Source organism: Shinella sp. (assembly GCF_035998705.1).
Taxonomy (GTDB): Bacteria; Pseudomonadota; Alphaproteobacteria; order Rhizobiales; family Rhizobiaceae; genus Shinella.
Map to the genome: position 1 here is coordinate 278893 of NZ_DASYHH010000033.1, position 111116 is coordinate 390008.

Here is a 111116-nt window from a genome sequence, read left to right on the forward strand (position 1 = left end):
AAGGTGAGGACCGCGATCAGCGAGCCGGCGATGATGATGAGCCAGGGCATGGGCCGGGGCGCGGCACGGGCCGTAACGATGGATGGGGCGGACATGGGCATCTCCGAAATTTGCAGGCAAAACCTACGCCTGGGCATGCATTAACAAAAGCGAATTTAATTGACCGAGCGATCAGCCCGGTTGATGAAACACGCCGGCGCCGCCGGCGGCCGGATGTGCTTGACGCCGCTGCATTTTAGGCGCATGTGGCCGCGCAGGCGTCACAGGACGCCAACCAAACCCGGATAAGATCAATGGACCCCGACAGTCGACTATCGAGAGCGATCGCGCGACCATTCCGGTAAGAGGCTTCGGCTTCGCTCCGGATGGCGAGAATGCCCTCAGAGGAGCGAAACATGCTGCAGATCTACGCCCGCAAGGCTGACCGCTTTTGCCTGCGCGAAATTTCCAACCCCGCCATCGAGCAGGCGATCAGCCCTGCCCTCTGGTACGACCTTCTGAACCCGACGGCCGAGGAAGTGACGGACGTCGAGACGGCCCTGCGCATCACCATGCCGACGCGCGAGGAGATGGAGGATATCGAACTGTCCGCCCGCCTCTACCAGGAGGACGGGGCCGCCTTCATGACCATGACGGCGCTCACCAATCTCGATGGCGACGAGCCGGCCAAGATGCCGGTGACCTTCATCCTGCGCGGACCGACGCTGGTGACGGTGCGCCATGCCGAGGCAAAACCCTTCGTCACCTTCTGCAACCGGGCGCTGCGCGGCAACGGCCACAGCTACGAGACCGGCGAGGATGTCATGCTCGGCGTCATCGAGGCGGTGATCGACCGCATGGCGGATGTGCTGGAACGGCTCGGCAACGAGATCGACGGCATTTCGCGCGAGGTCTTCCGCAGCAAGAAAGGCCCTTCCCGCAAGAAGACGCGCGACCTCGAGGCGCTGATCGAGCAGCTCGGCCGCAAGGGCGATTTCCTGAGCGGCGTGCGCGAAAGCCTCGTCAGCATCTCGCGCCTCGTCGCCTATCATGCGGCGCTGGAAAGCCCGTCGCGCCGGCCGTCGAAGGAAATCCGCCAGCTCGTCAAGCTCGTGCAGCGCGACGCCGCCTCGCTCGGCGACCACGCGGCCTTCCTGTCGGGCAAGATCAACTTCCTGCTCGACGCGACGCTCGGCCTGATCAATCTGGAGCAGAACCAGATCATCAAGATCTTCACGGTCGCCTCGGTCGTCTTCCTGCCGCCGACGCTGGTCGCCTCGGCCTATGGCATGAACTTCGAACTGATGCCGGAGCTGCAATGGACGCTCGGCTATCCCTTCGCGATCGGCCTGATGATCTTTTCGGCGCTGATGCCGTTTTTGTATTTCAAGCGGCGCGGGTGGGTTTAAGAACGCCTCAAGGGCCGATTACAGCCAGTTGTCGGCCCTAGGCCTTGCATTCCGGCGCGGGTTACTCTCGTTCGATCAGAAAATCGTCGCTGGCCCGTGGTCCGTTTGTGAAAAGATCGTCCCACCTCTGGCCTTGCGGAACGATGACGCGGCTGCGACCGATCCGAAGAACATCGACCAGATGCACATCCTCCGGAAAGGCAACGGCCTCAGGAAGGAGAACGGTCTGGTTGCCACTGCTGGTTAAAACGGTCGAACCGGCCATACTCCACTCCCTGATGATCAGCCCTGTTACCGGGACCTAAGCCCGCATCTTCATCGGCCAGCGCTCCGCCCGCGTCTTCGTCACGCGCACCTCGTCGCCGAGGCGGATTTCGCCTTCGCTGCGCGGGACCGCGTTCCAGCCGAAGAGCACGCCGGGCACGCGGCGGTCGGCGGACATGCGTTTTTCGGCGAGCCCCTGGATGGGGTTGCCGCCGATGCGCTCGCCGGTCATCTGGTCCTGGGTCGTCATGATGCAGCGGGCGCAGGGTTTGACGAAATCGAAGACGATTCCGTTGATCTCGATCGCTTCCCAAAGGTCCTCGGCCCAGGGGTCGTCGCAGGTGACGAGGATGTTGGTGCGGAAGCGGTCCATGCCGACGGGCTCTTGGCCCTTGGCGGCAAGCGTGCGGTTGAGGTCGGCAAGCGAGCCGGTCGTGGTGACGAGGATGGGGAAACCATCGGCAAAGCCGACGGGCGCCGGGCTGCCGGCCCAGTCCTCGCCCTCGGCCCGCACGGCCAGTGCATCCATGTGCACGAGCTTGACGGGGCGCGCGAACCAGTCGGAAAGTGTCTCGTTGACGGCCTCGTCGGCGACGGCGGCGCTGACCGGGCTGTCCCAGATGGTAACGTCGAGGCGGTCTTCCGGCTCGAAGCTTGCGAAGAGCTGGCGGCCCTCCATTTCGAGGTGGAGGCTTTCGCCGACCGCCGTCGCCTCGACGCGGGCGAGCGCCTGCAACTCGCGCTGGGTGATGAAGCGGCCGTCCGGCTCGACGATCATGAAGCGGCGGTCGCCCGCGAGCCCATCGAGGCGCACGGTCGCACTTTCGACGGGGATGGCCCGGCCGCTCTTCAGCGGGTGAATGTTCAGACCTTCAATCTTCATGGCGGCGTCGTTTCCTGAGGTTTTGAGTCAACGCTTTGGCGAACCGATTCAATCCGGTGCCATAAAAGCATGTTTTTCTTCAGATTTCATCCAGAAGCATGTCGCGGATCGTGCGCAGGCGCGCCGTGCGCTCGCCAGCCATCCGCGCACCCGCGGCGGTCTGGAAGCCATCCGCCAGCTTGAACAGTTTGACCTCGAAATGATCGATTGCAAAGGCCTTGTCGTCCAGCGGGCGGTGTTCGGCGAGCGGGTCCAGCGGATCGTAGAGGCCGCTGCCCATGCGCCCGGCAATGTAGAAGCAGCGCGCGGCACCCACCATGCCGATCGCATCGAGCCGGTCAGCATCCTGCACTATCTTCGCCTCCAGCGTTTCCGGCGCGATATTTGCGGAAAAGCTGTGCGTGAGGATGGCATGGCCGACCGCCGCCACGTCCGCGGCATCCCAGCCCTCGGCCGCAAGCAGGACCGAGGCCTTTTCGGCCGCAAGGCGGGAGGCCTGCATGCGCAGCGGCGAGTTCTTCTCCACGGCCACGCAATCGTGCAGCAGCACGGCGGCCGCCAGAAGCCGCCGGTCGCCGCCCTCCTCCGCCTGGATGCGCCGCGCGTTCTTCCACACGCGGATCAGGTGCGCGGCGTCGTGCGAGCCGTCATCGGCGGCGAAGGCCTGCGGCAGCAGGCGCTCGGCGAGGTCCCCGAGGGGCGAAAAGGCGGCGGCGAGGCAGGTGAAGGACATGGGCGATCCGGTTTCGATTGCCCGAGACCTAGCCTGTCACGCCTCGGCGTTCAATTCCGCCTTTTCGCTGGTCCCGGACTTTCCGGAGAGGATTTTCTGGTAGAACAGCCCGATGCCGATCAGCACCGCGCCGAGCCCGATGAAGGAGAGCGCGCGCAAAATGCCTTCGAGGTTGGCCATGTCGATCAGGAAGACCTTGATCACCGCGATCAGCACGAGGCCGGCAGAGGCCAGGCGGATGCTCTTCGAATCGAACTTCGAGCCGACGACGAGGAGCGCCACGCCGAGCAGCAGCCAGACGACGGAATAGGTGTAGGTCTCCGGCTGGAGGAAGCCCTTCCAGTCCGCGATGCCCTCGCCATGCCAGTAGCGGCGCACCGAGAGCGTGACCCAGGCGAAGGCGAGCGCCACGCCGGCCAGCGCCAGCATGATGACATAGGGCATCGGCCGCCGGCCGCGCGCATACCAGGCGAGGCCGCCATAGGCGATGCCGGGCAAGAGGTAGCCGACGAGCAGCAGGTCGACGAACGGCCATTTGCCGAGCAGTTCCCCGGTGAAATAGGGGTTGAGGCCGATGAAATGGGCGCTCGCGATGGAGAGCACCGAGAGCACGCCGACCGCCATGGAGCCATAGCGGAAGACCGGGCTCGGCGACTTGAGATCGAGCGACATCATGATCGCCGAGGCGCCGATGACCAAGAGCGTATAGGTCGCCTGCTCGCCGAGCGTCGGCACGGAACTGTCGAGCACGCCGCCGTTCATGCCATGGCGCACGAGGATTGCGGCGGTCAGAAGCAGAAAGAGGCTTGCCAGCGCCTGGAGCAGATTGCGGATGCGCTCGCCCGGCCAGCGGCGCAGTTCGAAGGCGGCGAGGGCGAGAAGAGCGGCCGGAATGCCATAGCCGGCGAGGAGCTGGTTGAAGACCGGCGTCTTCGAGAGGTTTGCGGCGCCGACGATGGTCGGCTCCCAGGCGATGCGGCCGACGACGACCGCGGCGGCACCCGCCATCAGCCAGGGCAGCACCGGCCAGGCCCGAACGCGTGTCGCGAAGACGGCCGCGGTGCCGAGAGCCGCCACGCCGAGCGTCGTGACGAGGCCGTCGGTCAGCGCGTGCAGTGCCAAAACCAGGAAGGCGAAGCCGCCGGCGGCAAGCGTCCATTGCGGGATGAACAGGCCGCCCTCCTCCGTCCGCTCGCGGGAAAAGGTTTCCGCCGCGGCGAAGAAGACGAGGCCGAGCAGCACGGCAAGGAGTCCGTGTTTGGCATCGAACGAGAGATTGCCGAAATTGAGGAAGCTGACGGCGAGCACCGCGAAGGGCACGGCGGGCGCGAGCAGGCTCCACAGCGCCCCGAAATGGGACGAGCCCGCCATGCGCAGGCGCACCGCGGCAAGGCCGACGGCGGCATAGGCGATAGCGAGAACCAGCAGCAGGTTGACCGGTACCGCGCCGAGAACCGGGATGGGCGTGGTACCTTCCAGCGTGGGCGGCGCCAGCGTGCCGAACGTATCGATCAGCGCGCCGCCCGGCAGCACCACCATGCTCGCGACACCGACCACGGCGCCGATCGCGGAGAAGATGGCGGGATAGATCGCCCCGCCGCGCAGCGCACCGAGTACCGCCAGCGCCATCACCAGGATGACGAAGCCGTAATCCGCATGGGTGATCGTCGGCACCCGGCTGGCAAGCACCAGCGCCGGGAAGACGACGGCGAGCGCGCCGGTCAGCGACACTGCGACGGCGGGCGGGGCGAGCAGCTTGTCGAACGGATCGGCGGGCGCGGCACCGGCGGCTACCGGCGTGTCGTCGAGCGCGATCGCGCCCGGCCAGATCAGGCCATGGCCGAGAACGAGCACCAGCAGGGCGGCGAGCACGGGCACCACGTCGACATTTTCCGCCCCGGCCAAGTAGAGCAAGGCCCAGAGCGCCATGCCGCCATTGGCGAGCGCCGGCACGACCTGCCAGTGGCGGATACGCGAGGCGGCGAAGGTGGCGAGCCACGCGACGGAGAGGAAGCCGAAGAGGCTCCAGGCGCTCGGCTCGTCGGTCGAGACCAGCGCGGGCGTCACCATCGAGGCGAGCAGGCCGAGGCCGGCCAGCGCCTGGCCGTGCAGCAGCGACAGGCCGATCGTCGCGAAGGAGACGGCAGCGAGCAGCACGAAGGCCATGACCGGGCCGACATAGCCGTAGAATTCGTAGGAGACATAGGTGACGGCGAAGAGCGTGATGGCGCCGGCGGCGGTGAGCACGCCGGGGATCATGGCGTTCTGGAAGGCATTGGCGATGAGCGGCTGGGTGCGGCGGCGCACGAACTCGCCGACCGCCATCAGCACGAGGCCGAAGACCGCGGCGAGCGACAGGCGCACGGCCGGGCTGAGCAACCCCGCCTCGATCGAATATTTGACCATGAAGATGCCGCCCAGCGCCAGCGCGATGCCGCCCACCCAGACGGCCCAGCGCGCACCGATGCGGCTTTCGAAACTTTCCTTCGGCTTGATTGCGGCCGCGACGGGCTGCGCGGAAACCGCTTCCTCCGCCGTCTCGCTGGCGACAACCGCCTCGGCCGGCGCGCCGCCGAAGATCGCGCGGCCCTTTTCGACGTCATCCGCCGTAACCGGCTTCGGACCGGCCCAGGGGCCTGCAAACGGGGTTTCGTCCGGCTCTTCCGCCGCCTCGCGTGCGGCCTCCGCCATATCCACGGCCGCCTCGCCCGTCCCTTCCGTTGCCGGCACCGCCACTCCGCCGGCCTTCAGCGCCTCGACCTCGCGCTTCAGTCGCATCACCTCGTCGCCGATCTTCTGGGCGGAGTTGCGGGAGGCATTGAGGGTGTAGAGCGCCAGGCCGATGGCGACCAGGGATAGGATTTCCAGCATTGCAACTCCAGCACGGCATACTTCAGGGTGGCGACACTACCCGGTTTTTTCCAAACGCCAAATGATGTTACGTTTCAGCGCGTTGATCTCTTCGCCGTCAGCGCGTCAAATTCTCGATCGGGAAGATGGCGCAGGTTTCCGTGCCGTGGGCGAGCAGCTTGCCCTTGCCGTCGCGGAGCCACGCTTCGGAGGTGGCGATGGTGCGGCCGCGGTGGATGATTTTTCCCTCGCAGAACACTTCGCCCATGCCGGGCAGCACCGGGCGCACGAGGTTCAGCTTGAACTCGATCGTCGTATAGGCCTCGCCCGGCTTGATGACCGAGAAGACGGCGCAGCCGAGTGCCGAATCCATCACCGTCGCCGTCCAGCCGCCATGCACGGTGCCGAGCGGGTTGAGGTGATCGGCCGACGGCATGCCGGAAAAGACGACGCGGCCCTCCTCCACCTCGGTCATGCTGAAGGCGAGCGTCTTGGCCATGGGCGGTGCCGGCAGGTCGCCGGCAAGCATCGCCTGCAACACTTTCAACCCGCCGTCGCGCTTCACCACGTCGAAAGGCAGCGTGCCGACGCTGCCGACCGTCAGCCCCGGATAGATCTCGACCGTCATGCGCTGGCCTCTTTCGGTTGATCATGTTTCGGCGTCAGCGCCTTCAGCGCCGCCTGCACGAAGCCTTCGCGGGCGTCGGCGAGTTCCAGCCCGCGCGGTTCGCAGACATGCCGGTTGAGGAAGAAGGCCGTCAGGCGAAAACCGTCGGCAAGCGCCGTCACATCCGCCGCATGCCGGCTCTCGTCGCCGAGGAAGGCGGGCAGCGCCAGCATCTTGGCCGCCCAGGGCGCGCCGGCGTCGCGCGAGACGGCGCGGCCGGATTTCGGCGAGACGTAGCAGAGATCGTCGCGCGTGCCGGTCGCCGCGCATTCGATGAGATCGAGGCCGAAGCCGAGGTCGTTCAGCACGGCCAGCTCGAAGCGCACGAAAAGTTCGCCGGCATCGGCCGGCTCGTGCAGGTGGTCGAGGATGACGGAGAGCGCCTCGTAGAGATGGGGATGCGGATCGCGCTCCGGCAGGAAGCGCAGCAGGGCCGCCATGGCCTGCACGCCGTAGACGGCGGTCGCCGTCTCCATCAGCCGCCCGGCGCGCAGTTCCAGCGGCTCGATGCGGAACTCGCCGAGATGTTCGTCGAGCCGCGCTCGCCATGTCACCTCGACGGAATTGCCCGGCTGGAGCACCGGCTGCATGGTTCGCGACCGCCCGCCACGCACCATGCCGAGATGACGCCCGCGCTCGCGCGTCATCACCTCGACGATCACCGACGTCTCGCCATGGCGCCGAACGCCCAGAACGATGGCCTCATCACTCCATTGCATGCGCCAAGCCTTACGCCCTCGGCCGGTCGGGGGCAAGCGGGAGCCCGCGGTTGCCCCTCACCCTAACCCTTTCCCCGCAAGCGGGGAGAGGGGACTTGCCTCACGGAGGGTCGTGGTTTGGGAAAACGGTGCGGCATATCTCCTTCTCCCCGCTTGCGGGGAGAAGGTGGCCGGCAGGCCGGATGAGGGGCGGCCCTTTCTGCGGCGGAACGACGCGTGGCCTCGGCGCCACACCTAAGCCCTTGCCACAGTTTCGCTTTCTTCTCGCCCTGCCGATGCCGGCTTTGGCTTCAAAGAACCGCGGCAAGGCCCACAGGCCAGCTTCGGAATCAAAAAGACAGGTGCCCAACTCATGTGTGTGTCCCCCCTCCGCGCCCTCGCCCTCCTGGCCCTTGCCGCCACGCTTGCCGGCTGCGCCACCACGGCCAAGCCGGTGAAGAAGGGGCCGGACCCGCTGCATGTGGCGATGTACGGGCCGCAGCCGGAGGAACGTTTTCCGCTGCCGGGCATGGATATCAGCCGGGTGAACCCGAAATATTTCCGCCAGCTCGTCGCCTACCAGACGGCGGAGCCGGCCGGCACGATCGTCATCGATACGCAGGACCGCTTCCTCTACCTCGTGCAGGATGGCGGCATGGCGCTGCGCTACGGCATCGGCGTCGGCAAGGCGGGCCTGGAATTCGAGGGCGGCGCGCGCATCGGCCGCAAGGCGGAATGGCCGCGCTGGACGCCGACGCAGAACATGATCGCGCGCGAGCCGGAGCGGAATCTGAAATGGGCGGGCGGCATGGAGCCGGGGCTGACCAATCCGCTCGGTCCGCGCGCGCTTTATCTCCACAAGGACGGCAAGGACACGCTCTTCCGCATCCACGGCACGTCCGAGCCGTGGTCGATCGGCAAGGCGGTGTCGAGCGGCTGCATCCGGCTGTTCAACCAGGATATCATCGACCTCTACGGCCGCGTGCCGACCGGAAGCCGCGTCGTCGTGCTCCAGCATCATGCGCCGGTGGACGAGACCATGCCGATGGCGGCCGCCGACGGACTGACGCCGCCGGCCGCGATCTGAGGCCTACCAAGCATCCGGCTCGCGCACCATGTGCACGACATTGGCCGGGTTCATGACCCAGCCGCCGCGAAAGCCCTCGCCCAGGTCCTCGATGGGGTCGCAGCGCACGACGCCGTTCTTCTCCAGATGGCCGAGCGCCACCTTGTGGTCCGGCGTGAAGAGTTCGAGCCAGACTTCCGCCTGGCTGTAGGTCGGCGCCTCGTCGATCCACAGCCGGTTCGGGCCGAGGTGGAAGCCCGTGGCCGGCGCCTTATCGTCGAAGGGTTCGAGGCCGACGACGTCGCGGTAGAAGGCGACCGTCGCCTCGTATTGATGCGACGGCACCTTCATGGCGATGTTGATGCCGCCCTTGATGTTTGCAGTCATAGTCCTCTCCTCACGTGTAATCCTGCTGCTCGGCGGCGACGACGCCCTTGAGCTCGCTCGGGTAATAGCCCTCGCGCAGGTTGATGCCGTATTCGACATAGGCCTTCATGCAGGCGAGCATCTGCGACCAGCCCTCGCAATTCATGTAGGATGATTTCTGGCCGCGCTCGTTCTCGCGCCAGCCCGTCTCGGCGATGGTCACCATCGTGCCGCCGTCGTCCAGCGCCTTGAAGCGCATCTCGACGCGCGTCTTGTAGGGGGCCTCCCCTTCGTCCACCATGGCATCCCAGCGAAAGACGATGAGGGCATTCTCCTCGATCTTGTCGACGATGACCGGGGCCATGCCCCACCAGGTGACCGTCGTGCCTTCGACCAGCGGCGCGCTCGCGCCGCCGATGGTGGTGAAATAGCCGCTCAGCTTTTGCGGATTGACCACGGCGTCGAAGACGTCGGCGACCGGCTTGCCGATCCGCCCGTTCACACGAAATTCCAGCGTCATGCCGTCCTCCTTCGGGGCGAAAGCGCCCTCCTCTGCTTGTCCTGCGCCAAAATATGTTATAAATCTATAACATGTCAAGCGAATCGAAAGAGGACGCCGTTTTCAAGGCGCTCGCCAATGCCAAACGGCGGCAGATGCTGGATGCGATCAAACACGCGCCGCTGACGACGGGCGCGCTGTGCGAAAAGTTTCCGGAAATGGATCGTTGCACGGTGATGCAGCACCTGAAGGTGCTGGAAGAGGCGGATCTCGTGCTGCCGCGCCGCGAGGGCCGCGAGCGCTGGAACCACCTCAATGCCCTGCCGATCCAGGCGATCCACGACCGGTGGATCAGCCAATATGCCGGCCACGCGATGAACGTGCTGTCGGCCTTGAAGGGCGAACTGGAGGGCTGAGGCGCCGCCGCATGGGCGGCGCCCTCGCACTCAGACGTCGACGGCGATGCGGCCGACTTCGGCGATGATGGCATTGCGTTCGTCGCCGGATATGCCCGGGATTTCATAGAAGGCGGTGACGATGACCGCGCCGCGGTCCGGCGACCAGGCGACGGCCACGTCGTTGGCATTGCCGGCCTTGTCGCCGTTCGTGCCGGTCTTGTCGCCGGTCGTCCAGTCGGCCGGGAAGCCGGCGCGCAGCCGGGTGTCGCCCGTCTTGTTCATGACGAGCCAGGCGGCAAGCTGCGCCTTCGAGCGCGGCGAAAGAACGTCGCCGAAGATCAGCTTGCGTAGCGTCTCGACCATGGCGACCGGGGTGGTGGTGTCGCGTTCGTCGTCCGGCGTCTCGCGGTAGTTGAGCGTCGGCTCCGTGCGGTCGAGGCGGGTGATCTCGTCGCCGAACCCGCGCAGGAACTGCGTCACCGCCTTCGGCCCGCCGGACCCGGCGAGCAACAGGTTTGCGGCGGCATTGTCGCTGAGCGTGATGGTCGCCTCGCAGAGTTCGGCAATCGAGATGCTGCCGCCGACGCGCTTTTCCACCGCTGGCGCCCAGTCGACAAGGTCCGCCTTCCTGACGGTGATGCGCCGGTCGAGCGTCTCTTCCTCGCGGTCGACGCGGGCCAGGATGTGCCCGGCCAGCAGCGCCTTGAAGGTGCTGCACATCAGGAAGCGCTCGTCCGTGCGATGGCCGAGCCGTGCGCCCGTCGCGAGATTAAGTATGGCGACACCAAGGCGGCCGCCATGGCGGGCCTCCAGTTCGGCGAGCCGCTTTTCCAGCGCTCCGCCTGCCGCGGCACCGGCACTTCCAGCCACAGCAGAAACCGCCGGTACGGCCAGCAAGGCGCCGGCAAGCGCCTGCCGGCGTGAAATCGTGATCGTCATGTCTGTTTTCCTGTCTGTCGGCACCGGGCGCGTGCCCGGCCGTTTGAGCCCGCCCATGCCGCGACTATGCGAAAGGGAGCGGGTCAAAACAAACGACGATTTCTGCCGTCAGCCATTAGGAAAATTTGGGCTTATTTCCGCTTCATCGCCTCGGCAAGCGCTGCGCCGAAGGCACCCTGCGACGGCGCCTGCTGCTTCGGCGCCGCCTGGGCGAATTTCGGCTTCATCTGGGCTTGCCTGTCGTTGCGGGACGCGTTGTCGCGCGGTGCCGGCTCGCCGCCCTCCTTGCGCATGGTGAGGCCGATGCGCTTGCGCGGCACGTCCACTTCGGTGACGCGCACCTTCACCACGTCGCCCGCCTTCACCACCTCGTGCGGATCCTTGACGAAACGGTCCGCCAGTTGCGAGACATGCACGAGGCCATCCTGGTGCACGCCGATATCGACGAAGGCGCCGAAGGCGGCGACATTGGTCACCGTACCTTCCAGCAGCATGCCGGGCTTCAGGTCCTTGATGTCGTCGATGCCGTCGGCGAAGGTCGCGGTCTTGAATTCCGGGCGCGGGTCGCGGCCGGGCTTTTCCAGTTCGGCGAGAATGTCCTTCACGGTCGGCAGGCCGAAGCGCTCGTCGACGAAGACTTTCGGGTCGAGCTGCTTGAGCGCTGCGCTGTCGCCCATCAGCGTGCGCACATCGCGGCCGCAGGCGGCGACGATCTTTTTCGCCACGCCATAGGCTTCCGGATGCACCGAGGAGGCGTCGAGCGGCTCCTTGCCGTTCGGGATGCGCAGGAAGCCGGCCGCCTGCTCGAAGGTGCGCGCACCAAGACGCGGGACCTTCATCAGCTCCTTGCGGCTTTCGAACGGGCCGTTGGCGTCACGATGCGCGACGATCGCCTCGGCCGAAGACTTACCGAGACCGGAAACGCGGGCGAGCAGCGGCGCCGACGCCGTGTTGAGATCGACGCCCACGGCGTTCACCGCGTCTTCCACCACGGCATCGAGCGAGCGCGACAGCTTGCCCTGGTCAACATCGTGCTGATACTGGCCGACGCCGATCGACTTCGGCTCGATCTTCACCAGTTCGGCAAGCGGATCCTGCAAACGCCGCGCGATGGAGACGGCGCCGCGCAGCGAGACGTCGAGATTGGGGAATTCGGCGGCCGCCGTTTCCGAGGCGGAATAGACCGAGGCGCCGGCTTCCGAAACGATGACCTTGGTGGGTTTTGGCGCAGGGAGATGCGTCAGCAGGTCGGCGACGAGCTTTTCGGTCTCGCGGCTGCCGGTGCCGTTGCCGATCGAGATCAGCTCGACCTTGTGTTTGCGGATGAGCGCGGCGATTTCGGCCTGGGTGCCGCGCACGTCATTTTTCGGCGGGAACGGATAGACGGTCGTGGTCTCCACCACCTTGCCGGTGTTGTCGACGACGGCCACCTTCACGCCGGTGCGGATGCCCGGATCGAGGCCCATCGTGGCGCGGGTGCCGGCGGGGGCGGCAAGCAGCAGGTCCTTGAGATTGCGGGCAAAAACCCGGATCGCCTCTTCTTCGGAGCGCTCGCGCATCTCGCGCATCAGGTCGAGCGACAGCGACATGGAGAGCTTCACCCGCCAGGTCCAGCCGATGACTTCGGCGAGCCACTTGTCGCCGGGCTTCGTGCCGATGGCATAGAAGGAGGCGATGATGCGCTCGACGGGTTTGACCGGCTCGGTGTTGTCCTGGTCGACGACGATGTCGACCGACAGGAATTCCTCGTTCCAGCCGCGCAGCATGGCGAGCGCGCGATGGCCCGGCACCGTCGCCCAGCGTTCGGTATGGTCGAAATAGTCGGAGAACTTCGCGCCGGCCTCCTGCTTGCCCTCGACGACGCGGGCGCGCAGGAAGGCGTTGCTCTTCATATATTCGCGCAGCCGCTTCAACAGGTCGGCATTTTCGGTCAGCTGCTCGGCGACGATGTCGCGCGCGCCTTCCAGCGCCGTCTTGACGTCCGGCACTTCGGCCGAGAGGAATTTTACCGCCAGCTCCGCCGGCACCAGCGCACGGTCCGCCAGAATCTGCTCGGCGAGCGGGCCGAGGCCGCGTTCGCGGGCGATTTCCGCCTTGGTGCGGCGCTTCGGCTTGTAGGGCAGGTAGATGTCTTCGAGCTCGGCCTTGGTCGTGACGGCGGCGATCTTGGCGGTCAGCTCGTCCGTCAGCTTGCCCTGCCCCGCGATCGATTCGAGGATCGAGGCGCGGCGGGCTTCCAGTTCGCGCAGATAGGTCAGGCGTTCGGCCAGCGTGCGCAGCTGCGTATCGTCGAGGCCGCCGGTCACCTCCTTGCGGTAACGCGCGATGAACGGCACGGTCGCGCCCTCGTCGAGCAGCCCCACGGCGGCGGAAACCTGCGCGGAGGTCGCCTTGATCTCGGCGGCGATCAGGTTCGCGATCTTGAGCGGTGTCGGGGCCATGTCAAACTCCTCTGCGTGGCGCGGGCGGCGACCATAGTGCGCGGCCCCCGGCAGACCAACCGAAAGCCCACGGACCGGCGGCCACGTCCACAATATATATCACGCCCGGTGGCAGGCGGCAGAACTGTGCCAGGGTTGAGCTGACGTGAATACAGGCTTACTGGTTGTAACCCTTCATAAAGTCTTGCCGACTATCCTGCCCGCACGCAACTGCAATGGGGCCTTCGGCATGCGCGCAACATTTCTTGCAGCAGTTTCACTGGCGGCCCTCGCCACGGCCGGGCCGACGCATGCGGCACCGCTCAACCTGCTCATCTGGGAATCCTATATCGATGAGCAGATCCTCACCGACTGGGCGGCCGAGACGGGCATCGAGGTGCGTCAGATCTTCTACGACAGCGGGGACGCGCGCGACGAAATCCTCGCCGATCCGAACAGCAATGTCGACGTGGTCGTGACCAACGAGAACGGCGCCAAGCTCTATGGCAACCGCGGCGTCATCATGGCGCTCGATGCTGAAAACGTGCCGGCGCTTGTGGATTATGCCGCCGACTGGACCAAGCGCTGCGGCGGCTATGGCGTGCCCTATCTCTGGGGCACGATGGGCATTCTCTACCGCTCCGACAAGATCACCACGCCGCCGACCTCCTGGGCGGACATCATGCGCCCGACCGAAAGCCTGCGCGGCCATATCGCCATGTACGACGACCACGCCGAGGCCTTTGTCGGGCCGCTGGTGCTGCTCGGCAAATCGGTGAACGCCAATGACAACGAGACGCTGAAAGCGGCCTACGAGCTGATGAAGGCGCAGGCGCCCTATGTGCTCACCTACGATTACGTGATCACCTCGATCCAGAGCGCCGACAAGGGCCCGAACATCCACATGGCGCTCGGCTATAGCGGCGACCAGTATACGCTGAACGACAAGGTCTCCTCGCCCGGCCTCTGGCGTTATGTCGTGCCGAAGGAAGGCACGCTTTCCTGGCTCGACTGCATCTCCGTCAGCGCGCGCTCGACGAACAAGGACCTCGCGCTGAAGCTTGTCGACTATATCAGCAATGCCAAGAACGGCGCGCGCAACGCCGTCAAGCTCAACATGCCGACCGCAAGCACGGCCGCACTCGCCCTGCTGCCGGAAGACATGCGGTCCAATCCCGAAATCTATGCAGCACCGGAAATCCTGGCGAAAAGCCAGCTTCAGGAGGAACTGACCGTTCAATCGGTCCAGGCCCGCCGCCGCATCATCAGCAGTCTGGCCCAGAATCAGTGACGCTCGGAAAACGCGCCCTCTCCCTCATATTCCCGGTCGTGCTGGCAGGTTACGTGCTCGCCGCCGCGCTGATCTACTATGTGCAGGGCTCATCGATCCTCGCGCTCGAGCGCGCGCGCCTGTGGCAGCAGATGGGCCTGCTCACCGCGGTCTTCCAGAACGAGGTGACGCAGAACCGAAGTTTCATCTATTCGCTCGTCGAGGGCGGCGCCGTGCGCCTCTTCGTCAACGAGCCGGATGCCGCCTATCGCAACACCGCGCTCGGCGTGCGCTTGCAGCAGAGCATCACCTCGCTCACCGACGACCGCAAGCGCTTCATCTCGGTCGCGATCATCCGTCCGCCGCTGACGGTGGATTATTATTTCGAGGACAGCGACGATCCGTTCGCCGAGATCACGCCGCAGCAGATCGAGCATGCAAGGCAGGTCATCGACAGCCCGCGGCTCTCCTCCTGGGCCTATCTCAACACGGCCGGCATCGAGCCGCTGATCGTGCATTCGGAATTCATCGACCCGCTGACCTTCAACCGCCCGGTCGCCAGCGCCAAGAAGGGCGCGATCCTGGTGCAGACGGCGGTCCGGCCAAAACTCTTCCTCGACACGAAGCGGGCGCTGGAAAAGGAATATGGCGCGACGATCGAAATCGGGCAGCACCAGCTTCTGGCCGAAGGCTCGCTTTCGGCGACCGCGATGCTCAGCCCTTCGCTCTTCGCGCGGCTGACGCCCGATCCGGCCTTCCTCGAAAACCGGCTGTGGACGCTGAAATCGCTGCTGGCGCTCGGCGCCATCGCGCTCAGCCTCTGCACGATCATCCTCGTGCTCGGCCTGGTGCGGCGCTACATCACCAATCCGATCGCCAGCCTCGACCGCCAGCTCACCGACGTGATGACCGGCAGCCGCAGCGCCCTGCCCGAGATGAACGAACCCGGCGAGATCGGCCGCCTTTCGGCAAACGTCAAGCGGCTGCATGACCATTCGATGCGGTCCTTCGACCTGGTGCAGAACGCGTCCTGGACGGACACGCTGACCGGCATCAGCAACCGCGAATATTTCAACATCCGCTCGACGCAGATCCTCGAAGAGGCCGAAGCCGAGGATATCGGCTGCACGCTGCTGTTCATCGACGTGGACAATTTCAAGTTCGTCAACGACAAACACGGCCACAAGATCGGTGACGAGCTGTTGAAGACGCTTGCCGACCGCATCTCCGCCATCGTCGAGCGCGTCGTCACCGAACGCGGCCTGCCGAATGGCCTGTTCGCCCGGCTTTCCGGCGACGAATTCGCCATCATGCTGCGCTGCCAGCCGGGCGGCGGCACGATCACGGAAATCTCGGGCGATATCTTGGCGCTCTTCGGCGAAGGCTTCGAGGTGCTGGACAAGGCCTATCCGGTCACCGCCAGCATCGGCATCGCGGTCTATCCGGAAGATGCCCGCACGCTGCCGGAACTGGTGGCCCATGCCGACGCGGCGATGTACCAGGCGAAATCCCAGGGCAAGAACGGCTCGGCGCGCTATTCCCGCTCGCTGCACGAAAAACGCAACCGCCAGCGCCGCATCGAGGAGGAACTTCGCGTCCTCGATCCGGACCGGGAATTCCACCTCGTCTACATGCCGATCGTCGATGGCCACGGCAAGGTGACGGGCTGCGAGGCGCTGCTGCGCTGGACCTCGCCGGTGCTCGGCCGCGTCACGCCGGACGAGTTCATCCCGATTGCCGAGACCACCGGCCTGTTCAGCAAGATCGACTGGTGGGTGATCGACCAGGCGATGTCGGAGCACAGCCATATCCGCAAGCTTTTCGGCCCCGAGACGATCCTCTGCATCAACATCTCGTCGGCGGAACTCTATACCAAGTCGATCAGCGATCATTTCTGCGAATGCGCCGATAGGCACGGCATCGATGCGCGCATGATCGAGATCGAACTCACCGAGACCTTCGCGGTGAAGCTTGGCGAACAGTCCCGCCGCAACATCGAGATTCTGCGTGCCCGCGGCTTCCGTATTTCGATCGACGATTTCGGTGCCGGCTATACCTCGGTGCAGCAGATCATCGAATATCCGGCCGAGACCATCAAGCTCGACCGCGAGCTGGTCGAAAGCCTGACGCGTTCCGCAGCGCTGCCGACGCTGCGCGCCCTCGTCGCGCTCTGCCATGCGCAGGACATGTCGGTGATCGCCGAGGGCGTCGATACGACGGAGAAGATGGCGCTGCTCGCCGCCGCCGGCTGCGATCTCTACCAGGGCTATCTCATCAGCCGTCCCCTGACGCTGGAAGAGATCGGCATCTGGGCGATGCAGCGGCTCGTCGAAAAGGCCCGCGAGGCCGCACAGACGCCCGACCGCCGCGCCAGCGCCTGACCAGATTGCACGACTTGCCGAGCCTCCCGCGAGCCCCTATCCCTGTGATGGGGTTACGGGAGGAATTTCATGAAAAACACGCCGATCTTCGTGCTGGGCCTCGCGCTTCTCGTCTGGTCCTTCAACAGTTCGCTGATTGCCAGCGCACCGGAGGGCGAGACGAAGCTTCTGGCGCACCGCGGCGCCCACCAGACGTTTGGCCATGAAGAGGTCGAGAACGACACCTGCACGGCGACGCTGATCGACCCGCCGACACACGATTATCTGGAAAACACCATCGCCGGCATGCAGGCCGCCTTTGCGGCCGGCGCCGCGGTCGTCGAGATCGACGTGCACCTGACGCCGGACAGGAAATTCGCGGTCTTCCACGACTGGACGCTCGACTGCCGCACGAACGGCAAGGGCGTGACCGAAGAGATCGACAGCGCGGTGCTGAAGACGCTCGACATCGGCTACGGCTATACGGCGGATGGCGGCAAGACCTATCCGTTCCGCGGCAAGGGCGTCGGGCAGATGCCGATGCTGGAGGACATCTTCGCCGCCAATCCGGCGGGCCGGCTGCTGATCAATTTCAAGAGCCGGCGGGCGGAGGAAGGCGAAGCGCTCGCGGCGCTGCTGAACGCCAACCCGGCCTGGCGCGAAAAAACCTTCGGCGTCTTTGGCGGGGGCGAGCCGACGGATGCGGCGCGCGCCGCCCTGCCCGGCCTCAAGGGCTATACCGGAAAATCGGCCAAGGACTGCCTGCTGCACTACCTCGCCAGCGGCTGGATCGGCTATGTGCCGGAGGCCTGCCGCAACACGCTGGTGCCGGTGCCGAGCAACTATGCCTGGCTGCTCTGGGGCTGGCCGAACCGCTTCATGACCCGCATGCGCGACGCCGGCAGCGACGTCATTCTCGTCGGCCCCTATTCCGGCGGCAGTGGCTCGGCCGGCATCGACACGGCCGAACAGGTGGAAGACCTGCCGGCACAATTCCCCGGCTATATCTGGACGAACCGCATCCTGGAGGTCGGCCCCGCCATCAAGGCGCGGCCGTAAGCCGTCACGACGTCGGGAAATCGAGGCCCATCTCGCGGAAGCGGGCCGGGTCGTCGCCCCAGTTCTCGCGCACCTTCACGAAGAGGAAGAGGTGCACGGGCTGTTCGAGGATTTCCGACAGTTCCTTGCGGGACGCCATCGAGATCGCCTTGATCGCGTCGCCGTTCTTGCCGAGCGCGATCTTCTTCTGGCTGTCGCGCTCGACATAGATGACCTGCTCGATGCGCACCGAGCCGTCCTTGCGCTCCTCCCAGTTCTCCGTCTCGACATGCGAGGAATAGGGCAGCTCCTGGTGCAGGCGCAGGAAGAGTTTTTCGCGGGTGATCTCGGCTGCGAGCTGGCGCATCGGCAGGTCGGAGATCTGGTCTTCCGGATAGTACCACGGGCCTTCCGGCAGCGCGGCGGCCAGGTAGTCCATGACGTCGTCGCAGCCCGATCCGGTCAGCGCCGAGACCATGAAGGTGCGCTCGAAGGACACGACCTCGTTCACCGCGGCCGTCAGCTTCAGGAGGTCCTCCGGGTTCACCCGGTCGACCTTGTTCAGCACGAGGATTTTCGGCTGGTGGACCTCTTTCAGGCCCTCCAGGATCTTTTCCGCATCGCCCTTCAGGCCCCGCTCGCTGTCGATCAGGAACATGATGAAATCGGCATCCTTGGCACCGCCCCAGGCGGTCGTCACCATGGCGCGGTCGAGCCTTCGGCGCGGCTTGAAGATGCCGGGCGTGTCCATGAAGACGATCTGCGCATTGTTGTGGATGGCGATGCCGCGCACGATGGCGCGCGTCGTCTGCACCTTGTGGCTGACGATCGACACCTTGGCGCCGACGAGGCGGTTGACCAGCGTCGACTTGCCGGCATTGGTCGCACCGATCAGGGCGACGAAGCCCGAATGGGTCGGGCCCACGCCGTTCGTGCTGTCCTCGGCGGGGTTTGTGTTTTCTTCGGTCATGGTATCCGTCAATCCGCGGCGTTGCTCTTGGGCCAGACGCCTTCGCGTTCCAAAATCTTTGTCGCGGCCGCCTGTTCGGCGGCCCGTTTCGAGCGGTCGATGCCGGTTTCCGGCTTCACGCCCTTGACCTCAACCGTCACGGTGAAGCGGGGATCATGATCCGGTCCGGAGCGCTCGTCCACCCGGTAGTGCGGCGTCAGGCCGAACCTGGCATGCGCCCATTCCTGCAATTCCGTCTTGGCGTCGCGCCGCGCCCCTTCGGCGCGGGCCGCCCTGTCCTGCCAGTTGCGCAGGATGAACCCCCGCGCCGCTTCGAGCCCGCCATCGAGATAGATCGCGGCGATCAGCGACTCTACCACATCGGCGCGCACATTCAGCATGGCTTTTCCGGTGAGCTTCTTCACATCCGCCCCGGTGCGGATGAAGCGGTGCAGTTCGAGATCGTCCGAGACCGCGGCACAGCTTTCGGCGCTGACCAGCTGGTTCAGGCGCACGGAAAGCTCGCCCTCCTTCGCCTCGCGAAAGGTGCGGAACAGCATCTCGGCAATGCAGAGCCCGAGCACGCGGTCGCCGAGGAACTCCAGCCGCTCGTAATTGCTGCCCTTGCCCGACTGGGCGCTGGCATGCGTGATCGCGCGGTCGAGACGGTCCTTGTCGGTGAAGGCGTAACCGATCAGCTCTTCGAGAACCTTGCGGTTCGCGTCGTTCAGCGGGATGGCGCCCTTCATTCAACGACCTTGAAGAGGCGGTCCCAGCGCAGATTCGTCGGCCACTTCCAGATTTCGCTGAAGGAGGTGTCGTTGCCGAGCGAGAAGAAGATCAGGCTTGCGCGGCCGATCAGGTTTTCCGCCGGAACGAAACCGACGTCGAAACGGCTGTCGGCCGAGTTGTCGCGGTTGTCGCCCATCATGAAATAATGGCCTTCGGGAACGATGAACTCGCGCGTGTTGTCGCCGACGGTGCCGGGGCGCGTGTCCAAGGTATCGTAGGTCGTGCCCGTATCGAGCGTCTCGCGGAAGACCGGCACGTCTTCGCCGGTATCGTACTGGTCGTCGGCACGGAAGAAGCCGTTCTGCTCGCGCTTCACCGCCACGCCGTTGATGTAGAGCTCGCTGTCGCGCACCTGGACACGGTCGCCCGGCAGGCCGACGAGGCGCTTGATATAGTCGATGTCCGGGTTCGGCGGGAAACGGAAGACGACGATGTCGCCGCGCGTCGGTTCGCTCGCGAAGATGCGGCCGGAAAACAGGTTCGGCGAAAACGGCAGCGAATATTTCGAATAGCCGTAGGAGAACTTGTTGACGAAGAGATAGTCGCCGACGAGCAGCGTCGGCATCATCGAGCCCGACGGGATGGTGAAGGGCTGGAAAAGCACGGTGCGGATCACCACGGCGAGCAGCAGCGCCTGAACGATGACCTTGACGTTTTCCCACAGGCCGCTCTGGGCCTTCTCAGTCTTCTCTGCCACGCCGGATCTGTCCTTATCTGCAAACATGGGGCCCTCTATAGAGGAAAGGTTGCGTGTTGGAAATCGTGTCGGTCAAAAAGACGCGGGGCGCCGGTTATCCGGGCGCGAACCTCTGGCAAAGCCCGCCAACCTCTCCTCCGTCATGGTCGGGCTTGACCCGACCATCCACGGCCGCGGTGCCGCGTGGATCCTCGGGTCAAGCCCGAGGATGACGTCAGTGGGTAGGGAAAGGTTCGCCAGCAAATCACATCCTATCCAGGCGTTCCGGCCGGCAGCGCCTCGATGATCACGAAAGCTTGTGCCAGCGGGAAGTCGTCCGTGATGGTGATGTGGATGCGCGGCTCGTGGCCTTCCGGCATCATCTGCTTCAGCCGTTCCAGCGCACCGCCGGTGAGCTTCATGGTCGGTTTGCCGCCCGGCAGGTTGACGACGCCCATGTCCTTCCAGAACACGCCCTGCGCCAGCCCCGTGCCGAGCGCCTTGGAACAGGCCTCCTTGGCGGCGAAACGCTTGGCATAGGAGGCCGCGCGGTTCCTGCGACGGTCGGATTTCGCCCGCTCGATCTCGGTGAAGCAGCGCTGGGTGAAACGCTCGCCGAACCGCTCCAGCGACTTCTCCACCCGGCGGATGTCGATGAGATCGCTGCCGATGCCGATGATCATGGGGACTTGTCTCCGGAAGAAAGGATGGGGGCGAGGCCGGCGCGTTCCAGGAGGCGCGCATGGCGCCGCGCCTTGAAGGAGCGCACGGCAAAACGCGTCGCGCCATAGGCAAGCGCCGCGGTCGCGAGGCCGAGAACGCCGGCGCCGGTCAGCATCGGCTTCAGCACCGGCTGCCACAGCTCGGAAAGCTGGAGATGTTCCAGCCGACGGAAGAGCTCGGCCGCCGTGACCGCTTCCGCGGACTGGATGCCGAGCAGCACCTCGCCGAGCCGGAAGGTCGCAAGCGCGATCAGGGGAATGGTGAGCGGGTTGGCGATGGTCGTCGCAAGCGCGGCCGCCAGCAGATTGCCGGCGAAGAGATAGGCGAGCGCCAGCGCCAGGATGACGTGAAAACCGAGAAGCGGCGTGAAGGCGGAAAAAGTGCCGGCCGCAACCCCCGCGGCAACCGCGTGCGGCGACGCGGACAGACGCAGGATTCGCTTGGCGAGGTAGCGCGCGGGACGCGTCAACCCCTTGCGCGGCCAGAAGAATTCGCGCAATCGGTCGGGCCAGGTGGCCTTCTTTCGGCGTCTGAACAACATCGCCCAGACATAGCCGATCCGTTAGTGGCATTTCAATGGCGCCTGGATGACACCCTCATGGTGCCGAGGCGCGCGGTCACCGTGGCGCAAGCGGGGCTGCGCCACATGATCCGGTCAGATTATCAGTAGCTCTTGCGGAAGAGGCCGCGGTCGATCTGACGCTGGCGGTATTCCAGGTCGATCCGGTCGATGGCGCCGTTGAGATAGGCGTTTTCGCGGTCTTCGCTCGAAGGGATGCGCAGGGCGCGGGCAAAACTCTTGAACTGCTTCAGCATGGTAAACCTCGTATCGGTTGACCTCCCGAGACAGAAGATAGCTTATCAGCGCGAAGATACCAGCGACACTATTCCATTGCAGCCATGCAAACCGCGCATAACGACTGGTCAAAACTTGGGCAAACCTGCCTCAATCGAGGCAGGGTGCCACATTTTTGCATAGAAACCGTCATGCAAAGACCCGGCTGATCGTCGAGACGCACTGAAGTTCCTTGAGCTGGCCCATCAGCTGGTTGAGCTGGCGGAGATCCCAGACCTCGAGATCGATATGCACCTCGGTGAAATCGGCCGCCACCCGCGTCATCGACATGGAGCGGATGTTGACGTCGCTGGTGGCGATCGTCTGGGTGACTTCGGCAAGCGTGCCGGGCTCGTTCAGCGCGTTGATCATGATGCGCGCCATGAAGCGGTTGTTGTTGGCTTCGTCCAAGTCCCAGCGCACGTCGATCCAGCGCTCCGGCTCGTCGTCGAACTTTTGCAGCGCCGGCGACTGGATCGGGTAGATGGTGATGCCCTTGTCCTTTTCCATGATGCCGACGATGCGATCGCCCGGCACGGCACCGCCGGAGGAGAAATGCACCTCGGCATTGCCGGAGAGGCCGCGAATCGGCAAAGCCTCTGGACCGGTCTCGCTTGCGGCCTCCGCCAGCGCCGCCTTGGTCTTGCCGGGCAGCTTGAAGACCATGCCGGCGGCGCTGCGCATGTTGAACCAGCCGTCGTCGGAGCTCGGCTTCACGGTGACGCGCTCGTCCTGGTAATCCGGGAAGACGGCGCGCAGCACGTCGAGCGAGGAAAGCTCGCCGCGCCCGACGGCGGCGATGGCGTCCTCGACGTCCTTGTGGCCGAGCCGGTGCAGCACCGGCTTCAACCCGTCGCGGGAGAAGGATTTTCCGGCACGGTCGAAGGTGCGCTCCAGGATGCGGTAGCCGAGGCCGGAATATTGTTTGCGCACCGCGGCGCGGGTGGCGCGGCGGATGGCGGCGCGCGCCTTGCCGGTGACGACGATCTCTTCCCAGGCCGGCGGCGGCACCTGGATGCCGGAGCGGATGATTTCCACCTCGTCGCCGTTGTTGAGGCGGGTGACCAGCGGCATGATTCGGCCGTTGATCTTGGCGCCGACGCAGGTGTCGCCGATATTGGTGTGCACCGCATAGGCGAAGTCGATGGGTGTGGCGCCACGCGGCAGGGTGATCAGCTGGCCCTTCGGGGTGAAGGTGAAGACCTGGTCCTGGAAGAGTTCGAGCTTGGTATGTTCGAGGAACTCTTCCGGATTGTCGCCCTCCGCCAGCGATTCGATCGTCCGGCGCAGCATGGCGTAGGCGTTGGAGCGCGGCGAGCGGGTGCGCTCCTCGCCGTTCGTGCCCTCCTTGTCCTTGTAGAGCGAATGGGCGGCGATGCCGTATTCGGCGATCTCGTGCATGCGCTTGGTGCGGATCTGCAGCTCGATGCGCTGGCGCGACGGGCCGACGATCGTCGTGTGGATCGACTGGTAGTCGTTCTGCTTCGGCGTCGAGATATAGTCCTTGAAGCGGCCCGGCACGACCCGCCAGCGCGTGTGCACGATGCCGAGTGCGGCGTAACAGCCGGGAATGTCGTCGACGAGGATGCGGAAGGCATAGACGTCGGAAAGCTGCTCGAAGGACAGCGACTTCGACTGCATCTTGCGAAACACCGAATAGGCCGTCTTCTGGCGGCCCTTCACCAGCGCATCCTCGAGACCGTTCACGACGAGCAACTCGCGCAATTCGTCCTCGATCTTGCGGATAAGGCCCTCGTTGCGCTGGGAGAGTTCCTCCAGCTTGCGCGTGACGGTCTCGAAGGCTTCCGGATTGATGTGGCGGAAGGAGAGGTTTTCCAGTTCCTCGCGCATGTCCTGCATGCCCATGCGGCCGGCGAGCGGCGCATAGATGTCCATCGTCTCTTCCGAGATGCGGGCGCGCTTTTCCGGCGTCATGTGGTCCAGCGTGCGCATATTGTGCAGCCGGTCGGCGAGTTTCACCAAGAGCACGCGCACGTCGTCGGAAATCGCCAGCAGCAGCTTGCGCAGGTTTTCCGCCTGCTTGGCCTTCTTGGAGACGAGGTCGAGCTTCTTGATCTTGGTGAGGCCTTCGACCAGCGCGCCGATATCCTCGCCGAACAGTTCGTCGATTTCCGCGCGCGTGGCACTGGTGTCCTCGATCGTGTCGTGCAGCAGCGCGACCGCGATCGTCGATTCGTCGAGGCGCATTTCGGTCAGGATGGCGGCGACTTCGAGGGGATGCGAGATATAGGGGTCGCCGCTCGCGCGCTTCTGCTGGCCATGTTTCTGCATCGCATAGACATAGGCCTTGTTCAGCAGCGCCTCGTTGGCTTCCGGCTTGTATTTCTGAACCCGTTCGACGAGTTCATATTGACGCATCATTCTCGGTCGGCTCCTTCCCGGTCCAGCGCCGGGCAAAAAAAAGTGCGCCCCGACCTTAAGAGGGGCGCACCGACATTCGCAATATAAAAAGGCGGTAGGCAGTAGGGATTAGGCAATAGGGGCCCGGCCTGCTCGCCCGTCTTCCCTACCGCCTACTGCCTACCGGCTAATTCCTACCTCAATAGTCGTCGCTCTTTTCCGGCGGCACGAGGCCTTCGATGCCGGCCAGCAGCTCTTCTTCCGACATGCGGTCGAAGGTGATGGTTTCCGGCTGGTCCTCGTCCTCATCGGCGGTCGCCGTCGTGCCTGCGCTGTCGGCGGCAAGGCTTGCCGGATCGGGTTCGGGCTCGTCCACTTCGACATGCTTCTGCAACGAGTGGATCAGGTCTTCCTTGAGGTCGTCCGGCGAGAGCCGCTCGTCGGCGATCTCGCGCAGCGCCACGACGGGGTTCTTGTCGTTGTCGCGGTCGATGGTGATGGCGGCGCCCTGCGAAATGAGGCGGGCGCGATGGCTTGCAAGAAGAACCAGCTCGAAGCGGTTGTCTACCTTGTCAATGCAATCTTCAACGGTGACACGGGCCATTGCCTGTCCTTTGTGATCGAGAATTTCAGGAGTTTGCATGCCCGATACAGCCAATGGACGGAAAATTCAAGTTTTTCCTTATCCCCGGGCAACGGCGCGTGTCGTAAGGCTGCCCATGTAACTTGTGATTGATGCCTCCCCTAACGGTAGGTAAAAAGCCGAAATATCCGACAAATAGGGTAAGGCGCGGGAACTATTTTCCAATTCGCGCGATGGCCGTTTTACTGAAACGATACCGATCGGAAAAATGACAGCCGCAACCTAGATTTGCTTGGAAAGCACGCCGTACTGCCCTAAATGAAGATTATATGAAAGAGAGTTAATTCAACCGGGTCGTGCATCCGGGCGGGCTGATACTTGGCCTGAGCTCAACCGTTTACATCAACGTCTACTTAAAGGATTGCGCACTATGTTCGACCCCCGCGAGAAAATCGCCCTCTTCATCGACGGTGCAAATCTCTATGCGGCGTCCAGAACTCTCGGATTCGACATCGATTACAGGAAGCTTCTCAAAGCCTTCCAGAAACGCGGCTACCTGCTGCGCGCCTATTACTACACGGCACTGATCGAAGACCAGGAATATTCTTCCATCCGCCCGCTGATCGACTGGCTCGACTATAACGGCTACAAGGTCGTTACCAAGCCCGCCAAGGAATTCACCGACTCGCTCGGCCGCCGCAAGATCAAGGGCAACATGGATATCGAGCTTGCCATCGACGCGATGGAGCAGTCGGAGACGGTCGACCATCTCGTCATCTTCTCCGGCGACGGCGATTTCACCACGCTGGTCGAGGCATTGCAGCGCAGGGGCCGCAAGGTCTCCGTCGTCTCCACCATGCAGACCCAGCCGCCGATGATCGCCGACGACCTGCGCCGCCAGGCCGACTATTTCATCGACCTCGGATCGCTGAGAGCCGAAATCGGTCGCGACCCCTCCGAGCGCCCGCAGCGCAATGTGGAGCCGGTCGAAAACGTCGCCGAATAGGCGCACGCGCCGGAACGGAACAGAGAGCCCCGGCCGCCTGCGACCGGGGTTTTTCTTTTCGGAAGGCAGGGAAGCCCCGGAAAACCCGGTGTTGCAAGGCTTCGTTAAACATTGAATCAAGTAGGCCGGCCAGCCCTTAAGCTTCCTCAAGACTCCCCTGATATTCCCGATACCGGACAGTCATTTCGCATTGGAATATCGGGGCAATGGTGGACGCAGTATCGCTTTCGGCAACCAGCTACCGGGGAGTTTCGGCCGCGCTCGAGACCCGTCCGGCCGTCGTCGCCCTTGCCGCGCTCGCGGCACCGCAGCCGGTTACCCAGGTTTCGACGCCTTCGCAGGCGGCCGAGGACATCGGCGATCTCAGCTTCCTCTATGCGCCGAGCGGCCTGCCGGGAATTTCCGCCCTGCCCGCCTATGCCGTGCCGCCCGCCCAGGCGACGACCGACCAGCGCGTCAGCAACGGCCGCAACCCGACCGCGCGCCTTGCGATCGAAAGCACCGATCTCAACAGCCTTATGTCGTCGTTCCTGACGCCGCGCACGCCGAGCACCAACCCGGCCGCCTCGCCGGACGTGCCGGCGGAAGCCAGCAACGAACAACTCGCCCGCACGGCGCGCCAGTCCGTTATCGCGCAGCTTTACAACCAGTTCTAAGGAAGAATACCCAATAAGAGGCCGTCAGCCGCGATCGCGCAGCAGGCGGCCCTTCTGGCGATTCCAGTCGCGTTCCTTTTCGGTCTCGCGCTTGTCGTGCAGCTTCTTGCCCTTGGCGAGCGCGAGTTCGAGTTTCGCCCGGCCGACATCGTTGAAGTAGACCTTCAGCGGCACGAGCGTCATGCCTTCCCGGTTGATCGCGATGCGCAGGCGATTGATCTCGCGCTTGGAGAGCAGGAGCTTGCGGCGCCGGCGCGTCTCGTGGTTGAAGCGGTTTGCCTGGAGATATTCCGGCAGGTAGGAATTGATCAGCCAGATCTCGCCGCCCTCGTCCGAGGCGTAGGATTCCGCGATGTTCGCCTTGCCTTCGCGCAGCGATTTGACCTCCGTGCCGGTCAGCACGATGCCGGCCTCGAACGTATCGATGATCTCGTAGTTGAAGCGGGCCTTGCGGTTTTCCGCCACGATCTTCTTGATCGTCGATGGCTTCCTGGGCGTTGTTTTGGGCGTCGCTGGACGGGGTTTTGTTATCATATCAGTTCAAAAGGCCGGCATGGCGAAGCGCCGCGTCGATCGCGGCCTCCGTCGCCGGCTCCAGGGTCGGGATGAGCGGCGAGCGCACGAAGCGGTTCAGGCCGCGCGTGCGGTTCAGCGCATATTTCGCGCCGCAAAGCCCCGGCTCGATGAAGATCGCCTTGTGCAGCGGCATCAGTTTGTCCTGATATTCCAGCGCCTTGGCGTAATCGCCGGCAAGCGTCGCCTCCTGGAATTCCGCACAGAGCCGCGGCGCGACATTGGCCGTGACCGAGATGCAGCCGACGCCGCCATGGGCGTTGAAGCCGAGCGCGGTCGCATCCTCGCCGGAAAGCTGGACGAAACCCTTGCCGCAGGTGATGCGCTGTTCGGAGACGCGCTCGATCTTGCCCGTCGCATCCTTGACGCCGACGATCGACGGATGCGCCTTGTGCAGCGCGCCCATCGTCTCGGGCGACATGTCGACTACCGAGCGGCCGGGAATGTTGTAGATGACGATCGGCAGCTTCACGCTTTGGGCAATCGCCGCATAATGGGCGAAAAGGCCCTTCTGCGTCGGCTTGTTATAGTAGGGCGTCACCACGAGGACCGCGTCCGCGCCCGCCTTTTCGGCGTGCAGGGCGAGATCGATCGCTTCCCTGGTGTTGTTCGAGCCGGCACCGGCGATGACCGGAACGCGGCCGGCAGCCACCTTGATGCAGAGTTCCACCACCCGTTTGTGCTCGTCATGCGACAGCGTCGGCGATTCGCCGGTGGTGCCGACCGGCACGAGGCCGTGGCTGCCTTCGCTGATCTGCCATTCGACATGCGCGGCGAACGCGTCTTCGTCGACAGCGCCGGCATCGGTGAACGGGGTGACGAGAGCGGGAATGGATCCCTTGAACATCGAGAACTCCTGAGACCAGAGCCGCCCTGGGGCTTACATGCTTTGGCCGTATTCCGTGGTTAAAAACTGCCGCACAATAATCATGTGACAGTCATGCGGCAAGCGCCGCGAGGGGCGTTTTTCATGCATGATCAAGGCGAAAGCATGCGGCAAGCGACGAATATTCGTGCCGCGTGATCCGTCGCCTGCATGTCAGCCGCCTTCACGGCATAGTGAGCGCGGCCGGTAAGGTTTCGTTAAGGCAATAAAGGGTTAATGATTGTCAAAGATCAGGCGGGAAGAGACGGTTCCGATGTGCCGCCTGTCAGGCATCCGGGATGTGACATGATCTCGAGAAACAGTTTTGCCCTTTGCGCCTTGCTGCTTGCCGGAGCGGCCGGCCTTGCGTTGCGCTCCTCGCCCGTGGAAGCGGACAACATCACGACCTCCTCGGTAAAACCGCTCGGCTTTGCCGCCGAAATGCCGTCGAAGGACATCATCACCAACGCCATTCCGCGCACGGACAGCGTGCAGCCGGTGAGCGCGGCACTGCGCGAGGGGCTCGACGCGCTGTCGAACCGCGATGCGGCGGCCGCGATCGTCGCGCGCAACCGCCTCTCCTCCGACAGTCTCGACCGCCATATCCTGACCTGGGCGATTGCCGTCTCCGGCCAGCGCGGCGTGCCCTCCTGGGAAATCGCCAGCGCGCAGCGGGAACTGAAGGGTTGGCCGGGGCTTACGGCGCTGCGCGCCAATTCCGAGCGCGCCCTTGCCCGCGAGAACCCGGCGAGTGCCGACGTGCTCGCCGCCTTCGGCACGACGCGGCCGGAAACCGCGGAAGGTGCCCTTGTGCTCTGCCGTGCGCTGGTGGCGACCGGTGATGCGGCACGCGCCACCGAAATCCTGCGGTCCTTCTGGCAGAAGGAGACGCTTTCCAAGGAATTCGAGGAGAAGGCGCTCGAGGAGTTCGGCACGCTGCTCACCACCAGCGACCACAAGATGCGCATGGAAATGCTGCTCTACCGCGACCGTGCCGACCAGGCGCAGCGTTTTGGCGACCTCGGCAAGGCGCAATCGCTCTATCGCGCCTGGGCGGCCGTCATCCGCAAGAACAAGACGGCCGGCACGCTGATCAAGGCCGTCGATGCCGGCTGGCAGAAGGACCCGGCCTATACGTTCCTGCGCATCCGGCACCTGCGCAACCAGGAGGAATACCGCGCGGCGGCAAAACTCTTCACCGCCATGCCGGAGGACCCGGCGCGCCTGATCAATCCCGGCGCCTGGTGGAACGAACAGCGCATCGTCAGCCGCGGCCTTGCCGATCTCGGTGATTACAAGGATGCCTACCGCGTCGCCGCGCGGCATGGCGCGGACGATCCGACGGATATCGTCGAGGCGGAGTTCCACGCCGGCTGGTATGCGTTGCGCGATCTCGGCGATGCGAAGACCGCGGCAAGCCATTTCCAGCGTATCCTGCAAGCCTCCGATCGCCCGCTTTCGGTATCGCGCGCCTGGTACTGGCTCGGCCGCGCAGCGGAAAAGGCCAACCCGGCCGAGGCGAAGGACTATTTCGCCAAGGCGGCGAATTTCCCCGGCACCTTCTATGGCCAGCTTGCCGGCGCAAGGCTCGGCCGCACGGCGCTGAACGTCGCCTATCCGACGCCGACCCCGGAAGAGCGCGCCCGATTCCATGAGCGTGAAGCCGTGCAGGCGATCGCCCGGTTGCAGGCGGCCGGCCATGGTTGGCGCGGCGAAAGCCTGTATCGGGCACTCGCCGGCGAATTGATGAGCCCCGGCGAACTCGCCCTTCTCGCCGCGCAGGCGGAAAAGGGCGGCAACCACCAGCTTTCCCTGCAGATCGGCAAGATCGCCTTCGGGCGCGGCATCGATGTCGCCGCACTCGCCTTTCCGATCGGCGTCATCCCCGATGGGGCCAATATATCCGGCTCCGGCAAGGCGCTCGCCTATGCCATCGCGCGCCAGGAGAGCGCCTTCAACCCGGCCGCGGTCTCTCCCGCCAATGCGCAAGGCCTGCTGCAACTGATGCCGGGCACCGCGCAGGGTGTGGCGAAACGCTACGGGCTTGCCTATTCCAAGGAGCGGCTGACAACGGACGCCGCCTATAACGCCACGCTCGGCGCGCATTATCTCGGCGAGCAGATCGACGATTTCGGCGGCTCGTATGTGCTGACCTTCATCGCCTACAATGCCGGCCCGCGCCGTGTGCCGCAGTGGATCGCGCGTTACGGCGACCCGCGCGGCAAGCCGATCGACGAGGTGGTCGACTGGATCGAGCGCATCCCCTTCTCCGAGACGCGCGGCTATGTGCAGCGGGTCATGGAGAATTATCAGGTCTACAAGACCCGCCTCGGCCAGAAGGCCGATATCGTGCACGACCTGAGCTTCGGCCGGTAAGCGACCGGTGGGCCGCATCTTGCCCTCGGCAAGCGGCCGCTCTACGCTGAACGTCCTTCCCATCGCTCAGGCGGATGCAGAAACATGAATGACTTTGAAAGCCGCTTCTTCCCGGCCGAAGACGGATTGACGCTTCATGCGCGCGACTATCCGGCAAGACCGGACACCAGGCGGCTGCCGCTCGTCTGCCTGCCCGGTCTCAGCCGCAATGTCCGCGATTTCCACCAGCTTGCCCTGCTCGTCTCGCAGGATCCCGTCGCACCGCGCCGGGTCATCGCGCTCGACTATCGCGGCCGCGGGCTTTCCGGCTATGACGAGAATGCGGCGAACTACCATGTTGCTGTCGAGTGCCGGGATGTCATCACCGTCTGCACGGCGCTCGGCCTTGCCCGGTGTCTCTTTGCCGGCACCTCGCGCGGTGGGCTCATCCTGCACGTCATGGCGGCGGTAAAGCCGGATCTCATCGCTGGTGCGATTCTCAACGATATCGGTCCGGAAATCGAGGCGGACGGTCTCAGGGATATTCGCGACTATCTCTCCGGGCGCTCCGTCCCGGAGGATTTTGACGCAGCCGCCGATCTGCTTCGCGACATCCATGGCGCGTCCTTCCCCGCCCTTTCCCCCGCCGATTGGCGCGACATGGCGGAAGCGATCTATGCGGAAAAGCAAGGCCGGCTCGTCCCCGACTACGATCCGAAACTGACGGAGCAATTGCAGGCCATCGACTTCTCGAAACCCCTGGCGACCCTCTGGCCGCAATTCGAGCTTCTGGCGAAAAAACCGCTGCTCGTCGTGCGCGGCGAACATTCGCGGCTCTTCTCCGAGCGGACGCTCGCCCGGATGGCCGCCGAGGTCGCAACGGTCAAAACCGTGGCCGCACTCGGCCAGGGCCACGCCCCTCTCCTGCACCACGCCACCGTCTTCCCGTCGGTCCAGGCGTTCCTCGCCGGATTCTGACGGCTCGACGAACCCGCCAAAGCCATCGTCCGCACCGCCAGCGCAAGCGGGAGAGCATCGTGCGCGCCCGGAAGACGCCTTGCCGAAAACGAAAAAGACCCGGCTCGAAAGCCGGGTCTCCCATCACTGACAGAAGTCAGATCAGATTAGAACGAACGCTGCAGACGGAAGAAGCCCGACCACTGGTCGCCACCGGCGCCCTTGTTGCCAACGCCGTTGTCAACATCGGTGTACTGGAGGCTGATCTTGGTGGTGAGGTCCGTGACGATCGTGTAGTCGAGCGTCAGGCCAGCGCGCCAAGCGTCGCGGCTACCGCGGTAGTCGCCGGAAGCGTCGTAGTCAAGCGTGCCCCAGTACTGGAAGCCGGGGGTGATTGCCAGCTTTTCAGAGAGGTTAGCCTTGTACGATGCAGCAACCGACCACTCGGAAGCGTCCCAGTAACGGCTTGCGCCCGAAGACCAGACAGCAGCAGCCTGCAGGGTGCCCGGACCGACGTCAGCGGAAACGAGGCCGCGGATGGCGCCGTCTTCAGCGTCGAAGTCGTACGAGCCGAGCAAGTCAGCGCTTACGGCGCCGAACGAACCGGTGACAACACCCGAGATGCCGAGGCCGTCTTCGAATTCAACAAAGCCGTTCTTGGCGTTTGCGAAGGATTCGAGAGCAACGGTAGCAGCGAAAGCGCCGCCTTCGTACTTGTAGGATACAGCATTCAGCAGCGTTTCGCCGCCGATGATGTTGAAGATACCGCCGTCGAGAACGTCAGTCTCGCCGTTGATGCCCTTATCCCATTCCGTGTAGAAGTAACCAGCCTTGAAGCCGCCGAGCTGGATCCATGCGCCGTCAAGGAACGTGTCCTGGTGCGAGTCGGCCTGAAGGTCGATGTGACCGGTCAGCGTGCCGAGCTCGGTGTCGCTCTTGGCGTCAAGCGAGAGGTAACCACGGGTACGAGCGCGGTAGCCCCAGTCGTCGCCGTTTGCGCCAGCGGAGTCTTCAGCGAAGTCAACCTGGAAACGAACGTAGCCGCTGATCTGCAGGCAGGTTTCGGTACCCGGAATGTAGAAGTAACCCGTGCCGAATGCGTCGCAAACGCGAACGTATTCCATCGGCTCCGGCTCAGCAGCAACGATAGCGTCGGCAGCCTGGGCGCCGGATACTGCTGCGAGAGCAGCAGCGGAGCCGATAAGAAGGCTCTTAATGTTCATTTCTGACCTCCAGTCAAAAAGTTTCAAACGGGTCTGGGTTTTTTGCTGAAGGACAGCGTTCCCTGCCCCATACCCAAGTTCAGGAAGCGGACGATCAACCGCCCCTGCTTCCGAACCTGAAAATACAAGACGCGCTTCCGTAAGCAATCTCCAAACTGAAAGCAGGTGGGGTTTATGTCAGCCTTCGCCACGCGCTGTTGCGCAAAGGACACAAAATGGCGGACCGGATCGCTAAAAGTTTATGGATCATTAACAAAAGGCCTTATGAAGCGGGCACTTAGCCCGGCAGGACAGCGGTATAACCTTGCCTTAGACCGGGCGAAATAAGGGCAAAGGCCGCACTTTGACGTGGCGGCGACGCATTTTTCCTGTGTCCGCCCTCACCCGCGGCCGAGCCGGCACAGCCGGACGCGGGAATCGGCAGCGGCGGTTTTCACGGTCGATTCGGGTGATTCACGCGGCATGCTCGGGAGGAATTGGACCGGGCGCACTCAATGCGGCCGATAGCGCTGACCAGGCCGGCAACACGACGCTATCCATTCTTCTTTAGAGAGAGCCGGAAAAGGGGCGTTGGATTGATATCCAAACGCGCTGCCGATGAACGCGAAGTGCGAAGAAGCATCCGGTTCACGCGCGAAACTGTTTCTCGTCACGGGTCGAGCCCATCTTCGGGCGATCCGACGGTTGTTCGAGAGATATCGCAGCCTCCGGAGACGGGGCAGAATCGGGCTCCGGAGCGTTGGGGTATCGCGGACGGTCCACTTTATACCGAAAGGCCTCGATCTCGACGGCTGAAAAGCGCCCCTGATCGTGAAGCTCTCTCATTGCGATTGCGACCAGCTCGCTGTCGGCGGCGTTTCGGCCGTCCGCAAGACCATGGCTCACGCCGTCGATAGGGATAACGGCCAGCAATTCATGCCCGCCACTGGTCTTGTAAGCTCTGACAACGATATCGCGCATGCCTGTCTCCATATGGCTACGTAGCATTGCAGGATGTACGTTCCGCACAGGCAATCTATTCTGCCGTGAACGGACAGTTTGAGACGGGTATAGAGGCGTCGAGGCGTCCGGTGACTGCCGGTCGACCACATCCGCCTCTTTCGCCGCCCGCTCCGGCGTCCTCGACCGGTCGAACGCTGGATGCCTCCTGGCAGAAGCGAATCAGGCAAAGGGTGACCGGGGATCCGATTGGAGCGGCGAAACAGCGCGTCGATACCGATACCAAAGCTGTGTGTGGGGGATCGCGCCTTGATTGTCCGTCACAAGATGGAAAAATCAATGCGCTATAGGGGAATGACTGGCGGAGAAGAAGGGATTCGAACCCTCGATACCGTTCCCGGTATACTCCCTTAGCAGGGGAGCGCCTTCGACCACTCGGCCACCTCTCCGCTCGCGGTCCTGATAGGGCCAAAGCCCTCAGCGATCAAGCGCTTTTTCGATTTTTCCCGCAAACATGCGCTTTATACATATCGCGCCTTCCGCCAGGCGGGAACGGGGTTTGCGGCCTGGAATCGGCGCGGCGGGCGCCCGTCCTTGCAATTTTTCGCGCGGGCGGCCTCGAAATTGCCTTCTGTCTCCCCACTTTGTTCAAGAGCGGTTCAGCTTGCCGGCGTTAAACGTCGGACAACAGCAGATGAGTGAGAAAGGAACGAGGACATGGCGTTTGTATATAGAGGCACGAACGGCGATGATTACGTCGTCCAGAACTCGCGCACCGAGGTGGAAATCTACACCTATGGCGGCGATGACGAGATTGTTCTGAACCGGACCGACAGCCGTGGCGGCCTCAACTATGTGGAAGCCGGCAGCGGCAACGACCTCGTGCGCAACAGCTTCGAGGGCGGCAACGACATCTTCCTCGGCTCCGGCAACGACATCTACAAACACAGCGGCGCGGCCAAGGCGAGCGGCGAATATGACGTCGTCAGCGGCGGCGACGGCAATGACCGGTTCGAAGTGAAGACGCTCGCCAGCGACTACAAGGGCGACGCCGGAAACGACACCTTCTATTCCGTCGGCTACCGCAATTCGTTCAATGGCGGCTCCGGCACCGACACGGTCAACTACTCGCTGCAGGATTCGAGCAGCGAGGAAGGCCGCGGCATCTATGTCGATCTCGACCGGGGTTTTGCGCGCGCGGTCAGCGGCCGGAACGAAGAGCTTCGGAGCATCGAGAATGCGACAGGCACCAAATCTAACGACACGCTGATCGGCACCGGCGGCAACAACATCCTGCGCGGCGGCAACGGCAACGACCAGCTCGAAGGCCTCGGCGGCAATGACCGGCTTTATGGCGGTGCCGGCAAGGACGTCATCTACGGCGACAGCGGCAATGACGACCTGTATGGCGACAGCGGCAACGACCGTCTCTATGGCGGCTCGGGCAATGACGACCTGCTCGGCGGCTCCGGCAACGACCTTTTGGTCGGCGGCAGCGGCAACGACTTCCTCGTCGGCGGCTCCGGCGCCGATACGTTCCGCTTCCTGCGCACCTCCGACAGCAAGGTCGGCTCGCAGCGCGACATCATCGACGACTTCAAGCCGGATAGCCAGGACGACGTGATCGATCTGCGCGACATCGACGCCAGGACCGACAGAAGCGGCAACAACTCCTTCACCTTCATCGGCAAGGACGCGTTTTCCGGCACGTCGGGCGAATTGCGCTATTCCGGCACGATCATCTCCGGCGACGTCAATGGCGACGGCCGCGCGGATTTCGAGATTGACGCGGGCCTGACGCGCTACTATTCGAACGACTTCCTGCTCTAAGCTCCGCCCCCGGCACTGGGGGCGCTCCCGAGCTTGTCATGCCGCACGCGCCAGCAACGCGTGCGGCATTTCTCATTTCAGGGCCTTACTTTAGCGGCGCGGGCAAGGCGGCAGCGCATCGTTCAGCCAGGTCCAGACCGTGTCCGCTTCGGCCGAATCACCGGCGCGGCGACAAGGACCGAACCGCGCAGGATTCTTCACCCAAACGAAAACCGCCAGCGACGGTGGTCGCTGGCGGTTTCTTGCCGATGATGATCCGGCGTCAGGTGCGGGCGGCGAGCCGGTCGATGGCGCTCTGCGTCGATGCGCCGAAGTCGCCGTCGATCGGGCCGCTATAGTAGCCGCGATCCTTGAGGATCGACTGGAACTCCTTGCGGAACTGCGGCGTGAAGTTTGCCGGAGAACCCTTGAGTTCCTGGAGCTTGCCCTGGTCGCCGCCTTCGACGCTGGCTGCGGCCCAGCGGGCGGCTTCCTTGGCGTTGGCGCGCGTGCCGAGACCGTGGTCGTAGAGGCGGGAGAGGTTGCCCATGGCATAGGTGTTGCCACCGTTTGCCGCCTTTTCGTACCAGTCGCGGGCCTGGGCATAGTCCTGCTTCACGCCGTTGCCGACATCGTAGAGCCAGCCGATCGAGGCCATCGAATAGTAGTCGTTGAAGGCAGCCGCCTTCTCGTACCACTTGCGGGCTTCGGCATAATCGACCGCGACGCCGAGGCCGGACTGGTAGGCATAGCCGACGGAGGACATCGCGTTGATGTCGCCGCCTTCTGCACCCTTCATGTACCAGTCGAGCGAGACGGCATAGTCACGCTGCGTGCCGAGGCCTTCGCGGTAGAACCAGCCCATCGTGGCCTGCGCGTTGGCATAACCCTGTTCTGCCCCCTTGCGATACCACTTGATGGCCTCGTCATAGTCCTTGCGCGTGCCGTTATAGCCTTCACGGTAGAGCCAGCCGAGAGAGGCCTGGGCATAGGGATTGCCGGCGTTCGAGGCCTGCTCGAACATGCGGATGCCCTTGGCCATGTCGACCGGACCGTCCGTGCCGTAGATCGAATACCAGGCCAGGTTGGTCAGCGCGTAGAGGTTCCCCTCGTCGGCCGCCTTCTGGTAGTGCTCACGCGCCTTGGAGAAGTTCTTTGCGGCGTCGTGGGCACGGCCCAGCATGTTGCGGATCGAGTTGTCCGACGGATTGGCGTTGAGCGCCGCTTCGCAGACCGGGATCGCGCGGCCATAGTCGATCTGCGCGAAGAGCTTTCCGAGGAAGCCCGGACGCAGGTTCGGTTCGCCGGCAAGTTCGTAGCACTGGTCGGCATCCGAACCGGAAAGCGTGACCGTCGACTGGCTGTTGTCGGTGGTGGTCGTCGTCGACGACGACAGCGACGAGCTGTCGTTGCGGCCGGCGGCCAGCTTGTCGATCGCGGCGAGTGTCGCCGCGCCGAATTCGCCATCGGCCGAACCGCTGTAATAACCGCGTTCCTTGAGGAGGCTTTGCATCTCCTTGCGGAAGGCGACGGTGAAGTTCGCGGGGGTTTCCTTGAGTTCCTTCAGCTTGGCAGGATCGCCGCTTTCGACGCTGGCAGCGGCCCAACGGACGGCTTCCTTGGCGTCTGCCGGCGTGCCGAGACCCTGGTCGTAGAGACGCGACAGGTTGCCCATGGCGTAAGCGCTGCCGGAATTGGCAGCCTTCTCGTACCAGTAGCGGGCTTCGACATAGTCCTGCTTCACGCCGTTGCCGACGTCATAGAGCCAGGCCAGCGAGGCCATCGAGTAGGAATCGCCGATATTGGCGGCCTTCTCGTACCAGACCTTGGCTTCCGCATAGTCCTGCGCCGTGCCGAGGCCGTTCTGGTAGGCCCAGCCGAGCGAGGACATGGCGTTTGCGTCGCCGGCATCCGCAGCCTTGCGATACCAGGTCAGCGACTGGACGTAGTCCTGCGAAACGCCGAGGCCTTCGCGGTAGAACCAGCCCATGGTCGCCATGGCATTGGCATAACCCTGGTTGGCCGACTGCTGATACCACTTCACCGCTTCGTTATAGTCCTGGCGCGTGCCGCCATAGCCTTCGCGGTAGAGCCAGCCGAGCGATGCCTGGGCGTAGGAATTGCCGGCGATCGAGGCCTTTTCGAACATCGACAGGCCCTTCGGCACGTCGATCGGGCCGTCCGTGCCGTAGACCGAGAACCAGGCAAGGTTGGTGAGCGCGTACATGTTGCCGAGCTCGATTGCCTTTTCGTAGTTGCGACGGGCTTCGACATAGTTGCGGTCGGCGTCGTGCGCGCGGCCGAGCAGGTTGACGAGCATGCCGTCGGACGGGTTCTCGTTGACGGCCTGCGCGCAGGCGGAAAGCGCCCGCTTGGCATCGATCTTCAGGAAGTTGACGCCGAGGAAGCCCGGCAGCGACTGCGGTTCGCCGGCAAGCAGGAAGCAATCCCGCGAGGCCGGCGTCTCCTTGGAGGCGAGATCGACGCTGAGTCCCTTCTTGGGTTCAAGCGCGGCGATCAGCTGTTCGGCGCTGCTGCGATGCGCGCTGTCGGGATAACGCTCGATGAAGCGCTGGAGCGCTGCCGCATCCGTCGATTCCTTCAGAGCGTCCCAAGCGATGCCCGCGGCATCCTGGCCGTCGTTCTGCGTGGCCTCCTGGAGGCTGGCGAGCTTCTTTTCCGCCAGCATCTTGTAGACCGGATCCTTGCCGTGCTTCGAGATGAAGGCGGCGATCAGGTCCTCGTCGGCGAGATCGCGAATGTTCTGCCAGTCGGCAGCCGCTTCGGACTGGCCGTTCGGCGAGACCTCCTGCGTGTTGCCGCTGTTGGTGACGTTGATGTTGACTTCCTTGATGTTCAGGAAGATCTGCGCGCCACCGAGCGAGCCGTAGACGAAGGGTTCCTGCTCGCGATTGGTGGCTTCCACCACCTCGTCGCGGACCTTGCCGAGCGCGATGCGCACGTCGAGGCCCGGTTCGACCAGGTATTTCGACAGCGCGGTGGCGAACGGGCTGTTCTTGCCCTCGCCATCGAGCGCCACCGTGCCGGCCTTCGAGGCGAAGGCGATCAGCGTATCGGCCGATTCGGGTTCGACGCGGGCGAGACCGCGGGTCACGGCACGGGTGCCGATCGAGCGCGTCATCGACTGCGAGAACGGATTGTTGCGGCAGGCGTCGAGAATGAAGAGTTTCAGCTTCTTGGCGCCTTCGAGCGAGCGCTGCACGCGATCGATCGCCACGCTTTCATCCTCGACGTCACGGTCGCTCTTCAGCGCCGCATCGACGGGGATGAGATAGTTGACCCCGTTCATCTCCATGGCGTGGCCGGAATAGTAGACCACCGCCATATCCGCATCGGCGGACTCATCCTCAAACTCGCGCAGCGCCTTCACCATGGCGCCGCGGTCGAGATCGAGCACAGTCTTGACGGAATCGAAACCCGCCGCCTCGAACGAGGCGCGCATCAGCTCCACATCGTTCGCGGGGTTGTTGAGCTGGGCCGTCTCTTCGTATTTCTGATTGCCTATCAACAGTGCAACGCGTTTCGCCTCTGCGGCGCTCACATTGAACACGACGACAGCAATCGAGACGAAGAGGACCGGCGCCCAGCGTCTCTGCATTTGCTTTAACATGCCCATCCCTCCGGCATTATTGCCGAGAGTATTACGTATGGCCTCCGCCGTTTCAATGAGCCGGCGACCGGATTTTTTTGGCCCGGTCGCCAGAAATTCATTCCGTGGCAATTTCCACCCAGCGCGCCTCGCGGAAAGATTGTGCCATGGCGTGCACGGATTTCTCGATGCGCAGGCCATGATTGAAATCGATGGAATGCGACGCCATGCCTGCAATCGCAGCGATCAGCTCGCGGCATTCGATGACTTTCAGGTCGTTGAAGCCGAGGCCGTGGCCGGGTGCCGGGATGAACCGGTCATAGGGCTTGTGGTGCGGCGCCGTCAGGACTGTGGAAAAGCCCTGCTCGCTCGCCCTCCCCTCGGTCGTATAGAGCTGGAACTCGTTCATGCGCTCCTGATCGAAGAGAATCGTGCCCTTCGAGCCGTAGATCTGCAGCGCGATGCGGCCCTTGCGGCCCCAGGCGGAGCGGTTGGCCATCAGCACGCCGGAAACGCCGCCGGGAAGGCGCATCAGGACGCTGGCAATATCGTGGTTTTCGACCGCGCGGCGGCCGCCATCCTTCAGCGGGCGATCGGCATAGGGTTTTGCCAGCGACGCGATCACCGCCTCGACATGGCCGAACAGGCTCCACAGCAGCGAGAGCGGGTGCACGGCGAAATCGTCGAGCGCGCCGTAGCCGGAGGACGCCTCGCTCTTCCAGTAGAAGGCGGCTTCCGGATCGGCCATGAAGTCCTCGTCCATCTCGACGCGCACATGGTTCACCGTGCCGATGACGCCCTCGTCGATAAGCGAACGAATGTGGCGCATCACCGGGTTCTGGATATAGTTGTAGCCCATGACGGCGACCTTGCCGGAGGAGCGCTGGGCGGCGAGCATGCGCTCGGCATCGGCAAAGGCCGGCGCCATCGGCTTTTCGCACCAGACGTGTTTGCCGGCTTCGAGCGCCGCGATCGCCATGTCGGCATGGAACTGGTTCGGCGTGGTGACGGAGATCACGTCGACCTCCGGATCGGCCAGCAGGTCGCGCCAGTTGGCGGTGGATTTTGCAAAGCCGAATTCGCGGGCGCGGCTTGCCGCAAGATCGGCATTGGCCTCGGCGAGGTGCACGAGGCGCGGGCGGTCGACATCGCCGAACACCGTGCTGACATTGTTCCAGGCGAGCGCATGGCACTTGCCCATGTAACCCGTACCGATCAGTCCTATACCGAGGGCCTTCATGACGTCTCCTCCATCCGCTATATCGTTCGACACTATGTTTAGCCGGAAAGATTTGGAACGAAAACTATCTTTTCCGAGAATATGGAATATTTATTTCATTCACAGCAGAATGGCCGCCTGAGGAGACAGATCCATGAGCAACAGCGAAGCGGCCCAGACGCGCGTACCCCGCGATTTCGACAGCCTGCGCAGCGTCATCATCGAGCGCAAGGCGACCATGCCGAAGCGGCTGGCGCAGGTGGCGGCCTATGCGCTGTCCAACCCGGACGACATGGCCTTTGGCACAGCGGCGAGCATTGCGACCGCGGCCGACGTGCAGCCCTCCACGCTGGTGCGCCTTGCCCATCACCTCGGCTATGAGGGCTTTTCCGACCTCCAGAACGTTTTTCGCGCCCGGTTGCGCGACCGCACACTGTCCTACGAGGAACGGCTGCTGTCGCTGGAGGCCGCGCCGACCGCCAACACGGACACCGAACTGCTTTCCGGCTTCCTGACCGCGGCAAGCCAGTCCGTCGCGCGGCTGGCGAGCACCATCGACGGCGAGATCTTCTCCAAATCCATCGACCTGCTGGCACAGGCCGAGACCATCTATCTCGTCGCCAAGCGCCGCTCCTATCCGCTCACCGCCCACATCGCCTATGCCTTCGGCAAGCTCGGCATCCGCCACCAGATCCTCGCCTCGCCCAACGGCATCGATCCGGAAATCGCCCAGTTCGCCACCGCGAAAGATGCGGTGATCGCGGCAAGCTTCGCCCCCTACGCCGCCGACAGCCTTGCGCAGGCGCAGGAACTGGCGAGCCGCGGCGTGCCGATCGTCGCCATCACGGATTCGGTCTTCTCGCCCCTCGCCACCTCCGCCACCCACTGGTTCGAGGTCTCGGAGGCCGATTTTGCGGGCTTCCGTTCGCTGTCCGCCTCCATGGCGCTGGCCATGGCGCTTCCCGTCGCGATTGCCGAAAAACGCCGTAGCCAGCGACGAAGCACCAAACGAAACGGCGCGGAATAGAACGGAATAAATATTCCGAATTGACATAATAATGGAATTCATGTTTCATTTTCCCGACATACCGCCGCAGTGAGATGGCGGCGCCGCGAGACCGGGAGGAACACATGCCGCACCTTGACCAGGACAGGACGCTCGACGTCATCACGATCGGCCGCTCGTCCGTCGACCTCTACGGCCAGCAGCTCGGCACGCGTCTGGAAGACACCGCCTCCTTCGCCAAGTCCGTCGGCGGCTGCCCGGCCAATATCGCGATCGGCACCGCCCGCCTCGGGCTCAAATCCGCGCTCATCACCCGCGTCGGCGACGAGCAGATGGGCCGTTTCATCCGCGAACAATCCGCCCGTGAAGGGGTGAATGTCGAAGGCATCCGCACCGACAAGGACCGCCTCACCGCGCTCGTCCTGCTCGCCATCGAATCCGAGGGCGTCTCGCCGATGATCTTCGTGCGCACCGACTGTGCCGACATGGCGCTCGACGAGGGCGACGTGGACGAGGTTTTCGTGCGATCTTCCCGGGCGGTGCTGGTCTCCGGCACGCATTTCTCCCGCCCCAACACCGAGGCCGCCCAGCGCAAGGCGATCCGCATCGCCAAGGAAAACGGCGGCAAGGTCATCTTCGACATCGACTACCGCCCGAACCTCTGGGGCCTTGCCGGCCATGCGGAAGGCTTCGAGCGCTATGTGAAGTCTGACCGCGTCTCGACCATCCTGAAATCCGTGCTGCCGGATTGCGACCTGATCGTCGGCACCGAAGAGGAGATCATGATCGCGTCGGGCGCCGACGACGTGCTGTCGTCGCTCAAGGCCATCCGCGCCGTTTCGCCGGCCACCATCGTGCTGAAACGCGGCGCCATGGGCTGCATCGTCTATGACGGGCCGATTTCGGACGATCTGGAAGATGGCGTCGTCGGCGACGGGTTTCCGATCGAGGTCTATAATGTGCTGGGCGCGGGCGATGCCTTCCTATCCGGCTTCCTGCGCGGCTGGCTGAAGGGCGAGGACCACAAGACGTCGGCCACCTGGGCCAATGCCTGCGGCGCCTTCGCCGTCTCCCGCCTGCTCTGCTCACCGGAATATCCGAGCTGGGAAGAACTCGCCTTCTTCCTGAAGAACGGCAGCAAGCGCCGCGCGCTGCGCAAGGACGAGGCGATCAACCACATCCACTGGGCGACCAACCGCAAGCAGGGCGACATTCCGCTCCTGATGGCGCTCGCCTGCGACCACCGCATGCAGCTCGTCGACGTCGCCGACGAACTGAAGGTGCCGCACGAAAAAATTTCCGCGTTCAAGCGGCTGACCGTCAAGGCCGCCGCGCGCGTCGCAGACGGCCGGCCGGGCTACGGCATGCTGATCGACGAGCGGTTCGGCCGCGATGCCTTCTTCGACGCCGCGACGCAAAATTTCTCCTGGCTCGGCCGTCCGGTCGAGCTGCCGGGCTCCAAGCCGCTGCGTTTCGAGTTCAGCCAGGACATCGGCTCGCAGCTCGTCGAATGGCCGCTCGACCATTGCATCAAGTGCCTGTGCTTCTACCATCCGGACGATCCGGCGGCCCTCAAGACGGAGCAGCAGGAGAAGCTGCGCACGCTTTTCGAGGCCGCGCGCCGCGTCGGTCGCGAATTGCTGGTCGAGATCATCGCCGGCAAGAACGGGCCGCTCAAGGATGACACCGTGTCGACGGCGCTTCAGGAACTCTACGATCTCGGCATCAAGCCGGACTGGTGGAAGCTGGAGCCGCAGGCGTCTGCCGGCCCATGGCGGAACATCGAGGCGGTGATCGCCAAAAATGATGCTTATTGCCGTGGTATCGTGCTGCTCGGCCTGGAAGCGCCGACCGAGGATCTGGTGAAGGCCTTCGAGGCGACGAAGGTTGCGCCGTCCGTGAAGGGCTTTGCCGTCGGGCGCACGATCTTCGTCGATGCCGCCCGCGCCTGGATGGCCGGCAAGATGGATGACGAGGCAGCGATCGCCGACATGGCCGGCCGCTTCCGCGAGCTGACCGACGCATGGCTTCGCACGCGCGGTCTGTGAATAGAGAATACGGGAGGAATACAATGTCAAAGACGATCCGGCTGACGATGGCGCAAGCCATTGCGCATTTCCTGAAGGCACAGATGACGGTCGTCGACGGCAAGAGACAGCCGATCTTCGCGGGCGTCTGGGGCATTTTCGGCCACGGCAACGTCGCGGGCATGGGGGAAGCGCTCTATCAGGTGCGCAATACGCTGCCGACGCTGCGCGCCCATAACGAACAGGGCATGGCGCATGCCGCCGTCGCCTTCGCCAAGGCGAGCTTCCGCCAGCGCTTCATGGCCTGCACGACCTCGATCGGCCCCGGCGCGCTGAACATGATCACCGCTGCGGGCGTTGCGCATGTCAACCGCCTGCCCGTGCTGTTCCTGCCCGGCGACGTTTTCGCCAATCGCATTCCCGACCCGGTTCTCCAGCAGATCGAGAATTTCGGCGACGGCACCGTTTCGGTCAACGACGCCTTCCGCTGCGTCTCGCGCTATTTCGACCGCATCACGCGGCCCGAGCAGATCATCCCGGCGCTGAAGCGCACCATGCAGGTGCTGACCGACCCGGTCGATTGCGGGCCGGTGACGCTGTCGCTCTGCCAGGACGTGCAGGCGGAAGCCTATGATTATCCGGCGAGCCTGTTCGAAGAAAAGGTCTGGACGCAGCGCCGCCCTCGCCCCGACGCGGACGAACTCGCGGCCGCCATCGCGACGCTGCGCAAGGCGGAACGTCCGCTGATCATCGCCGGCGGCGGCGTGCTTTATTCGCAGGCGACGGCCGAGCTGAAGGCCTTTGCCGGCATGCACGGCATTCCCGTCGCCGTCACCCAGGCCGGCAAATCGGCGCTGCCGGACGACCATCCGCTCTGCATGGGCTCGGTCGGCGTCACCGGCACCTCCGCCGCCAATGCCTTTGCCGAGGAGGCGGACGTCATCCTCGCCGTCGGCACCCGCATGCAGGATTTCACCACCGGCTCCTGGGCGCTCTTCAAGGGCGACGGCGTCAGGATGATCGGCCTCAACACCGTCGCCTTCGATGCCGCCAAGCATGACAGCCAGCCGCTCGTCGCCGATGCGCGCGAGGGGCTGACGCTGCTCTCTGAAGCACTCGGCGGCTGGAAGGCTCCGGCCTCGGTGGAAGCGGCAGCCAAGAGCCGCAAGGAAGAGTGGATGGCGGCCGTTACGAAGGCGACTGCCGCCACCAATGCCGACCTGCCCTCCGATGCGCAGGTCATCGGCGCCGTGCAGCGCGCGATCGGCGGCGAGAATTCGGTGCTCGTCTGCGCCGCCGGCGGCCTGCCGGGCGAGTTGCACAAGCTGTGGCAGGCGCACAAGCCCGGCGGCTATCATATGGAATACGGCTTTTCCTGCATGGGCTACGAGATTGCCGGCGGCCTCGGCGTCAAGCTCGCGCGGCCGGAGGCGGATGTCGTCGTCATGGTCGGCGACGGCTCCTACATGATGATGAATTCCGAGCTGTCGACCTCCATCATGCTCGGCCAGAAGCTGACGATCGTCGTGCTCGACAACCGCGGCTACGGCTGCATCAACCGGCTGCAGATGGCCACCGGCGGCGCCAACTTCAACAACCTCCTGAAGGACTCGATGATCGAGATGATGCCCGACATCGATTTTCGCGCGCATGCCGAAAGCATGGGGGCGGTCGCCGTGAAGGTGTCCTCCATCGCCGACCTCGAAACCGCCATCCAGAGCAGCAAGGGCAATGATCGCACCTCGGTGATCGTCATCGACACGGACCCGCTGGTGACCACGCAGGAAGGTGGCCACTGGTGGGATGTGGCGGTGCCGGAAGTCAGCCCGCGCGGCGAGGTGAATGCGGCGCGCGCGGCCTATGTGAAGGCACGGGCGGCGCAGACGGTCGGCTAGGACACAAACCACCCCTCCCCGTCATCCTCGGGCTTGACCCGAGGATCCACCCACACGGCACGCCGGAGAGAGTGGCATGGATCCTCGGGTCAAGCCCGAGGATGACGGAGGAGAGGGAGGCAGAAACAATGACATGGGAGGCCGTTGCCTCCCCCAAGGAGATTTTGAGATGAAAGCCAAACTCGGCATGTCGCCCATCGCCTGGTGGAACGACGACCTTCCGGACCTCAGCGACGACGTGTCCCTGGAGGAATGCCTGCGGCAATCGCGCAGCGCAGGCTTCACCGGCATGGAAAAGGGCCGCCGCTTCCCGGAAGATCCCGCGGTGATGCTGCCCATCCTGCGTGCGGCCGACGTGACGCTGTGCGGCGGCTGGTTCTCCGGCACGCTGGTCGACGAGGAACTCGCGGTCAACAAGGACCGCATCACCCCGATGATCGAGCTGTTCAAGGCGGTCAACGCGCCCTGCATCGTCTATGGCGAAGTCGGCCGGTCCATCCAGGGCGACCGCTCCAAGCCGCTCGCCACCAAGCCGCGTCTTTCCGACGACGAGATGAAGGCCTATGGCCGCCGCCTCACGGCATTCGGCGAATGGTGCGCCGATCAGGGCATGCCGCTCTCCTACCACCACCACATGGCCGCCGTGGTGGAGACCGAGCCGGAACTCGACGCCTTCATGCGCGCGTCCGGCGAAGGCATTCCGCTGCTGCTCGATGCCGGCCACCTGGCCTTTGCCGGCGGCGACGTGCTGCGCGCCATCGACAACCACCACGCCCGCATCAACCACGTGCATGTCAAGGATATCCGCCAGGGCGTGGTCGACGGGCTCGATCGCAGCAAACAATCCTTCCTCGACGCGGTGGCGCTCGGCGCCTTTACCGTGCCGGGCGACGGCTCGCTCGATTTCGGCGCGATCGTCCAGCGGCTGGCCGACCACGGCTATGAAGGCTGGTTCGTCGTGGAGGCCGAACAGGACCCGCGCAAGGCGCCGCCGCAGAAAATGGCCGAGATCGGTTATGCGGAACTGATGCGCGTGATGACCGCCGCGGGTTATACCGTGGAGACGGAAGGTTTTCCGAAAGGATAGGAACAAGCTCATGCCGAACCTCATCGTAAAACCGGAAGGCGCCCACGGTCGCGTCAGCCATGTGACCCCGGAAAGCGCCGGCTGGACCTATGTCGGCTTCGACATGCACCACATGCGGCCGGGCGAGATTCTTTCCGCCGAGACGGGAAGCCGCGAGGTCTGCCTCGTCTGGATTTCCGGCAAGGGCAAGGCGACGGCCGCCGGCCAGGATTTCGGCGTGCTGGGCGAGCGCATGAGCCCGTTCGAGGGCGCGCCGCATGCACTTTATATACCGGCGGATTCCAGCTGGTCGGTGACGGCGGAAACCGATCTGGAACTCGCCGTCTGCTCGGCACCGGGCGGCGGCGACTTCAAGGCGAAGGCCATCCCGCCAGGAACGCATCCGAAGGTCAGCCGCGGCAAGGGCTCGAACGTCCGCCACGTCTATAACATCATGCCGGAAAACGACGGTTCGGCACATTCGCTGCTGGTCGTGGAGGTCATCACGCCGAGCGGCAACACCTCGTCCTATCCCTCGCACAAACACGACCAGGACGACCTGCCCAACGAAAGTTTCCTGGAAGAGACCTACTACCACCGCCTCAACCCGCCGCAGGGCTTTGCCTTCCAGCGCGTCTATACGGACGACCGCTCGCTCGACGAGGCCATGGCGGTGGAGGATCGCGACGTGACGCTGGTGCCGAAGGGCTACCACCCCTGCGCCACCATCCACGGCTACGATCTCTATTATCTCAACGTGATGGCCGGGCCGAAACGGGTGTGGAAGTTCCACAACGCCAAGGAACACGAGTGGCTGCTGGCTTGACGTCACAACGGCGGGTGCTGTCGGCCGTTCGTACCCCCCTCTGCCCTGCCGGGCATCTCCCCCTCAAGGGGGAGATCGGCAGGAGGCATGAACCCCGTTCAGACCGCGTCGTCCTTGAGGGGCGAAACGTTGCTCCATCCGATCTCCCCCCTTGAGGGCAGGGCTATCGCATATGGAATTCGACTTTGCCGTTTTCCCCTTCTCCCCCGCGGGGAGAAGGTGGCCCGAAGGGTCGGATGAGGGGGTGGCTCGGATCGAGCCTTTGCGCCTTCGACCTCCCCCTCATCCGCCTGCCGGCACCTTCTCCCCGCGGGGGAGAAGGGGAAACGGCAACGGTTTCCCGCCATATGCGATAACCCTTCCATTGTGGGGGAGATGCCCGGCAGGCCAGAGGGAGGTAGCGGTCGAAGTCATGGCCGCAGGTGCAGCATTGTTTTCAAGCGCTTGCGGATGGAAACCCGCGGTGCTTTATTTCCGCCACTTGCGCGTCAGCCCCCATTCCTTGGCGATGTCCAGCGTCGAGGAGAAGCCTGCTTCCAGCATGAAGGGTTCGCCGGAGGTGGCGTAGCCGCCGCCCTCGCCGCGGGCGACGGGCGTGCCGTGGCCCATGCCGTCGATCTCGTGCAGGGTGACGAGGGGCTTGCCCTCCTTGTCGGGCCAGATGCGCGTTCGGCGGCCTTTCATGCGCTTTTCGACGAAGGCATCCTTCGGCAGGCGGTAGAGATCGCGCCATTGCTCGACCAGCGCATATCCGTTCGACAGCGCCACCGTCTCATCCGCCGTGCCGTGCCAGATGGAGATTGCCGGCTTGCGGGCGATGCTCGGCGAGACCGCGCGCACCAGATCGCCCCATTCCTCAGCCGTGCGATCCGGCGCCTCGCCCATGGCATCGAAGGCGCGGCTTGCGTCGCGGGCGGCACCGAAGGGCAGGCCGGCGATGATCGCGCCGCCGGCGAAGACGTCCGTATAATTGGCGAGCATGGCGGCCGTCATGGCGCCGCCGGCGGAAAGGCCGGTGATGAAGATGCGCTCCGGGTCGCTTGCCGCCCGTTCGACGGTATGCGCCACCGCCTGGCGGATCGACATCAGTTCACCGCGGTCGCGCGTCACTTCGCTTGGGCGGAACCAGGTGAAACAGAGCCGGGGGTTGTTGGCCTCGCGCTGCTGGGCGTAGACGACGGAAAAGCCGCGTTCCTCGGCAAGCGAGGCCCAGCCGGCCGCCCGATCGTAACTCTCGGCACTCTGCTGGCAACCGTGCAGCACCAGCACGAGCGGGCGCCCGGCGGGCAGGCCGTCCGGAATATGCTCGAACATGCGCAGACCGCCGGGATTGCTGCCGAAACCCACCACTTCGGTGAGCGTGGAAGATCCTGCCGGCCGCCGTCGGGCCGAGGGCGCCTTGCGTTCGGGTTCGCGGGAAAACGGCCAGAACAGATCGCTCAGCCGGGTTTCGGTCGGCACGAGCCGCTCGACCGATCGCTTGAAACGGTCACGCATGCTTGGCCTCCTCGTGGGGGAATTGCTCATTGTCAGGTTAATTGCTCATGCGAAGAGGCAGGATCAAGGCGGAAATGGAGAAATACACGGAAAGCTCATTCTCCAGGCTCATGAGGGCATTCATAAATAGCCAAAGTGTCGGCCTGCCCATTTCGTTCCCGGCCTTTCGGAGAGGAACCACCTGATGTAGCACTTCTGCAACGAAAAACTGCGACAGGATGGAATCCCCATGAGCGAGCACCACAGCGCCACTCCGCAACAGGCCCGCGCCAAGATGGCGCCCTTCGACTGGGCCGACCCCTTCCTGCTCGAAGACCAGCTGACCGAGGAAGAGCGCATGATCCGCGATACGGCGCGCGCCTATTGCCAGGACAAGCTCGCCTCGCGCGTTACCGAAGCCAACCGCCATGAGATCTTCCACCGCGAGATCATGAGCGAGATGGGCGAACTCGGCCTGCTCGGCCCGACCCTGCCGGAAGAATATGGCGGCGTCGGCGCCAACTACGTTTCCTACGGCCTCGTCGCCCGCGAAGTCGAGCGCGTCGATTCCGGTTATCGCTCCGCGATGTCCGTGCAGTCCTCGCTCGCCATGCACCCGATCTTCGCCTATGGCACGGAAGAGACCCGCCAGAAGTATCTGCCGAAGCTCGCCTCGGGCGAATGGGTCGGCTGTTTCGGCCTGACGGAGCCGGACCATGGCTCGGACCCCTCCTCCATGATCACCCGCGCCAGGAAGGTCGATGGCGGTTATCTCATCTCGGGCGCCAAGAACTGGATCACCAATTCGCCGATCGCCGATGTCGCGGTCGTCTGGGCGAAATCCGATGCGCATGAGGACAAGATCAAGGGCTTCGTGCTGGAACGCGGCATGAAGGGTTTCGAGACGCCGAAGATCGAGGGCAAGTTCTCGCTGCGCGCCTCCGTCACCGGCATGATCATGATGCAGGACGTCTTCGTTCCCGATGAGAACCTGCTGCCGGAAGTTTCGGGCCTTGCCGGCCCGTTCGGCTGCCTCAACCGTGCACGCTACGGCATCGCCTGGGGCGCCATGGGTGCGGCCGAATTCTGCTGGCATGCCGCGCGACAGTACACGCTCGACCGCAAGCAGTTCGGCAAGCCGCTCGCCGCCACCCAGCTCATCCAGAAGAAGCTCGCCGACATGGAGACCGAGATCTCGCTCGGCTTGCAGGGGGCGCTCCGCCTCGGCCGCCTGTTCGACGAACACCGGGCACCGGCCGAACTCATCTCGCTGATGAAGCGCAACAATTGCGGCAAGGCGCTCGACATCGCCCGCGTCTCGCGCGACATGCATGGCGGCAACGGCGTTTCGGACGAATATGGCGTCATCCGCCACGTCATGAACCTCGAAGCGGTCAACACCTACGAGGGCACGCACGACATCCACGCGCTGATCCTCGGCCGCGCCCAGACGGGCCTCCAGGCTTTCCAGTAAGCCTTTCCCGCCACTTGGAAATTCCCGCGGCCGCTCGTTCAAATACGAGTGGCCGCGTTCACGTTTTATCCATCCCGTTTCGGTACAGTTGAAACCCGGAAACAGAAGCGGGAGGGCGCCATGCCCCTCGACAGCATGCACGAGCAGCTTCACCTGCGCCACCCCAAGCGTAGCTTCGTCCAGTATCGCATCGACAAGCCCGGTTTCATCACCCCGATCGGCCATCATCTCAGCACGGCGATGCGTTACACCTGCCTGATCCGCAGCATGTCCAGCGCCGGCGCGGTGCTCTCCATCAACAAGGCGCTGGAACTGCCGGAGAATTTCTACCTGGAAATCCACGGCATCCGCGACGGGATCCCCTGCACGGAATTCAAGCGCGACGGCGAGGAGCTGGTGGTGCGCTTCAACATGTTCCTCGATACCGATTTCCTCGATCTCGTGCTCGGCCGCCACGCGCAAAAGCACGACGCCTGAGGGCGGCAGGCGCCAAAAAACCGGACGATTAAACTTTTAAGTTTTTGTTTTAACGAAACAAAATACTCGCCTGCGACACTCCTGCCATCTCTGTCGGACATGACGTCCCCCCCTTTGGGAGAAAAGCGGCAATGAGTGACGACGACACGAAGCGCTCCAGCGCGGGGCTTTACGAGCGGAAGTGGGAGCGTTTCGCGGTCAACCGGCAGGGCATGCTGATGACCGTCGGTTTCGACCTGATGGCGCCGAAGACGCGCAGCTGCAAGCTCGTGGACATTTCGGTCGGCGGCGCGAGCTTCACCGTCAGCACCACGATCGGCCTGCCGCTGCACTACTACCTCTCCATCGTCGGCGTCACGTCGCGCATCGGCTGTGCGGAGGTCTACCGCAACGACAACCGCATCGGCGTGCAGTTCATCAAGGAGATCGACGAGGAACTGCTGCGCCTGATCGTGCGCTCCGACTATTTCACCGGCGGCATCACCGGCAAGTTGAAGCAGTCGGAACGGCGCTACATGGTGGGCGTCGAAAAGAAGAGCGGCGTCGGCTCGGCCATCGGCTGACCAGCCCTCGTTTCGTCTTCACAAATTATTGGCTAGGGTACCCGCGGGAGAATCGATTCCGGCGGGCATTTTTGCGGCCGGCAAGCGGAAATCCCGACCGTTCCATCGATCCCAGGCGCTGTTCATGTCCGCATTCTCCCGCTTCACCGCCCTCGCCCAGACCCTGCCCTCGACGGTTCCCTTCGTCGGGCCGGAAGCCATCGAGCGCAACCGCGGCTTTGCCGTGCGTGCGCGCATCGGCGCGAACGAAAGCGGCTTCGGCCCCGCCCCCTCCGCGCTGGAGGCGATGCGGAAAGCGGCGGAAACGACTTGGATGTACAGCGACCCGGAGAATTTCGAGCTGCGCGAGGCGCTTGCCCTGCACCACGGCATTTCGCGCGACAATATCGCGGTCGGCGGCGGCATCGACGGCTTGCTCGGCGAGATCGTGCGGCTGGTCATCGAGCCCGGCGCGGCGGTGGTGACGTCGCTCGGCGGCTATCCCACCTTCAACTATCATGTGAACGGTTTTGCCGGCCGGCTCGTCACCGTGCCCTATGTCGCCGACCGGGAGGATCTCGACGGCCTGCTCGCCGCCGTGCGCCGGGAAAATGCGCCGCTCGTCTATTTCGCCAATCCGGACAATCCGATGGGAAGCTGGTGGGATGCCGACAATGTCGTCTCCTTCGCGCGCGCGCTGCCGGAAACGACGCTGCTCGTCCTCGACGAGGCTTATGGCGAGACGGCGCCGGCGGGCACCATTCCGTCGATCGATGCGCTGATCGGCCAGCCGAACGTGCTGCGCATGCGCACCTTCTCGAAGGCCTACGGCCTTGCCGGCGCGCGGATCGGCTATGCGATCGGCACGCTCGGCAATGCGCAGGCCTTCGACAAGATCCGAAATCATTTCGGCATGGCCCGGGTTTCGGTCCAGGCGGCGCTCGCCGCGCTGGAGAACCAGGCCTATCTTTCGGACGTCATCGCCCGCATCGCCGCATCCCGCGAGCGCATCTCGCGGATCGCGGCTTCCAACGGCTTGTCTCCGCTCGCCTCCGCCACCAATTTCGTCACCATCGATTGCGGCCGCGACGGCACCCACGCCCGCGCGATCGTCGATGGGTTGATGGAACATGGCGTCTTCATCCGCATGCCGGGCGTCGCCCCCCTCAACCGATGCATCCGCATCAGCGTCGGGCCGCAGGACGATATGGCGTTGCTCGAGGAAGCCTTGCCGCAGGTCTTGAAGGCAGTAGGCAGTAGGCAGTAGGATTTACGGGCGCGCTTGTTTTCACGGTCTTTTTCACGACGCCCGTCTCTACTGCCTATTGCCTAATTCCTATTGGCTCGCGCTCAATGCACCGTCATCCACTCGCGGGCGGCGCGCAGCGCCGAGGCGAGGTCGGTCTTGGTCATCGTCGCTGCGAGGTCGGCGCGCAGTTCTGCGGCGCGTTCACAACCCTTGATCGCAGCGATGTTGAGCCACTTGTGGGCCTGCACCACGTCGATGTCGCAGCCGCGACCCGTCGCATACATCAGGCCCATGTCGCAGAAGGTTTCAGCGCGGTTCTCACCGCCCGTCATGGCGGCCGTTTCGGTATTCTGAAAGTCAAAGCGTGCCATTTCGATTGTCCCTGTCTAACTGGTTTACTGCTTGTAATATCCTGTTTTACCTGCCCTTTCGGGCCTCCTCGGGCGCCTGCCGTCTTGTGCGGCCTTGGTCTTCCTTCAGAGTTTTGCCGGCCGGTTTTTCCGTGCTCGTCTTATGGCTCCACTATGCCGGCCGGGCTTCAAAATGCGCTTAAAATGCATGCTTAATTTGAGACAAACAAAGTCCAAACGCTTGGTAAATTTGGGTTTTCGTTAAACATCGGAACCGCTGGAAACCGGCGCATTCGTCTAAAAATTTACGGATTGTTCAACCGGCGATTTCAACCATTTGCTAACCACGCAAAACGGTCGGGTTTTTCCAGCCGGCAATTTTCGATGCTTCGCGAGCCCGGAATCCCGTCGATGAGTATATTTACCTTTACGTTCGCGTAAGATATCTTCCGGCTTTCGTTCTGGAGGAGGAAGAGAATGAAATTGAAGACATGGATCGCCGCCGCCCTGTTCGTCGTTCCGGGGGCCGCACTTGCGGCCGAGCCGATCGAGGGCAACTGGAAGACCGCCAGCGGCGAGACCGCGGCAATCGCCAAATGCGGCGGCAGTTTCTGCATCACGCTGAAGACCGGCAAACATGCCGGCAAGCGCATCGGCAAGCTGGACGGTTCCGGCGCCGACTATACCGGCTCGATCACCGACCCGGCGGCGGACAAGACCTATAGCGGCTCCGGTGCCGTCAGCGGCAATTCGCTGAAGATGAAGGGCTGCGTGCTGAAGGTGCTGTGCAAGTCGCAGACCTGGTCCAGGCTCTGAACGAAGACGCTCGAAACCAAAAGCCGGCACCCGCAAGCGCCGGCTTTTTTGTTTTCGGAAAAGCGCATTCACAGTCTTCCTGAACAGGAGATGAACCGACCTCTCAGGGAGCGTTCAGTCCCGCGGTGCAAAAAGGGTCACACCGAAACATTTGAATGAGGGACACACCAATGGACATCCTCGCACGCCGCCTCACGATCATCACCCTGCTGATGGCCATTTTCGCGATCATGCTCGCCGCCGCCGTCGAGACCGACTATCGCCGCAGCACGCACAACACCACCGGCAAGCTGGTGGCCTGCTCCGCCCCGCAGATGTGCCGCGCCTCGCTCTGATCCCGCCTTCTTCGACGCCTGGAAACCCGCAATGATCCCCGCCCTCCTCCACACTTCAGCCACCGCGCTGCGCATCCTCGCCCTCTCGGCGATGATGATCGCCCCGGTCGGCGCGCTTGCCTGGAGCAATGCGGGCGGCCTCGGCATCGAAAAGCAGGGCGCAGGCCTCGTGCTTTTCGTCACGCTCCAGCGCCAGTCGATGAGCTGAGACTGCACTACCCGCTCCATCAATCCGTGCTAAACCGGGCAGGCTTTCGCCACCAGCCCGGAGCACCGATGAAATCCCTTCTCGTCTTTTCCGCCGCCGCATTTGCCGAAATCGCCGGCTGCTTCGCCTTCTGGGCCTGGTGGCGGCTCGACAAGTCCGTGCTCTGGCTCGTGCCCGGCATGGCCTCGCTGGCGCTTTTCGGCTGGCTTCTCACCCAGGTCGACAGCGCCTTTGCCGGCCGCGCCTATGCCGCCTATGGGGGGGTCTATATCGCGGCATCGCTTCTCTGGTTGTGGTTCGCCGAGGGCATGCGGCCAGACCGCTTCGATGTCGCGGGCGCGGCCCTTGCGCTCGTCGGCGCCGGCATCATTCTCGCGGCACCGAGATAGGGCCTGTGGGCGCCTACAAGTTGTCGTTTGCTTGTAAAAAACGACGCACTATAATCGCGCATGAGCAAACGAATCTTCTCGCAAAAACCCCTTTCCTTCGCCACGCCGGACCCATACGAGCCCCGATCCTTCGACGATCCGGTGGCTGCGGTCGATGCCCTGCAGGCGCTCTACGACCGCAACACGGCCTTCCTGACCGACGCCTTCGTGGCGCTCGGCAAGGCCGGCACGCCGGAAAAGCGCTTCCGCGCCTGCTACCCGCAGGTCTCAATCGAGACGACCAGCTTCGGCCATGTCGATTCCCGTCTCTCCTACGGTTATGTCGCCTCCCCCGGCGTCTATACGACGACGATCACCCGGCCAAAGCTCTTCCGGCATTATCTCAAGGAACAGCTCGGCCTGCTGATGCGCAACCACGGCATCAGCGTCATCGTGTCGGAATCATTGACGCCGATCCCGCTGCACTTTGCCTTCGGCGAAGGCGCCTATGTCGAGGCGGAGATCGCGGAGGGCATCGAGCTGCCGCTGCGCGATCTTTTCGACGCACCGGACCTCACCACCACGGACGACGAGATCGCCAACGGCGCCTATGAGCCCGGCCCCGGCGAGCCCTCGCCGCTCGGGCCGTTCACCGCGCAACGCATCGATTATTCGCTCGCCCGCCTCAGCCACTACACGGCAACGAGTGCCCAGCATTTCCAGAATTTCGTGCTCTTCACCAACTACCAGTTCTATGTCGACGAATTCTGCGCCTGGGCCCGCCAGCAGATGGCCGAGGGCGGCAACGGCTACACGGCCTTCGTCGAGCCCGGCAATATCACCACGCCCGCCGGTGCCGACAAGCCGGAAACCGACGTCACGCTCGCCCGCCTGCCGCAGATGCCGGCCTATCACATCAAGAAGAAGGGCCATGGCGGCATCACGCTGGTCAATATCGGCGTCGGCCCCTCCAATGCCAAGACGATCACCGACCATATCGCCGTGCTGCGCCCGCATGCCTGGCTGATGCTCGGCCATTGCGCGGGCCTGCGCAACAGCCAGACGCTCGGCGACTACGTTCTCGCCCACGCCTATGTGCGCGAGGACCACGTACTCGACGACGATCTGCCCGTCTGGGTGCCGATCCCAGCGCTGGCCGAAGTGCAGGTGGCGCTGGAAAGTGCCGTGGAAGAGGTAACGGGTCTCGAAGGCTACGATCTCAAGCGCATCATGCGCACCGGCACCGTCGCCACGATCGACAACCGCAACTGGGAACTGCGCGACCAACGCGGCCCCGTAAAGCGCCTCTCCCAGTCCCGCGCCATCGCGCTCGACATGGAATCCGCCACCATCGCCGCCAACGGTTTCCGCTTCCGCGTGCCCTACGGCACCCTGCTCTGCGTGTCCGACAAGCCGCTGCATGGCGAATTGAAGCTGCCCGGCATGGCGACGGCGTTTTACCGCACGCAGGTCAACCAGCATCTGCGGATCGGTATAAGGGCACTGGAAAAGCTCGCGGGCATGCCGACGGAGAAGCTGCATTCGCGCAAACTCAGGAGCTTCTTCGAGACGGCGTTTCAGTAACGTTGTGAGCGATTGCGCCTTGGTGTATAATCACTCGTCTTTATACACACGAGGTCACCATGCGCACGAACATCGATCTTGATGAGGACTTGATCGCCAAGGCGATGGAGCTATCCGGCTTGCCGACGAAAAAAGCGACGGTCGAGCTCGCGCTCCGCCAATTCGTCGAAAACGGCTACCGGCGGCAGGCGCTGGATGAGTTGTGGGGAATCGGATGGGAAGGCGACCTCGACGCGATGCGTGAAAGCTGGGGGCCGCCTGATCGCCTCCGTGAAGACGCAGCGGAATGATCCTTGTCGACAGCTCGGTCTGGATTGCGTCCTTCCGCGGCGTCTCAACACCGGAAACGACACGACTGAAAACAATCACGGATCCTGCCGAGATCATCCTCGGCGACATTGTGATGCTGGAAATTCTGCAAGGTGCGGCAAGCGATTCGCACGCCGCAAACATTCAGAAGCGACTGGCGATGTTTGGCGTGGTTGCGTTGCTTTCCCCCGAGATTGCGGTCAAGGCGGCAGCCAACTTCAGAAAGTTGCGCTCAAAGGGGATAACCATCCGCAAGACGCCCGACCTCATCATCGGCACCTATTGCATGGAGCATGACCACAGCCTGCTCCATGCCGACAGGGATTTTAATCCGATGGCCGAGCATCTCGGCCTTCGGATCGCCTGAACCTTCTCAGGCCGTCATCACCTTCCAGGCATGTTCCAGCCCCTTGCGCGTGATGTCCACCATCTGGTCGACCTCCGCATGGCTGATGACGAGCGGCGGGGAGAAGAGCATGCGGTCACCGGTGGCGCGCAACACCAGGCCGTTTTCCAGGCAATGGTTGCGCACGGCGACGCCGGCTTTTTCCTTGTCCTCGAAACGCTTGCGGCTCGACTTGTCCTCGGCGAGCTGGACCGCCGCCATCAGGCCGACCTGCTGGATCTCGCCGACGATCGGCAGGTCTTCCAGCGATTTGAGGCCGGCGGCGAGATAGGGGCCGATATCGTCGTGCACGCGCTCGACGAGCTTTTCATCCTCGATGATGCGCAGGTTTTCGAGTGCGGCGGCAGCGCAGACCGGGTGGCCGGAATAGGTGAAACCGTGGTTGAAATCGCCGACCTCTTCCACCAGCACGTTGCCGACGCGGTCGGAGACCATGACGCCGCCGATCGGCAGATAGCCGGAGGAGAGGCCCTTGGCGATGGGTGCCAGGTCCGGCTCGACGCCGAAATGCTGGTGGCCGAACCAGTGGCCGGTGCGGCCGAAACCGCAGATCACTTCGTCGGCGACGAGCAGGATGTTGCGCGCCTTGCAGATGCGGGCGATTTCCGGCCAGTAGGTCGCGGGCGGCACGATGACGCCGCCGGCACCCTGGATCGGCTCGGCGACGAAGGCGGCGACATTGTCCTCGCCGAGTTCGTCGATCTTTTCCTCCAGCTGGCGCGCCATCTTCAGGCCGAATTCATCCGACGAAAGGTCGCCGCCCTCGGCATACCAGAAAGGCTGGTCGATGTGGTGGATGCCGGCGATCGGGAGATCCCCCTGCTCGTGCATCCACTTCATGCCGCCGAGCGAGGCACCGGCGACGGTGGAGCCGTGATAGCCGTTCTTGCGGGCGATGATCGCCTTCTTGGTCGGCTTGCCCATGGCGCCCCAATAGACGCGAGCCATGCGGAACCAGGTGTCGTTCGCCTCGGAGCCGGAACCGGTGAAGAAGACGCGGTTGATGTTTTCGCCGGCATGGGAGGTGATCTTCTGCGCCAGCAGCACGGCCGGCGGCGTCGTGGTGCCGAAGAACGTGTTGTAATAGGGCAGCTCGTTCATCTGGCGCATGACGGCGTCGGTGATCTCCTTGCGGCCATAACCGACATTGACGCACCAGAGGCCGGCGAAACCATCGAGATAGCGCTTGCCGTGGTTGTCGAAGATGTAGCAACCCTCGCCGCGCTCGATGATGCGCGTGCCGGTCGCGTTCAGCTTCTTCATGTCCGAAAAGGGATGAAGGTGATGGGCGGCATCGAGGGCACCGAGGTTGGATACGGCTGCTGCACTGCTGTTCGACATTTGAATACATCCTTAGGGGTAGGTCCCGCCTTATTGAACGGCGGGACAGAATGAGTTACGAAAATGCCCATACAACAGGCATTTGGCAAGAGATCGAGCGAAGGCAAAATTTCTTGTCCATGCTTCCCGCCAAAGCAAAGCAGGCACCATGACACAAAACACCAAGGCAGCCGGTTCGCCGCCCGCCAATGCGCCCATCAATGCCCAGCCCCGTATCGAAATCCTCCTCGTCGGCATGAATGGCGACCTGCGCGGCAAGCAGGTTCCGCTCGAAGGCGAGAAGAAAATCTGGGACGGTTCGGTGCGCCTGCCCTCCTCCACCCAGTCGCTCGACATCTGGGGCGACGACAATGACGACATCACGGGCCTGTCCCTTTCCGTCGGCGATCCCGATGGCGTGTGCATTCCCGACCGCCGGTCGCTCGCCGCCATGCCCTGGGCGCCGGAAGGCTCGCGCCAGGTGCTCGCCACCATGCACGAATTCGACGGCACCGCCTCCTTCATGGACCCGCGCGCCATTCTTGCGCGCATGGTGAAGCGTTTTGAAGACCGTGGCTTGACGCCGGTCGTCGCGACGGAACTCGAGTTCTACCTTGTGGAGGACGATTTTCGCGTGACCGGCAAGCCGCGCCCGCCGGCAGCGCTGATGTATCGCGACGAGCCGAACGGTTTCCAGCTCTACGACATGCGCGCGACGGATGCGCTCGACGACTATCTCCAGACGGTGCGCGCCTGGGCGAAGGACATGGAGCTGCCGGCGGATGCCACCACGGCGGAATTCGGCCCTGGCCAGTTCGAGATCAACCTGCTGCACCGCCCGGACGCGCTTGCCGCTGCCGACGACTGCATCTACCTGAAGCGCATCGCAGAACAGGCTGCGCGTCGCTTCGGGCTCAAATCCACCTGCATGGCAAAGCCCTATGCCGAACATGCGGGCTCGGGCCTGCACGTGCATTGCAGCGTCATCGACAAGGATGGCAAGAACATTCTGGATGCCAAGGGTGGCGATCCGGCAAAGCTGAAATCGGTCTGCGCCGGCATGTTGCGGACGATGCGCGATGCGCAGCTCGTCTTCGCGCCCTTCGCCAATTCCTACCGCCGCTTCCAGCCCGGCTCGTTTGCGCCGGTCGATCTCACTTGGGGTTTCGGCCACCGCGGCACCGCCATCCGCATTCCGGACAAGGACGGCCCGGCGGCGCGCGTCGAGCACCGCGTGGCGGGCGCCGACGTCAACCCCTACCTGCTGCTGACGGCCATCCTCGGCGGCATCCTGCTCGGCCTCGACGAGAACCTCGATCCGGGTCCGGTGACGGAGCCCGGCAAGGATGCGCCGGATGCCAAACGGCTGACGCACGACTTCCTGACGGCCGTGGAAGAATTTTCGGCCTCGCCCTTCATCAGGGACGCTTTTGGCGCGGAATACCAGAAGCTGTACGGCGATACGAAGCGCAAGGAAGCGATCGTCTACCTGCGCACGGTCTCGGATTTCGACTACCAGACGTATTTGCCGCGGATTTAGGGCCGTCGCGAATGCGGCTTACCCCCCTCTGCCCTGCCGGGCATCTCCCCCTCAAGGGGGGAGATCGGCAAGAGGCAAACACGGTGCTCCAGTCGCAACGTTTGAAGCGGGCGAGACGCTGCTCCATCCAATCTCCCCCCTTGAGGGGGAGATGCCCGGCAGGGCAGAGGGGGGTGCCTCGCCGACGCCGCGTCAAGCCGCCGCCGGTTCGCTCGTCGCCGCGGTGCTTGCCGCCACCTTCGGCACCATCACCTTCAACTCACCCGGATGCAGGCGGATCGAGACTTCGCGGTCCATCGGCAGCAGCTCGCCGTCGATAACGCAGTTGATGGCGCGGTCGACCTTGGGGAAATGCAGGTCGATTTCCGTGCCGGTCATTTCGATGACGTCGGCATTTTCGCGCAGTTTTCCGCGCAGGATGTCGAAGGCGAGTTTGGCGACGCCTGCGGGCTTCAGCGGCTTGGTCGTGTAGAAACCGAGATGGCCGCCGGTCGGGTCGTCGGCATAGAGCAGGCCGTTTTCGCCGAACCGGTTGTTCGAGACGTTGATGGCGGAGACCTTGCGGTGCTCTTCGACGCCATCGAGATTGAACTCCACTTCGAATTCCGGCGGATCCAGAATGACGCCGAAGGCGGCGCGCGTGTTGGCCGCGATCTTCCCGAGGCGCGAGCGATAGGTCATGGTATTGCGCAACCGGACCATGCGGGCATGCAGGCCGGCGGAAAACTGATGCACGAAGGCGCGGTCATCCGCCGTGCCGATGTCGGCGGCGGCAATATCGCCATCCGCCAGCGCATCGATCGCCTGCCAGATGTCGAGCGGAATGTTCAGCGAGCGGGCAAAAAGGTTCATCGTGCCGGCCGGAATGATGCCGAGCGGCATCTTGCTCTGCCAGGCAAGCCCGGCCGCGGCCGACACCGTGCCGTCGCCGCCGCCGGCGAGCATCGCATCGAGATCGGTGCGATCCGAACAGCGCCGCAGCGCCATCTCGATATCGGCCCCCTCGACGATATCGCAATCGAGATGGTGCCCCGCATCCGAAAAGACCTTTTCCGCGTGGCGGGCATAGGCCTCCATGTCGGTGGTGCGAAACGTGCCCCCGTCCTTGTTGAATATCGCCTGCACTCTCATTCGCATACTCCGCATCTCGGCCGAGAAAACGCCCAAGGGTGATTTTCGATCCATTAAATAGTCGAGAAAGCGGCGATTAACAGGCGATCGTGCAACAGAGTGCAATAAATCGTGAGCGCAAGTGCTTTCGGCCAAATGCGGGAGGGTGAAAATTCGCAGTAGGCAGCGCGGCTTGGTCTGATATATTGGCCGCCGGTCGCCTGCGTCGGGAGTACGCCTGCCGGCTGGACGATACCTTCCCCATCGTGGCCTTTCGGGCCGGACCAAACCGCATCAGCAGCCAGGAGGAGTGGCCGCCCTTGCCGGGTCTGTCGCCGATTTGCCGCGCCTGAGCAATTCCTGCGGAGCCACCCGTGTCCGAACATCCCCTGCCCCATGCCGTCCTCTCCTCCGGGCCGCCGCCGCTTTCCAGCCTCACCGTCACCCTGATCATCCTGGCGCTCGCCGTCGGCAGTTTCGGTATCGGCACCGGCGAATTCGCCATCATGGGCCTTCTGCCTGACGTCGCCGGCACGTTCGGCGTCACGACCGCCGAGGCGGGCTACGTCATCAGCGCCTATGCGCTCGGCGTCGTGGTCGGCGCGCCGGTCATCGCGGTCATCGGCGCCCGCTTCCGCCGCCGCGACCTGCTCTTGGTGCTGATGGGGCTTTTCGCCGCCGGCAATCTTGCCAGCGCGGTGGCGCCGAGCTTCCATAGCTTCATGCTGTTCCGCTTCCTCTCCGGCCTGCCGCACGGCGCCTATTTTGGGGTCGCGGCGCTCGTTGCCGCCTCCATGGTGCCGGTCAACAAGCGCACGCAGGCGGTCGGCAAGGTCATGCTCGGCCTTACGCTTGCAACGCTGATCGGCACGCCGCTCGCCGCCTATTTCGGGCAGTTGCTCGACTGGCAGTACATGTTCGTCGCCGTCGGCATCACCGGGCTCTTGACGGTCGCGCTGATCGCCCTCTTCCTGCCGCGCGACAAGCGGCCGAGGGGCATCAATGCGCTGACCGAGCTCGGCGCCCTGAAGCGCAAGCAGGTCTGGCTGACGCTCGGCATCGCCGCCACCGGGTTTTGCGGCATGTTCGCCGTCTTCACCTATATTTCGCCCATTGTCACCGAGGTCGCCGGTCTCAACGTCAACATGGTGCCGGTCATCATGGCGATCTTCGGCTGCGGCATGATCGTCGGCAACATCTTCGGCGCCAAGCTCGCCGACATTTCGCTGATGCGCACCATCGGCTGCTCGCTGGCGCTTTATGTCTTCGTCCTGGTCGCTCTCTCGCTGACGGCCGAGAACCCCGTCCTGCTCGGCGTCTGCTGTTTCCTCATCGGGTGCAGCTTCGTCGTCGGCCCGGCGCTCCAGACGCGGCTGATGGATGTCGCCGGCGATGCGCAGACGCTCGCGGCCGCCCTCAACCATTCGGCCTTCAATGTCGCCAATGCGCTCGGCGCGCTGCTCGGCGGCCTGGCGATCAGCGGCGGTTACGGCTACGGCTCGATGGGTTTCGTCGGTGCCGCGACGGCCGTCATCGGCCTCGGCGTCTTCCTCGTCTCGCTGACGCTGGAAAAGATCGATCGCGAAGCGACGCCGGTCTGCCCGGCGGAATGATCCGGCCGGATCGAAACCACCAGACGGCGCCCCTTCGGGCGCCGCTTTCGTTTGTGCGGGCCTGTTACCAAGGTGACAAAACCGCGCCTGAACTCTGCTAGACATAGGTCATCGCAGCCCGCAAATTCCCCTGCAGCCCATGCATTCCATCGGAGCCCCAGAATGTCCGCCCTCATCGAAAACATTACCGGCAGCCGCGTCTTCGGCTTCCTCGCCCGCACGATCCTCACCTCGATGTTCTGGCTCTCCGGCATCGCGAAACTCGCTGATTTCAACGCAGGCGTCGCCGAGATGGCGCATTTCGGGCTGGAGCCGGCGACGGGTTTCAACATCGCCGTCGCCATCACCCAACTGGTCGGCTCGGCGCTGATCATCGCCAACCGCTGGACCTGGCTCGGCGCCGGCATGCTCGCCGTCTTCACGGCGCTGACCATCCCGATCGCACATAATTTCTGGACCATGCAGGAGCCGATACGCACGATCGAATTCTACGTGGTGATGGAACACATCACCGTCATCGGCGCGCTGATGGTCGTCGCCTGGAAATCCGCGAAAGCGCCTGTCGCCTCTGCGCATTGACGACAGGTCGGGCGTCGCCCCTTCTCCGGGGGTGGCGTCCCCGGACGGCCCCGCCTCTCCGGCCGTCCCAACCGCCCCGACGCCTCTCGTCGGGGCGGTTTTCTTGCGTTAGATCGACGGGAGCTTCAGGGGGCCGCCCGTCTTGATGCTGCGGATCGCGAAATTGGAGCGGATATCGGTGACGCCGGGCATGGCGAGCAGTGTTTCGGTCAGGAGCCGCTCGTAGGCCGAGAGATCCTCGACCACCACTTCCGCCAGGAAATCGGCATTGCCGGAAATCAGGAAGCAGGACACTACTTCCGGAATGGCGAGCAGCGCCTCCTGCTGGGCCATGGCGTTTTCCTTGCTGTGCCGGCCCACCTTGATCTCGACGAAGACGGTGAGGCCGAGGCCGACCTCCTTGCGGTCGATATCGGCGCGGTAGCCGCGCAGCACGCCGGATTTCTCCAGGTTGCGGATACGGCGCAGGCACGGCGACGGCGAAAGGTTCACCCGCTCGGCGATTTCGACATTCGTCGCGCGCGCATCCTCCTGAAGCACCTTCAGGATGGCGATATCGAATTTATCGAGATTTGGCATTTTTCGAAACTTTCCTCGCCGATTTTGGCATGATCCTGCGTATTCTATAGTCCAGGAGGCATAAGTCGCAAGGACATGCCTCGGCCTCCGGCGCTAGAGTCTGGCCATGAATTGAGCCACCGCCGAAAGGACAATTACCATGGCCATGATCTCGCTTTCGTCCGGAGGGAAATCCAATCCGCAGGTCGCCGGTTATGCCGGCGCGGTCGTCACGGTGCTGATCTGGGCGACCTGGGTGCTGGCGACGCGCCACACCGCGGCAACGCCGCTTAGCACCGTCGATATCGGCCTCATCCGCTACGGCGTGCCGGCCATCCTGCTCGCGCCGATCTGGCTGAAGACCGGATTGCTGCCGAAGGATGTGCCGCTGAAACTCGTCGTCGTTATGGTGGCGGGCGCGGGTGCGCTGTTTTTCCAGGTGACGGCCGCGGCGCTGCACGTGACGCCCGCCGCACCCGGCGGCATCCTGCTGGGCGGCTCGATGCCGCTTGCGACCGCGCTGATCGGCATCGTGCTGTTCGGCGAGCGGCCGGACCGCATGCGCCTTGCCGGTCTTGCCGCCATCGTCGCCGGTGTCGTGATCCTTTTGGCCGCCAGCCTGCAGAAGAGCGGCATGACGATGACCGGTTTCGTGCTTTTGCCGCTCGGCGCCGTGCTCTGGGCCGGCTTCACCCATGCCTTCCGCCGCTCGGGGCTGAGCGCGCTGGAGGGTGCCGCCCTCATTGCCGTCTGGTCGTTCCTGATCCATCTCGTGCTCGCCGCCGTCTACGGCACGCATCTCGGCCAGGCCTCGCTCTCCGACCTCGCGCTCCAGGTGACGAGCCAGGGCATCCTCTCCGGCCTCATCGCCACCTTCGCCTATGGCACCGCCATCCGCGCGCTCGGCGGCAGCCAGGCCGCCGCCTTCACCGCGATTACGCCGGTGCTGGCAACGCTCGGCGGCGCGGTCTTCCTCGGCGAAAGCTTTGGGGCGGCGGAAATCACCGCGGCGCTGGTCGTCGGTGCGGGCGTGGTGCTTTCGACCGGATTGTTCTCGCGCAAGCACTGATGTCCAAAAACAAAAAGGGCGCCCGCGGCTTGTCACCGGGGCGCCCTTTTTCGTGTCCGCGCGAATCAGCCGTGGATGATCTCGCGGTGTTTTTGCAGGCGTTTGCCGAAGGCCTGGCTGACGCGGTCGAAGATGATCGCGATGCCGACGATGGCCAGCCCGTTGAAGATGCCGAGGGTGAAATACTGGTTGGAGATCGCCTTCAGCACCGGCTGGCCGAGGCCCTGCACGCCGATCATCGAGGCGATGACCACCATGGCGAGCGCCATCATGATCGTCTGGTTGATACCGGCCATGATGGTGGGAAGCGCCAGCGGCATCTGCACGTTCTTCAGCTTCTGCCAACTCGACGAGCCGAAGGCGTCGGCCGCCTCCAGCACGTCCTTGTCGACGAGGCGGATGCCGAGATTGGTGAGGCGGATCATCGGCGGGATGGCGTAGATGACCACCGCGATCAGCCCCGGCACCTTGCCGATGCCGAGCAGCATGACGACCGGGATGAGGTAGACGAAACTCGGCATGGTCTGCATGACGTCGAGCACCGGGTTGATCACACCCTGCAAGCGATCCGAGCGCGACATGAGGATGCCGATCGGGATGCCGATGACGATCGACAGGACCGTACAGACGAAGATCATCGACACCGTCTTCATCGTATCGTCCCACATGTCGAAATAACCGATGACAAGCAGCGTTCCGACGGCACCGGCGACGATCTTCCAGTTGCGGCTGGCGAACCACGCGACGGCCGCGATCAGCAGGATGATGATCGGCCAGGGGGTGCGCGTCATGAAACGCTCGGACCAGATGAGAAAATGCTGCAACGGCACGAAAATGGTTTCGATGCTGTCGCCATAGGCGCGGGTGAAGGCGCGAAAGCCTTCATCGATCACCTTCTTGAGGTCGCGAAGGGTGCCCGCGTCCATCGTCGGAAATTTCGTGAACCATTCCATATCGAACCCCTTCCGGCTTCGACCAATCTGTGCCGGTCTTTAAGCCAACCCTGATGCATGTCGCCGGGATGTGCGCATCGGTTTGCGCCAACGGCATGCGCTAAAACGAAGGGCGGCGCGCCCGAGGACGCGCCGCCCGATGGCGTGATCAGAGAGCAGCCTTGATCTTTTCGGCGGCTTCCGGCGAGACCCAGTCCTTCCAGAGGGCTTCGTTCTCTTCCAGGAAGTGCTTGGCGCCATCGTCGCCGCTCGCCTGGTTGTCGGTCATCCAGGCCATCAGCTTGTTGACCGTGTCGTTGCTCCACGAACGCTTGTTCAGGTAGCCCATGACATCGGCGCCGGCGCGCTCGGAGAAGGTTTTCGTCACCAGCGTCTGGACCTTGTCCTTCGGCCAGTCGTTCTTCTTCGGGTCTGCGCAATCGGCAACCGTGTTGCAGCGCTTCCACTCGGCGGCGTCGTAGGGAACGCCGTGTTCGAGCTTCACCATTTCGTATTTGCCGAGAAGGGCCGTCGGCGCCCAATAATAGCCGACCCAGCCGTACTTGCGCTCGTAGGCCTTGGCGATCGAGCCGTCGAGGCCGGCGGCCGAGCCCGTGTCGACCAGCGTGAAGTTCGCGCCTTCGCCGCCATAGGCCTTGTAGAGCTGGCCGGTCACCACCGTGCCGCCCCAGCCCTGCGGGCCGTTGTGCACGGCGCCCTTCGACTTGTCCTCCGGATCCGGGAACAGTTCGGGGTGCTTCAGCGCGTCGTCGATCGTCTTGATGTCCGGGTTGGCGTCGGCGATGTATTTCGGGATCCACCAGCCCTGCACGGCGGCGTCGGAAAGGGCAACGGCAGCACCGATCAGCTTGCCTTCCTCGATGCCGCGGTTGACGACGTCGGGCAGCAGGTCGACCCAGCCTTCCGGCGCAAGATCCGGCTCGCCCTTCTCGATCATCGAGGTGATGGTCGGCACCGTGTCGCCGACGATGACTTCGGCGTTGCAGCCGTAGCCTTCGGTGAGGATGAACTTGTCGAGTGCGGCGAGAACCTCGGCGCTCTGCCAGTTCATGCTGGCGATGGTCACGTCGCCGCATTCGGCGCGCGCCGCACCCGTCATGGCGAAAAGGCCAGCGACGAGGCAGGTGGAAGCAAGAAGATGTTTCATATCCGTTCCCTCATTTCGGCGGTGTCATTGTGCCGACAAGGGCCCGCTGCACCGCCGGCGCCGGGCCCGTGATCCTCTGCGGGTCTGTCGCGACAGGCCGGCCGAAAGCCCTGCATGTTCGCGATACCGCATCTTCGACTTTTGCAGCTACGCGGTCGAATGCCGGTACGAATGCGTCTGCCATTGACCTCTATGCGTCATGGAGGGGTCAATTTTTCGAGACCGGCCCGACTTTGTCCGAACCGGGGATCACGCGGGCAATGGTATGATACAATTCAGCTTTTTCAAACCGCAAAACGAAAAAAGCCGGCATGTGCCGGCCTCTCCCGTTGCGACATGGCGCGATCAGGCCTCGCGGCGGCCCTGGATGACCTGCACGCGGCCGCCGACCGCGACGCGCTGGTAAAGATCGATCACGTCGTGGTTGAGCATGCGCACGCAGCCGCTCGACATGGCCTGGCCGATCGACCATGGCTGGTTGGTGCCGTGGATGCGGAACATGGTGTCGTTGCCGCCCTGGTAGAGGTAGATGGCGCGGGCGCCGAGCGGGTTGTTGAGGCCGCCGGGCACGCCGCTGGCATATTTCAGGTTCTTGCCGGGATCGCGGCGGATCATGTTCGGCGTCGGCGTCCAGGTCGGCCATTCCGCCTTGCGGCCGATAATGGCACCGCCGGCGAGCGAATAGCCCTGGCGGCCGACACCGATGCCGTAGCGCATCGCCCGGCCATTGCCGAGCACGTAATAGAGACGGCGCTCCGGCGTATCGACGACGACGGTGCCGGCAGCATGACGGGTGTCATAGGCGACTTCCTGGCGGCGAAGCTCCGGCTTGACCTTGTCGAGCGGCATCGCCTTCAGCGGGTGCCGCTCGTCCAGCCGGTCGCCGTAATTGGCGCGGTCGCTGGTGCCGTTCGTCGCGCAGCCGGCGAGCAATGCGGATGCGCCGAGCAGGAATCCCCGGCGGGAAATCGACATGGTTAAAGCCCCTTGAATATATGATCCTCGGGGCTGAGAATTATGCGGTTATGGTTAATCGACGGTTAAGCGGCGCGCTGCGGTTGCAGGAACGATTAACGAGCGTGGCAACAAAAAGGCCGCCTTGCGAGGGCGGCCCTGGCTGTCCGGAAACCTTGCTCCACACTCCGTCATCCTCGGGCTCGACCCGAGGATCCATGCCACAAATGCAGGGTTGTCCGCGAAGTGTGGATCCTCGGGTCAAGCCCGAGGATGACGAAAGAGAGGGAAGAGCAATCCGCTACGTCGCTCACATATTGGGATAGACCGGCCCCTCGCCGCCCTGCGGCGGCACCCAGTTGATGTTCTGGTTGGGGTCCTTGATGTCGCAGGTCTTGCAGTGGACGCAGTTCTGCGCGTTGATCACGAAGACGTCCTTGCCGTCCTTCTCCACCCATTCGTAGACGCCGGCGGGACAGTAGCGGGTGGACGGGCCGGCATAGACGTCGAGTTCGGAGGTCTTCTGCAGCTCCGGGTTCTTCACCTGCAGGTGGACCGGCTGGTCTTCCTCGTGGTTGGTGTTCGACAGGAAGACCGAGGAGAGACGATCGAAGGTCAGCACACCGTCGGGCTTCGGATAGTCGATGCGCTTGTGTTTTGCCGCCGGTTCGAGCGACTGGGCGTCCGTCTTGCCGTGTTTCAGCGTGCCGAAGATCGAGCCGCCGAACAGCGTGTTCGTCCACATGTCGAGGCCACCGAGCGCCACGCCGAGCGCCGTGCCGAGCTTCGACCACAGCGGCTTGACGTTCCTGACCTTGCGCAGGTCCGACCCGATGGCGCTGTCGCGCCAGCCCTGCTCGATCTCGATCGGCTCGTCATTGGCGCGGCCATGGGCAATCGCATCCGCCAGCTTTTCGGCGGCGAGGATGCCGGACAGCACTGCATTGTGGCTGCCCTTGATGCGCGGCACGTTGACGAAGCCGGCCGAGCAGCCGATCAGCGCGCCGCCGGGGAAGGACAGTTTCGGCACCGACTGGTAGCCGCCCTCGGTGATGGCGCGCGCACCATAGGAGAGCCGCTTGCCGCCTTCGAAGGTGCCGCGGATCGCCGGATGCGTCTTGAAGCGCTGGAATTCCTCGAAGGGGTAGAGATAGGGGTTCTTGTAGTTGAGGTGCACCACGAAGCCGACGGCGACGAGATTGTCTTCCAGGTGATAGAGGAAGGAACCGCCGCCGGTCTTCATGCCGAGCGGCCAGCCGAACGAGTGCTGCACGAGGCCGGGCTTGTGGTTCTCCGGCTTGACCTGCCAGAGCTCCTTCAGGCCGATGCCGAACTTCTGGGGTTCGCGATCCTTCTGGAGATCGAATTTGGAGATGAGCTGCTTGGCGAGCGAGCCGCGCACGCCTTCGCCGATCAGCGTGTATTTGCCGAGAAGCTCCATGCCGCGGGTAAAATTCGGGCCGGGCTCGCCGTTGCGCTCGATGCCCATGTCGCCGGTGGCGACGCCGATCACCGCGCCCTCGTCATTGTAGAGCACTTCGGTGGCGGCAAAGCCGGGATAGATCTCGACGCCGAGTTCTTCCGCCTTGGTCGCCAGCCACCGACAGACATTGCCGAGCGAGACGATGTAGTTGCCGTGGTTGTTCATCAGCGGCGGCATGGCGAAGTTCGGCAGGCGCACGGAGCCGGCAGGACCCAGCAGCAGGAAATGGTCGTCCGTCACTTCGGTCTTGAAGGGGTGGCTGTCATCGGCGCGCCAATCGGGCAGCAGGCGGTCGATGCCGATCGGATCGACGACGGCGCCGGAGAGGATGTGGGCGCCGACTTCCGAGCCCTTTTCGAGCACGACGACGGTGAGGTCAGGATTGACCTGCTTCAGCCGGATCGCGGCCGCCAGGCCCGCCGGCCCCGCACCGACGATCACAACGTCGAATTCCATGCTCTCGCGTTCGGGGAGTTCCATTGCTTCGCTCATCCGTCTTCTCCACCCGCAACCCATCAAAAGCCACGGTATTCCCTCGGGTCGGCCTCATGTCGGCACCTGTCATGGCAAATGACGCAAGCCTTGTCGAGCCGTTCTGCGACAGACTTTCCCCGCATTTGCGCATGACCTCATGACAGGGTCGAAAGTTTATTTACTTTAACGTAAACGTCAATCGATTGTCGATTGCGTCCCGCCTTGCTCGCTTGATTCCGGTTCCCTGTCGGACTAGGCATTCGCGGCCAGCCAACCCGGCAGAGGATCCATGCCATGAGCGAGATTATCCGATCGCTGCAACGCGACTTGAACAATTTCGGCGAAGATCTTCACCTTGTCGGAAGCGAACGGCTGGCAAACCGGCATCCCGGCGAACATCGCGACAATTTTGGCGCAGGCGTGCTGGTCGAGCCGGCAACGCCGGAGGCCGCCGCGGCGGTGGTGCGCTGGTGCCTCGAAAACGACGTGCCGATCGTGCCGCAGGGCGGGCGCACCGGGCTTGTCGGCGGCGGCATCAGCCGGCCGGGCGAACTGATTCTCTCCACCGCACGGCTCAACCGCATCAAGGCGATCGATCCGCTCGCCCGCACCGTCACCGTCGGCGCCGGCGTCACCCTGCAGGCGTTGCAGGAGGCAACGGCGGAAGTCGGCCTCATTCCCGGCATCGACCTTGCGGCGCGCGGCAGCGCCACGATCGGCGGCATGATCGCCACCAATGCCGGCGGCATCCTCGCCTTCCGCAACGGCGTGATGCGCCACCAGGTGCTCGGCATCGAGGCCGTGATGCCGGACGGCACGCTGTTCAGCGACCTGACCCGCGTGCTGAAAGTGAGCGCCGGGCCGGATATCAAGCAGCTCCTCATCGGCTCGGAAGGCGCCTACGGTTTCGTCACCCGCGCCGTGCTCAAGCTCGAAAGCTTCAACCCCATGCGCGCCACAGCACTCGTCGGCCTTCGCGATGCGACCTCAGCCCTTGCGCTCATCACCCATTTCCGCGCCCAGCCGGCCTTGCAGCTCGAAGGCGCGGAACTGATGTGGCAGCGCTACCTGCGCGACAGCGCGGGCGACAAGGGTTTCGATCTCGGCTGGCTGGAGGACGACACGCCGGCGATCCTGCTGATGGAGGTTTCCGCCGAAAGCGAAGAGCAGGCGCGCGAGGCGCTGGAAGAGGGTCTCGCGGGCCTCTGGGAGGAACACGGGCTGACGAGCGGCATCGTCGCCGCCTCGCTCGACCAGGCGCGCCGCTTCTGGGCGCTGCGCGAGGACGGCGACTTCATGTACCGGCATTTTCCCGCCGCCCCCTCCTACGACGTCTCGGTGCCACCCGGTTCGCTCGACGATTATGTCGCGGGCCTGCGGGCGCGGCTGAAGGCCATCGACCCCGGCTTCGACGCCTATGTCTACGGCCATATCGCCGACGGCAACCTGCACCTTTCCGTCATCGGCGAGGGCGTCACGGCTGCCGCACTGAAGGCGCCGATCGAGGATGCGGTCTATACGGGTGTTGCGGAATTCGGCGGCAGCTTTTCCGCCGAACACGGGGTAGGAACCGAGAAGCGCCGTGCCTATCTGACCTATGGCAACGCCGCCCGCCGCGCCGTGGCGCAGGCGATCAAGGCGGCGCTCGACCCGAAAAACCTGTTCAATCCGGGCAAGGTGCCCTACCGCGCCGACTGAAACAAAGGACATCACCATGGATCTCGGAATTACCGGCAAACGCGCCCTCATCCTCGCCTCCTCCCGCGGCCTCGGCAAGGGCATCGCCGTGGCGCTCGCCCGCGAAGGTGCGCATGTGCTGCTCTGCGGCCGCAGCGCCGAGACGCTCCAGGCGAATTGCGACGCGATCAATGCGGACAGTTTCGGCCGCGCGGACTGGGTGCAGGCGGATCTCGGCGAGGATAATTTCGTCGAGACCATCGTGAAGGGCGTTGCCGACAAGCTCGGCGGCGTCGACATCCTCGTCAACAATTCCGGCGGGCCGACGCCGGGCTCGACCGAGGACATGAGCGAGGAAAAGCTCGTCACCTACTTCAATTCCATGGTGCTGAGGATCATCACCCTCACCAACCGGCTGCTGCCCGGCATGAAGCAGCAAGGCTGGGGCCGTATCCTGACCGTCGCCTCCTCCGGCGTCATCGAGCCGATTTCCGGCCTCGCGCTCTCCAACACGCTGCGCCCGGCGCTCGCCGGCTGGTCGAAGACGCTGGCGACAGAAGTTGCCCAACACGGCATCACCAGCAACATGCTGCTGCCCGGCAGCATCATGACCGACCGCTTGAAGAGCCTGGACGCAGCCGCCGCGGAGCGCAGCGGCAAAAGCGTGGATGACGTGCGCGCAGCCTCGGAAAAGGCCATTCCCGCACGGCGCTACGGCACCGTCGAGGAATTCGCCGCCACCGCCGCCTTCCTGTGCAGCGTGCCGGCAAGCTACGTCACCGGCAGCCTCGTTCGCTGCGACGGCGGAGCGGCGCGCTCGGTCTAAGAGCGGCACTTCCCCTTGCCATCGGCGCCGGCCTGTGCCATCTGGCGCCCTCTCCCAATTCCGGGCGCGCGCTGACGCGCCCTTTTCGCGCGCGGGCTTCATGCCTCGCTTCAAGACAATTCGACGATCATAGGGGCACGGCGATGGCACGGGCACTCGGGCTTGATTTCGGCACCACGAACACGGTCATGGCGCTTTCGACGGGCGGCAGCGACACGCAATCGATGAGCTTCACCAGCAGCGTCGGCGTCACCGACACGATGCGCACGGCGCTCTCCTTCATGAAGGACCCGGTGGTCGGCGCGCAGGCGCTGAAGGTCGAGGCGGGCCAGGCGGCGATCCGCCAGTTCATCGACAATCCCGGCGATTGCCGCTTCCTGCAATCGATCAAGACCTTCGCGGCGAGCGCGCTGTTTCAGGGCACGCTGATCTTCGCGCGCCGGCACGCCTTCGACGACCTGATGGAGATCTTCCTGCGCCGGCTGAAGACCTATGCGGGCGACGAATGGCCGGGCGACGTGTCGCGGGTGATTGCCGGGCGGCCGGTGCAGTTTGCCGGCGCAAGCCCGGACCCGGCGCTGGCGCTCGAACGCTACAATGCGGCGCTGACGCGGCTCGGCTTTCCGGAAATCCACTATGTCTACGAGCCCGTCGCGGCCGCCTATTATTTCGCGCAGACGCTGAAGAGCGATGCCACCGTGCTGGTCGCCGATTTCGGCGGCGGCACGACGGACTATTCGCTGATCCGCTTCGAGCGCAAGGCCGGCCAACTGTCGGCAACGCCGATCGGCCATTCGGGCGTCGGCATTGCGGGCGACCATTTCGATTCGCGCATGATCAGCCATCTCGTGGCGCCGGAAATCGGCAAGGGCACCTATTTCAAGAGCTTCGACAAGCTCCTGGAGGTGCCCTCCGGCTACTACGCCAACTTCGCCCGCTGGAACCAGCTTTCGATCTTCAAGACGACGCGGGAATTCACCGATCTCAAGTCGCTGGTCCGCTCGGCGATCGAGCCGGAAAAGCTGGAGCTCTTCATCGACCTCGTCGAGCATGACGAGGGCTATCCGCTCTATCAGGCCATCTCGGCGACCAAGATGGCGCTTTCCGGGGCGGACGAGGCAGAATTCCACTTCCCGCCGCTCGGCAGCGCCGGCCACAAGACGGTCAGGCGCGCCGATTTCGAAGACTGGATCGCGCCGGACCTCGCCCGCATCGAAGGCGCGCTCGACGAGGTGCTGGAGAAGACCAACACGGCGCCTGACGCCATCGACAAGGTGTTTTTGACCGGCGGCACCTCCTTCGTGCCCGCCGTGCGGCGCATCTTCACCCGCCGCTTCGACGCGGGCAGGATCGAGAGCGGCGGCGAACTGCTCTCCATCGCCCACGGCCTGGCGCTGATCGGCGAAAGCGACGACGTCGCCGAATGGGCGGCGTGAGCGCGGCGCTTTCCTCGCCGGGTTCGCTTCGCTAAGGTGCAGGGCATGAACACCGCGCGAGATCTCAATCCCGACCAGCTGCGATCGCTCCTGCATTTCTATGCCGATGCGGGCGTGGAATGGCTGCTGGAAGAAGAGGCGGTCGATCGTATCGCCGAATTCGAGGCGATGCGCGCGGCGCGCGGCATTGCCCCGCAGCGCGAGGCGGCGCCCGTGCCGCAAGCGCCGGCCCGGCAGGCGTCCGCACGGCAGGAACAGCCGCGTCCCGCGGCCCCCGCCCCCCTGACGAATGTCGCTATCCCGGACAGCCAGGCAGTGGCGGAAGCGGAGCTTGCCGCGGGCGGCGCCCGGTCCCTCGACGAGCTGCGCACGGCGATGGAGGCCTTCAACGGCTGCAACCTCAAGACCAGCGCCCGCTGCCTCGTCTTTGCCGAGGGCAAGGCCAAACCCGCCGTCATGGTGATCGGCGCCATGCCGAATGCCGAGGACGACCGCGACGGCCAGCCCTTTTCCGGCCGGCAGGGCGCGATGCTCGACCGCATGCTTGCCGGCATCGGGCTCGCCCGCGCCGACCTGCTCATCACCAATGTCGTGCCCTGGCGGCCGCCCGGCAACCGGCCGCCGTCGCAGCGCGAGGCGGATATCTGCCGCCCCTTCATCGAGCGGCAGATCGCGCTCGCCGAGCCGAATCACCTGCTCGTTCTCGGCAATTTTGCCGCGCGATTCCTGTTCCGCTCCAACGATACGATCCACCAGTTGCGCGGCGAATGGCGGGAGATCACGATTTCCGGCCGAAATATCCCGGCTTTTGCAACGTTGCATCCGCAGGATCTTGCGACGGCGCCCATCAGCAAGCGCCTCGCCTGGCAGGACCTGCTCGCTTTTCGTGCAGGGCTCAAAGCCTAGCCGATAATCCCTCGTCAATCTTTTCAATGACTTGGCGATGGGCATTTGGGCGCCGTCCCATAACAGGCGCAAATCTGCCTCAGACATGAACAAATTGTTTCAGCAGCCATGCGAATTGCACATATCTGCCGGGCAGAATGTCGCATTGCAAAATTAATGTTGCGGCGCAATATGAGAGCACGGGAGGACAGGATTTAAGGAATAGACCCATGACCGCCGCCCGTTTTCGGCCCATCCATTCGAGCTTCGAGACGCTCCGCCACTCCGGCCTTCGCACCGTCCATGGTTTCGGCGGCATCGCTGCCCCGGCCAACGAGCAGCTCACGGCCACCGGCTTCGCCCGCATCAACCGCCCCGTTCAGCTCTTCTCCGACTTCATCCAGCGCTGACACGCGGGTGCTGCGCCAGACGGCGCCGCCCGATGCAACCCGAACCCAGGAGCAAACCATGGCCGCCTTTCGCAAGTTGATGTCCGACATTGCCGACATCCGCGCCGCCGTGAATGCCGCCCGGGAATATTCCGTGCTGGCCTCGCTGCCGCGCGATGCGGCGCAGCGCCGCGACCCTCTCAAGGCCTTCCTGCCCAATTGACGGCCGGCCGTGGCTTTGAAACCGGCGCGCGTCGTGCTAAAGTTGTTTTCGTGAGGAGGTGAGACGCCTTTGTCTCCGGTGGAGACCGGCCCGAAGGCCGATCCCCTTTTCTTAGCGAGTCATCGTCAGTGTCAGGCGCCAACCGAACACCCTGACGACAACCGTAAGCCGGAATTTCAAACGTCTCACCTCCTTTCATTGCGTCGGGGCTTTCGCCTCGACAATTCCCCTTAGCACAACCGTGCCGGGAATTCGCTCCCCCTCCTGACCCCTCCCGACAATCTTCCTGTTTTTTACGTCAGCCGCTGTCGCAGTGGACAGCGCAACGCGTCCGCAATAGAGCGACACTCGCACATTGAACGCTATTCTTGCGGAGCCCCTATGCTGGCGAGCCTCGTCTCCATTCTCAGCCTGATGCTGTCCACCCTGCTGATGATGGTGGCCTTCGGGTTGCAAAGTTATGTCGTGCCGGTGCGCGCGGTCGCCGAGGGCTGGTCGACGCAGACGATCTCGATGATCGCCACCGGCTATACGATCGGGTTCACGCTGTCCTGCATCGTCACGCCGAAATTCGTGCTGCTCGTCGGCCATGTGCGCGTCTTCGTGGCGCTGATCACGCTGCTCGCCATCGGCATCCTGCTCTGCGCGCTCGTGGTCGACTGGCGCGCCTGGATGCTGTTTCGCGCCATGTCGGGTTTTGCCATTTCCGGCAGCTATCTCATCATCGAAAGCTGGCTGAACGAGCGGGTGACCAATGAGAACCGCGGCTCGATCTTTTCCGTCTACCTGATCACCACCATGGTCGGCACGATCGGCGGGCAATATCTCGTGCCGCTGGGCGACCCGTCCAACACCTCGCTCTTCATTCTCTGCGGCATCATCTTCTCCGTGGCGCTGCTGCCGACGGCGCTCACCTCCTCGCCGCTGCCCGCACCGCCGACGCAGGCGCGGTTCGATGTGGCAAAACTCTACCGGCGCTCGCCGGTTGCCGTGATCGGTGCCTTCCTCGCCGGCGCGCTCTCCGGCGCCTGGCTGAACCTCGGCGGCGTGTTCACCCAGCGCATCGGCCTTTCGACAGCGGAAGGAGCGACGTTGCTCGCCTGCGTGCTGCTCGGCAGCGCCATCGCGCAGATTCCGATCGGCCGCGCCTCGGACCGCATGGACCGCCGCCTCGTCATGGTCGCCTGCGGCCTCGTCGGCACGCTGTCCTGCCTTGCCATGGCGCTCGTCGCCGGCGGGTCGCCGGTGCTGCTCTATGTCGTCGCGGCCTTCGTCGGCTCGGTCATCTTCCCGATCTATGCGCTCAACGTCGCGCACGCGAACGACCGCGCGCAGCCGGACGAATATGTCGAGGTCTCGTCCGGCATGATGATCGTCTACGGGATCGGCACGATTTCCGGGCCGCTGATGGTCGGCCCGATCATGGACCGTTTCGGGCCGGGCTCGCTGTTCGCCGTGCTGGCGGTGTATTTCCTGCTCTACGCCGCCTATGCCGCCTGGCGCATCAGCCGGCGCGAGGCGAATGACGGCCTTGTCGCCAAGACGGATTTCCAGGCGATGACCGCGCAGCCGCTGGGTGCGGATGCCGCCGCCGGCGCGCTCCAGCCGGATGCGGTGACGGAGGAGCGGCTGGAGGACACCACGACGCCGGACTGGCGTCAGCCCTGAGGGGTCTGGTGCTTGAGCGCCGCGCGGCGTTTCAGGTCGAGCTGGTGCTCGCGCAGGATGACGAAGATGCCGGCGACGACGACGATGGCGGTGCCGGTCAGCATGGCGCCGGTCGGCACGTCGCCGAACAGGAAATAGCCGATGATCAGGCCGAGCACGATCGAGGTATATTCGAACGGCGCGATGGTGGAGACATCGGCATAACGATAGCTCTGCGTCAGCAAGATCTGCGCGACGCCGCCGCAGAAGCCGGCAAGCGCCATCAGGCCCAATGCCTGCCAGCTCAGCTCGGCCCAGCCGAACGGCAGCGTGCCGAGCGAGAAGATCGAGGCGAACAGCGAGAAATAGAGCACGATGGTCGGCGTGCGCTCGGTCTGCACGAGCTTGCGCACCAGCACCATGGCAATGGAACCGAGCACGGCGAAGGCCAGCATGGCGAGCGCGCCCATCGCCTCCGACGAGCCGAAGCCGCCATCGCGAAACAGCGTCAGGCGCGGCCAGCTGATGATCGCCACACCCACCAGCCCCACCAGCACGGCCGACCAGCGATAGATGCCGACCTTCTCCTTGAGGAAGACGGCGGCGATGATCACGGTGACGAGCGGCAGCGCATAACCGAGCGCGATCGATTCCGGCAGCGGCAGGTGCACCAGGCCGTAGAAGCCGAAGCCCATGGAGAGGATGCCGATCATGCCGCGCTTGAAATGGCCGAAAATGTCGTTGGTGCGAAACGCGCCGCGCAACTGGCCCTGTGCCGCAAGGAAGACGATGATCGGCACCATGGCGAAGGCGGAGCGCAGGAAGGTGATCTGCCCGGCCGGAAGATCCTTGCCGGCCGCCTTGATGAGCGTGGACATGCAGAGAAAGATCACCACGGAGGTAACCTTGAGGAAAATGCCCCGCATGGGGTTTGGGTATGGCATGTCCATGGGAAACTCGTCACGGCCGGCTGGCCGTGGCATCAGGCGTTGAGAGAGACCGGAGAACCGATACAGAGGATTGCAAGTCTAGCGGGATTGTCCGCCGGATGGGATCAATTCTGGTGATGCGTTGCGGATAATTTTGATCGGAACCTGGCGATCAGGCGCCAGCCGGACCTTCTGTGCCAACAAGGCACAAAATTGTGAATGGGGGTCGGCTGGAAATGAGATGTTAAGCGAATAAGCATATCTATCCAGGGAACTGGGGGCAGACCGTCCTTGTAGCCCGTGGCGTTGCACAGAACGTTACGGGCCGGACGGCAAAAATGCAGGACATATTCATGCGGACAGAGAACGGCCGGATCATTCATCTGGCAGATTATCGCCAGACCGACTTTGTTCTCGAGCGCGTCGATTTGACCTTCGAACTGGATCCGACGGAGACCAAGGTCGAGGCGCGGCTGATCTTCCACCGCCGCGAAGGCGCCGATCTTGCGGCCCCGCTGGTTCTCGACGGCGACGAGCTCGTCATGACCGGCCTGCTGTTCGACCAGATGGAGCTGGATGCCGCGCGCTACGACGCGACGCCGGACAGCCTGACGATCCGCGACCTGCCGGCGACGGAGCCCTTCGAGATCACGATCACGACGATGATCAACCCGGAGGCCAACACCCAGCTGATGGGCCTCTATCGCACGAACGGCGTCTACTGCACGCAGTGCGAGGCGGAAGGTTTCCGCCGCATCACCTATTTCCCCGACCGGCCGGACGTGCTGGCCGTCTATACGGTCAACATCATCGCCGACAAGGCGAGCTGCCCGCTGCTCTTGTCCAACGGCAATTTCCTGGGCGGCGCGGGTTATGGCGAAGGCAAGCATTTTGCCGCCTGGTTCGATCCGCATCCCAAGCCCTCGTACCTCTTCGCACTGGTCGCCGGCGATCTCGGCGTCGTGGAAGACACGTTCACCACGATGTCCGGCCGCGAGGTCACGCTGAAAATCTACGTCGAGCATGGCAAGGAGCCGCGCGCGGCCTATGCGATGGATGCGCTGAAGCGCTCGATGAAGTGGGACGAGGACGTTTTCGGCTGCGAATACGACCTCGACATCTTCATGATCGTCGCCGTCTCCGACTTCAACATGGGCGCCATGGAGAACAAGGGGCTCAACGTCTTCAACGACAAATACGTGCTCGCCGACCCGGAAATCGCGACCGACCAGGACTATGCGAATATCGAGGCGATCATCGCGCACGAATATTTCCACAACTGGACCGGCAACCGCGTCACCTGCCGCGACTGGTTCCAGCTCTGCCTGAAGGAAGGCCTGACGGTCTACCGCGACCACGAATTCTCCGCCGACCAGCGCTCGCGCGCGGTCAAGCGCATCGCCGAGGTACGGCACCTGAAGTCCGAGCAATTTCCCGAGGATTCCGGCCCCCTCGCCCACCCGGTACGCCCGACGAAATACCGCGAAATCAACAACTTCTATACGACGACCGTCTATGAAAAAGGCTCCGAGGTGACGCGCATGATCGCGACCATCGTCGGCAGGGACGGCTTCAAGAAGGGCATGGACCTCTATTTCGAGCGTCATGACGGCGATGCCGCGACGATCGAGGATTTCGTCAAGTGCTTCGAGGAGGCCAATGGCGTCGACCTCACGCAATTCTCGCTCTGGTATCACCAGGCCGGCACGCCGCTCGTCAGCGTCTCGTCGAGCTATGACCAGGGCAAGGGCGAATTCACGCTGTCGCTGGAACAGATGATCCCGCCGACGCCGGGCCAGAGCACCAAGGAGCCGATGCACATTCCGCTGCGCTTCGGCCTGATCTCCGCCGACGGCTCCGAGGCAACGCCCGGCGCCACCGGCGGAGCCGAGGTCACCGGCGACGTGCTGCATCTCAGGGAACGCCGCCAGACGGTGACCTTTTCCGGCATCGCCTCGCGTCCGGTCCTATCGCTCAACCGCAGTTTTTCCGCGCCGATCAACCTGCATTTCGAGCAGGCGCCGGCCGATCTTGCTCATATTGCTCGCTACGACAGCGATCTCTTCGCCCGCTGGCAGGCGCTGAACGATCTGGCCCTTCCGAACCTCGTCGAGGCGGCGCGCAAGGCGCGGGCCGGCGAAAAGGTCGAGACGAACCCGGTTCTCGCCGACACGCTGATCGCCATTGCCGGCGACGAGACGCTGGAGCCCGCCTTCCGGGCGCAGGCGCTGGCGCTGCCGTCCGAATCCGACATCGCGCGCGAGCTCGGCAGCAACAACGATCCCGACGCCATCCGCGCCGGCCGCGAGGCCGTGCTCGCCTTCGTGGCGAACCGCGATCCGGCCGTCTTCGCCGCCCTCTTCGAGCGCCACCGCATCGAAGGCGCGTTCACGCCGGATGCGGAGGGGGCCGGGCACCGGGCGTTGCGCAATGCGGCCCTCGCCTACCTCGCCGTTTCCGACGGCACGCCGGGGCGCGCCGTGGAGGCTTTCGCGGCCGCCGACAACATGACGGACCTCAGCGCCGCACTCACCGTGCTCGCCCACCGATTCCCGGATGCGCCGGAGACGGCGACGGCGCTGGAAACCTTCCGCGCGCGCTTTGCCGACAATGCTCTGGTCATCGACAAATGGTTCTCCATCCAGTCGACCATTCCGGGCGCCGGCGCGCTGGAGCGCGTCAAGGCATTGATGGAGAACCCGCTTTTCAACAAGACGAACCCGAACCGCATGCGTGCGCTCGTCGGCACCTTCGCCTTCTCCAACCCGACCGGCTTCAACCGGGCGGACGGCGCCGGCTACCGGTTCCTTGCCGGGCAGATCCTGGAAATCGATCCGAAGAACCCGCAGCTCGCCGCCCGCATCCTCACCTCCATGCGCTCCTGGCGCGCGCTGGAGGAAGTGCGCTCCGACCACGCCCGCAACGCGCTGCGCAGCATCGCCGCGGGCGAAAGGCTCTCCTCCGACGTGTCGGACATCGTGGAGCGCATGCTGAAGGGCTGATCGGCCTTATTTGTCCGGCGGGCAGATGCGAATGCGGTGCCCGTCCGGATCGCGCGCCACGAAGGTACGGCCGAAGACGGCATCGAAGGGCGATTGCTCGATTTCGACGCCCTCCGCCTTCCACTTGTCGTGGATCGCGTCGATCGCATTGTCACCGTCCAGGACGATGGCGATTTCCGACCGGTTGCCCGTGCCGCCGGAAACGAACTCCGTCGATGTCGTCGACCAGAGGCCGAGACCAAGGCCGTTTCCGAAATCGAAGCCGACATAGCCCGGCGATACGAAGACCGGGGTTCGGTCGAGAAGCTTCCGGTAGAAATGGCTGCTGCGAGCTGGATCCTCGACATAGAGGATGAGAAGGCCGGGAGAGATCATGGGACATGTCCTTTCGTTCTGTTGACGAAAGGATCCTAGGCGACGCCACTGTCAGAAAGTGGCAGTATGTCGCCATGGCCCGTTCAGAAAGATTGCTCACGCTCCTCCAGGTCCTCAGGCGCCATCGCCGCCCCGTCAGCGGGGCAGTGCTGGCGCAGGAAACCGGCGTGAGCATCCGCACGCTCTACCGCGACATCGCGTCCCTCCAGGCGCAGGGCGCCGACATCGCGGGCGAGCCGGGCCTGGGATATGTGCTTCGGCCGGGCTTCATGCTGCCGCCGCTGATGTTCTCGCAAGGCGAACTGGAGGCGCTCATCCTCGGCTTCCGCTGGGTGCAGAAATTCGCCGACGCACCGGTGACCAAAGCCGCGTCCGACGCGCTGGCCAAGATTTCCACGGTGCTGCCGGCGGACCTGCGCGACGAGCTGGAGAACACCGCGCTGCTCGTCGGTCCGCGCAAGGTGGTCGACAGCGAGGTTGTCGACCTTGCCCTCATCCGCGCGGCGATGCGCCGCGAGCGCAAGCTCAGACTGGCTTATGCGGATGGCGCGGGCAACCTGTCCGAACGCGTCATATGGCCCATTGCGCTCGGCTATTTCGAGGACACGCGCATGCTGGTCGCCTGGTGCGAGACGCGGGACGACTACCGGCATTTTCGGACCGACCGCATGCAGGAGATCGCACTTTTGGACACGCGGTATCCGCGCCGGCGCCATCAGCTGCTGGAAGGATGGCGCGAAATGGAGAACGGTCCGCGCCGCAGCGAACGCGGCCAGACATGCGCGGACGATCCCGCAACTGCAATTTCCCAACCATAAGAATTGGTTAAGACATCGTTACCTTTTCCACTGGACAAGCGGAATCACAATTGATTCATTAGGGTAGATTCGGGCGAGCGGCGCGCCGAATCAGGAAAAGGTACAAGGTTTAAGACTATGGCGGACGCGCAACGAGGACGCGCAGCCGGCGGGTGGACTCGTCTCAAATTTCCGGGAATGGCGGCCTGGGAAGATGAACTGACGGGACAGGCGAAGATTTTCGCCGGACCTGCCGCACGGCATCTGACACGGGCCGAGCCCGTGCTGAAGCGGTCGATACCGATCCTGATCATCGCCTTCCTGTTCGTGGTGGCCATTTCACGCATGGTCGGCATCCTGGTCGAGCACGACCGGATGGACACGAGCGTACGCGACACGACCTCGCTGACGGCGCTGGCCGTCGGCGCCGTCTTCTCCGGCCGGATGGCCGACAGCCTCGCGAAATCCGACCGCATGGCGGTCGAGGCGGCGCTGTCGCTCAACCTGCCGCAGGACCGCATGCAGCCCGGCGGGCTGGTGCTGTTCGTCGAGGAGAAGGGCCATGTCTTCGGCGCATCTCTTGCGGCGGCGCGTTATGTCGGCCAGTCGCTCGCGCGCTTCTCGCCCGAACTTGCGGCGAGCCAATATTTCGGCGAGCCGGCCGGCGTCTTCCGCGCCCGCATCGACGGCGAGGAATATTATGCCTCGCTCGTGCAGATGCCCAAGAAGGGCGGCTTCATCATCGTCGCCAATCCGCTCGGCAAGCTCGCGGTGTTCTGGCGCGACGAGGTGGCGCTGAACGTCACGCTGTTTTCCGGCATTTCGGCGATCCTGCTCGTCATTCTCTACGCCTATTACATCCAGGCGAAGCGCGCGCGCGATGCGGATGCGATCTTCGCGGAATCCAACCTGCGCGTCGAGACGGCGCTTGCCCGCGGCCGCTGCGGCCTGTGGGATTTCGACCTCACCAGCCGGCGGCTGTTCTGGTCGCGCTCGATGTACGAGATGCTCGGCATGCCGGCACGCGACAGCGTGCTGTCCTTCGGCGATGCGGCGCGCCTGATGCATCCCGACGACGACGGCATCTACCAGGTTGCACGCGCCGTCGCGCGCGGCGAGGCCAAGCAGGTCGACCAGGTGTTCCGCATGCGCCATGCCGAGGGGCACTATGTGTGGCTGCGCGCCCGCGCCCAGCTCATCCGCATGGCATCGGGCCGCATGCACATGATCGGCATCGCCATGGACGTGACCGAACAGCACCGCCTCGCCCAGCGCTACCAGGAAGCCGACCAGCGGCTTGCCGACGCCATCGAATGCACGTCGGAAGCTTTCGTGCTGTGGGACAAGGCCGATCGACTCGTCATGTGCAACGCGCATTACCAGCAGGCCTACGGCCTTCCCGACGACGTGCTGGTGCCAGGCACGGAGCGCGCGGCCGTGCATGCCGCCGCCGCCCGCCCGGTCATCGAGCGGCGCATCGCCGATGCGGACGGCACCGGCGCGTCGCAGACCAGCGAAGTGCAGCTTGCCGACGAGCGCTGGCTGCAGATCAACGAGCGGCGCACCCGCGACGGCGGCCTCGTCTCCGTCGGCACCGACATCACCATGATGAAGCGCCATCAGGTGCGGCTGCGCGAATCCGAGCGCCGGCTGATGGCGACCATCGGCGACCTCTCGGCGTCGCGCGCCAAACTGGAGCGGCAGAAGGCGGAGCTTTCGCTCGCCAACGCCAATTACCAGGTGGAAAAGGACCGTGCCGAGGCGGCGAACCGCGCCAAATCGGAATTTTTGGCCAACATGTCGCATGAGCTGCGCACGCCGCTCAACGCCATCCTGGGCTTTTCCGAAATCCTGCAAAACCAGATGTTCGGCCCGATCGGCTCGGACAAGTACCGCGAATATTCCCGCGACATCCACGAGAGCGGCAAACACCTCCTGAACGTCATCAGCGATATCCTCGACATGTCGAAGATCGAGGCCGGCCACATGCGCGTCAGCTGCGAGACGATCGACCTGGCGCCTTTGATCGAGGAGACGCTGCGGCTCACCATGTTGCAGGCGGAAAAGAAGCAGATCGAGGTGCGCCAGACCTATCCGGACAGCCTGCTGACGGTCGCCGATCGCCGCGCCATGAAGCAGATCCTGCTGAACCTGCTGTCGAACGCCATGAAATTCACCAATGCCGGCGGCGAGGTGGAAGTGCGGGCGCGCCGCGTCGACGGCGCGATCACGCTGACGATTGCCGATACCGGCATCGGCATCCCGAAATCCGCGCTCCAGAAGATCGGCCAGCCCTTCGAGCAGGTGCAGAGCCAGTATGCCAAGAGCAAGGGCGGCTCCGGCCTCGGCCTCGCCATCTCCCGCTCCCTCGCCCACCTGCACGGCGGCGCCATGCGCATCCACTCGCTCGAAGGCAAGGGCACGATCATCTCCGTGCGCATCCCCGACCGGGAACGCCTCGCGGCCCTGCATCTCGAGGCGGCTTGAGGGGATAGGGATTTTACCCCCCTCTGCCCTGCCGGACATCTCCCCCTCAAGGGGGGAGATTGGATGGGGCGACGTTTCGCCCATTTCTAACGTTGCTGATGGAGCGGGGTTTTCGCGTCTTGCCGATCTCCCCCCTTGAGGGGGAGATGCCCGGCAGGGCAGAGGGGGGTGCGGCAGGGCATTACACGGCAGTCACCCCTTGACCGTCGCCTGGAAGATCTTGCGCACCGCCTTGGACAGCCGGCGGATTTCGGCTTCCAGCGTGCGCAGGTCCGGGCAGTCGCCGGCGCGGCAGACGAGGTCGATGAGACCGGCGGGGGCCTCTTTGGGATCGAAGCCGCCGTCGACGCAGAGGCGCACGATCTGCGAGATCTCCGTATAGAGCGTCAGCGCCGTCTGCACCGTGTCGAGGTCGTTCGGATCCATCATTTCGGCGCCGAGTAGGGCCAGCGCATCGGCCGTCGGCAGCACCTCTGCCGGCTGGGCCGCGCCCTTCGCCGGCGCCACGAGGGCCAGGAACTGGGCGATGAACTCGATGTCGATCAGCCCGCCGGCAATGAGCTTCAGGTCCCAGATGTCCTTCGGCGGCTTCTCCTGGTCGATGAGCGTGCGCATCTCGGCGACGTCCTTGGCGATCTTGCCGACCTCGCGCTTGCGTCCCAGCACGGAGGCGAAAATCGCCTGCGCCTCTGCCGCAAGGCTCTCGTCGCCCGAAAGCACGCGGGCGCGGGTCAGCGCCATGTGCTCCCAGGTCCACGCCTCCTCCATCTGGTATTTGGCGAAGGAGGTGATGCGGGTCGCCACCGGGCCCTTGTTGCCCGACGGGCGCAGCCGCATGTCGACCTCGTAGAGCACGCCTTCGGCGGTCGGGGCGGAGAGCGCCGCGATCAGCCGCTGCGTGATGCGGGTGAAATATTTGATGTTGTCGAGCGGCTTGGCGCCGTCCGATTCGAAGGCGTCGCCATCGTGGTCGTAGAGCAGGATCAGGTCGATGTCGGAGCCGGCGGTCAGCTCGAAACTGCCGAGCTTGCCCATGCCGACCAGCGCCACGCGCCCGCCGGGGAATTTGCCATGCGCCGCCTCGATCTCCTCCAGCACCGCCTTCAGCGCCGCCGCGACGATGAGGTCCGCCACATGGGTCAAGGCGCGGGCGGCCTGCTTGCCGGTGATGGCACCGGTGAGGAGCCGGATGCCGATCAGGAAGCGCTGTTCGGCGGCGATGATGCGCAAACGGTCGAGGATTTCCTCATAGTGCCGGGCGCCGGAGACGAAGCCATCGATGCGCTCGGAAAGGTAGGCGCGCGTCGGCAGTTCGGCGAGCAGGCTCGGATCGAGCATGCCGTCGAAGACATGCGGTTTGGCGGCGATCACCTCGGCAAGCCGCGGTGCCGACGACATGATGTTGACGATAAGGGAGAGCAGCGCCGGATTGTTGCCGAGCAGCGAGAAGAGCTGGATGCCCGCCGGCAGGCCGGAGATGAAACTGTCGAAGCGCAGCAGCGCCTCGTCCGCCCGCTTGCTCTCGCCGAAGACGCTGAGCAGTTGCGGCGTCAGCTCCGTCAGCCGCTCGCGCGCCTCGACGGATTGCGTGGCGCGGTAGCGGCCGTAATGCCAGGTGCGGATGGTATGGGAAATGTCGGCGGGGCGCTCGAAGCCGAGACGCTTCAGCGTTTCCAGCGTATCGGGATCGTCCTTCTGGCCGGTGAAGACGAGATTGCCGGTCTCCGACGAGAGCTTCGCCTCCTGCTCGAACAGCGCCGCATAACGCCGCTCGACGGTCTTCAGCACCGAAACGAGTTTGGCGGAAAAGCCGGCCGTGTCCTCGAAGCCCAGCATGAAGGCGATGCGCTTCAGCTCGGCCTCGGTTTCCGGCAGAAGATGCGTCTGCTCGTCGCGCACCATCTGGATGCGGTGCTCGACATCGCGCAGGAACCAGTAGGCTTCGGTCAGTTCCCCGGCCGTCGTCTCGTCGATCCAGTTGGCCTTGGCCAGTTCCGAAAGCATCGGCTCGGTGGCGCGCAGCCGCAATGCGGGCACGCGGCCGCCGGCGATCAGCTGCTGGGTCTGCACGAAAAACTCGATCTCGCGGATACCGCCGCGGCCGAGCTTGACGTTGTGGCCCTTCACCGCGATCTCGCCATGGCCCTTGTGCACATGGATCTGTCGCTTGATCGAATGGATGTCGGCGATCGCCGCATAATCGAGATATTTGCGGAAGACGAAGGGTACGAGGTCCTTCAGGAAAGCCTCGCCGGCCTCGATGTCGCCGGCGATCGGCCGCGCCTTGATGAAGGCGGCACGCTCCCAGTTCTGCCCCCGGCTCTCGTAATAGAGCATGGCTGAATCGACCGAGATGGCGAGCGGCGTGGCACCCGGATCGGGCCGGAGGCGCAGATCGGTGCGGAAGACGTAACCGTCGCCCGTGCGCTCCTGCATGATGCGGATCAGCCGGCGCACCAAGCGAGAAAAGGTCTCGACGGCCTCATTCGCGTCGACCGCGATCTGCGCCATCGGATCGAAGAAGATGACGAGGTCGATATCGGAGGAATAGTTGAGTTCGCAGGCGCCGAGCTTGCCCATGCCGAGCACGATGAGGCCCGATCTGTCGCTCGGATGCGCGGGATCGGGCAGCTTCAGCTTGCCGCTGTCATGCGCCGAGAACAGGAGATGGTCGATCGCGGCGGAGGTCGCGGCGGTCGCAAGGTCGGTCAGCAACGCCGTCGTCCGGCGCGCGTCGAAAATGCGGGCGAGGTCGGCGAGCGCGGTGAGGAAGGCGACCTCGCGCTTGGCGACGCGCAGCCGGGTCATCAGCACGGCCTCCGTCACCTCGCCGGCTGGCCGCCAGGCGTTTCGCGCACGCGCGATCGCGGCGTCGATGGCGGGCAGGATCGGCTCTTCGAGCGCGCGGACGAGCAGGCCGGGGTCGATGCGCGCGGTGTCGCGCAGATAGGGCGAGACGGAAAAGGCCGCGACGATGAAGTCCTTGAGCGGCCCATCCTCACCGAGGAGCTTGGCGATGGCGGCGTGGTCCCTGCCCCAATCCTTGAGATCGGAGAGCACCGACTTGACCTCCGTCTGGCTCAGGGGCCGGATCGGGCTCGTCGAAAGATCGGAAAACCGCGTCGTTTCCGTTGCGCTCATGATGTCTCCTCGGCAAGAGCTTTTTTACGCAAGTCCGGACGCAAAACCGCTGCGCACTTTTGCTGGCATTGCTCGTTAACGACGAGCTGTATCAGTCCGCAACGACGGGGAAAACCATGCGGACCGTCAGCCCCCGATTGTTTTCCCGCTCCGGATGGGTGGAATCGAGTTCCATCCGGCCGTGATGCATCTCCATGACGGCGACGGCGAGCGACAGGCCAAGGCCGGTGCCCGGCTTGGAGCGGCTGGCATCGAGGCGCACGAAGCGTTTCACCACGTCGTCGCGCTTGTTCTCCGGCACGCCGGGGCCACTGTCGGAAACCGAGAGCACCACGTCGCCCTCGCGTCGCGCGAGGTTGATGCGGATTTCCGGCTCGCCGCCGCTGCCCTCGGCATATTTCACCGCATTGTCGATGAGGTTGCCGAGCGCCTGGCCGACGAGTTCGCGATTGCCCTTGATCTCGATACCGGCGGCAATCTCTGTCACGAGCTTCAACCCGCAATCCTCGGCGACCGGCTCGTAGAGTTCGGCGCTGTCATGCGCGATGCCGCTGATGTCGATGGCGCTCATTTCCGCCGGCGCCTGGCCGGCCTCGACGCGGGAGATCATCAGGAGCGCATTGAAGGTGCGGATGAGCTGGTCGGATTCGGTGATCATCTCCTCCAGCGCCGTGCGGTGATCGGCCTTCTCACCACCGGCAAGCGCCGCCTCCGCCTTGTTGCGCAGCCGCGTCAGCGGCGTTTTCAGGTCGTGCGCGATATTGTCGGAAACCTGCTTCAGGCCCTCGTCCAGCTTCTCGATGCGGCCGAGCATGGTGTTGAGCGATTCGGACAGGCGGTCGAACTCGTCGCCGGAGCCGCTCGTCGGCAGGCGCTGCGAGAGGTCGCCCGCCATGATGCGCTGGCTGGCGCCGGACATGCGGTCCATGCGCTTCAGCGCATTGCGGCCGATGAGATACCAGATAGCGAGCGCCCCGACGCCCATGACGCCGAGCGCCACCATCAGCGCCTGGCGCACCAGATACCGGAAATTTTCCGGCTCGCCGAGGTCGCGGCCGACGAGAACGCGCAGCCCGTTCGACAGCACGCTCACCTGCGCATAGGCCATGGGGCGCTTGTTGCCGCGCGCCTCCTCCTGATAGCGCTGGTAGCGGAACGGCGTTTCCGTCCAGCCTTCGAGGTCCAGCACGCCGGGTTGCAGCGAGGCCACGTTGCCGGCCAGCACCTCGCCCGTCGGGCTCGCGATGACGTAGAGATTGGCGCCCGGCTGGCGGGAGCGCCGCTCGAGCGTGCGCAACAGGCCGTTCATGCCATTGTTGTCGAAGACACGCTCGATCTGCTCGGTCTCCTGCGCCACCGCCTCGCGCATCTGCTGCTGCAGCAGGTTTTCCGACATGGAGGAGACGTAAAAGACGAGGAAGGCCGCGCAGGTGGCGAACAGCAGCAGATAGACCGCGGAAAGGCGCACCGCCGTGGTTCGGTAGAGTGCGGTCAGCCGGCCGAGCATCCGATTCATGAGGTCAGCCCGCCGCCTCGTCCTTCATCATGTATCCGGCGCCGCGCACGGTGCGCAGCAGCGGCTGGTCGAAATCCTTCTCGATCTTCGAGCGCAGCCGCGAGACATGAACGTCAATGACATTGGTCTGCGGGTCGAAATGATAATCCCAGACGTTTTCCAAGAGCATGGTGCGCGTCACCACCTGGCCGGCATTCTTCATCAGATATTCGAGCAGGCGGAATTCGCGCGGCTGGAGCAGGATTTCCTTGCCGGCCCGCTTGACGGTGTGGGACAGCCGGTCGAGTTCCAGATCGCCGACGCGGTAGACCATGTCCTGCTCCGGCGTGCCCTTGCGGCGGCCGAGCACTTCGACGCGGGCGAGAAGCTCGCTGAAGGCATAGGGTTTGGGCAGGTAATCGTCGCCGCCGGCACGCAGGCCCGTCACACGATCGTCGACCTGGCCGAGCGCCGAGAGGATGAGCACCGGCGTGTGGATGTTGCGGCGGCGCAGCTCGGAGATCAGCGACAGGCCGTCGCGACGCGGCAGCATGCGGTCGATGACCAGCACGTCGTAGCTGTTCTCGGTGGCGAGGAAGAGACCGCTTTCGCCGTCGCTCGCATGGTCGAGCACGATGCCCGCCTCGCGAAAGGCCTTAGAGAGATAGGCGGCCGCCTCCAGATCGTCTTCCACAATCAATATCTTCATGGCTTCAGCCCCTTTTACCCCCTCTGCCCTGCCGGGCATCTCCCCCTCAAGGGGGAGATCGTCAAGAGGCGAGAATCTTCCCCAAATTGCAATGTTAAAAAGGGAATGAAACGCTGCCCATCCAATCTCCCCCCTTGAGGGGGAGATGCCCGGCAGGGCAGAGGGGGGTAAGCGCAACGCCGCGAGACGAAAATCCCGCGGCGCGCCGTATCATCCGAACATATCAACCCTGTTGGTCGATCGGCAGCGCCAGGAAGCGGCTGCCGTCATTGGTCTCGACCTGGAACAGCGCCTTGGAGCGGCCGTCCTTGCGGGCGTTGTTGATGACCTTCACCACGTCGTCGGCAGACTTCACAGCCTGGTTGTTGACGGAGGTGATGCGGTCGCCTTCCTTCAGGCCGCGGTCGCTGGCGTCGGAGTCCGGGTCGACGGCGGAGACCGTCAGGCCCTTGTCATCGGGCGTTACGCTGATGCCGAGATCGGCAAGCGCCTGCTCGCTGGCGGGGGCTTCCGGTTCGGCTTCCTCGGTGGTGCCCGTGGCGGCCTGGATCTGCTCGCCGGCAAGCGTGCCGATCTCGACCGAGACGGTCTGCGCCTTGCCGTCGCGCCAGACCGAAACGTCGACCTTGGTGCCGGGCGACATGTCGGCGACGCGGCGGGCGAGGTCACGCGGGTCCTTGACCGGTTCGCCATCGAGCGCCGTGATCACGTCGCCCTTCCGGATGCCGGCCTTGGCGCCGGGCGAGTCCGTCTGCGGCTCGACGACGAGGGCACCGGCGGCATCCGCAAGGCCGAGCGAATCGGCGATGTCGCGGCTCACCGGCTGGATCTGCACGCCGAGCCAGCCGCGGTCGACCTTGCCGTCCTTCATCAGGTCGGCGACGACGCCCTTGGCGACGGACGCGGGAATGGCGAAGGCGATGCCGACATTGCCGCCCGACGGCGAGAAGATCGCGGTGTTGATACCGACGACCTGGCCGTTGAGGTTGAAGGTCGGGCCGCCCGAATTGCCGCGGTTCACGGCGGCGTCCACCTGGAGGTAGTCGTCATAGGGGCCGGAGCCGATATCGCGGCCGCGCGCCGAGATGATGCCGGCCGTCACCGTGCCGCCGAGGCCGAACGGGTTGCCGACGGCGACGACCCAGTCGCCGACGCGGATCTGGCTGTCATCGGCGAAATTCACATAGGTGAACTTGCGCTTGTCCTTTTCTTCCACCTTCAGCACGGCCAGATCAGTGCGGCTGTCCTTGCCGATCAGCTTGGCGTCGAGCTCGGTGCCGTCGTTCATGACGACGGTGAAAGCCGAGCCGTCATTGACCACGTGGTTGTTGGTGACGATGTAGCCGTCTTCGGAGATGAAGAAGCCGGAACCCTGCGAGGTCGGGCGCAGGTGCGGCTTGCGGTCACGGCGTTCGCCGAAGCGGCGATCCGGGCCGCGGTCGCCGCGGAAGCCGTCCTGGCCGCCGAACTCGCGGAAGAAGCGCTTCAGCGGGTGATTGTCCGGCAGCTCATCCAGATCGCGACCGCCGAAATTGAAGCTGAAGCTGTTGCCGCCCTCATCGGAAGCCGGCTTGATATCGGACTGGACGCGAACGGAAACCACGGCCGGGGAGACGGCCTGGACGACGTCGGCGAAGCTCGCGACCTGCGGCGCCTGAACGGAAACGGCCTCGGCAAAACTCTCGGTAACGCGCGCGGGAATGCCGGTCGCGAGCATCACGGCCGCAAGTCCGGCGACGGTGGTCGTCTTCAGTACGGTCTTGAGGTTGGGACGGAATGCTGAAATCTTGGACATTCTTTGCACCTTTTCTCTCATTTCATGGCCGCGTTCGGCAGCCGATGAGGAAGAGATAGGCTCGCGCACATTACAGCGCACTATCCGCGGCATGAATTTTTGGTAATGTTGGAGAATTACGGGTCAAAGCAATTCCAGCAAAAGTGCGGAACGCGGTTTTGCGTCCGGAATTGCGCGAAAAAAAGAGGTAGGGCGTTTTCGCGATTCGAAGAAAAGCGGAAATGCTCTAGTCGCGCTTGAGCGCGCTTTCGAGCTCGGCCTTTTCCGCCTCGGAAAGCGGCGTTCCGGTCGGCTTGCCGCCGCGTTTGCGCACAAACAGCACCATCGCCGCCGCCCCTGCGAGGAACAGCACGATCGGCGCACCCCAGAGCAGCAGCGTCTCGCCGCGCAGGCGCGGGTTCAAGAGCACGAACTCGCCGTAGCGCGAGACGACATAGTCGATCACCGCCTCGTCGCTGTCGCCGTCCTTCAGCCGCTCGCGCACCAGAAGGCGCAGGTCGCGGGCGAGTTCGGCATTCGAATCGTCGATCGACTGGTTCTGGCAGACCATGCAGCGAAGCTGCGACGACAGCGCCCTTGCACGCGCCTCCAGCGCCGGATCGGCGAGCACCTCGTCCGGATTGACGGCAAAAGCCGGGAATGCGGCAAACAGAAAGGCCGCAGCCAGCAGAAGGCGGCGCATCATTCCGCCGCCTCCAGCGCCGGTTTCACCTTGCGCACCTTCTGTGGCGCCCCGACGCGCAGGCGCCGGTCGAAGAGCGAGACGACGCCGCCCGCCATCATGATCAGCGCGCCGAGCCAGATGCACAGGATCATCGGCTTCCACCAGACGCGCACCACGATGCCGCCATCCGCCATCGCGTCCCCGAGCGACACATAGAGCTGGCTGACGCCGAAGGTGCGGATGCCCGCCTCCGTCGTCGGCATACCGCGTGCGGTGTAGAAGCGCTTGGAGGACCAGACGTCGGTCACCGTCACGCCGCCGCGCGCCACCGTGAAGTGGCCGGATTCTTCGGAATAGTTCGGCCCCTGCCCGCGGCGCATGCCGTCGAAGGTCAGCGTGTAGCCGCCCGCCTCCACCTGCATGCCCGGCTTCATCTCCACAACGTGCTCGGTCTCGAAGGCCGTCACCGCGATGACGCCGACCACCATCACGCCGACGCCGATATGGGCGAGCGCCGTGCCGAAGGCCGAGCCCGGCAGGCCGATGAAGCGGCGGAACGCGACCTTGCGCGCCACCTTGCCGATGCCCGCGCGCAGGCACAGGTCGGTGATCGAACCCGCAATCATGTAGAAGCCGATGGCGAGCCCGAAATAGGCGAGCACCGGCCCGCCATTCTGCGCATAGATCACCGCGGCCGCCAGCAGCAGCCCGACGCCGACCGCGGCAAACAGCCGTTGTCCGGCCGCAAAAACGTCGCCGCGCTTCCAGGCGAGCAGCGGCCCGAAGGGCACCGCCAAGAGCAGCGGCAGCATCAAGAGGCCGAAGGTGAGGTTGAAGAAGGGCGGGCCGACGGAGATCTTCTCGCCCGTCAGCGCCTCCAGCACCAGCGGATAGAGCGTGCCGGTCAACACGGTCGCCGCCGCGGTCGTCAGGATCAGGTTGTTGAGGACGAGCGCGCCCTCGCGCGAGATCGGCGCGAAGAGCCCGCCGGCCTTCAGCGTCGCCGCCCGGAAAGCGAAAAGCGACAATGCGCCGCCGATGAAGAAGACGAGGATGGCGAGAATGAACACGCCGCGCGTCGGGTCGGTCGCGAAGGCGTGCACCGAAGTGAGCACGCCGGAGCGCACCAGGAAGGTGCCGAGCAGCGACATGGAGAAGGTGAGGATGGCGAGCAGCACCGTCCAGATCTTCAGCGCCTCGCGCTTTTCCATGACGAGCGCGGAATGCAGCAGCGCCGTGCCGGCGAGCCAGGGAATGAACGAGGCATTTTCCACCGGATCCCAGAACCACCAGCCGCCCCAGCCGAGTTCGTAATAGGCCCAGTAGGAGCCCATCGCGATGCCGGCGGTGAGGAAACTCCAGGCGGCGAGCGTCCACGGCCGCACCCAGCGCGCCCAGGCGGCATCGATCCGCCCGTCGATCAGCGCCGCGATGGCGAAGGAGAAACAGACGGAAAAGCCGACATAACCGAGATAGAGCAGCGGCGGGTGGATGGCGAGGCCGATATCCTGCAACACCGGATTGAGATCCTTGCCTTCGGCGGGCGCCGGCGAAAGGCGCAGGAAAGGATTGGACGTCAGCAGGATGAACAGCGCAAAGGCCGTCGAGATCAGCCCCTGCACCGCCAAGACATTGGCGCGCAGCCGCTCCGGCAGGTTCGCGCCGAAGGTGGCGACCAGCGCGCTGAAGAAGACGAGGATGAGCAGCCAGAGCAGCATCGAGCCCTCATGGTTCCCCCATACGCCGGAGATCTTGTAGATCATCGGCTTCAGCGAATGCGAATTCTCCCAAACGTTCGCCACCGAAAAATCGGAGACGACATAGGCGAAGGTCAGCACCGAGAAGGAGAACAGCACCAGCAGGAAACCGGCAAACGCCGCGGCGGGCGCCACCGCCATCAGCGACCGGTCGCCCCGGATGGTGCCGACCAGCGGCAACACGGACTGGACGATCATCGTCGCCAGTGCCAAGACCAGGGCATAGTGTCCAAGCTCGATGATCATTTGATCGTCTCCTTGCCGGAAAGTTCCACACCCTGCGCCTTCAGGCGGTCCGCCACGTCCTTGGGCATATAGGTCTCGTCATGCTTGGCGAGCACCGTATCGGCGATAAAAAGCCCGTCCGTGCCGAAGGCGCCTTCCGCCACCACGCCCTGCCCCTCGCGAAACAGGTCGGGCAGGATGCCGGTATAGCGAACCGGCACCGTGGAGAGCGTATCCGTCACCGTGAAGGTGATGGTCGAGCCCTCGCCGCGCTTCACCGTGCCGTTCTCGACCAGGCCGCCGAGCCGGATGCGCGTGCCGGGGGGCACATTGGCCTTGGCGAGATCGCCGGGCACGTAGAAATAGGCGATCGACTGGCTGAAGGCGAACATGACGAGCAGCACGGCCGCCACCAGGAAGGCCACGCCGCCGCCGATCACCGCCAGGCGTTTCTGTTTGCGCGTCATTGTCCGCCGCCCTCAGCCGAAATCGATAGGTCCTTGGCCAGCGCCAGAAGCCGTTTGCCGTTCTCGCTCGCCGCCGGAAAGGTTTTCAGCGCCGTCTGTAGAGCGGCTTCCGCCTTCGGCCTTTGATCCAGCACAACATAGGAACGGATGATGCGCATCCATCCGTCGAAATTGTCGGGATCTTCCTGAAGTTTTGTCGCCAGGCTCTCGACCATGCCGGCAATCATCTGCTGCCGGTCGCCGGTCGCCATGCCTTCTGCCGCCGCGACGTCCTCCGCCGTCGGGTTGCCGGGCGCACCATCGCCAAGCGCCGCGATATGCTGGTTGACCAGCGGCAGCCAGGGCGCATCCGCCGGCGCTTCCTTCGCCAGAGCCTCGAAGGCGGCGCGGGCTTCCGGCTTCCTGCCCTCCTGCTCCAGCGCCAGCGCGAGGTAATATTTTGCGCGCGGATTGTCCGCGTTGAGCTTCAGCGATTGTTCGAGCTGGCTGCGCGCCTCTGCGGTCACGATGCCGCTGGACAGCGCGATCAACGTTTCCGCATGGCCGTCCAGCCGCTCGGGGGTGGCGCCAAGCAGCCGGATCGCCTGGGAGAAGGCGTTCGCCGCATCCTCCATGCGCCCGCCGCGATAGTAGATCGGCGCCAGCAGGTCCCACCCCGCGCCATCCTGCGGATTGCGCGCCAGATGGTTTTCGGCGCGCGCGATCAGCATGTTGATGTCGTTGCCGGGGTTTGCGAGGCGCTCTGCGAGCGGCTGGGCCGGAAGATCCGGCCGCCCGCCCGCGATGTAAAGACAGAGGCCGATGGCGGGGAGCAGCACGATGACGAAGGCCTGCGCCATCAGGTTGCGGCGTTCCGCCGGGCTCGCCCGATCCTTCGCCTCGGCCTTGCTGGCGGCGATGAGCCGGCGCGCCACTTCCGCGCGCGCAAGCTCGGCCTCGGTCGCGCCGATCAGGCCCGTCGCCTGGTCGCGCTTCAATTCTTCCAGCTGGTCGCGATAGACCTCGACGTCATGGCTGGCGTCGCCCGCGGCCGCAACGGGGCGGCGCAGCAGGGGAAGGAGCAGGACGGCGGCGACGGCGGCCGTCAGGATGGCGACAAGAATCCAGAAAAGCATGACAGATCAAATACTGGAACGCGCCGGGGTTTCCAATTCCCCAGGGAACAATGACGCAAATTTGAGGCGTTTCGCCGCAACCGTCAAAGCGTTATCAGGAAAGCGGCGTCCAGGCCCCGTCCGCATTGCGGCAGGCGGCACCGCGGGTCGCTGTATCGCGGCCATCGACGGTCAGCGTGTGGCTGTACTGCCGGCAGTTCTGCGAGCCGACCTGATAGGGGGCTGCCGCGACCACCGATCCACTGACGCCCTTGCCCTGCCAGACGACCGGCTGGCCGCCGGGCGCGGCTTCAAGCGCGCGGTATTCGGCTTCCAGCGCGCGCTGCATGTCAGCCTTGGAAAGCGCGGCAGCATTACGGCTGACGAGCCCGCCCTGCAACGCGGTGATGTACACGCCCGCGCCCGCCGGCACCGTGCCGCCGGTCTGCGTCTTGCCACCCGATATGGTCGTGCATCCCGAAACCGTCGCTGCTGCCAGAAGGAAAGGGAAAAAGGCGCCGCGCAAACCCGTCTTCATCCGCTGGAACCGTCTCTCTTCACGCATGGGGCGGCACGCCGCCCGGCAATTCGTCCATCCCGCGATCCTCATATTCGCGAGCCCCTCCCTTGTTGCATTGTCCGCCGCCTCAGGCAACATCCTTTGTGACGGCCGGCAACACCAGCCGCGCCAGCAAACCGCCGCCGGACCCCCGCGAAAGCCCGAAGGTGCCCTGGTACTCCGACGCAATCTCGGTGACGATGGACAGGCCGAGCCCGGTGCCCGGCTTGCTTTCGTCGAGCCGCTTGCCGCGCTTCATCGCCTCGCGGATCTCGCCCGGCTCCAGCCCCGGCCCGTCGTCCTCGACCTCGATGACGATCCAGCTCTTGCGCGCATCGTCGCTGCCGCGCACCTCCGTGGGCGCAAGGGAGGCCCGGATCGCCACCGTCGTGCGGGCATAACGCGCGGCATTTTCCAGGAGGTTGCCGACGGTTTCCTCCACATCCTGCTGCTCCATCGCCAGCACAAGTCCGGGCGGATCGACGTCGAGCGGAAACTGCTTGTCGACATTGAGGCGGCGCATCACGCGCACCAGCCGTTCCAGCACCGGCAGCGTCTCCGTGCGGGCGAGCACCGATTCGCGCTGCGCGGCGATGCGCGCGCGGTTGAGATAGGATTGCACCTGGCCCTGCATGGCTTCCGCCTGGGTGCGCACGAGATCGCCCTGGGGTGCGGCCAGCAGGCGCGCCTCGTTGAGCAGCACGGCGATCGGCGTCTTCAGCGAATGCGCAAGGTTGCCGACCTGCATGCGCGCGCGTTCGACGATGCGCCGGTTGCTGTCGATCAGCGCATTCACTTCGCTCGCCAGGGGCAGGATTTCACGGGGGAACTCGCCGTCGAGCTGCTCGCTCTCGCCGGCCCGGATCTTTTCCAGCGCCTTGCGCGCCCGGTCGAGCGGCCGCAGGCCGATGAGGATCGCCGCCGCGTTCAGCAGCAGGCTGCCGAAGCCGAAACCGGCAAGCGCGAGATAGAGGCTGCCGGAAAAGTCGTCGATATCGGCCTCGAGCACATCGCGGTTGCCGACGACGCGAAAACGCGCCGTGCGCCCCTCATCGTCGAGCACCACTTCCGTCTCCCCCACTTCCACGTCGTTCCCGAAGGAATCGATCGTCGTGTAGAAGCGCTCGTAACGCGTATCGAAGGGAATGCTGTCCGTATCGGGGATCGGAATGCTGCCGATGCCGAGCGAGGAGGAGGTCAGCGTCTCCGTCGCCAGCGCGCCGCCGATCGGCTCGACGATCCAGTACCAGCCCGATTGCGGCTGGAAGAAGCGAAGGTCTCCGAGCTGCGGCGCGCCCGAAAGCCGGGTGTTCTCGTCCGTGGAGACGGAATTGATGACGTTGTAGAGCTGCGCGCGCAGAAGATCGCGAAAACTCTTTTCCGCGCTCTGGCGGTAGAGCGTCGAGATGACGACGGCGATGACGATGAGGGCAACCGCCGCCCAGAGCGAGGCGAGAAGCAGAACGCGGAAGGTGAGCGAGCGGGAGCGCCTGGCGTTATTTGCCATTGGCGGGGGCTTGCATCCGGTAGCCGAGGCCGCGCACGGTCTCGATCAGGTCGACGCCGATCTTCTTGCGCAGGCGCCCGACGAAGACCTCGATCGTGTTGGAATCACGGTCGAAGTCCTGGTCGTACATGTGCTCGACCAGTTCCGTGCGCGACACCACCTCGCCCATATGGTGCATGAGGTAGGAAAGCAGCCGGTATTCATGCGAGGTGAGCTTCAGCGTCTCGCCATTGACCGTCGCCTTGGAGCCCTTGGTGTCGAGCCGCACCGGCCCGCAGACGATGTCGGGGCTCGCATGCCCCGCCGCGCGGCGAATGAGCGCCCGGATACGCGCCAGAACCTCCTCGACATGGAAGGGTTTTGCCACATAGTCGTCGGCGCCGGCATCGATGCCGGAGACCTTGTCGCTCCAGCGGTCGCGGGCGGTGAGAATCAGCACCGGCATCGTCTTGCCGTCGGCGCGCCACTTTTCGAGAACGGTGATGCCGTCCATTTCCGGCAGGCCGATATCGAGGATGATGGCGTCATAGGGCTCGGTGTCGCCGAGATAGTGGCCTTCCTCGCCATCGAAGGCCTGGTCCACCACATAGCCGGCTTCCTTCAGGGCTTCACTGAGCTGCCGGCTCAGGTTGACGTCGTCCTCGACCACCAGAATGCGCATTCGGCCTCTTTCCTATCTCTCTCATTTCATCGCGAAAGGCTTTTTTTGCGGCCTTAGATCGGTACGCGCACGGTCACCTTGCGCGGCCGGGCATTGCCCTTGCCGGGCACGAGCACCGTCACCACGCAGGTGTCGCCCTTCGGCTGCGCCGAGAGAAGTTCGCCCCCGGTCTGCTCCACCACCTGCGCCGCAGCGGCGCTGCAATCGCCGGCCACCGCGACGACATCCCGCGCGGTTCCCGTCTCGACGGGCCCCGGAAGGAGCAGGCTGGCCGCAAGTGCGGTTATGAGAAGTGGCGATGCCATGGATATACTTTCGGGTGCGGATCAGTGTGATGCAAGCAATAAACGATCCTCGCTGAATGGCAAATGAATGCCCTGTGGACGATCGGGCCGGCGTCAGCGCACCTGCCGGCGCGCCGAAATGCGCCCGTAGAGCGCGATCAGGCCACCGATGGTGCCTACCGCCGACACCACGAGATCGGCCAATTCCCCCTCGTCGCCCGCCGTCACCTCGACGCCCGCCACATGGGCGAGCGAGGCGAGAATCGCGATCAATGCGCCCCAGACGGTGCGCGACTGATACCAGGCTTTTACATCCTCACTCATCGGTTTTTCCTTTCGTTCAAAGGGAGATGGTGGCGCGCGCAGGCAGGCCGAGCGGCACCGCCCGCCCAAGCTGGCGCACGCGAATAGCGATCGCCGCCAGCGGCGCGCCGAAATCGGCAAGCTCCGTGGCGGCGGCATAAGTGAAGGCGGGAACCGCGGTCTCGACGCGACGCACCACCGTCTCGCCGGAGAGGATCTCGAGGCGATAGGCCTCGCTTGGCTCGTCGAGCGGGATTTCGGCGGCAAGCCAGGTATCCGAATCGATCCGCCCGCGCCGAACCCAGGACAGCCGCACCACGCCGTCCGCCCCGCGCCGGCCGCGCAGATGCACCGGCGCCAGCGGCGTCAGTGCCCGCTCGCCCCCGGCAAAGGCAAACGGCCCCGCCTGCCCGCCGGACCCGCCGACCGCCTCGACAAGCCAGTTGGAAAGCCGCCCCACCTCCTCGACATCCAGCCCAAGCGGCCGGACCGCATCGTCCATCACCACGACCACGGCTCCCGCCGCATGGCCGGAGGCCATCGCGTCATCGGTGCCGTGAAGTGCCCGCAACAGCCCCGTCAGCCGCCAGCGCCCCGGCGCAATCTCGCTCGCCCCGGTAAAGCCGATGATCTCCCAGGCCCCGTTCCCGCCGCGAACCGCAATGCGGTTGGCGCCGTTCAGCATGGCGAGCGTCTCCGCCGAGGCGAGCCCGCCGCCGGCAAGATCCAGCACCACCGCCCGGCCCGGATCGAACCGCCCGACGACGCCCACGGCGAGCGGATCGGCAAGCCGCCCGATCCGCGCCGGCCGCTCCAGCCGCACGCGGCTGCGAAACCCCTCGCTGCCCTCGGAACTCGACACGACCATCGACCGCCAGGGCTGCGCGTAGGCCGCGACGCGCGCAAAATCCTGCGCCGTCCCGGAACCCAGGATCGGCAGATCGAGAAACACCACCTCGGGCGTAAACGCATCCCCCGGCCCCGCCCCGCTCGAAGGGCGGCTTGCGCCCTCGATCAGCAGCGGCGCCGGGCTTTCCCCCGCCGCGATCGCCCGCGCCTCCACCTCGCGCACCAGCCCATCGGTGATGCCCGTGATCAGGAACCGCCCCTCCGGCCCATCCGCCAGCCGCACGATATCGCCCGGCGTCACGGCAAGCGCCGTCGGCGGCAGGCGGAACGTCACCCGACGCTGCCCCGCCCGCTGGTCGCGCAGCGCCGTCTCGACGCTTGCCGCAGCAGCCCCGGCATGTAGCACCGCCGGCAGCGCCAGCCGCAGCACGCGATCGTTGCCATTCGCCATGCGGCGCGAGCGCGCCGTCACCCGCGAATAGCTGCCCGCCCCATCGAAATGGTCGAGGATCGCCTCGCCGGCAAAATCGCTGATATGCCCGCGGCTCTCCTCGAACAGCGCCTCGTCCGGCCGCTCCGCAAGGATCTCGATCTCCGCCGGCAACAGCGCCGATTTCAGCCGCGAGCGGAAGACGAGCTTGCCGTTCGCCTCCAGCGCATCGATCTGGAACGCCTCCATCAGCGGCTCGATCAGCCCGCGCGCCGACGTCTGGTCCGCCTGCACGAAGCCCGAGAGATCGCCCGCGACACCGGAAACATCGAAATCCGTAAACCCATGGTCCTTCAGCACCGCGGCTATCACATCCGCAATCGTGCCCGCCCCCAGCCGCGCATTCAGCCAGTGCCCGCGCTGCCAGTTGAGCCCGTCCGACCACAGCGCCGTATCCTCCGGAAAGGCAGGATAGGGCCGCGCGTCCCAGGTCCAGATGAAGATATGGTCCGGATCGACCATGCCCGCTTCCGGCCCGCTGCCCTGCCACCAGCCATGGTGCGCATCGAGGAAGCGCCGCTGCGCCGCGTCGTTGCGCGCCCCGCCGGAATGATAGGGCAGCGCATTCTCCGAACTTTTCGGATCGACGAAGACGTTCGGCTGGTTCGCCCCCTTGTCGACTGCCGGGCAGCCGAGTTCGGTGAACCAGATCGGCTTGGAGCGCGGCACCCAGGCCGTGTGGCCCGGCAGTTCCGCGCCGCCCGGGCCGCGCTCGTAATGCCGGTTGCCCCACCAGTTCTCGAGGTCCTTGTAGCGGAACACCCACGGCTTTCCCGCCATGCCGTCGGAGATCGGCGCGCGTTCACGCGCCCGGCGGGCGTCCATGTCGGGATAGTACCAGTCGAACCCTTCACCGGAGGCGATCATCGCCCGCATCGCCGCCATGTCCTCCGAATGGCGAAACCCGTCCGGATTGCCGGCAAGCGTATCGGCGTCCTGCCAGTCGGAGAGCGGCATGTAATTGTCGATGCCGACAGCGTCGATGGCGGAAGACGCCCAGAGCGGATCGAGGTGATAGCGCACCTCGCCGCTGCCATCGCCCGGCTGGTGCCCAAAATATTCGCTCCAGTCCGCCGCATAGGTGATCTTCGTGCCGCCGCCGACGATCGCCCGCACATCCGCCGCCAGGTCGACCAGCGCCTCGACGAAGGGAAAATCCCCGCTGCCGTCGCGCAGCCAGCTCAAGCCCCGCATTTCCGAGCCGATCAGGAACCCGTCCACCCCGCCCGCCGCTTCCGCCAGCAGCGCATAATGCAGCACCAGCCGCCGAAACCCCTCGTCGCCGAGCGGCCCCGTGATTTCCTCGCCCGAAACGGCAAAGTCGCCCGCATCGGCATTGCCGACAAAGGCCTCGACCTGCCCCCGCGCCGACGCCGTCTTGTTGGTCGATGGCGGATGGCAGGTGATGCGGCCGCGCCAGGGATAGGGCGCCTGCGCAGAACCGCCATAGGGATCGGGCAGGTCGTTGTCGATCGGCACGTCCATCATCAGGAACGGGTAGAGATAGACCGCGATGCCGCGCGCCTTCAGGTCCCGGATCGCCGCGATCACGCTCGCGTCCGACGGCGTGCCGCCATAGGCCGGCCGGTCGTTCACTTTGGTGACGACATAAGCATCCTCGCGCGCGATGCCGCAGACCTTCCAAGGCCGGCTCTCCTCCTGCCGCGCGGAAACCTCCACGCCCGGCACGATACGGCAATGCCCGGCGCGCAGATCCGTGCCGAACCAGGAAACGACGAGCCCGACCCGTTCAAGATCGGGGCAGAGCGCCTGCAATTCATCGATCGACGCCACCCAGTCGGTCGCGGCAACCAGCGTGTTGCGGTTGATGTTGCGCCCCTTGCCGGACGCGATCTTCTCCGTCACCAGCCGCGGATCGTAGCCATGCTCGCTCGACCCCGGAATGACCGTCACCGCCCGGATCTTGCTTTCCAGCGATCCGACCGGCCGCAGCACCTCGAATTGCAGGATCGGAATGCGGTTGCCGAACATGTCGAGCGGCAGCCGCTCGAAGACGACATAGGCGAGGCCCCGATAGGCCGGCGTATTGCCCGCCCCCTGCTTGGCCTCGATCAACGGATCGGGCGCCTGGCTCGCCGTGCCGCGATGCACGCGCATCTCGATGCCCGTCAGATCGATCTCCCGGCCGTCCGCGAAAATGCGCCGGATACCGGCAATCGGCCCCTCGCACACCCCAACGGCGAAGTTCGCAAAATAGCTGTAGGTCTCGACCCGCGGCCCCGTCGCCTTGCCGCCGGTGCGCTCGACGGAAACCTCCTCCTCGAACCGCGTCGCCCATATGAGCGTGCCGCCGACGCGCGCCGTGCCATAGACGCGGCTCATCGCCGTGCCCTCCTCGGCGCCCGGCACGCGCCCGTCGTTCAGCCGCGCGCCGGAAATCGTCGTCATGCCGTTGATCAGCGAGCGGTCGACGGCCGAACCCGCAAGCGCGCCCACTGCCCGCCCAAGAATCGCGCCGAACGGCCCGAAAATTCCGCCGAGCGCAGCACCCGCCGCCTGGAAAAGAAGTGTCGCCATGGCTCAGCCAATCTCCGGAAAGCGGAAGACGCCGGCAATGCGCCGTCGCCAGGAAGGCACGAGCGGCGAAGAGATCACCGCCCCCTGCTCGTAGGCATGGATGAAACGCTCATCGGGCGCCGCGATGCCGGCATGTTTCGCCGCCACCCCCGCCCGCCAGCGAAAAATGAGAAGGTCCCCCGGCCGGAGCGCCGAAACCGGAAGCACGCCGCCACAATGCCGCGCCGCCGCGGCAAGCAGCCGCTCCTCCCCCGCCCGCTCCGCCCAGTCCGCCGCATAAGGCGCCGGCACCTCCGGCTCCGCCCCGTAAAGCTCCCGCCAAACGCCGCGGATCAGCCCCAGACAGTCGCACCCGACGCCCTTCAGCGATCCCTGGTGGCGATAGGGCGTGCCGATAAAGCTGCGCGCGATTTCGACGACGCGCTCGCCCACCCCCTCATCCGCCCTTCGGGCACCTTCTCCCCCACGGGGAGAAGGGGTGGAAAGGCTCCGCCCACACGCGGCGGCCAAGGTGGAAACTGACGGCACCAGCGGCTCCCCTTCTCCCCCGGGGGGAGAAGGTGGCCGACAGGCCGGATGAGGGGGTTTCAACCGGCCGTCACTCATAAAGCGGCCTCCCGTCATGCACCGTCTCGCCATCCGCATAGCCATAGGTGAAGTCGCTCCCCGGCATATGCGGAAAGCCGCGGAAATTCAGCGTATTGGCAAACTTCGCCTTACAGGTGGAAAAGCGCTTGTCGCACCCCGCCGTCACCAGCATCGTATCGCCAACGAGAACACCCGCCGGCACCGGCTGCCAGAAGGTCAGTTCCCCGCCCGCCTTGCGCTGGTCCTCGAGATCCGCCGTCAGCCCTTCGGCCGCGCCGCTGGTGAAGGTCAGCACGCCATAACGAAAGAACCGGTCGGCAAAACCCGAAAGCCCGCTCACCCGCAGCCGCATGTCATCCAGCACCGCGCTCACGGTCGCCGTCGCCCGGAATGCCGATGTCGAAACATCCTTGCCGCACCGGCTGTCGCCCAGCACCGCATCGCAGCGATGCCCGTAGATACGGCCGTGCACCTGGTCCAGCCGGTGCGTCAGCCGCCGCAGTTCCACGCGAAAAAGCCCGCCCTCGCGCCGCACCTCGCCAAGCTCCGCCGTGCGCAGCAGCAGCCGCTGCGACGGGTCCTGCCAGTTGACCGTAAAGACCTCGACCTTCGCTCCGTCATAGCGCCCCGCCGAAAGGTCCTCCGCCCGAACCGCGTCCGCCGAAAACCCACCCGAAACATCGCCGCCCTCGGCGGAAAGCCCGTTGCCGTCCTCCGCCTCGCTCGCCTCGAAACCGCTCGCCGCCAGATAGTCCAGCCCGCCGAAGGAAAGATCGCGGTCATGATCGGTAAAACCCATCACCACGCCGTCGCGCCGCGTCACCCGCCAGGCATGGCAGAGCGTCGTCACCTCGCCGTCGAGATGGGCCTGAAGCCCGCCCGGGATCGTCCTCATGGCTTGATCTCCAGAAGCGGAATGGACGGAATGCGCCCGGCATTGAACTGCGCGAGGTCGATATCGATGCGGTCCGTGTCGAAGCGCACCGGCACGTCGAATTCGTAGCCGGCCCGGATCACGCCCGAAGCCGGGATCTTCCCCGGCTTGAAGGTCACGACCCCCGTCGCGGAATTCACCGTATAATCGCCCGCCGACCGGACACCGCCCGCCACCGAGACCACCACCGTGCCCGCAACCGGCTTGTCGATAGGCCGCACCGTCTCGCCACCCGCATCCGCATAACGCTTCACCAGCTGGAACGCCGCCGTCACCCCGTCGCCGGTGCCGATCTGCTGGTCGCTCGCGCTGACCGTTCCGCCCGGCGCACAGGACTTGTGGTCCACCGGATCATGAAAGCGGAACCCGTAAAACTGCCCCGCCCGCGCCTCGAAAAACGCGAGCACCACATAAAGATCCTCGACCGAGCGCACGCCCGATCCCGCATCGTAGCGCCGCCGCGCATCCTGCCAGCGGCGGTTGCGGTTCTCCCGCCCGTTGGACAGGCTGACAATATCCGTCCGCCGCACCGGCCCGCCGCTGGTGCCCAGCGCCACCCGCAACGGAAACCGCACCTCATGAAATCCTGCCATCCGATGTCTCCGGTGTTGAATAGGCGGCGCCACAGAACGCCGACGTCCCGTCAGGCGCCCACCTCCCCCTTGATGGGGGAGGTCGCCGCAAAGCGGCGGGTGGGGGGGACCCGCGGCAAACTCTGCCGTCGGCGAGTGTCACCCCACCCCGGACCTGCGGTCCGACCCTCCGCTCAAGGGGAGGGTAAAAGGCCGCCTCACAAATTCCGCTGCCCGCGCCCCACGGCACGGGTCAGCATCGCCGCGATCTGACCTTCGGATTTGCGGAAACTCGCCGCATCCTGCGCCGTCACGTTGAAGACGATGCGCGCCCCGCCGCCGCCCTCGGTCGCGACACCCAGCGCCCCGTCCGGCCCGCGCTTCAGCGGCAGGATCGCCTCCGCCCCCGCCTCGCCCATCAGCCCTAGCCCGCCGCCGCTGCCGAAATAGGTGGGCGACGCCACCACACCGCCCTTGGCAAAGGGCGTCGCCCCGCCAAGCAGGCCGGAAAGCCCGGAGGACAACAGCCCCTCCAGCGGCTTCAGCCCGACGGAAAGCGCGATGTCGCTCATGCGCAGCGCAAGGCCCCGCAACACGCTTTCCAGCCCCTTTCCATCCACGACCGCGCCCTTCAGCGCGCTCGTCAGCGCCGAGCCGAAGGAGCGCGAACGCGCCTCCAGGTCGTCGAAGATCGTCGAAAGCGCGCCGGCATCGTCCAGCGTGCCGGAGAGAGGATTGTCGTCCGCCATGGTTCACTCCTTGTTGTCGGGAAAGGCCTGCATCAGCGCCGCAAGCGCCTGGCGCCCCGGCACCGCCGGCGAAGGCCGCAGCACGCCCAGCGCGAAGCCGAGCTCGCGCGGCGTCATCGCCCAAAAGTCCTTCGCGGAAAGCCGCATGCGGCAGAGCCCGGCATGAAGCACCGCCTCCCAGGGGAAGGCGGCCCTCTCGCCGCTCACGCCGGATGCGGCCCCGGAGGGTTTTCACCACCGGCTCCAAACGTCGCCTGCAGCAGTTCGGCGGCAATGCGCGCAAAACCCGCAAGCCCGTCCGCCACCGCCATCGACGCCACGTCCTCGTCGCTGAAGAGATTGCCGCCGCCGCGCAGCCCCGCCGCGATAATGCGGATCAGGTCGTCCGCCTTCAGCCGCCCGGAGGAAAAGCGCTCGGCGAGCCCCGTCAGGCTGTCGACGGCGAAGGCCGTTTCCAGCTCGGCCAGCGCCCCCAGCGTCAGGCACAACACCCGCCGCTCGCCATCGAAAACGGCCTCGATCTCGCCGCGGTGCCGGTTCGCCCGCGCGCCCATCACAGTGCCCCGAAGGTCAGGACACCGGCCGATTCCAGCGCGATCTCGAAGACGATCTCGCCGTCATGCGCGCCAGAATATTCCAGCGCGGCGATCTGGAACGGCCCCTCGACCGTGCCGAAATCCGGAATGACCACCTGCCAGTCGACGATCGTGCTGCCGAAGAACAGCGCGCGCACCGTCGCATCCGACGCCTGGTCCTTGAAAATTCCGCTGCCGCTGACCGCCGCGCGTTGCACGCCGGCGCCGCCCAGCAGTTCGCGCCAGCGCCCCGCCGATTCCGCGTCCGTCACGTCGACAAGCTGCGCATTGAACGACAGCCGCTTCGAGCGCAGCCCCGCAACCGTCGCAAAACCCGCGCCGTTGTCGATCTTGAGCAGCAGATCCCGCCCCTTCTGTGCCACCATGGCAAGGTTCCTCTTCGTGAGTTGGGGTTAAGTGTGCGGTTCCGTCACCGCCCGAAAACGCATTTCCGCACGGTGAAAGCGGGATTTTCCGTCGCGCCTGAGCCGCGTATCGCGATGAAACAGCAACACGAGGTGATGCCCTGCGAGCGTCAGCGCCGCGTCGTCGAGCGCCGCGCGCACCGCCGCCGCGATCGCCTGCACCTGCCGGTGCCCCGCCGCCTCCGACCAGGCTTCCAGCGTCACCGTATGTTCCTCGCCCGTCTCGCTGGCCGTCGAATGGTCCGCGCTGTCGATGCCGGCGATCACCACCAGCGGCGACGCCGGTTCGGCGAGCCGCCGGTCCGTGATGCCGCTTGCGCCGACCAGCGCCGTCAGCGCCGTGTCGCCCGAAAGCCGGGCAAAAATCGCCTTCTGCAGGGCCGATGCCGCGCTCATGGCTTGATCTCCTCGCAGTCGGCAAGCGTGTAACGCCCGGTCTCATCCGGATCGCGGAAGGCGCGGATGGCAAAGAGCCGCGCGCCCTTGCGCAGCCGCATGCCGCCCGCCAGGTTTTCGCGCCGCCGCATCCAGATGCGGTGCGTCACCGTCACCGGCAGCGTTCCCGCCGCCTCGTCCGCCTTCGCGACCGTCGGCTCGATGCGCGCCCAGAGCGTCGCCAGCGCAGAAAACGTGCGTTCCACGCCGCCCTGCCCGTCCGGCGTTTCCACCGGCTGTTCCAGCACCAGCCGCGCCGTGAAGGCGCCCGGATCGATGGTTTCGTCGAAGGCCATCAGAGCCTCCGCAGGGCATAGGGCGCGACAAGCCGGTCGTAACCCTGCGGCACCGCGCCGGGCTGGTCGTCCAGCGAAAGCACGCCGCGCAGCTCGTACATTGCCGCGACATGCAGCAGCAGCGCCCGCTTCAGCGTGCCCGGCACCTCAGCGCCGCTCTCGCCGAAGCCGGCGGTAAAATCGATCTCGATGCCGTTCAGCGCGCGTTCCGTCGCCGGACGCGCGGGCAGCACCAGCCGCGCCGGCCGCGTCGTGCCATCCAGCACATAGCCGGTCGCATCGACCTCCACCGGCGCACCGGCGGCGTCATAAACCGTCACCGCTTCAATGGTTTGCACCGGCCCCCTGGCAATCTGAATCACCCGGGTCTCCGGCCAGTCGTCGAGATAGAGGCGGAAGGTGCGGGCAATCAGCGCCAGCCCCGTCTGCCCCTCCAGATAGTCCCGCGCGGCGCGCATCAGGCCCGCAAGCAGGGTATCCTCGTCGGAGGCATCCAGGCGCAGATGCGCCTTCACCTCGGCAAGCGTGATCGGCTCCGCGGCCGGCGGCATCAGTTCGGCAATGGTCATGGGGTCCTGTCCGGTCTGGAGGAACGGCGGGCGCAGCCGGGAGGAAACCACGCCCGCCAGCACCGGCGTCAGGGAACGACCGCCGGTGCGAGAAAAGTTGAAGCGTTCAAGGCTCGGCACCTACCTCCCCCTTGAGGGGGGAGGTCGCCGCGAAGCGGCGGGTGGGGGTGAGCGCATCCGCACCGGCATCGCCTGTGGAGACGCCGCATCACCCCACCCCGGGCCTTCGGCCCGACCCTCCCCCTCAAGGGGAGGGTAAGCCGCCTCAGCTCGCCGAAAACTTCACCAGCTTGATCGCCTCGAAATTCTGCACCCCGCCGCCGACGCGCTTGGTCGTGTAGAACAGCACATAGGGCTTGGCCGAATAGGGATCGCGCAGCACGCGCACCCCCGTGCGATCGACGACGAGATAGCCGGAGCGGAAGTCGCCGAAGGCGATGGAGAAGCTGTCCGCCGCCACATCCGGCATGTCCTCGGCCTCCGCGATGGCGAAGCCCAGCAGCGAGGCCGCCTGGCCGGCGGAGGCCGGCGGGCGCCAGAGATAGTTGCCGTCCGTGTCCTTGAACTTGCGGATCGTGCCTTGCGTCTTGCGGTTCATCACGAAGGTGCCGTTCTGCCGGTGCCCCGCCTTCAGCGAATAGACCGTGTCGAACAGCGTGTCGGAGGGATTGCTCGCCTTGAAAGCGCCCGCCGCACCCGTCGCGATATAGCCGATATTGCCCCAACTCCAGCTCGCATCGGCGACGTTGGTATAGCTCAAAAAGCCCTTCGGCTTGTTGGTGCCGTCGCCGGAGACGAAGGCGGTGCCTTCCTGCTCGGCGAAGACGATGTCGACCTCGGAGGCGATCCAGCCCTCGACATCCACCGCCGCATCGTCGAGCAGTGCGGCCGTCGCCGCCGGCATGGCGTAGAGTTCCATGGTCGGGAAGGAGAGTTCGGCGAGCTGCGCATTGCCGGTTTGCGGCCGCGCTGCCGTCTCCGCCACCCAGCCGGCCGCCATGCCGGAGGTGGCGAACGGCTTCTTCAGCACCGCGCCCGAGACCTGGCGCACAGTCGCGAGCGAACGGATCGGCGAGGCGGCGGAAAGCCTGCGGCCGATCTCCGTATCCGTTTCCGGCGGCACGAGATAACCGCCATCGGCCGCCGAGCCGACCGACATGGCCTTGCCCTCCAGCGCCCTGAGCGCATTCTCGTCGCCCCGGCGCATATAGGCGGAGAAGGCCGCCTTGTGCTCGGCCGCTTCCAGGCTGCCCTCGCCGCTGCCGCCGAGTGCCGGGCGCGCCTTCTTCAGCGCCAGATGGTCGAGCACGCGCTTCTGCTCGTCGATCGCGCGGTTGATGCGGTCCACCTTGTCGCGCGTCACGACGTCGGCCGTCAGTTTCTGCTCGATCTCGCCGAGCCGGCGGTCGTTGGTCTCCTTGAAGGCCTCGAAGGCCTCCATGAAGTCGTCGAAGGCGGCGGTCATCGTTTCCGGCACGGCCTTGATTTCCGGCGCGGTCTTGTGGATCTCCGTCATGTCTTCCTCTTCAGTTGTTAGCGTTTCATCATCCGGGCCGCCCGGCGCATGATGCGAACGAGCTCCGTTTCCCGGTCGCGGAACCACCGCGCATTCTTCACGTTCGACACCCGCGCCGAAGGCAGCATGGGAAAGGTGACGATCGAGATTTCCCAAAGATCCGCCTCCAGGATGCGGCGCACGCCGCTCGTCCTGTCGGTCTTCGAGCGCACCGTCTGGAAGCCGATGGAAAGGCCATCCAGCGCGCCGGATTTCATGAGGTTCAGCACCTCGCGGGCCCGCGCCACGCCGGGCGAAAGCACGCCCTCGACATAGAGCCCGCGGGCATCCTCGCGGATGGTGCGCCAGCGCCCGAGCGGCTCGGCCGGATCGTGCTGGAACAGCATGCGCACGCCGGCAGGCCCGCGCTTTTCCAGCGAGCGCACGAAGGCGCCGGGCGCAATCGCGTCCTTGCCGAGGTCCACCTCGCCGAACAGGCTCGCATAGCCGGAAAACACCCCGTCTCCGGAGACGCCGGCAAGCGTCAGATCGGCATATTTCTTCGTCCGCCAGACCGGCAGGTCGTCGGTGATCATGATTTGCTCCGATGTGGAATGAGGGAGTAGGAAATGGGCAGTAGGCAGTAGGGATTGTGATGGGAGAAGGGAGCGGGCAGCAGGCGTTCCGAACCTATTTCCCTACTGCCTACTGCCTACTGCCCATTGCCTATTGCCTACCCCCTCATCCTCTCCGCCGCCCGCGCCAAAACCCCGAGCCCCCACCAGGCCGAAAGGCTCGCCGCCGCCGATCCGGTCAAAAGCACCTCCGCCGGCCCGAGATAGGTGGCGATGCCGAGCCGGACCGCGATCCAGAGCCCCGCCGGTCCGCCGAAGACGAGCCCGCAGGCAAGCCCGGTGAAAAACCGGCAGGCCGCCTCGCGCCGGCTCTTGGGCAAGAGATAGATGAGCGAGACGGCAGCACCCGCCGAAGCCCCAACCAGACGAGCCGTCCACAGCCCGCCATCGTTTCCGATGTCAGCCATTGTTAAGCCTTTCAGATTATTATAAAATTCGATCGGTACGGCCACAGAGGGCCGGACGCGTCCTGCCTCGCGCGGAGTCAGGCGGCGGAAAACGCCGAGTCTTTTGAATCGCTTATGCGGCTTTGTTCGAAGGCGGATTCAACGCCTTCAAGAATTGAATCCTGTAGGCGAAAAAGAGATTCACAAAAGCCGAGCAGAACACTGATCAACACCGATATTCCAACGGCGCCGCGCATGCCTACCTCCCCCTTGAGGGGGGAGGTCGCCGCGAAGCGGCGGGTGGGGGTGACCCGCATCCGCACCGGCATCGCCTGTGGAGAGGCCGCGTCACCCCACCCCGGACCTTCGGTCCGACCCTCCCCCTCAAGGGGAGGGTAAAAGCGCCCCTCAATACCCCACCGCCCGCCGCTTCTCCTCATCCGTCAAAAACGCCGCCGCCCCCACGCGCGCCCACAATTCCGAGCGCTCCGCCGCAAGCCCGCTCACCTGGTCGAGATCCGGCACCAGTCGCAGGGCCGTTTCCTGACCCTCGGAGAACCAGGCCGCAAAAGACGCCGCGGTCCGCTGCACCAGCGGCAACACCGTCAGCCGCCAGAAAGCCCGGTTGGCCTCCTGGTAGTTGGCATAGGTCGCGTCCCCCGGAATGCCGACCAACATGGGCGGTACGCCGAAGGCGAGCGCGATGTCGCGCGCAGCACCATTCTTCGCCTCCACGAAATCCATCTCGCGGGGCGAAAGCCCCATCGCCTTCCAGTCGAGCCCGCCTTCCAGCAGCATCGGCCGCCCGGCCCGCGCCGGGCCCGAATAGCCCTCCTCCAGCTCGCTCTTCAACCGGTCGTACTGGTCGGGCGTCAGGTTGCCGCCCTCCTTCGGCTGGTAGACCAGCGCGCCGGAAGGCCGCGCGGAATTGTCGAGCAGCGCCTTGTTCCAGATCGCCGCCGCATTGGAGAGGTCGAGCGCCATGGAGGCCGCCTCCAGCGGTGCAAACCCCACCTGGTCGTCGAGCGGATGGAACAGCCGAAGATGCAGGATCGCCTGGCC

General features: G+C 64.8%; 106 protein-coding genes and 1 tRNA gene (2 of these 107 only partly in view). 41 read left to right on the forward strand and 66 right to left on the reverse strand.

What is annotated here, in order from left to right; translation table 11 throughout:
* On the reverse strand, positions 1 to 95 hold the start of the coding sequence (locus VGN93_RS29600; RefSeq protein ID WP_327510451.1) for an MFS transporter. Its footprint begins 1141 nt before the window's first position; the window shows 95 of its 1236 coding nt (coding positions 1-95); it begins with the start codon at positions 93 to 95; the stop codon falls past the left edge of the window.
* Positions 96 to 395: 300 nt separating this feature from the next.
* Between VGN93_RS29600 and VGN93_RS29605 the strand changes: the two genes are divergently transcribed.
* Positions 396 to 1388, forward strand: a complete 993-nt coding sequence (locus VGN93_RS29605; protein ID WP_327510452.1) for a magnesium transporter CorA family protein — start codon at positions 396 to 398, stop codon at positions 1386 to 1388.
* A 61-nt stretch (positions 1389 to 1449) separates the two neighbouring features.
* On the opposite strand, the gene vapB is transcribed toward VGN93_RS29605, so the two are convergent.
* The 6 genes from vapB to recO form a co-directional block, all read right to left on the reverse strand.
* Positions 1450 to 1653: a type II toxin-antitoxin system VapB family antitoxin gene (gene vapB / locus VGN93_RS29610; protein WP_327510453.1), complete on the reverse strand. Its 204-nt coding sequence runs from the start codon at positions 1651 to 1653 to the stop codon at positions 1450 to 1452.
* Between the two features lie 36 nt (positions 1654 to 1689).
* Positions 1690 to 2535, reverse strand: a complete 846-nt coding sequence (locus tag VGN93_RS29615; protein ID WP_327510454.1) for an MOSC domain-containing protein — start codon at positions 2533 to 2535, stop codon at positions 1690 to 1692.
* A gap of 79 nt (positions 2536 to 2614) precedes the next feature.
* Positions 2615 to 3268, reverse strand: a complete 654-nt coding sequence (locus VGN93_RS29620; RefSeq protein ID WP_319311278.1) for an HD domain-containing protein — start codon at positions 3266 to 3268, stop codon at positions 2615 to 2617.
* A 36-nt stretch (positions 3269 to 3304) separates the two neighbouring features.
* Positions 3305 to 6139, reverse strand: a complete 2835-nt coding sequence (locus VGN93_RS29625; protein ID WP_327510455.1) for a DUF2339 domain-containing protein — start codon at positions 6137 to 6139, stop codon at positions 3305 to 3307.
* 97 nt (positions 6140 to 6236) lie between these two features.
* The gene (locus VGN93_RS29630) at positions 6237 to 6746 is read right to left on the reverse strand and encodes a PaaI family thioesterase (protein WP_319311273.1); all 510 of its coding nucleotides are present in this window, start codon (positions 6744 to 6746) and stop codon (positions 6237 to 6239) included.
* Positions 6743 to 7504 carry a DNA repair protein RecO gene (gene recO / locus VGN93_RS29635; RefSeq protein WP_327510456.1) on the reverse strand — a complete coding sequence of 254 codons (762 nt, stop codon included), beginning with the start codon at positions 7502 to 7504 and terminating at the stop codon, positions 6743 to 6745. Before recO ends, VGN93_RS29630 begins: the two co-directional genes overlap by 4 nt.
* Positions 7505 to 7856: 352 nt before the next feature.
* On the opposite strand from recO, the gene VGN93_RS29640 reads away from it, so the two are divergent.
* A complete protein-coding gene (locus VGN93_RS29640) occupies positions 7857 to 8570 on the forward strand; it encodes a L,D-transpeptidase (protein ID WP_327510457.1) in 714 nt (237 codons plus the stop codon).
* Positions 8571 to 8573: 3 nt separating this feature from the next.
* Here the strand turns inward: VGN93_RS29640 and VGN93_RS29645 are convergent, their stop codons facing one another.
* Both VGN93_RS29645 and VGN93_RS29650 read right to left on the reverse strand, forming a co-directional pair.
* A complete protein-coding gene (locus tag VGN93_RS29645; protein ID WP_327510458.1) occupies positions 8574 to 8936 on the reverse strand; it encodes a hypothetical protein in 363 nt (120 codons plus the stop codon).
* 10 nt (positions 8937 to 8946) lie between these two features.
* Complete coding sequence (locus VGN93_RS29650; RefSeq protein WP_327510459.1) at positions 8947 to 9435, reverse strand: SRPBCC domain-containing protein; 489 nt, start codon at positions 9433 to 9435, stop codon at positions 8947 to 8949.
* A gap of 71 nt (positions 9436 to 9506) precedes the next feature.
* On the opposite strand from VGN93_RS29650, the gene VGN93_RS29655 reads away from it, so the two are divergent.
* Entirely contained in the window at positions 9507 to 9830 is a 324-nt protein-coding gene (locus VGN93_RS29655; RefSeq protein ID WP_327510460.1) for a metalloregulator ArsR/SmtB family transcription factor, read from the forward strand.
* A gap of 30 nt (positions 9831 to 9860) precedes the next feature.
* Here VGN93_RS29655 and bla read toward each other — a convergent pair whose 3' ends face one another.
* Both bla and VGN93_RS29665 read right to left on the reverse strand, forming a co-directional pair.
* The gene (bla, locus tag VGN93_RS29660) at positions 9861 to 10751 is read right to left on the reverse strand and encodes a BKC/GPC family carbapenem-hydrolyzing class A beta-lactamase (RefSeq protein WP_327510461.1); all 891 of its coding nucleotides are present in this window, start codon (positions 10749 to 10751) and stop codon (positions 9861 to 9863) included.
* Between the two features lie 131 nt (positions 10752 to 10882).
* The gene (locus VGN93_RS29665; RefSeq protein WP_327510462.1) at positions 10883 to 13192 is read right to left on the reverse strand and encodes a Tex family protein; all 2310 of its coding nucleotides are present in this window, start codon (positions 13190 to 13192) and stop codon (positions 10883 to 10885) included.
* 229 nt (positions 13193 to 13421) lie between these two features.
* Here VGN93_RS29665 and VGN93_RS29670 point away from each other — a divergent pair, with 229 nt between their 5' ends.
* The 3 genes from VGN93_RS29670 (at position 13422) to VGN93_RS29680 (ending at position 17860) form a co-directional block, all read left to right on the forward strand.
* Entirely contained in the window at positions 13422 to 14462 is a 1041-nt protein-coding gene (locus VGN93_RS29670; protein WP_327510463.1) for a spermidine/putrescine ABC transporter substrate-binding protein, read from the forward strand.
* The gene (locus VGN93_RS29675) at positions 14459 to 16822 is read left to right on the forward strand and encodes a bifunctional diguanylate cyclase/phosphodiesterase (protein WP_327510464.1); all 2364 of its coding nucleotides are present in this window, start codon (positions 14459 to 14461) and stop codon (positions 16820 to 16822) included. The genes VGN93_RS29670 and VGN93_RS29675 overlap by 4 nt, the downstream gene beginning before the upstream one ends.
* Positions 16823 to 16891: 69 nt before the next feature.
* On the forward strand, positions 16892 to 17860 hold the full coding sequence (locus tag VGN93_RS29680; protein WP_327510465.1) for a glycerophosphodiester phosphodiesterase family protein: 969 nt from the start codon (positions 16892 to 16894) through the stop codon (positions 17858 to 17860).
* 4 nt (positions 17861 to 17864) lie between these two features.
* Here the strand turns inward: VGN93_RS29680 and era are convergent, their stop codons facing one another.
* From era to rpoZ, 8 genes are all read right to left on the reverse strand, one after another.
* Complete coding sequence (gene era / locus VGN93_RS29685; RefSeq protein WP_327510466.1) at positions 17865 to 18809, reverse strand: GTPase Era; 945 nt, start codon at positions 18807 to 18809, stop codon at positions 17865 to 17867.
* Between the two features lie 8 nt (positions 18810 to 18817).
* A complete protein-coding gene (rnc, locus tag VGN93_RS29690) occupies positions 18818 to 19537 on the reverse strand; it encodes a ribonuclease III (protein ID WP_327510467.1) in 720 nt (239 codons plus the stop codon).
* Positions 19534 to 20277, reverse strand: coding sequence for a signal peptidase I (gene lepB, locus VGN93_RS29695; RefSeq protein WP_327510468.1), 744 nt, complete (start codon positions 20275 to 20277; stop codon positions 19534 to 19536). Before lepB ends, rnc begins: the two co-directional genes overlap by 4 nt.
* Before the next feature lie 251 nt (positions 20278 to 20528).
* Positions 20529 to 20939 carry a holo-ACP synthase gene (gene acpS / locus VGN93_RS29700; protein ID WP_319311246.1) on the reverse strand — a complete coding sequence of 137 codons (411 nt, stop codon included), beginning with the start codon at positions 20937 to 20939 and terminating at the stop codon, positions 20529 to 20531.
* Positions 20936 to 21520, reverse strand: coding sequence for a DUF2062 domain-containing protein (locus VGN93_RS29705; RefSeq protein WP_327510469.1), 585 nt, complete (start codon positions 21518 to 21520; stop codon positions 20936 to 20938). Before VGN93_RS29705 ends, acpS begins: the two co-directional genes overlap by 4 nt.
* A 122-nt stretch (positions 21521 to 21642) precedes the next feature.
* Positions 21643 to 21795, reverse strand: a complete 153-nt coding sequence (locus VGN93_RS29710; protein ID WP_319311243.1) for a DUF3563 family protein — start codon at positions 21793 to 21795, stop codon at positions 21643 to 21645.
* A 169-nt stretch (positions 21796 to 21964) separates the two neighbouring features.
* Positions 21965 to 24196: a bifunctional (p)ppGpp synthetase/guanosine-3',5'-bis(diphosphate) 3'-pyrophosphohydrolase gene (locus VGN93_RS29715; protein WP_319311241.1), complete on the reverse strand. Its 2232-nt coding sequence runs from the start codon at positions 24194 to 24196 to the stop codon at positions 21965 to 21967.
* Positions 24197 to 24374: 178 nt separating this feature from the next.
* Positions 24375 to 24779, reverse strand: a complete 405-nt coding sequence (rpoZ, locus tag VGN93_RS29720; RefSeq protein WP_319311239.1) for a DNA-directed RNA polymerase subunit omega — start codon at positions 24777 to 24779, stop codon at positions 24375 to 24377.
* A gap of 409 nt (positions 24780 to 25188) precedes the next feature.
* Between rpoZ and VGN93_RS29725 the strand changes: the two genes are divergently transcribed.
* Both VGN93_RS29725 and VGN93_RS29730 read left to right on the forward strand, forming a co-directional pair.
* Positions 25189 to 25764, forward strand: coding sequence for an NYN domain-containing protein (locus VGN93_RS29725; protein ID WP_327510470.1), 576 nt, complete (start codon positions 25189 to 25191; stop codon positions 25762 to 25764).
* A 206-nt stretch (positions 25765 to 25970) separates the two neighbouring features.
* A complete protein-coding gene (locus VGN93_RS29730) occupies positions 25971 to 26420 on the forward strand; it encodes a hypothetical protein (protein WP_327510471.1) in 450 nt (149 codons plus the stop codon).
* A 24-nt stretch (positions 26421 to 26444) separates the two neighbouring features.
* On the opposite strand, the gene smpB is transcribed toward VGN93_RS29730, so the two are convergent.
* Together smpB and dapA are read right to left on the reverse strand one after the other, a co-directional pair.
* Positions 26445 to 26954, reverse strand: coding sequence for an SsrA-binding protein SmpB (gene smpB, locus VGN93_RS29735; RefSeq protein ID WP_327510472.1), 510 nt, complete (start codon positions 26952 to 26954; stop codon positions 26445 to 26447).
* Position 26955: 1 nt separating this feature from the next.
* The gene (dapA, locus tag VGN93_RS29740) at positions 26956 to 27840 is read right to left on the reverse strand and encodes a 4-hydroxy-tetrahydrodipicolinate synthase (RefSeq protein WP_327510473.1); all 885 of its coding nucleotides are present in this window, start codon (positions 27838 to 27840) and stop codon (positions 26956 to 26958) included.
* Between the two features lie 324 nt (positions 27841 to 28164).
* Here dapA and VGN93_RS29745 point away from each other — a divergent pair, with 324 nt between their 5' ends.
* The gene (locus tag VGN93_RS29745) at positions 28165 to 30234 is read left to right on the forward strand and encodes a lytic transglycosylase domain-containing protein (RefSeq protein ID WP_327510474.1); all 2070 of its coding nucleotides are present in this window, start codon (positions 28165 to 28167) and stop codon (positions 30232 to 30234) included.
* Between the two features lie 84 nt (positions 30235 to 30318).
* Positions 30319 to 31191 (forward strand): alpha/beta hydrolase, encoded by an 873-nt coding sequence (locus VGN93_RS29750; protein ID WP_327510475.1) that lies wholly within the window; start codon positions 30319 to 30321, stop codon positions 31189 to 31191.
* Between the two features lie 146 nt (positions 31192 to 31337).
* Here the strand turns inward: VGN93_RS29750 and VGN93_RS29755 are convergent, their stop codons facing one another.
* The 3 genes from VGN93_RS29755 to VGN93_RS29765 form a co-directional block, all read right to left on the reverse strand.
* On the reverse strand, positions 31338 to 32393 hold the full coding sequence (locus tag VGN93_RS29755; RefSeq protein WP_327510476.1) for a porin: 1056 nt from the start codon (positions 32391 to 32393) through the stop codon (positions 31338 to 31340).
* Between the two features lie 627 nt (positions 32394 to 33020).
* Complete coding sequence (locus tag VGN93_RS29760) at positions 33021 to 33353, reverse strand: hypothetical protein (RefSeq protein WP_327510477.1); 333 nt, start codon at positions 33351 to 33353, stop codon at positions 33021 to 33023.
* Positions 33354 to 33691: 338 nt separating this feature from the next.
* Positions 33692 to 33781: transfer RNA gene (locus tag VGN93_RS29765), tRNA-Ser, on the reverse strand.
* Positions 33782 to 34049: 268 nt separating this feature from the next.
* On the opposite strand from VGN93_RS29765, the gene VGN93_RS29770 reads away from it, so the two are divergent.
* Complete coding sequence (locus VGN93_RS29770) at positions 34050 to 35162, forward strand: calcium-binding protein (protein WP_327510478.1); 1113 nt, start codon at positions 34050 to 34052, stop codon at positions 35160 to 35162.
* Positions 35163 to 35424: 262 nt separating this feature from the next.
* On the opposite strand, the gene VGN93_RS29775 is transcribed toward VGN93_RS29770, so the two are convergent.
* Both VGN93_RS29775 and VGN93_RS29780 read right to left on the reverse strand, forming a co-directional pair.
* Complete coding sequence (locus tag VGN93_RS29775; RefSeq protein ID WP_327510479.1) at positions 35425 to 38772, reverse strand: caspase family protein; 3348 nt, start codon at positions 38770 to 38772, stop codon at positions 35425 to 35427.
* A gap of 97 nt (positions 38773 to 38869) precedes the next feature.
* On the reverse strand, positions 38870 to 39991 hold the full coding sequence (locus tag VGN93_RS29780; RefSeq protein WP_327510480.1) for a Gfo/Idh/MocA family oxidoreductase: 1122 nt from the start codon (positions 39989 to 39991) through the stop codon (positions 38870 to 38872).
* A gap of 133 nt (positions 39992 to 40124) precedes the next feature.
* On the opposite strand from VGN93_RS29780, the gene VGN93_RS29785 reads away from it, so the two are divergent.
* The 5 genes from VGN93_RS29785 to iolB all read left to right on the forward strand — a co-directional run bounded on the left by VGN93_RS29785 (position 40125) and on the right by iolB (position 46790).
* Entirely contained in the window at positions 40125 to 40997 is an 873-nt protein-coding gene (locus VGN93_RS29785; protein ID WP_319311210.1) for a MurR/RpiR family transcriptional regulator, read from the forward strand.
* Between the two features lie 104 nt (positions 40998 to 41101).
* Positions 41102 to 43024 carry a bifunctional 5-dehydro-2-deoxygluconokinase/5-dehydro-2-deoxyphosphogluconate aldolase gene (locus VGN93_RS29790; RefSeq protein ID WP_327510481.1) on the forward strand — a complete coding sequence of 641 codons (1923 nt, stop codon included), beginning with the start codon at positions 41102 to 41104 and terminating at the stop codon, positions 43022 to 43024.
* Positions 43025 to 43047: 23 nt separating this feature from the next.
* Positions 43048 to 44898, forward strand: a complete 1851-nt coding sequence (iolD, locus tag VGN93_RS29795) for a 3D-(3,5/4)-trihydroxycyclohexane-1,2-dione acylhydrolase (decyclizing) (protein WP_327510482.1) — start codon at positions 43048 to 43050, stop codon at positions 44896 to 44898.
* 169 nt (positions 44899 to 45067) lie between these two features.
* The gene (iolE, locus tag VGN93_RS29800) at positions 45068 to 45985 is read left to right on the forward strand and encodes a myo-inosose-2 dehydratase (RefSeq protein ID WP_327510483.1); all 918 of its coding nucleotides are present in this window, start codon (positions 45068 to 45070) and stop codon (positions 45983 to 45985) included.
* Between the two features lie 10 nt (positions 45986 to 45995).
* On the forward strand, positions 45996 to 46790 hold the full coding sequence (gene iolB, locus VGN93_RS29805; protein ID WP_327510484.1) for a 5-deoxy-glucuronate isomerase: 795 nt from the start codon (positions 45996 to 45998) through the stop codon (positions 46788 to 46790).
* 468 nt (positions 46791 to 47258) lie between these two features.
* Here the strand turns inward: iolB and VGN93_RS29810 are convergent, their stop codons facing one another.
* Positions 47259 to 48287, reverse strand: coding sequence for a PHB depolymerase family esterase (locus VGN93_RS29810; RefSeq protein ID WP_327510485.1), 1029 nt, complete (start codon positions 48285 to 48287; stop codon positions 47259 to 47261).
* Between the two features lie 229 nt (positions 48288 to 48516).
* Here VGN93_RS29810 and VGN93_RS29815 point away from each other — a divergent pair, with 229 nt between their 5' ends.
* From VGN93_RS29815 to VGN93_RS29830, 4 genes are all read left to right on the forward strand, one after another.
* Positions 48517 to 49740 carry an acyl-CoA dehydrogenase gene (locus VGN93_RS29815; protein ID WP_327510486.1) on the forward strand — a complete coding sequence of 408 codons (1224 nt, stop codon included), beginning with the start codon at positions 48517 to 48519 and terminating at the stop codon, positions 49738 to 49740.
* 120 nt (positions 49741 to 49860) lie between these two features.
* Positions 49861 to 50217: a hypothetical protein gene (locus VGN93_RS29820; RefSeq protein ID WP_319311194.1), complete on the forward strand. Its 357-nt coding sequence runs from the start codon at positions 49861 to 49863 to the stop codon at positions 50215 to 50217.
* A gap of 131 nt (positions 50218 to 50348) precedes the next feature.
* Positions 50349 to 50780 carry a PilZ domain-containing protein gene (locus tag VGN93_RS29825; RefSeq protein ID WP_319311192.1) on the forward strand — a complete coding sequence of 144 codons (432 nt, stop codon included), beginning with the start codon at positions 50349 to 50351 and terminating at the stop codon, positions 50778 to 50780.
* Positions 50781 to 50904: 124 nt separating this feature from the next.
* A complete protein-coding gene (locus VGN93_RS29830; protein ID WP_327510487.1) occupies positions 50905 to 52026 on the forward strand; it encodes a pyridoxal phosphate-dependent aminotransferase in 1122 nt (373 codons plus the stop codon).
* 83 nt (positions 52027 to 52109) lie between these two features.
* Here VGN93_RS29830 and VGN93_RS29835 read toward each other — a convergent pair whose 3' ends face one another.
* A complete protein-coding gene (locus tag VGN93_RS29835; protein ID WP_327510488.1) occupies positions 52110 to 52379 on the reverse strand; it encodes a sel1 repeat family protein in 270 nt (89 codons plus the stop codon).
* 456 nt (positions 52380 to 52835) lie between these two features.
* On the opposite strand from VGN93_RS29835, the gene VGN93_RS29840 reads away from it, so the two are divergent.
* The 7 genes from VGN93_RS29840 to vapC all read left to right on the forward strand — a co-directional run bounded on the left by VGN93_RS29840 (position 52836) and on the right by vapC (position 56345).
* Positions 52836 to 53174, forward strand: a complete 339-nt coding sequence (locus VGN93_RS29840; protein ID WP_256120900.1) for a DUF2147 domain-containing protein — start codon at positions 52836 to 52838, stop codon at positions 53172 to 53174.
* A 170-nt stretch (positions 53175 to 53344) separates the two neighbouring features.
* Entirely contained in the window at positions 53345 to 53509 is a 165-nt protein-coding gene (locus VGN93_RS29845; protein WP_256120899.1) for a hypothetical protein, read from the forward strand.
* A gap of 31 nt (positions 53510 to 53540) precedes the next feature.
* Positions 53541 to 53717 carry a hypothetical protein gene (locus tag VGN93_RS29850; RefSeq protein WP_256120898.1) on the forward strand — a complete coding sequence of 59 codons (177 nt, stop codon included), beginning with the start codon at positions 53541 to 53543 and terminating at the stop codon, positions 53715 to 53717.
* Between the two features lie 68 nt (positions 53718 to 53785).
* Positions 53786 to 54106, forward strand: a complete 321-nt coding sequence (locus VGN93_RS29855) for a YnfA family protein (protein ID WP_327510489.1) — start codon at positions 53786 to 53788, stop codon at positions 54104 to 54106.
* 60 nt (positions 54107 to 54166) lie between these two features.
* Positions 54167 to 55669 carry an AMP nucleosidase gene (locus VGN93_RS29860; protein WP_327510490.1) on the forward strand — a complete coding sequence of 501 codons (1503 nt, stop codon included), beginning with the start codon at positions 54167 to 54169 and terminating at the stop codon, positions 55667 to 55669.
* A gap of 59 nt (positions 55670 to 55728) precedes the next feature.
* On the forward strand, positions 55729 to 55959 hold the full coding sequence (locus VGN93_RS29865) for a type II toxin-antitoxin system VapB family antitoxin (RefSeq protein ID WP_319311176.1): 231 nt from the start codon (positions 55729 to 55731) through the stop codon (positions 55957 to 55959).
* Positions 55956 to 56345: a type II toxin-antitoxin system VapC family toxin gene (vapC, locus tag VGN93_RS29870; RefSeq protein ID WP_327510491.1), complete on the forward strand. Its 390-nt coding sequence runs from the start codon at positions 55956 to 55958 to the stop codon at positions 56343 to 56345. The genes VGN93_RS29865 and vapC overlap by 4 nt, the downstream gene beginning before the upstream one ends.
* Positions 56346 to 56351: 6 nt before the next feature.
* Here the strand turns inward: vapC and VGN93_RS29875 are convergent, their stop codons facing one another.
* Positions 56352 to 57725 carry an aspartate aminotransferase family protein gene (locus VGN93_RS29875; protein ID WP_327510492.1) on the reverse strand — a complete coding sequence of 458 codons (1374 nt, stop codon included), beginning with the start codon at positions 57723 to 57725 and terminating at the stop codon, positions 56352 to 56354.
* Between the two features lie 148 nt (positions 57726 to 57873).
* Between VGN93_RS29875 and VGN93_RS29880 the strand changes: the two genes are divergently transcribed.
* Positions 57874 to 59244 (forward strand): glutamine synthetase family protein, encoded by a 1371-nt coding sequence (locus tag VGN93_RS29880; RefSeq protein WP_327510493.1) that lies wholly within the window; start codon positions 57874 to 57876, stop codon positions 59242 to 59244.
* A gap of 192 nt (positions 59245 to 59436) precedes the next feature.
* Here VGN93_RS29880 and VGN93_RS29890 read toward each other — a convergent pair whose 3' ends face one another.
* On the reverse strand, positions 59437 to 60375 hold the full coding sequence (locus tag VGN93_RS29890; RefSeq protein ID WP_327510494.1) for a diacylglycerol kinase family protein: 939 nt from the start codon (positions 60373 to 60375) through the stop codon (positions 59437 to 59439).
* 353 nt (positions 60376 to 60728) lie between these two features.
* On the opposite strand from VGN93_RS29890, the gene VGN93_RS29895 reads away from it, so the two are divergent.
* Positions 60729 to 61967: an MFS transporter gene (locus tag VGN93_RS29895; protein WP_327510495.1), complete on the forward strand. Its 1239-nt coding sequence runs from the start codon at positions 60729 to 60731 to the stop codon at positions 61965 to 61967.
* Positions 61968 to 62129: 162 nt separating this feature from the next.
* Entirely contained in the window at positions 62130 to 62546 is a 417-nt protein-coding gene (locus VGN93_RS29900) for a DoxX family protein (protein ID WP_327510496.1), read from the forward strand.
* 108 nt (positions 62547 to 62654) lie between these two features.
* On the opposite strand, the gene VGN93_RS29905 is transcribed toward VGN93_RS29900, so the two are convergent.
* Positions 62655 to 63125, reverse strand: a complete 471-nt coding sequence (locus VGN93_RS29905; RefSeq protein WP_319311150.1) for an Lrp/AsnC family transcriptional regulator — start codon at positions 63123 to 63125, stop codon at positions 62655 to 62657.
* Positions 63126 to 63264: 139 nt separating this feature from the next.
* On the opposite strand from VGN93_RS29905, the gene VGN93_RS29910 reads away from it, so the two are divergent.
* Positions 63265 to 64173, forward strand: a complete 909-nt coding sequence (locus tag VGN93_RS29910) for a DMT family transporter (protein WP_327510497.1) — start codon at positions 63265 to 63267, stop codon at positions 64171 to 64173.
* Between the two features lie 65 nt (positions 64174 to 64238).
* Here VGN93_RS29910 and VGN93_RS29915 read toward each other — a convergent pair whose 3' ends face one another.
* The 4 genes from VGN93_RS29915 to VGN93_RS29930 all read right to left on the reverse strand — a co-directional run bounded on the left by VGN93_RS29915 (position 64239) and on the right by VGN93_RS29930 (position 69202).
* Positions 64239 to 65126, reverse strand: a complete 888-nt coding sequence (locus VGN93_RS29915; RefSeq protein ID WP_319311144.1) for a proline/glycine betaine ABC transporter permease — start codon at positions 65124 to 65126, stop codon at positions 64239 to 64241.
* A 148-nt stretch (positions 65127 to 65274) separates the two neighbouring features.
* Complete coding sequence (locus VGN93_RS29920) at positions 65275 to 66273, reverse strand: ABC transporter substrate-binding protein (protein WP_327510498.1); 999 nt, start codon at positions 66271 to 66273, stop codon at positions 65275 to 65277.
* 345 nt (positions 66274 to 66618) lie between these two features.
* Positions 66619 to 67248, reverse strand: coding sequence for a L,D-transpeptidase (locus VGN93_RS29925; protein WP_327510499.1), 630 nt, complete (start codon positions 67246 to 67248; stop codon positions 66619 to 66621).
* Positions 67249 to 67537: 289 nt separating this feature from the next.
* Positions 67538 to 69202: an electron transfer flavoprotein-ubiquinone oxidoreductase gene (locus tag VGN93_RS29930; RefSeq protein ID WP_327510500.1), complete on the reverse strand. Its 1665-nt coding sequence runs from the start codon at positions 69200 to 69202 to the stop codon at positions 67538 to 67540.
* 276 nt (positions 69203 to 69478) lie between these two features.
* Between VGN93_RS29930 and VGN93_RS29935 the strand changes: the two genes are divergently transcribed.
* The 7 genes from VGN93_RS29935 (at position 69479) to VGN93_RS29965 (ending at position 76288) form a co-directional block, all read left to right on the forward strand.
* Positions 69479 to 70882, forward strand: coding sequence for an FAD-binding oxidoreductase (locus VGN93_RS29935; RefSeq protein ID WP_327510501.1), 1404 nt, complete (start codon positions 69479 to 69481; stop codon positions 70880 to 70882).
* Positions 70883 to 70898: 16 nt separating this feature from the next.
* Positions 70899 to 71687 carry an SDR family oxidoreductase gene (locus VGN93_RS29940; RefSeq protein WP_327510502.1) on the forward strand — a complete coding sequence of 263 codons (789 nt, stop codon included), beginning with the start codon at positions 70899 to 70901 and terminating at the stop codon, positions 71685 to 71687.
* 143 nt (positions 71688 to 71830) lie between these two features.
* Entirely contained in the window at positions 71831 to 73123 is a 1293-nt protein-coding gene (locus VGN93_RS29945) for an Hsp70 family protein (RefSeq protein WP_327510503.1), read from the forward strand.
* A 45-nt stretch (positions 73124 to 73168) separates the two neighbouring features.
* Positions 73169 to 74029, forward strand: coding sequence for a uracil-DNA glycosylase (locus VGN93_RS29950; RefSeq protein ID WP_327510504.1), 861 nt, complete (start codon positions 73169 to 73171; stop codon positions 74027 to 74029).
* Between the two features lie 209 nt (positions 74030 to 74238).
* Positions 74239 to 74418: a hypothetical protein gene (locus VGN93_RS29955; RefSeq protein WP_319311127.1), complete on the forward strand. Its 180-nt coding sequence runs from the start codon at positions 74239 to 74241 to the stop codon at positions 74416 to 74418.
* 58 nt (positions 74419 to 74476) lie between these two features.
* Entirely contained in the window at positions 74477 to 74620 is a 144-nt protein-coding gene (locus VGN93_RS29960) for a hypothetical protein (RefSeq protein WP_256120874.1), read from the forward strand.
* A gap of 381 nt (positions 74621 to 75001) precedes the next feature.
* Positions 75002 to 76288 carry an MFS transporter gene (locus tag VGN93_RS29965; protein ID WP_327510505.1) on the forward strand — a complete coding sequence of 429 codons (1287 nt, stop codon included), beginning with the start codon at positions 75002 to 75004 and terminating at the stop codon, positions 76286 to 76288.
* Here VGN93_RS29965 and VGN93_RS29970 read toward each other — a convergent pair.
* Positions 76279 to 77217, reverse strand: a complete 939-nt coding sequence (locus VGN93_RS29970) for a DMT family transporter (protein WP_327510506.1) — start codon at positions 77215 to 77217, stop codon at positions 76279 to 76281. The genes VGN93_RS29965 and VGN93_RS29970 overlap by 10 nt on opposite strands.
* Before the next feature lie 332 nt (positions 77218 to 77549).
* Here VGN93_RS29970 and pepN point away from each other — a divergent pair, with 332 nt between their 5' ends.
* On the forward strand, positions 77550 to 80198 hold the full coding sequence (gene pepN / locus VGN93_RS29975) for an aminopeptidase N (protein ID WP_327510507.1): 2649 nt from the start codon (positions 77550 to 77552) through the stop codon (positions 80196 to 80198).
* A gap of 6 nt (positions 80199 to 80204) precedes the next feature.
* On the opposite strand, the gene VGN93_RS29980 is transcribed toward pepN, so the two are convergent.
* On the reverse strand, positions 80205 to 80573 hold the full coding sequence (locus tag VGN93_RS29980) for a VOC family protein (protein WP_327510508.1): 369 nt from the start codon (positions 80571 to 80573) through the stop codon (positions 80205 to 80207).
* A gap of 74 nt (positions 80574 to 80647) precedes the next feature.
* On the opposite strand from VGN93_RS29980, the gene VGN93_RS29985 reads away from it, so the two are divergent.
* Entirely contained in the window at positions 80648 to 81391 is a 744-nt protein-coding gene (locus VGN93_RS29985; RefSeq protein ID WP_327510509.1) for a YafY family protein, read from the forward strand.
* A 117-nt stretch (positions 81392 to 81508) separates the two neighbouring features.
* On the forward strand, positions 81509 to 83857 hold the full coding sequence (locus VGN93_RS29990) for a PAS domain-containing sensor histidine kinase (RefSeq protein WP_327510510.1): 2349 nt from the start codon (positions 81509 to 81511) through the stop codon (positions 83855 to 83857).
* 192 nt (positions 83858 to 84049) lie between these two features.
* Here the strand turns inward: VGN93_RS29990 and VGN93_RS29995 are convergent, their stop codons facing one another.
* The 29 genes from VGN93_RS29995 to VGN93_RS30135 all read right to left on the reverse strand — a co-directional run.
* Positions 84050 to 86998: a bifunctional [glutamine synthetase] adenylyltransferase/[glutamine synthetase]-adenylyl-L-tyrosine phosphorylase gene (locus tag VGN93_RS29995; protein ID WP_327510511.1), complete on the reverse strand. Its 2949-nt coding sequence runs from the start codon at positions 86996 to 86998 to the stop codon at positions 84050 to 84052.
* Positions 86999 to 87089: 91 nt separating this feature from the next.
* Positions 87090 to 88505, reverse strand: coding sequence for a sensor histidine kinase (locus VGN93_RS30000; RefSeq protein WP_327510595.1), 1416 nt, complete (start codon positions 88503 to 88505; stop codon positions 87090 to 87092).
* 13 nt (positions 88506 to 88518) lie between these two features.
* The gene (locus tag VGN93_RS30005) at positions 88519 to 89202 is read right to left on the reverse strand and encodes a response regulator transcription factor (RefSeq protein ID WP_064329523.1); all 684 of its coding nucleotides are present in this window, start codon (positions 89200 to 89202) and stop codon (positions 88519 to 88521) included.
* 223 nt (positions 89203 to 89425) lie between these two features.
* Entirely contained in the window at positions 89426 to 90997 is a 1572-nt protein-coding gene (locus VGN93_RS30010; protein ID WP_327510512.1) for a Do family serine endopeptidase, read from the reverse strand.
* Between the two features lie 226 nt (positions 90998 to 91223).
* On the reverse strand, positions 91224 to 91682 hold the full coding sequence (locus tag VGN93_RS30015; protein ID WP_327510513.1) for a cytochrome c-type biogenesis protein: 459 nt from the start codon (positions 91680 to 91682) through the stop codon (positions 91224 to 91226).
* Positions 91679 to 93664, reverse strand: coding sequence for a heme lyase CcmF/NrfE family subunit (locus VGN93_RS30020; RefSeq protein WP_319311085.1), 1986 nt, complete (start codon positions 93662 to 93664; stop codon positions 91679 to 91681). Before VGN93_RS30020 ends, VGN93_RS30015 begins: the two co-directional genes overlap by 4 nt.
* Positions 93661 to 94110 carry a cytochrome c maturation protein CcmE gene (ccmE, locus tag VGN93_RS30025; RefSeq protein ID WP_327510514.1) on the reverse strand — a complete coding sequence of 150 codons (450 nt, stop codon included), beginning with the start codon at positions 94108 to 94110 and terminating at the stop codon, positions 93661 to 93663. The genes VGN93_RS30020 and ccmE overlap by 4 nt, the downstream gene beginning before the upstream one ends.
* A complete protein-coding gene (ccmI, locus tag VGN93_RS30030) occupies positions 94107 to 95225 on the reverse strand; it encodes a c-type cytochrome biogenesis protein CcmI (RefSeq protein ID WP_327510515.1) in 1119 nt (372 codons plus the stop codon). Before ccmI ends, ccmE begins: the two co-directional genes overlap by 4 nt.
* A 94-nt stretch (positions 95226 to 95319) precedes the next feature.
* The gene (locus VGN93_RS30035; RefSeq protein ID WP_319312330.1) at positions 95320 to 95742 is read right to left on the reverse strand and encodes a hypothetical protein; all 423 of its coding nucleotides are present in this window, start codon (positions 95740 to 95742) and stop codon (positions 95320 to 95322) included.
* A 109-nt stretch (positions 95743 to 95851) separates the two neighbouring features.
* Complete coding sequence (locus VGN93_RS30040) at positions 95852 to 97270, reverse strand: HAMP domain-containing sensor histidine kinase (protein ID WP_327510516.1); 1419 nt, start codon at positions 97268 to 97270, stop codon at positions 95852 to 95854.
* Positions 97260 to 97931: a response regulator transcription factor gene (locus VGN93_RS30045; protein WP_319311078.1), complete on the reverse strand. Its 672-nt coding sequence runs from the start codon at positions 97929 to 97931 to the stop codon at positions 97260 to 97262. The genes VGN93_RS30040 and VGN93_RS30045 overlap by 11 nt, the downstream gene beginning before the upstream one ends.
* Before the next feature lie 53 nt (positions 97932 to 97984).
* Positions 97985 to 98236, reverse strand: a complete 252-nt coding sequence (locus VGN93_RS30050; RefSeq protein ID WP_319311076.1) for a hypothetical protein — start codon at positions 98234 to 98236, stop codon at positions 97985 to 97987.
* Between the two features lie 93 nt (positions 98237 to 98329).
* Positions 98330 to 98539: a hypothetical protein gene (locus VGN93_RS30055; RefSeq protein WP_327510517.1), complete on the reverse strand. Its 210-nt coding sequence runs from the start codon at positions 98537 to 98539 to the stop codon at positions 98330 to 98332.
* Between the two features lie 16 nt (positions 98540 to 98555).
* Positions 98556 to 102395: a baseplate multidomain protein megatron gene (locus tag VGN93_RS30060; protein ID WP_327510518.1), complete on the reverse strand. Its 3840-nt coding sequence runs from the start codon at positions 102393 to 102395 to the stop codon at positions 98556 to 98558.
* Between the two features lie 3 nt (positions 102396 to 102398).
* The gene (locus VGN93_RS30065; RefSeq protein WP_327510519.1) at positions 102399 to 102827 is read right to left on the reverse strand and encodes an NlpC/P60 family protein; all 429 of its coding nucleotides are present in this window, start codon (positions 102825 to 102827) and stop codon (positions 102399 to 102401) included.
* Positions 102828 to 102993: 166 nt separating this feature from the next.
* Positions 102994 to 103878, reverse strand: coding sequence for a DUF2163 domain-containing protein (locus VGN93_RS30070; protein WP_327510520.1), 885 nt, complete (start codon positions 103876 to 103878; stop codon positions 102994 to 102996).
* On the reverse strand, positions 103875 to 104510 hold the full coding sequence (locus tag VGN93_RS30075) for a DUF2460 domain-containing protein (RefSeq protein ID WP_327510521.1): 636 nt from the start codon (positions 104508 to 104510) through the stop codon (positions 103875 to 103877). The genes VGN93_RS30070 and VGN93_RS30075 overlap by 4 nt, the downstream gene beginning before the upstream one ends.
* A 197-nt stretch (positions 104511 to 104707) precedes the next feature.
* The gene (locus VGN93_RS30080; RefSeq protein WP_327510522.1) at positions 104708 to 105238 is read right to left on the reverse strand and encodes a phage tail tape measure protein; all 531 of its coding nucleotides are present in this window, start codon (positions 105236 to 105238) and stop codon (positions 104708 to 104710) included.
* A 3-nt stretch (positions 105239 to 105241) separates the two neighbouring features.
* Positions 105242 to 105445 (reverse strand): rcc01693 family protein, encoded by a 204-nt coding sequence (locus tag VGN93_RS30085; RefSeq protein WP_327510523.1) that lies wholly within the window; start codon positions 105443 to 105445, stop codon positions 105242 to 105244.
* The gene (locus tag VGN93_RS30090; RefSeq protein ID WP_319311052.1) at positions 105442 to 105792 is read right to left on the reverse strand and encodes a gene transfer agent family protein; all 351 of its coding nucleotides are present in this window, start codon (positions 105790 to 105792) and stop codon (positions 105442 to 105444) included. Before VGN93_RS30090 ends, VGN93_RS30085 begins: the two co-directional genes overlap by 4 nt.
* Positions 105792 to 106199: a phage major tail protein, TP901-1 family gene (locus VGN93_RS30095; protein WP_319311050.1), complete on the reverse strand. Its 408-nt coding sequence runs from the start codon at positions 106197 to 106199 to the stop codon at positions 105792 to 105794. Before VGN93_RS30095 ends, VGN93_RS30090 begins: the two co-directional genes overlap by 1 nt.
* 27 nt (positions 106200 to 106226) lie before the next feature.
* Positions 106227 to 106634: a DUF3168 domain-containing protein gene (locus VGN93_RS30100; RefSeq protein ID WP_327510524.1), complete on the reverse strand. Its 408-nt coding sequence runs from the start codon at positions 106632 to 106634 to the stop codon at positions 106227 to 106229.
* Entirely contained in the window at positions 106631 to 106969 is a 339-nt protein-coding gene (locus tag VGN93_RS30105; protein ID WP_327510525.1) for a phage head closure protein, read from the reverse strand. The genes VGN93_RS30100 and VGN93_RS30105 overlap by 4 nt, the downstream gene beginning before the upstream one ends.
* Positions 106969 to 107538, reverse strand: coding sequence for a head-tail connector protein (locus VGN93_RS30110; protein ID WP_327510596.1), 570 nt, complete (start codon positions 107536 to 107538; stop codon positions 106969 to 106971). Before VGN93_RS30110 ends, VGN93_RS30105 begins: the two co-directional genes overlap by 1 nt.
* Before the next feature lie 265 nt (positions 107539 to 107803).
* Positions 107804 to 109054, reverse strand: a complete 1251-nt coding sequence (locus VGN93_RS30115) for a phage major capsid protein (protein WP_327510526.1) — start codon at positions 109052 to 109054, stop codon at positions 107804 to 107806.
* 17 nt (positions 109055 to 109071) lie between these two features.
* Positions 109072 to 109629 carry an HK97 family phage prohead protease gene (locus VGN93_RS30120; RefSeq protein ID WP_327510527.1) on the reverse strand — a complete coding sequence of 186 codons (558 nt, stop codon included), beginning with the start codon at positions 109627 to 109629 and terminating at the stop codon, positions 109072 to 109074.
* Positions 109630 to 109766: 137 nt separating this feature from the next.
* On the reverse strand, positions 109767 to 110075 hold the full coding sequence (locus VGN93_RS30125) for a DUF6107 family protein (protein WP_319311026.1): 309 nt from the start codon (positions 110073 to 110075) through the stop codon (positions 109767 to 109769).
* 77 nt (positions 110076 to 110152) lie between these two features.
* Positions 110153 to 110311, reverse strand: coding sequence for a hypothetical protein (locus VGN93_RS30130; RefSeq protein ID WP_327510528.1), 159 nt, complete (start codon positions 110309 to 110311; stop codon positions 110153 to 110155).
* A gap of 151 nt (positions 110312 to 110462) precedes the next feature.
* Positions 110463 to 111116 carry the 3' portion of a phage portal protein gene (locus VGN93_RS30135; RefSeq protein ID WP_327510529.1) on the reverse strand. 486 nt of this gene lie beyond the right edge of the window, so 654 of the gene's 1140 nt are visible here — the last part of the coding sequence; its start codon lies beyond the right edge, outside the window; its stop codon occupies positions 110463 to 110465.

What these genes read in the sequence shown, in the direction of transcription:
- VGN93_RS29745 (WP_327510474.1), top strand. Translation starts at nt 28,165, where the DNA reads ATGATCTCGAGAAACAGTTTTGCCCTTTGCGCCTTGCTGCTTGCCGGA.
- VGN93_RS30120 (WP_327510527.1), bottom strand. Translation starts at nt 109,629, where the DNA reads ATGATCACCGACGACCTGCCGGTCTGGCGGACGAAGAAATATGCCGAT.
- VGN93_RS29945 (WP_327510503.1), top strand. Translation starts at nt 71,831, where the DNA reads ATGGCACGGGCACTCGGGCTTGATTTCGGCACCACGAACACGGTCATG.
- VGN93_RS29855 (WP_327510489.1), top strand. Translation starts at nt 53,786, where the DNA reads ATGAAATCCCTTCTCGTCTTTTCCGCCGCCGCATTTGCCGAAATCGCC.
- ccmI (WP_327510515.1), bottom strand. Translation starts at nt 95,225, where the DNA reads ATGCTTTTCTGGATTCTTGTCGCCATCCTGACGGCCGCCGTCGCCGCC.
- VGN93_RS29750 (WP_327510475.1), top strand. Translation starts at nt 30,319, where the DNA reads ATGAATGACTTTGAAAGCCGCTTCTTCCCGGCCGAAGACGGATTGACG.
- VGN93_RS29965 (WP_327510505.1), top strand. Translation starts at nt 75,002, where the DNA reads ATGCTGGCGAGCCTCGTCTCCATTCTCAGCCTGATGCTGTCCACCCTG.
- VGN93_RS30070 (WP_327510520.1), bottom strand. Translation starts at nt 103,878, where the DNA reads ATGAGGACGATCCCGGGCGGGCTTCAGGCCCATCTCGACGGCGAGGTG.
- VGN93_RS29670 (WP_327510463.1), top strand. Translation starts at nt 13,422, where the DNA reads ATGCGCGCAACATTTCTTGCAGCAGTTTCACTGGCGGCCCTCGCCACG.
- rnc (WP_327510467.1), bottom strand. Translation starts at nt 19,537, where the DNA reads ATGAAGGGCGCCATCCCGCTGAACGACGCGAACCGCAAGGTTCTCGAA.
- pepN (WP_327510507.1), top strand. Translation starts at nt 77,550, where the DNA reads ATGCGGACAGAGAACGGCCGGATCATTCATCTGGCAGATTATCGCCAG.
- VGN93_RS29950 (WP_327510504.1), top strand. Translation starts at nt 73,169, where the DNA reads ATGAACACCGCGCGAGATCTCAATCCCGACCAGCTGCGATCGCTCCTG.
- VGN93_RS29710 (WP_319311243.1), bottom strand. Translation starts at nt 21,795, where the DNA reads ATGCTGAAGCAGTTCAAGAGTTTTGCCCGCGCCCTGCGCATCCCTTCG.
- VGN93_RS29980 (WP_327510508.1), bottom strand. Translation starts at nt 80,573, where the DNA reads ATGATCTCTCCCGGCCTTCTCATCCTCTATGTCGAGGATCCAGCTCGC.
- VGN93_RS29785 (WP_319311210.1), top strand. Translation starts at nt 40,125, where the DNA reads ATGAGCAACAGCGAAGCGGCCCAGACGCGCGTACCCCGCGATTTCGAC.
- recO (WP_327510456.1), bottom strand. Translation starts at nt 7,504, where the DNA reads ATGCAATGGAGTGATGAGGCCATCGTTCTGGGCGTTCGGCGCCATGGC.
- VGN93_RS29725 (WP_327510470.1), top strand. Translation starts at nt 25,189, where the DNA reads ATGTTCGACCCCCGCGAGAAAATCGCCCTCTTCATCGACGGTGCAAAT.
- VGN93_RS30015 (WP_327510513.1), bottom strand. Translation starts at nt 91,682, where the DNA reads ATGATGCGCCGCCTTCTGCTGGCTGCGGCCTTTCTGTTTGCCGCATTC.
- VGN93_RS29915 (WP_319311144.1), bottom strand. Translation starts at nt 65,126, where the DNA reads ATGGAATGGTTCACGAAATTTCCGACGATGGACGCGGGCACCCTTCGC.
- VGN93_RS29645 (WP_327510458.1), bottom strand. Translation starts at nt 8,936, where the DNA reads ATGACTGCAAACATCAAGGGCGGCATCAACATCGCCATGAAGGTGCCG.
- VGN93_RS30075 (WP_327510521.1), bottom strand. Translation starts at nt 104,510, where the DNA reads ATGGCAGGATTTCATGAGGTGCGGTTTCCGTTGCGGGTGGCGCTGGGC.
- VGN93_RS29770 (WP_327510478.1), top strand. Translation starts at nt 34,050, where the DNA reads ATGGCGTTTGTATATAGAGGCACGAACGGCGATGATTACGTCGTCCAG.
- VGN93_RS30125 (WP_319311026.1), bottom strand. Translation starts at nt 110,075, where the DNA reads ATGGCTGACATCGGAAACGATGGCGGGCTGTGGACGGCTCGTCTGGTT.
- VGN93_RS29640 (WP_327510457.1), top strand. Translation starts at nt 7,857, where the DNA reads ATGTGTGTGTCCCCCCTCCGCGCCCTCGCCCTCCTGGCCCTTGCCGCC.
- VGN93_RS29715 (WP_319311241.1), bottom strand. Translation starts at nt 24,196, where the DNA reads ATGATGCGTCAATATGAACTCGTCGAACGGGTTCAGAAATACAAGCCG.
- VGN93_RS29875 (WP_327510492.1), bottom strand. Translation starts at nt 57,725, where the DNA reads ATGTCGAACAGCAGTGCAGCAGCCGTATCCAACCTCGGTGCCCTCGAT.
- VGN93_RS29940 (WP_327510502.1), top strand. Translation starts at nt 70,899, where the DNA reads ATGGATCTCGGAATTACCGGCAAACGCGCCCTCATCCTCGCCTCCTCC.
- VGN93_RS29665 (WP_327510462.1), bottom strand. Translation starts at nt 13,192, where the DNA reads ATGGCCCCGACACCGCTCAAGATCGCGAACCTGATCGCCGCCGAGATC.
- VGN93_RS29780 (WP_327510480.1), bottom strand. Translation starts at nt 39,991, where the DNA reads ATGAAGGCCCTCGGTATAGGACTGATCGGTACGGGTTACATGGGCAAG.
- VGN93_RS29860 (WP_327510490.1), top strand. Translation starts at nt 54,167, where the DNA reads ATGAGCAAACGAATCTTCTCGCAAAAACCCCTTTCCTTCGCCACGCCG.
- vapC (WP_327510491.1), top strand. Translation starts at nt 55,956, where the DNA reads ATGATCCTTGTCGACAGCTCGGTCTGGATTGCGTCCTTCCGCGGCGTC.
- VGN93_RS29810 (WP_327510485.1), bottom strand. Translation starts at nt 48,287, where the DNA reads ATGCGTGACCGTTTCAAGCGATCGGTCGAGCGGCTCGTGCCGACCGAA.
- VGN93_RS30095 (WP_319311050.1), bottom strand. Translation starts at nt 106,199, where the DNA reads ATGGTGGCACAGAAGGGGCGGGATCTGCTGCTCAAGATCGACAACGGC.
- VGN93_RS29620 (WP_319311278.1), bottom strand. Translation starts at nt 3,268, where the DNA reads ATGTCCTTCACCTGCCTCGCCGCCGCCTTTTCGCCCCTCGGGGACCTC.
- VGN93_RS29755 (WP_327510476.1), bottom strand. Translation starts at nt 32,393, where the DNA reads ATGAACATTAAGAGCCTTCTTATCGGCTCCGCTGCTGCTCTCGCAGCA.
- VGN93_RS30130 (WP_327510528.1), bottom strand. Translation starts at nt 110,311, where the DNA reads ATGCGCGGCGCCGTTGGAATATCGGTGTTGATCAGTGTTCTGCTCGGC.
- VGN93_RS29955 (WP_319311127.1), top strand. Translation starts at nt 74,239, where the DNA reads ATGACCGCCGCCCGTTTTCGGCCCATCCATTCGAGCTTCGAGACGCTC.
- VGN93_RS30115 (WP_327510526.1), bottom strand. Translation starts at nt 109,054, where the DNA reads ATGACGGAGATCCACAAGACCGCGCCGGAAATCAAGGCCGTGCCGGAA.
- VGN93_RS30000 (WP_327510595.1), bottom strand. Translation starts at nt 88,505, where the DNA reads ATGCTCGGCCGGCTGACCGCACTCTACCGAACCACGGCGGTGCGCCTT.
- VGN93_RS30010 (WP_327510512.1), bottom strand. Translation starts at nt 90,997, where the DNA reads ATGTCCAAGATTTCAGCATTCCGTCCCAACCTCAAGACCGTACTGAAG.
- VGN93_RS29900 (WP_327510496.1), top strand. Translation starts at nt 62,130, where the DNA reads ATGTCCGCCCTCATCGAAAACATTACCGGCAGCCGCGTCTTCGGCTTC.
- VGN93_RS30035 (WP_319312330.1), bottom strand. Translation starts at nt 95,742, where the DNA reads ATGAAGACGGGTTTGCGCGGCGCCTTTTTCCCTTTCCTTCTGGCAGCA.
- VGN93_RS30080 (WP_327510522.1), bottom strand. Translation starts at nt 105,238, where the DNA reads ATGGCGGACGACAATCCTCTCTCCGGCACGCTGGACGATGCCGGCGCG.
- acpS (WP_319311246.1), bottom strand. Translation starts at nt 20,939, where the DNA reads ATGATCATCGGCATCGGCAGCGATCTCATCGACATCCGCCGGGTGGAG.
- VGN93_RS29845 (WP_256120899.1), top strand. Translation starts at nt 53,345, where the DNA reads ATGGACATCCTCGCACGCCGCCTCACGATCATCACCCTGCTGATGGCC.
- VGN93_RS29830 (WP_327510487.1), top strand. Translation starts at nt 50,905, where the DNA reads ATGTCCGCATTCTCCCGCTTCACCGCCCTCGCCCAGACCCTGCCCTCG.
- VGN93_RS29630 (WP_319311273.1), bottom strand. Translation starts at nt 6,746, where the DNA reads ATGACGGTCGAGATCTATCCGGGGCTGACGGTCGGCAGCGTCGGCACG.
- VGN93_RS29865 (WP_319311176.1), top strand. Translation starts at nt 55,729, where the DNA reads ATGCGCACGAACATCGATCTTGATGAGGACTTGATCGCCAAGGCGATG.
- VGN93_RS30105 (WP_327510525.1), bottom strand. Translation starts at nt 106,969, where the DNA reads ATGGCCTTCGACGAAACCATCGATCCGGGCGCCTTCACGGCGCGGCTG.
- VGN93_RS29625 (WP_327510455.1), bottom strand. Translation starts at nt 6,139, where the DNA reads ATGCTGGAAATCCTATCCCTGGTCGCCATCGGCCTGGCGCTCTACACC.
- VGN93_RS30005 (WP_064329523.1), bottom strand. Translation starts at nt 89,202, where the DNA reads ATGAAGATATTGATTGTGGAAGACGATCTGGAGGCGGCCGCCTATCTC.
- VGN93_RS29905 (WP_319311150.1), bottom strand. Translation starts at nt 63,125, where the DNA reads ATGCCAAATCTCGATAAATTCGATATCGCCATCCTGAAGGTGCTTCAG.
- smpB (WP_327510472.1), bottom strand. Translation starts at nt 26,954, where the DNA reads ATGATAACAAAACCCCGTCCAGCGACGCCCAAAACAACGCCCAGGAAG.
- VGN93_RS30100 (WP_327510524.1), bottom strand. Translation starts at nt 106,634, where the DNA reads ATGAGCGCGGCATCGGCCCTGCAGAAGGCGATTTTTGCCCGGCTTTCG.
- VGN93_RS29790 (WP_327510481.1), top strand. Translation starts at nt 41,102, where the DNA reads ATGCCGCACCTTGACCAGGACAGGACGCTCGACGTCATCACGATCGGC.
- iolB (WP_327510484.1), top strand. Translation starts at nt 45,996, where the DNA reads ATGCCGAACCTCATCGTAAAACCGGAAGGCGCCCACGGTCGCGTCAGC.
- VGN93_RS29730 (WP_327510471.1), top strand. Translation starts at nt 25,971, where the DNA reads ATGGTGGACGCAGTATCGCTTTCGGCAACCAGCTACCGGGGAGTTTCG.
- VGN93_RS29960 (WP_256120874.1), top strand. Translation starts at nt 74,477, where the DNA reads ATGGCCGCCTTTCGCAAGTTGATGTCCGACATTGCCGACATCCGCGCC.
- VGN93_RS29705 (WP_327510469.1), bottom strand. Translation starts at nt 21,520, where the DNA reads ATGTTGTTCAGACGCCGAAAGAAGGCCACCTGGCCCGACCGATTGCGC.
- VGN93_RS30090 (WP_319311052.1), bottom strand. Translation starts at nt 105,792, where the DNA reads ATGGGCGCGCGGGCGAACCGGCACCGCGGCGAGATCGAGGCCGTTTTC.
- VGN93_RS29840 (WP_256120900.1), top strand. Translation starts at nt 52,836, where the DNA reads ATGAAATTGAAGACATGGATCGCCGCCGCCCTGTTCGTCGTTCCGGGG.
- era (WP_327510466.1), bottom strand. Translation starts at nt 18,809, where the DNA reads ATGACCGAAGAAAACACAAACCCCGCCGAGGACAGCACGAACGGCGTG.
- VGN93_RS30060 (WP_327510518.1), bottom strand. Translation starts at nt 102,395, where the DNA reads ATGGCGACACTTCTTTTCCAGGCGGCGGGTGCTGCGCTCGGCGGAATT.
- VGN93_RS29825 (WP_319311192.1), top strand. Translation starts at nt 50,349, where the DNA reads ATGAGTGACGACGACACGAAGCGCTCCAGCGCGGGGCTTTACGAGCGG.
- VGN93_RS29990 (WP_327510510.1), top strand. Translation starts at nt 81,509, where the DNA reads ATGGCGGACGCGCAACGAGGACGCGCAGCCGGCGGGTGGACTCGTCTC.
- VGN93_RS29995 (WP_327510511.1), bottom strand. Translation starts at nt 86,998, where the DNA reads ATGAGCGCAACGGAAACGACGCGGTTTTCCGATCTTTCGACGAGCCCG.
- VGN93_RS30020 (WP_319311085.1), bottom strand. Translation starts at nt 93,664, where the DNA reads ATGATCATCGAGCTTGGACACTATGCCCTGGTCTTGGCACTGGCGACG.
- VGN93_RS30050 (WP_319311076.1), bottom strand. Translation starts at nt 98,236, where the DNA reads ATGGCATCGCCACTTCTCATAACCGCACTTGCGGCCAGCCTGCTCCTT.
- VGN93_RS29835 (WP_327510488.1), bottom strand. Translation starts at nt 52,379, where the DNA reads ATGGCACGCTTTGACTTTCAGAATACCGAAACGGCCGCCATGACGGGC.
- VGN93_RS29890 (WP_327510494.1), bottom strand. Translation starts at nt 60,375, where the DNA reads ATGAGAGTGCAGGCGATATTCAACAAGGACGGGGGCACGTTTCGCACC.
- VGN93_RS29605 (WP_327510452.1), top strand. Translation starts at nt 396, where the DNA reads ATGCTGCAGATCTACGCCCGCAAGGCTGACCGCTTTTGCCTGCGCGAA.
- VGN93_RS30110 (WP_327510596.1), bottom strand. Translation starts at nt 107,538, where the DNA reads ATGACCATTGCCGAACTGATGCCGCCGGCCGCGGAGCCGATCACGCTT.
- VGN93_RS29930 (WP_327510500.1), bottom strand. Translation starts at nt 69,202, where the DNA reads ATGAGCGAAGCAATGGAACTCCCCGAACGCGAGAGCATGGAATTCGAC.
- VGN93_RS29775 (WP_327510479.1), bottom strand. Translation starts at nt 38,772, where the DNA reads ATGTTAAAGCAAATGCAGAGACGCTGGGCGCCGGTCCTCTTCGTCTCG.
- VGN93_RS29880 (WP_327510493.1), top strand. Translation starts at nt 57,874, where the DNA reads ATGACACAAAACACCAAGGCAGCCGGTTCGCCGCCCGCCAATGCGCCC.
- VGN93_RS29935 (WP_327510501.1), top strand. Translation starts at nt 69,479, where the DNA reads ATGAGCGAGATTATCCGATCGCTGCAACGCGACTTGAACAATTTCGGC.
- VGN93_RS30045 (WP_319311078.1), bottom strand. Translation starts at nt 97,931, where the DNA reads ATGCGCATTCTGGTGGTCGAGGACGACGTCAACCTGAGCCGGCAGCTC.
- VGN93_RS29760 (WP_327510477.1), bottom strand. Translation starts at nt 33,353, where the DNA reads ATGCGCGATATCGTTGTCAGAGCTTACAAGACCAGTGGCGGGCATGAA.
- rpoZ (WP_319311239.1), bottom strand. Translation starts at nt 24,779, where the DNA reads ATGGCCCGTGTCACCGTTGAAGATTGCATTGACAAGGTAGACAACCGC.
- VGN93_RS29970 (WP_327510506.1), bottom strand. Translation starts at nt 77,217, where the DNA reads ATGGACATGCCATACCCAAACCCCATGCGGGGCATTTTCCTCAAGGTT.
- VGN93_RS29650 (WP_327510459.1), bottom strand. Translation starts at nt 9,435, where the DNA reads ATGACGCTGGAATTTCGTGTGAACGGGCGGATCGGCAAGCCGGTCGCC.
- VGN93_RS29815 (WP_327510486.1), top strand. Translation starts at nt 48,517, where the DNA reads ATGAGCGAGCACCACAGCGCCACTCCGCAACAGGCCCGCGCCAAGATG.
- dapA (WP_327510473.1), bottom strand. Translation starts at nt 27,840, where the DNA reads ATGTTCAAGGGATCCATTCCCGCTCTCGTCACCCCGTTCACCGATGCC.
- VGN93_RS29615 (WP_327510454.1), bottom strand. Translation starts at nt 2,535, where the DNA reads ATGAAGATTGAAGGTCTGAACATTCACCCGCTGAAGAGCGGCCGGGCC.
- VGN93_RS29925 (WP_327510499.1), bottom strand. Translation starts at nt 67,248, where the DNA reads ATGTCGATTTCCCGCCGGGGATTCCTGCTCGGCGCATCCGCATTGCTC.
- VGN93_RS29910 (WP_327510497.1), top strand. Translation starts at nt 63,265, where the DNA reads ATGGCCATGATCTCGCTTTCGTCCGGAGGGAAATCCAATCCGCAGGTC.
- vapB (WP_327510453.1), bottom strand. Translation starts at nt 1,653, where the DNA reads ATGGCCGGTTCGACCGTTTTAACCAGCAGTGGCAACCAGACCGTTCTC.
- VGN93_RS29820 (WP_319311194.1), top strand. Translation starts at nt 49,861, where the DNA reads ATGCCCCTCGACAGCATGCACGAGCAGCTTCACCTGCGCCACCCCAAG.
- VGN93_RS29850 (WP_256120898.1), top strand. Translation starts at nt 53,541, where the DNA reads ATGATCCCCGCCCTCCTCCACACTTCAGCCACCGCGCTGCGCATCCTC.
- VGN93_RS29985 (WP_327510509.1), top strand. Translation starts at nt 80,648, where the DNA reads ATGGCCCGTTCAGAAAGATTGCTCACGCTCCTCCAGGTCCTCAGGCGC.
- iolE (WP_327510483.1), top strand. Translation starts at nt 45,068, where the DNA reads ATGAAAGCCAAACTCGGCATGTCGCCCATCGCCTGGTGGAACGACGAC.
- VGN93_RS29680 (WP_327510465.1), top strand. Translation starts at nt 16,892, where the DNA reads ATGAAAAACACGCCGATCTTCGTGCTGGGCCTCGCGCTTCTCGTCTGG.
- iolD (WP_327510482.1), top strand. Translation starts at nt 43,048, where the DNA reads ATGTCAAAGACGATCCGGCTGACGATGGCGCAAGCCATTGCGCATTTC.
- VGN93_RS29920 (WP_327510498.1), bottom strand. Translation starts at nt 66,273, where the DNA reads ATGAAACATCTTCTTGCTTCCACCTGCCTCGTCGCTGGCCTTTTCGCC.
- VGN93_RS30055 (WP_327510517.1), bottom strand. Translation starts at nt 98,539, where the DNA reads ATGAGTGAGGATGTAAAAGCCTGGTATCAGTCGCGCACCGTCTGGGGC.
- VGN93_RS29655 (WP_327510460.1), top strand. Translation starts at nt 9,507, where the DNA reads ATGTCAAGCGAATCGAAAGAGGACGCCGTTTTCAAGGCGCTCGCCAAT.
- VGN93_RS30040 (WP_327510516.1), bottom strand. Translation starts at nt 97,270, where the DNA reads ATGGCAAATAACGCCAGGCGCTCCCGCTCGCTCACCTTCCGCGTTCTG.
- bla (WP_327510461.1), bottom strand. Translation starts at nt 10,751, where the DNA reads ATGACGATCACGATTTCACGCCGGCAGGCGCTTGCCGGCGCCTTGCTG.
- ccmE (WP_327510514.1), bottom strand. Translation starts at nt 94,110, where the DNA reads ATGACGCGCAAACAGAAACGCCTGGCGGTGATCGGCGGCGGCGTGGCC.